This window comes from Microbacterium aurantiacum, assembly GCF_021654035.1.
In the GTDB taxonomy this organism is placed as follows: Bacteria; Actinomycetota; Actinomycetes; order Actinomycetales; family Microbacteriaceae; genus Microbacterium; species Microbacterium aurantiacum.
Genome location: NZ_JAJPDW010000003.1, coordinates 1 through 115343 on the forward strand (window position 1 = coordinate 1; position 115343 = coordinate 115343).

The following is a 115343-nucleotide window of genomic DNA, read 5'->3' on the forward strand; positions in this document are numbered from 1 at the left end:
CCCCCCCCCCCCCAACACGCGACAAGCGAACATCAGCGGGAGCCGGCACCGGCGGCGATCAGACCAGGAGCTGGTGCTTCGCGAGGTCGCGGTACAGCGGCGTCGAGGCGACGAGCTCGGAGTGCGTCCCCTGCCCGACGACCCGGCCGTGGTCCATCACGACGATGAGGTCGCTGTCGACGACGGTCGAGAGGCGGTGGGCGATGACGATGAGGGTGCGACCGGCCGCGACCGCGTCGATCGCCTCCCGCATCCGCTGCTCGTTCAGGCCATCGAGCGACGAGGTGGACTCGTCCAGAAGCAGGATCGGCGGGGCCGCCAAGAGCGCCCGTGCGATGGCGAGCCGCTGGCGCTCGCCGCCCGAGAGCATGACGCCTGACTCGCCGACCGCGGCATCCAGCCCTTCCGGACTCCGATCGAGCACATCGCCGAGGTTCACCGCGCGGAGCACGCGCTCGCAGTCCGCGTCGGATGCCGCGGGCGAGGCCAGCCGCAGATTGTCGCCGATGGTGCCGGCGAGGGTCGGGGCATCCTGCTCGACGTACCCGAGCTGGGCGCGCAGCGCGTCGCGGGCGACGGTGCGCACATCAACACCATCGAGGAGGATCGCCCCCGCCGTCGGGTCGTAGAACCGCTCGATCAGGGCGAGCGTGGTGGACTTGCCCGCCCCCGACGGCCCGACGAGCGCGACCCGCGCGCCCCGCGGAACCGCGAACGACACCCCGCGCAGCACGACGCCGACGTCGGGTCCCTCCGCGCCGCCGCTGTCGTCGGCGTCGTCCCCGGCCTCGGCGAGCGCCCGTGCCGCGTCGTCCACGCCGGCGCTCTCGAGCACGGCGAGGGCCTCGGTCTCGGCGGCGCGACGGGCGCGGACCACCGTCTCGGGGTAGGAGAAGTGCACGTCGCGGAACTCGATCGCCGGAGATGCCGCGTCCCGCGCCGCATCGGCGGCGGGAACGGCCTCGGCCCGCGCGGCGGCGGCGAGCTCGGCGTCGCGGTCGGTCTCATCCGGCAGGTCGAGGACCTCCTGGATGCGGCCGAGCGCGCCGAGCGCCTGGTTCACCGAGGTGATCGCCCCGAACGTGGAGGCGAGCGGCTGGATGAGGAGGAAGAGGAAGAGGACGAACGACACCAGCGCCGCGATGGTGATCGCACCGCTCGCGACGCGGAACCCGCCGACCCCGAGCACGACCAGGAGGGACAGCTGCAGGGCGATACCGGCGACGGGCACGACGAGGGCCGAGACCTTCGCGATCCGGACCCCCACCGCGTAGGCGTCCGAGGCCATCGCGCTCACCGCGGTGATCTCGCGCTCCGTCGCACCCGACGCGCGCACGGTGCGGATGGATCCGACGGCCCGCTCGACGCCCGAGGAGAGCTCGCCCACCTTCACCTGCTGCTCGGCGGAGGCGGTGCGGATCCGGCCGCTGAGGAGCACGACCACGACGACGGAGACGCCGATGACGATGACGATGAGACCGAGCAGCGCGGAGTCGATCACCGCCATCGCGATGAGGGCGCCGAGGAAGATGAGGGAGTTGCCGACGGCATCCGCCAGTCCCTGGGTGAGGACCGCGTACAGCAGCGTCGTGTCGGTGCCGACACGCGACACGAGGTCGCCCGTGCGGCGGGCGTCGAATTCGCTGATCGGCAAGCGGAGGATCCGGGCGATGAGCTTGCGCCTGCTCGAGTAGACGACCGCCGTGCCCGTGCGCTGCAGCAGGTAGTGCTGGTAGCCCGAGATGACCGACGCGATCACGACGAACGCGACCAGCAGCCACACCAGGATGCCGAGGGTCTCGCCGATCTGGACGCGCTGGATGACCTGTCCGACCAGCAGCGGCTGGGCGAGCGTCGCGCCCGCCCCGAGGACGCTGAGGATCGCCACGACCACCAGGGTGCGCTTGTGCTCGAAGAGGAAGGGCAGGAGCTGGCGGAACGTCGCGCGCGGACCCTCGGGGGCGCGGCGTCCGCGGCGTCGGCTGCGGGCCGGGATCTCGGGGGCGGTGGGGCTGTCGGGGGCGGACATGGGGGAACCTCGTTCGTGGGGGCGTCTGCATCGACCGTACTTCGTCTCGGCCACCGCTCGCTCCGATGTCCGCGACCGGGACTAGGGTGGTCCGGTGCCAGAAGCCGTCATCGAAGCCCGCGACCTCGCGAAGTCCTACCGGGTGAAGGGCAAGCCCGATTTCGTCGCCGTCGACGGGCTGAGCTTCGAGGTCGCTCCGGGCGAGTCCTTCGGTCTCCTCGGCCCGAACGGAGCGGGCAAGTCCACGACGATGAAGATGATCGGCGCGGTCTCCTCGCGGACCGGCGGGTCGCTGTCGATCCTCGGACTCGACCCCGACCGGCACGGGCCCGAGATCCGCTCCCGCCTCGGCGTCGTGCCGCAGCAGGACAACCTCGACGGCGAACTGAACGCGCGCGAGAACCTCTACATCTACGGCCGCTACTTCGGCCTGCCGGGCCGCGTCTGCCGCGAGAAGGCGGCGGAGCTGCTGTCGTTCGCGCAGCTGGAGGACAAGGCGACCAGCAAGGTCGATCAGCTCTCCGGCGGCATGAAGCGCCGACTCACCATCGCCCGCGGACTCATCAACGATCCCCGCATCCTGCTCCTGGACGAGCCGACGACGGGCCTGGACCCGCAGGCCCGGCACGTGCTGTGGGACCGCCTGTTCCGCCTCAAGGAGCGCGGCACGACCCTCGTCCTCACCACGCACTACATGGACGAGGCCGAGCAGCTGTGCGATCGCCTCGTCGTCGTCGACAAGGGGCGGATCATGGCCGAGGGCACCCCGGCCTCCCTGATCCGCGAGCACTCGAGCCGCGAGGTCCTCGAGGTGCGCTTCGGGTCGGACCGCAACGAGCAGGTCGCGGCATCCCTCACGGGGATCGGCGAGCGCGTCGAGGTGCTCCCCGACCGGATCCTCGTCTACGCCGCCGACGGCGAGGCGGCGCTGGAGGCGGTCACCGCGCGGGGCCTGCATCCGATCACCTCGCTCGTGCGGCGCTCGAGCCTGGAGGACGTCTTCCTCCGCCTGACCGGGCGGTCGCTGATCGAATGAGCGAGTCCACCACCGGCGCCGCCGAGACGACCGCGCCCACCCTCGACGAGCTCCGTGCGGAGGCCCTGGCGTGGGGGCGCCGGCCCCGTCGCCGCGGCCTCTGGTACGTCACCGAGCACATGGTGCGGGCGATGCGCGCCTACGGCTGGACGATCATCGTCGGCGCCCTCGGGCAGCCGATCCTGTATCTCCTCGGCCTCGCGCTCGGGCTCGCGGCGATCATCGACGCGCCGGTGGAGGATGCCGGGCAGACGGTGCCGTATCTCGTCTTCGTCGCGCCGGCGCTGCTCATGACCGCGGCGATCTCGGTGGCGACCGAGGAGTTCACCTACCCGGTGATGTCGGGGTTCAAATGGCGCCGCTACTTCTTCGGGTTCAGCGCGTCGCCGCTGTCGCCCGGGCAGATCGCCGGGGGCGTGGCGATGGGCGCGGCCGCGCGCATGATCGTCACCGTCACTCTGTACTTCGCCTTCATCGCGCTCTTCTTCGCGGTGCTCCAGCCCGGTGACCTCGTGCCGCAGACGGCGTGGCTCGCCATCCCGATCGGCCTGCTCGCGGGACTGTCGTTCGGCGCGCCGCTCATGGCCTACGCCGCCTCGATCGTCGACGACAAGGGGCAGTTCGCCCTCGTCCAGCGGTTCATCTTCATGCCGATGTTCCTCTTCTCCGGCACGTTCTATCCGATCGCGATCTCGCCCGCGCCCCTGCAGTGGGTCGCGTGGATCTCGCCGCTCTGGCACGCCAGCGAGCTCGGGCGCGCGGTCACCTACGGCAAGGAGATGAGCGCGGCGATGGCCGGAGTGCATATCGGCTACCTCGTCGTGCTGAGCGTCGCGGGGCTTCTCCTGGCCCGCGTGCTGTTCGAACGGAGGCTCGCCCGATGAGCGCGCCGGCATCGCGCGCGGCGACCCTCCAGGCCGAGCAGACCGCACGGATGCGGGGCGGCGGCGTGCGGGCCCTGTGGGCCGGGAACCCTCAGGCGGTCGTGCAGCGCGGGCTCCTCGCCGCCCGCTCCTCCAGCTGGGCGGTCGTGCTCTCGGGGTTCTTCGAGCCGGTCTTCTATCTGCTCTCGCTCGGTATCGGGCTCGGCGTCCTCATCGGCGACGTGCAGACCAGCGGCGGCACCGAGGTGCCCTACGCCGCGTTCATCGCGCCGGCGCTGCTGGCGGTCTCGGCGATGAACGGGGCGATCTACGACTCGACGTGGAACGTCTTCTTCAAGCTCAACTACGGCAAGCTCTACGAGGGGATGCTGGCCACTTCGCTCGGGCCGCTCGACGTCGCCCTCGGTGAGATCCTCTACGCGTTGCTGCGCGGCCTCGTCTACGCCACCGGGTTCATGATCGTCATGCAGGTGCTGGGGCTCAACCTCGCCCCGACCGCGATCCTCGCCCTGCCCGCGGTGGTGCTGATCGCCTTCGGATTCGCCAGTGTCGGCATGGCCGTCACCAGCTACATGAAGACGTTCCAGCATATGGACTGGATTAACCTCGTGCTGCTGCCGATGTTCCTCTTCTCGGCGACGTTCTACCCGATCACCGTGTATCCCGAGTGGGTGCAGGGCATCGTCATGGCCTTCCCGCTGTGGCACGGGGTCGAGCTCATCCGAGGCCTGACGACCGGCATCCTGAGCCCGGTGATGCTCGTCCACGTGGGGTACTACCTCGTGATGATCGCGCTCGGGCTGCTCTTCACCACGAAGCGCCTGCGCACCCTGTTCCTCGACTGACGCTCGCGCGTATCCCGTGCGCACGATCGCGGAGATGTGCACGATGACGGATGCCTCGCGGCGGCCCCGACCGCGATCGTGCGCATCTCCGTGATTCTGCACGCGCCACACGGGCGACGGTGGGCTAGTGAGAGGCCCCCACGTCGTCGGTGTAGTCCAGGTCCTTCGTCTCGGGGGAGAGCACGAGGGCGATGAAGGTGAGCACCCCCATCGCTGACAGGTAGAGCCCGACCAGCACGGGACTGCCGTCGGCCGCGGCCCACAGCGCGACGGCGATGAGCGGGGCGAGGGCCGCGCCGAGGATGGAGGACAGGTTGTACGAGATCGCCGACCCCGAGTACCGCACGTTCGTCGGGAAGAGCTCGGGGAGCACCGCGCCCATCGGCCCGAAGGTCACGCCCATCAGCATGAAGCCGAACACCAGGAACGCCTGGACCAGGGCGCCGGTGAACTTCGGGTCGGACTCGGGGGAGAGGAACACGGTGAAGGTGAAGCCGAACACGATGATGAGCGCGGTGACGCCCAGGAGCAGGCGCCGGCGGCCGATCGCGTCGGCGACGGGCCCCGAGAGCATCGTGAAGATGCCGAAGAACACCACGCCGATGATCTGCATGATGACGAAATCGGTGTACCCGAACCCGAGACCCGGCACGTAGGAGCTCGCGTCGAACGGGGTCCCGGCGGCTTCGGCGGCCGCGCGCGCCCCCTCGGTCGTCGCGGTCGTGCCGTACGAGAGGGTGAAGCTCGTCATCAGGTAGAACAGCACGTAGGTCGCCAGCATGATGAACGTGCCGAGGACCAGGTGCTTCCCGTGACGACGGATGACGGTCCCCAGCGGGAACTTCCGGATCGCGCCGGCGGACTCGGCCTTCACGAACGTCTGCGATTCGACCAGGCGCAGACGCACCCAGAGTCCCACGATCACCATGACCGCGGAGAAGAGGAACGGCACGCGCCAGCCCCAGGCGAGGAACTCCTCCGAGCGCTGTGCGGGGCCGTCGGGGTGGGGGAGCAGGAAGTAGATCGCCAGGAAGATCGAGTTGGCGATGATGAAGCCGAGCGGGGCGCCGAGCTGCGGGAAGGTGCCGTACCAGGCGCGCTTGCCGGCGGGGGCGTTCTCTGTGGCCACGAGCGCCGCGCCCGACCACTCGCCGCCGAGGGCGAAGCCCTGGGCGAGGCGCAGCACCAGGAGGAGGAGGGCGGCCCACCAGCCGATGTCGTTGAACGTGGGAAGGCATCCGATGAGGAACGTCGCGATGCCCATCGTCAAGAGCGATCCGACGAGAGTCGCCTTCCGGCCGAACCGATCGCCGAAGTGGCCGAAGATCACGGCGCCGAGCGGGCGGGCGACCATCGCCGCACCGAAGACGCCGAAGGATGCGAGGAGCGCCGTGGTGTCGTTCCCGGTGGGGAAGAACAGGATCGGGAAGACGAGCACCGCCGCGGTGGCGTAGACGTAGAAGTCGTAGAACTCGATCGTGGTGCCGATCAGGCTCGCGGTGATGACACGCGAGCGGGGATTGGCGGGAGCGGCGGTCTGCGGGGAGGAGGGAGAGGTGTCCGGCACGGGCGTCGAGTCTACGCCCGCGCCGGACCGAGGTTTCGCCGGTCGGTCAGCGCCAGAGGACCGCGAGTGCGGCGTTGACGAACGTCAGGATGCCGATGAGCCAGAAGACCGCCGCGGGGACGCCGGTTCCCTTGCGCTGACGGGCCGATCCGATGCCGAGGAGTGCGCCGATCACCAGCAGGATGACGAGCTTCACGGCGATCTTGGTGTAGTTCATCTCGTACGACACGCCCCACGGGGCGGCGAGCGCGAGCCCGGCGACACCGGCGACGAGAAGCCCCCAGTTCATCAGTCGGGTGATCTTCAGGCGGCGGTTCACCGCCTCCACAGCCCACGCGCCGAACAGCAGCGCGAAACCGACGAGGTGGACGAGCACGACGACGTGACGAAGAGTCTCCATACCCGTCACCGTATTGCCCGCGTCACTCGGGCGCCACCAAGGCGGACCTCAGCCGGCGGTGGCGCGGATGTCGCGCAGGACCAGGGCGGTGCGCAGCGCGGCATCCGCTGCTTCGTGGCCCTTGTCCTCGCGTGAGCCGGGAAGGCCCGCGCGGTCGAGTCCCTGCGCCTCGTCGTCGAGCGTGAGCACGCCGAATCCGACGGGCTTGCCGGTGTCGAGGGCGACGCGGGTGAGGCCGTCGGTGGCGGCGGAGGAGACGAACTCGAAATGCGGTGTGCCGCCGCGGATGATCACCCCGAGGGCGACCACCGCGTCGGCGCCGGACTCGAGGGCGGCGCGCGCCACGACCGGCAGCTCGAACGAACCCGGAACGCGCACGAGGGACCACTCCGCGCCGGAGGCGTCGAGCACCCGTGCGGCCCCGGCGATCAGGCCGTCGGAGATCTCGGTGTGCCACGTGCCGGCGACGACGGTCACCCGCAGGCCCGTGGCGTCGATCGTTCCGGTGCTCTCGGGTGCACCCTTTCCACTCATCGCTGTGCTCCTTCGTGCATCTGCGCCAGTGCGTCGGCGAGGTCGCCGTCGGCGATTACGTGCCCCATCCGGTCGCGCTTGGTCTCGAGGTACTGGTGGTTGTTCGGGCCGACCCCGACGAGCAGCGGAACCTGCTCGACGATGTCGAGACCCAGCTCGCGCAGCTGCGCGACCTTGTCGGTGTTGTTGGTGAGCAGGCGCACCCGCTCCACGCCCAGATCGGTGAGGATGCCCGCGGCCGCCGCGTAGTCGCGCGCGTCGGCGGGGAGCCCGAGGGCGAGGTTGGCGTCCACGGTGTCCAGTCCCCGCTCCTGCAGGCTGTACGCGCGGAGCTTGTTGATCAGACCGATGCCGCGCCCCTCGTGTCCGCGCATGTAGATCACGATGCCGCCGTCGCGGTCGATGCGATCGAGCGCCGCATCCAGCTGCGGACCGCACTCGCACTTCGACGAGCCGAAGGCCTCGCCGGTGAGGCACTCGGAGTGCACGCGGACGAGAGGTGCGTCGTCGATGTCGCCGGAGACGACCGCGAGGTGGTCGGTGCCGGTGACCCGGTCCTTGTACGCGAGGAAGCGGAACTCGCCGTGCGAGGTGGGGACCTTCGCCTCGGCACGGAGGCTCACGCGTCGACGGTGCGCCGGGGCGACCGCGCTGTCGCGAGGCTCGTGCTCGTCGAGGTAGGCCACGAGCTGCTCGATCGTGATCACCGGCACGCCGTCGCGCTCGCCGAGCTCCTCGAGCCCCGGCATCCGCATCATGGAGCCGTCTTCGGCGACGACCTCCGCGATCGCGCCGACGGGGGACAGCCCCGCCAGGCGCATGAGCTCGACGGCGGCCTCGGTGTGGCCGGCGCGCTCGCGGACGCCGCCCTCGACCGCGCGGAGCGGCAGCACATGGCCCGGGCGGATGAGACTCGTGGGCACCGATTCCGGATCGGCGAGCACGTTGAGGGTGTGCGCGCGATCGGATGCGCTGATGCCGGTCGAGACGCGATCGGCGGCATCGACGCTGACGGTGTAGGCGGTGCCGCGCGCGTCCTGGTTGACCTCCACCATGGGCGGGAGGTCGAGGCGGTCGGCCCACTCGGCCGGCATCGGCGCGCAGACGAATCCGCTGGACCAGCGCACGGTCCAGGCGATCCACTCGGGTGTCGCCAGCTGGGCGGAGATGATGACGTCGCCCTCGTTCTCGCGATCCTCGTCGTCCGCGACGATGACGGGGCGCCCGGCCCGCAGGGCCTCGAGCGCGTCGGGGATGGTGGCAAGGCTCATGCGGAGCCTCCTTCCGTGGGTGCGGGCGATGCCGCGGAGTCGGGGGCCGCCGGGGCGGCGAAGGCCATGAGGCGCTGGACGTGACGGGCCAGGATGTCGGTCTCGAGGTTCACGCGGTCACCGACCGCGCGGTCGCCGAGCGTGGTCGCGGACAGTGTCTCGGGGATCAGGGAGACCTCGAACCAGTCGGGCGACGCGCCGGGCGCAGAGACCGCGCTGACGGTCAGCGACACACCGTCGACGGCGATCGATCCTTTGTCGACGACGAGGGGCGCGAGCTCGCGAGGGAGGGCGATGCGCAGCACCCGCCACTCGGCACCCGGACGCACCTCGAGCAGTTCGCCGGTCCCGTCGATGTGCCCCTGCACGATGTGCCCACCGAGACGCCCGTGGGCGGCGGTCGCGCGCTCGAGGTTCACCGGACGCCCCTCGGCGACGCCCGCGAGAGTCGACATCGCGAGCGTCTGCTGCATGACATCGGCGGTGAACCAGTCCTCTCCGCGGTCGACGACGGTCAGGCACACGCCGCTCACTGAGATCGAATCGCCGTGCCCGGCATCCGACACGGCGCGAGGGCCGCGCACGCGCACGCGCACGCCGTCCCCGGAGGGCTCGACGGCGACGACCTCACCGATCTCCTCGACGATTCCGGTGAACATCAGGACTCTTCTCCCTCGGGTGTGCGGGTGTCGTGCGGGCGGGCGACGATCAGGAGGTCGTCGCCGAGGCGTTCGATGCGCGCCACGTCCAGCCGCCGGGCCTGGTCGATGGACGGGACGCCGAGATCGGTGAGCGCGAGGCGTGAGCCGCCGAGGAGGACCGGCGTGAGGTACACCAGCATCTCGTCCGCGAGCCCGGCGCGCAGGAACGCGCTGGCGATGGTCGGACCGCCCTCGACGAACACCCGGTGCACGCCGCGCTCGCGGAGGTCGGCCAGCGCTGCGTCGAGATCGCCGTCGTACTGCAGGAGGGAGTGCGGATGCCGTCGGACCGCGGCATCCGCCGGGACCTCGGAACGCCCGAGGACCACCGGGATCGGCTGATGCGGCCGGAGTCCGCCGTCCTCCTCGCGCGCGGTGAGGGACGGGTCGTCGGCGAGGACCGTGCCGGTGCCCACGACGATCGCATCGGCGCGCCCGCGTCGCCGGTGCACGTCGGCGCGGGCCTCCGCGCCGGTGATCCACTGGCTCGTGCCGTCTTCGGCGGCGGCGCGTCCGTCGAGGCTCTGCGCCCACTTCACCGTCACGTGGGGGCGCCCGAGGCGCTGGACCGTGAACCACGACGCCAGCAGGTCCGCCGCCTCGTCGTGGCAGACGCCCTGCGCGACCTCGACGGCCGCGGCGCGCAGGCGCTCGGCGCCCCCCGCCGAGCGCGGGTTGGGGTCGGCCACGGCGTAGACGACGCGGGCCACGCCGGCCTCGAGCAGGGCCTCGCTGCAGGGACCGGTCCGACCGGTGTGGTTGCAGGGCTCAAGGGTCACCACGGCGGTGGCACCCCGGGCCGCGCCGGGGGCCAGCTGGGACAGCGCATCGACCTCCGCGTGCGGGGTCCCCGCACCACGGTGCCACCCCTCGGCGATGATGTCGCCCTCGGGGGAGAGGAGGACGGCTCCGACCTGCGGATTGACGCCGCGCGGTCCGTTGCGGGCGATGTCGAGCGCGCGCCGCATGGCGTCGTGCTCGATGGTGGTCGCCGTCATCTTGTTCCCCTTCACCGTCGCGGTGCTCGGGGAACGGGGGCGACCGAGGGCGAGCGCGCATCGCCCACCCTCGTGCTGCCTCCTATCCGGACTCGCGAGGCCTGGGCCTCGCATCACCGTCGGTTCCGGAATTCCACCGGATCAGCCCGTGTCCTCTCCCCGAGGGGAAGGGGGCGCGGGTTCGCGGACTGTCACCGCCGGTTCGGATTCTCACCGACCCCGGAGCACGTTGATCTTTCTCGAGTGTAGTCAACGTGCCCCGGCGCGGATCATTCCCGTGACCCCGCACGACACGCAGCGACTCACGGCGCCGGTTCGGAGCCCGCGAGCTCCCGCGCAGTGGACTCGTCGAGGATGAGGTCGGTGATGAGGCCGGCGCGGAGCGCGCCGCGCAGGCTCGGGACCTTTGCGCGCCCCGCGACGATGCACACGCGCCGCGGGGCGCGGCGGAGGACGGCGAACGTCGGCCCCGTCGCGCGGTCGTTCAGCGGGATGCCGTCGGTGCTTCCGTCTGCCCGGTAGAAGACGGTCGCGACGTCGCCGACGACGTCCTCGCGGCTGAGGGCGGCGTAGTCGGCGGCATCCAGATATCCGCCCTGGTAGACGTGGCTCGGCACCTCGGCGAACGGGGACCCGACGCCGAAGACCGCCAGATCGAGTCCGCCCTGCAGCTCCAGTACGCGCCGGATCGAGCGCTCCCGCCAGAACGCCTGCTTCGTGCGCGGGTCGTCGAAGAACGCCGGAACCGGGAACTGATGCACCTGCGCCTCGAAGGCGGCGCCGAAGCGGGTCAGCAGCTCGCTGGCGTACATGATGCCGGTCGTGCGCATGTTGCCGGCACCGTTGAGCTGGACCACGTCGGTGTTGTGGGTGGTCCGGTGGGGGAGGTGCCGGCCGACCGCCCCGATCGTCGATCCCCACGCGATGCCGATCCGCTGATTCGAGTCGACGAATCCCGCGAGGATGCGCGCGGCGGTGAGGGCCACGCGCTCGAGGCGTTCGACGTCGCTCGTGTGATCGGGGACGGGGACGACGTGGGCGGTCACGCCGTGGCGTTCGCGGATCTGCTGCACGAGACGCTCGGGTCCCTCGAGGGGGGAGTGGATGAGGATCTCTACCAGACCGCTGTCGCGCGCATGGCTGAGCAGCCGCGACACCGAGGAGCGGGAGGTCTTCAGCTCAGCGGCGATGGCCTCCATCGTGAGGTCCTGCATGTAGTAGAGCTGTGCGGCGCGGAGGGCGTCGCGGGTCTTCGCGGGGATCGCCTCGCGAGTCGGGGACGCCGTCATCTCTCTCCTCACTGGATCTGCACATATGTGCAGATCGCTTGAAAGTCTGTTCTGAGCGCTTCAGGATGAATTCATCCACATGGTGCGACGCAGCGCAAGGGGCGTCGCCGGCGAAGGAGAAGCCATGAGCGAGGTCACCCCCACCACCCCCGAGTCCCGCACGCGCGACGCCGTTCAGGCGATCGCCGCGGATCCGAGTGCCGACGTCATCATCGTCGGCGGAGGCATCAACGGGATCGCGACGTTCCGCGATCTGGCCCTCCAGGGTGTCAAGGTGATCCTCGTCGAGCGTGACGACTTCGTCGCCGGAGCGTCCAGCGCGTCCTCGCACATGATCCACGGCGGCATCCGGTATCTGGAGAACGGCGAGTTCCGCCTCGTCCGCGAATCCGTGGTCGAGCGCAACGCCCTCGTCAAGACCGCGCCGCACTACGTCCGCCCGCTGCCGACGACCGTTCCGATCTTCTCGACCTTCTCCGGCATCCTCTCCGCGCCCCTGCGCTTCCTCACCCACAAGCAGGGGAAGCACACCGAGCGCGGTGCCCTGCTCATCAAAGTGGGCCTGGTCATCTACGACTTCTTCTCGCGCGACGGCGGCGCCGTGCCCCGGCACCGCTTCCACGGGCGTGCCCGGACGCTCAGCGAGCTGCCCGCGCTCAACGACCGGGTGAAGTACACCGCCACCTACTTCGACGCGAGCATGCACGACCCCGAGCGCCTCGCGCTCGACGTCCTCTACGACGGACTGGATGCCGGTGACAACGCCCGCGCCGCCAACTACCTCGAGGCCGTCGGGATGGGCAAGGGAGGTCTCCGGGTCCGCGACCGCGTGAGCGGCGAGGAGTTCGACCTCACCGCGCCGGTCATCGTCAACGCCTCCGGTCCGTGGACGGACCTCACGAACGAACAGCTCGGCAAGCCCACCACCTACATGGGCGGCACGAAGGGCTCGCACATCGTGCTGGACAACCCGGAGCTGCTGGAGGCGACCGGCGGCCGGGAGATCTTCTTCGAGCACGAGGACGGCCGCATCGTCCTCATCTACCCGCTGAAGGGTCGGGTCATGGTCGGCACGACCGACCTCGACCACGACATGCGCGAGCCCGCGGTGTGCACCGAGGACGAGATCGACTACTTCTTCGACCTCGTCGGGCACGTCTTCCCCGACATCCGCGTCGACCGCGAGCAGATCGTCTACCGGTTCTCCGGCGTCCGCCCGCTGCCGCGACACGACGACACCCAGCCGGGCTTCGTCTCCCGCGATTACCGCATCGAGGAGGCACCGGCCGCGGGCCGCCCCGGCACCACGGTACTCAGCCTGGTCGGCGGAAAGTGGACGACGTTCCGCGCCCTCGGCGAGCAGCTCTCCGACCGTGTCCTCGAACACCTCGGGCGTTCGCGCACCCGGTCGACGCAGGGCCTCATGATCGGCGGTGCGCTCGGCTACCCGCGGACGCAGCGGGCCCGGTCGGCGTGGGTCTCCGACCACGCCGACGGACGTGACCACGCGCGGGTGGACCAGCTGCTCGAGCGGTACGGTACCCGTGCCGCCGCGCTGCTCGAGAGCCTCGACGACAGCGACGCACCGCTCGCGAGCCTGCCCGACTACAGCACCGGCGAGATCCGCTACCTCGTCGAGACCGAGTACGTCGTGCACCTCATCGATGTGCTCCTGCGACGCACCAGTGTCGCGTTCGTGGGCAAGACCTCCCTCCCTGCCCTGCGGGAACTCGCCGACGTCGCCGGCGACGTCCTCGGATGGGATGCCGCGACCCGCGACGAGGAGGTCGCCGAGACCGCCCGCATCCTCCGCGAGCGGCACGGCGTCGAGCTCAGCGAGGACAGCGTCCTGGCCTAAGACCCCGCGCCCGTCCCATGACGGGCGAGGTCCCCGCCCGGGGGTGCTGTTCGTCGCGCCCTCCGGCATCCCCCTCCCCTGATCGCGGCACCGATGCCGTGGAAAGAAAGAAGGTCAACGTGGACAATCTCGGGATCGTCTTCATCTCCGAGCTGATCGGCACATCACTGCTGACACTGCTCGGATGCGGAGTCGTCGCCAACGTCGCCCTGGCGCGCAGCAAGGGCCTCGGCGGCGGCACCCTCATGGTCAACTTCGGCTGGGGCCTCGCGGTCTTCGCCGGTGTGACCGTCGCCTACGTCTCCGGCGCGCACCTGAACCCCGCCGTCACCCTGGGCCTCGTCGCCAACGGCACCACCGAATTCGTCGAGGGCGTTCCGGTGGACGTCCTCTCCGTCCTCACCTACATCGGCGCGCAGCTGATCGGTGCGACCATCGGTGCCGTGATCGCCTGGGCGACCTACAAGAAGCACTTCGACGCCGAGGAGGACCCGGCGACCAAGCTCGGCGTCTTCGCCACCGGCCCCGCCATCCGCTCCACCGGCTGGAACCTCGTCACCGAGATCGTCGGTACGTTCGTTCTCGTGTTCGTCGTCATCGGCTTCGGCCGCAACGGAGACCCGTCGGGCCTCGCCGCGCTCGGGGCCCTCCCGGTCGCCCTCCTCGTGGTCGGCATCGGTGCGTCGCTCGGTGGTCCGACGGGCTACGCCATCAACCCGGCCCGTGACCTCGGACCGCGTCTGGCGCACGCCTTCCTCCCCATCAAGGGCAAGGGCTCCAGCGACTGGAGCTACTCGTGGGTGCCGATCGTCGGTCCCGTCATCGGCGGTGTCGCCGCGGGACTCGCCGCCATCCCCCTCATGCCGATCCTCGGCTGAGGCATCCTGAACACCATCATCACCATTCACGACGACAAAGGAGTATCGACAATGGCCGACTACGTACTCGCCATCGACCAGGGCACCACATCCACCCGCGCGATCATCTTCGACAAGAGCGGATCGATCATCGACAGCGGGCAGCTGGAGCACCGCCAGATCTTCCCCAAGGCCGGGTGGGTCGAGCACGACCCCATGGAGATCTGGAACAACACCCGCGAGGTCATCGGCCTCGCCCTCTCCAAGGCCGACCTGACCCGCCACGACATCGCCGCGATCGGTATCACCAACCAGCGCGAGACCGCCGTGGTGTGGGACAAGAAGACCGGCAAGCCTGTCTACAACGCCATCGTCTGGCAGGACACGCGCACCCAGTCGATCGTCGACAAGCTGGCGGGCGACGACGGCCCCGACCGGTTCAAGGACATCGTCGGCCTGCCGCTGGCGACCTACTTCTCCGGCACGAAAATCGTCTGGATCCTCGACAACGTCGAAGGTGCGCGCGAACGCGCCGAGGCCGGTGACCTCCTCTTCGGCACCACCGACTCGTGGGTGCTGTGGAACCTCACCGGTGGCGTCGACGGTGGCGTGCACGCGACCGACGTGACCAACGCGTCCCGCACGATGTTCATGGACCTGGAGACGCTGTCGTGGCGCGACGACATCCTCGAGGCCTTCGGGGTTCCGCGCTCGATGATGCCCGAGATCCGCAGCTCCTCCGAGGTCTACGGACACGCGGAATCCTCGAGCCTCCTCCGGGAGACGCCGATCGCCGGCATCCTGGGTGACCAGCAGGCGGCGACCTTCGGGCAGGCGGCCTTCGAACAGGGCGAGGCCAAGAACACCTACGGCACCGGCAACTTCCTCATCTTCAACACCGACACCGAGATCGTCCGCTCGCAGAACGGGCTCCTCACCACCGTCGGATACAAGCTGGGCGACGAGCCCGCGCACTACGCGCTGGAGGGATCGATCGCCGTCACCGGATCGCTCGTGCAGTGGCTGCGTGACAACCTCGGCATCATCTCCTCGGCATCCGAGGTCCAGACCCTCGCCGAGACGGTGGAGGACAACGGCGGGGCCTACTTCGTGCCTGCCTTCTCGGGCCTGTTCGCGCCATACTGGCGCTCGGACGCGCGCGGTGCGCTCGTCGGACTCACCCGCTACGTCAACAAGGGGCACATCGCGCGCGCCGTGCTGGAGTCGACGGCGTACCAGACCCGCGAGGTGCTCGACGCGGTCAACGCCGACTCGGGTGTGCCGCTGACTGAGCTCAAGGTCGACGGCGGAATGACCGCGAACGACGTGCTCATGCAGTTCCAGGCCGACATCCTGGGTGTCCCGGTGGTGCGCCCCGTCGTCGCCGAGACGACGGCACTCGGTGCCGCCTACGCCGCGGGTCTCGCCGTCGGATTCTGGTCGGGACTCGATGACCTGTCCAAGAACTGGCAGGAGGACCGCCGCTGGGAGCCGCGCATGGACGAGGCCGACCGCGAGCGCCTGCTCCGCAACTGGAAGAAGGCCGTCACCAAGACCTTCGACTGGGTCGACGAGGACGTCTCCTGACCCCACTCCCGCAGAGGGCGCGGCCGGCGCCGGGGAACATCGCGCAGCGGCGTTCCCCGGCGCCGGCCGCGTCCGTCATTTGAGCAGGCGGGACAGACGCCGATCGGCGAGGATCTTGCCGTCGGTCTGGCAGGTTGCGCAGTACTCCAGAGAGTTGTCGGCGAAGAAGACGCTGCGCACCTCGTCGCCGCACACGGGGCAGGGTTCGCCCCGGCGGCCGTGCACGCGCATGCCGCGACGCTTGGCGTCCTTGAGTTCGGCCGGCAGCTTTCCGGATGCCGCGGCCACGGCATCCGTCAGCGTCTCGGTGAGCGCGGTGAAGAGGCGGTCGACTTCGCCGTCGTCGAGGCCGGCGGCCAACGCGTACGGCGACATCCGCGCGACGTGGAGGATCTCGTCGGAGTAGGCGTTGCCGATCCCCGCGATGACCGACTGGTCGCGCAGCACACCCTTGATCTGGGTGCGGCGTCCGGCGAGGAGGCCGGCGAAGACGTCGCGCGTGAACGACGGGTCGAGGGGATCGGGTCCGAGGCGGGCGATGCCGGGGACCTCCTGCGGATCGTTCACGACGTAGACCGCGAGGGACTTCTTGGTACCCGCCTCGGTGAGGTCGAACCCGAAACCGTCGTCGAACACGACCCGGAGCGCGATCGGCGTCTTCCCCGGGCGGATCACCGTCGCGGGCACCTCGTCGTACCACCGGAGCCACCCGGCCTTGGCGAGGTGGAAGACCAGGTGAGGACCGGTGGTGGAGAGGACGACGAACTTGCCGGAACGCTCGGCGCCGGTGACGGTCCGGCCCGCGAGGGCGTCGACCGGAGGATCGAAGGTCTTCAGCGCCGCGATCGCAGAGACGGTCGCTCGCGTGATCCGGTGCCCGGTCAGGCGTCCCCTCAGGACATCGACCAGGCCCTGGACTTCGGGCATCTCCGGCATGCGGCCATCCTGGCACGGCCCCGGCACGCTGTCGCGGGGTTGACGGCCGTCCCCGGCGCCGTGCGCAACTCCTCAGATCCGGGGCCCGGGGGCGCGACGCGCCGCGCGCGGGGCGTCGGGGAGGCCGGATCGGAGGAGTTCGGCCCGCCCGGCCCGGGGCACGCGGGCTGCGGCCGGGTGGGTGGCGCGGCGGTCGGCCCGGCGAGGGCGGGGGCCGGGTGCCGTGCGCAACTCCTCAGATCCGGGGCCGGCGGGCGCGACGCGCCGCGCGCGGGGCGTCGGGGAGGCCGGATCGGAGGAGTTCGGCCCGCCCGGCCCGGGGCACGCGGGCTGCGGCCGGGTGGGTGGCGCGGCGGTCGGCCCGCCGGCGGGGGCCGGGCGCCGTGCGCAACTCCTCAGATCCGGGGCCGGCGGGCGCGACACGCCGCGCGTGGGGCCGGTGAGCCTCCGGATCGGAGGAGTTCGGTACGCGCCCGCCGGGGCCGAAGCCGAGCCACACGCCCCGCCGGGCCCGGGGTCAGCGACGGCGGAGCAGGCCGATCTTGTCGTACACGTCGCCCAGGGTGCGCCCGGCGACCTCGGCGGCGCGGTCGGCGTTGGCCGCCAGCACCCGGTCGAGCTCGGCGGGGTCGTCGAGCATCTCCAGCGCGCGGGCGCGCACGGGGCCGAACTCGTTCACGACGACCTCCGCGAGACCCTTCTTGAAGTCGCCGTAGCCGCGACCCGCGTACTCGTCCTCGATCGCGGGGATCTGACGACCCGTCAGCGCCGCGTAGATCACCAGCAGGTTCGATACGCCGGGCTTCTGGTCGCGGTCGTAGCGGACCGCGCCCTCGGAGTCGGTCACGGCGCGCATGATCTTCTTCGCGCTCTTGGCCGGGTCATCCAGCAGCCACAGCACGCCGGCATCCGACTCCGCCGACTTCGACATCTTCGCGGTCGGGTTCTGCAGGTCGTAGATGCGCGCGGTCTCCTGCTGGATGACCGGCATGGGCACGCGGAACGTCTGCCCGTAGCGCGAGTTGAAGCGCTCGGCGAGATCACGCGTCAGCTCGACGTGCTGCTTCTGGTCGTCGCCGACGGGCACGATGTCGGTCTGATACAGCAGGATGTCGGCCGCCATGAGCACCGGGTAGGTGAACAGGCCGACCGAGGTCGCATCGGTCCCGTAGCGCTGGGACTTGTCCTTGAACTGCGTCATCCGCCCGGCCTCGCCGAAGCCGGTGAGGGTGGACAGGATCCACGCGAGCTCGGCGTGGGCGGGTACGTGCGACTGCACGTACAGCGTCGACTTCGACGGCTCGATCCCGGCGGCGATGTACTGCGCGGCGGTGCGGCGCGTCTTCTCCCGGAGCTCGGCGGGATCGTTCGGCTGCGTCAGCGCGTGCAGGTCGACGACGGAGAAGAACGCGTCGTAGGACTCCTGCAGATCGCGCCACTGCATCAGGGCCCCGATGTAGTTGCCGACCTGGAGGGAGTCGGCGGAGGGCTGCATACCGGAGTACAGGCGGGGCTTGGTCACCTGTCAATCCTAGGCGCGACCGGCGCCGCCGACCCGACCGGTCAGCCGACGGTGTAGTCGACGATGACAGGGGAGTGGTCGCTCCAGCGGGTGTCCCAGGATGCCGCACGCTCGACGCGGTAGTCGGTGACGCGTTCGGCGAGGGCTGGGCTGGCGAGGTGGTAGTCGATCCGCCATCCGGTGTCGGTGTCGAAGGCGCGGCCCCGCATCGACCACCACGTGTAGGGGCCCTCGACCTCGCCGGCGGCCCGTCGACCGACGTCGACCCATCCGAGACCCGTCCCGCGTTCGCCGTCGGCCGTGTCGACCTCGACCCCGTCCGGCGCGAGGAAGCGGTCGAAGTACGCCCGCTCACGGGGGAGGAACCCGGCCTTCTTGCGGTTGCCCTTCCAGTTGCGGATGTCGAGTTCGCGGTGGCCGACGTTGAGGTCGCCGGTGACCAGGGCGAGGGGGGTGGCGGCGGTCATCTCCGGCATCCGCTTCTCCATCGCGTCGAGGAAGGCGTACTTGGCGTCCTGCCGGGGAGTGCCGGCCTCGCCCGTGTGGACGTAGGCGCTCACGACCGTGACGACCTCCGCCCCGACGGTGATGTCGGCTTCGATCCAGCGCCCCGCGGCGTCGACGGTGTCGTCGGAGAAGCGGGCGCGCGCGGCGGTCACCGGGGTTCGGGTGGCGATCGCCACACCGGCGCGGCCCTTCGCCAGCGCCTCGTCGCCGACGGTCTCCCACCCCGGCAGCGCGGCCCGCAGCTCGGCCTCGGTCGCGCGCACCTCCTGCAGGGTCAGGACGTCGACGTCGGCGGCGTCGAGCCACTCGTGCATGCCCTTCCTGGCGGCGGCACGGATGCCGTTGACATTGACCGAGGCGATGCGAAGGCGGCGAGGCACGACGGACAGCCTAACCGCGGGTCAGGACACCCGATCTCAGGACTCGTGCTCGGCGCTCAGCGAGTGCACGTGCGCCACGTGGGCGGCGTGACCGCGCGTCACGGGAGCAGCGGGGGTCGACGCCTCGACCTCGGCGAGCTCGGCCCGCGCCGCGCGGAGGTGCCGTGCGGTGATCGGCCGGCGGTACCAGGGTGCCCCGGTGTGCGCCTCCTCGGCCGTCCGCAGGCGCACGTGCGCGGCGGTCAGCAGCGCCCGGTGCTCGAGCGCGAGGCGCTCCTCCTCGGAGAGCTCGATGAGCGGGACGTCATCGTCGGATGCCGCGACGGCGATCCACGCGGCCGCGGTGAGGATGATGATCCCGATGATGCGGAACCACAGCAGGAGCCCCACGAAGATCGCGAAGGTCGCCAGAAGCGGATTCGAGGGGGTGTAGAGGAAGAGCCAGCCGGTGAACAGCTGCAGGACCGTGATCGCCCCACCGCCGAGGAGGGCGCCGGGAACGATCCGCCGCCACCGGAGCGACGTGCCGGTGAGGAACCGGATGAGGGCCGCGAGGGCGGCGGAGAAGACGAGGAACGAGATCGCGATCGACCCGAGGCGCACCGCGACCTCGTACCACCCGGTCGCCTCGGTCCAACCGAAGAGGGAGAAGATCAGCTGCAGCGCCCAGGTGCCGAACGACGTCGCGGCGAACCCGAGGATGAGCGCCACCGCGAACAGCACCGCCCCGAACAGGTCGCGGCTCTTCAACATGAAGTAGCTGCGGAGGTCGGGACGGAGCCCGAAGATGTCGCGCACGGCGCGGCGGGTGAAGGTGACGAAGCCGATGGCGGTCCACAGCAGCGTTCCGAACGCGATGGCGCCGGTGATGGACAGCAGGCTGGTCGATCCGGTGGCGATCGCCGTCACCTGGTCGGGGGTGAAGAGTCCCTCGTCGGAGATGAGCCCGGGGATGTAGGAGTTGATCGCGCTGATCATCGCGTTCACGACGTCCTGATTGCCCCCGAGCCAGAGCCCCAGGACGGCGAAGGCCACGTAGATCCCGGCGAACGTCGCGAACAGGGCCTGGTAGCTCACGCCCGCCGCGAGGAGGAACCCGTTGTGCTGCAGGAAGTGACGCCAGACCCGCACCGGGAACCAGGCCAGCGTCCGTCGGGTGATCTCCGTCGCCCGGCTGATCGGCTCGTCGAGGCGCTCGCGCAACTGCTCCTGCGTCGTCTCCCACCGCGCACGGAGCGTCTGCTCGTGCGCCGCGGCCGCCGCAGCCTCGGCGGCCGCGGCGCGGGAGCCGTCGACGCGGCGAGGAGCGGAACTCACCTCAGCAGACTAGCGACCGCTGAGGACCGCCTGCTTGACCTCGGCGATCGCCTTGGTCACCTCGATGCCGCGGGGGCACGCCTCGGTGCAGTTGAAGGTCGTGCGGCAACGCCACACGCCCTCCTTGTCGTTGAGGATGTCCAGACGCACGTCGCCGGCGTCGTCGCGCGAGTCGAAGATGAAGCGGTGCGCGTTGACGATCGCGGCGGGGCCGAAGTACTGCCCGTCGGTCCAGAACACCGGGCACGACGAGGTGCAGGCGGCGCAGAGGATGCACTTGGTCGTGTCGTCGAAGACCTCGCGGTCGACGATCGACTGCACGCGCTCCTTGCCCTTCTCCGGGGTGGAGTTCGCGATGAGGAACGGCTGGACCTCGCGGTAGGAGGCGAAGAACGGTTCCATGTCGACGATGAGGTCCTTCTCCAGCGGCAGGCCCTTGATCGCCTCGACGTAGATCGGCTTGGAGATGTCCAGGTCCTTGATCAGCGTCTTGCAGGCGAGCCGGTTGCGACCGTTGATGCGCATGGCGTCCGACCCGCAGATGCCGTGGGCGCACGAGCGGCGGAACGCGAGCGAACCGTCGACCTCCCACTTGATCTTGTGGAGGGCGTCGAGCACGCGGTCGGTGGAGTACAGCTCCACGTCGTAGTCGACCCAGCGCGGCTCGGTGTCGGCTTCGGGGTCGAAGCGGCGCACGATGAAGGTGACGAGGAACGACTGGATGCCGGTGTCGCCGGCCTCCTCCGGGGCTGCGGGAGCTTCGGTGGTCTCGTCGACGACGGCGAGGCTGGCCATCAGTACTTCCTCTCCATGGGCTGGTAACGCGTGATCACGACCGGTTTCCAGTCGAGACGGATGTGGTCGTCCGCCTTCGAGGAGTGCGGGTCGCCCGACAGGTAGGTCATGGTGTGCTGCATGAAGTTCTCGTCGTCGCGCTTCGGGTAGTCGTCGCGCATGTGTCCGCCGCGGCTCTCGCGCCGGTTGCGGGCGGCGACGACGACGACCTCGGCGATGTCGAGGAGGAAGCCGAGCTCGACGGCTTCGAGCAGGTCGGTGTTGTACCGCTTGCCCTTGTCGTCGACGTGGATGTTCTTGTAGCGCTCGCGCAGCTCCTCGATCGTGCCGAGCATCTCGGTGAGCGACTCCTCGGTGCGGAACACCTGCGCCTTGAAGTCCATCTCGTCCTGCAGCTTCTTGCGCAGGACCGCAATGCGCTCGGTGCCGCTTCCGGCCCGGAGGCCTTCGATCATCTCGCGGACCTCCTTGGCGGGATCCTCGGGGAGAGCGACGAAATCGGCATCCTTCACGTACTCGACCGCGTAGCGGCCGGCGCGCTTGCCGAAGACGTTGATGTCGAGCAGCGAGTTGGTGCCGAGGCGGTTGGAGCCGTGCACCGACACGCACGCGCACTCGCCGGCGGCGTACAGGCCCGGGACGACGGTGTCGTTGTCGGCGAGGACCTCCGCCTTGATGTTGGTCGGGATGCCGCCCATCGCGTAGTGCGCGGTCGGCATGACCGGCACGGGCTCCACGACCGGGTCGACGCCCAGGTAGGTGCGGGCGAACTCGGTGATGTCGGGGAGCTTGGTCTCGAGCACCTCGGCACCGAGGTGGGTGCAGTCCAGCAGCACGTAGTCGCGGTGGGGGCCGGCGCCGCGGCCTTCGGCCACCTCTTGCACCATGCACCGCGAGACGATGTCGCGCGGGGCGAGGTCCTTGATGGTGGGGGCGTAGCGCTCCATGAAGCGTTCCCCGGAGACGTTGCGCAGGATCGCCCCCTCGCCGCGGGCGCCTTCGGTGAGCAGGATGCCGAGGCCGGCGAGCCCGGTCGGGTGGAACTGGAAGAACTCCATGTCCTCCAGGGGCAGGCCCTTGCGCCAGATGATCCCGACGCCGTCGCCCGTGAGGGTGTGGGCGTTGGAGGTCGTCTTGTAGATCTTGCCGAAACCGCCCGTGGCGAAGATGACGGCCTTGGACTGGAAGACGTGCAGCTCGCCGGTGGAGAGCTCGTAGGCGACGACGCCGGCGATCTGGGTCTTGCCCGCGGCATCCTTCACCGTGATGAGGTCGAGCACGTAGAACTCGTTGAAGAAGTTGATGCCGAGCTTCACGCAGTTCTGGAACAGCGTCTGCAGGATCATGTGACCCGTGCGGTCGGCGGCGTAGCACGCGCGGCGCACCGGCGACTTGCCGTGCTCGGCGGTGTGGCCGCCGAAGCGGCGCTGGTCGATCTTGCCGTCCGGGGTGCGGTTGAACGGCAGACCCATGTTCTCGAGGTCGATGACCGCGTCGATCGCCTCTTTTGCCAGGATCTCGGCCGCGTCCTGGTCGACGAGGTAGTCGCCGCCCTTGACCGTGTCGAAGGTGTGCCACTCCCACGAGTCCTCTTCGACGTTCGCGAGGGCCGCGGCCATGCCGCCCTGCGCGGCACCCGTGTGGGAACGCGTCGGGTACAGCTTGCTGATCACGGCGGTCTTCGCGCCGGGACCGGCCTCGATGGCCGCCCGCATCCCGGCGCCGCCGGCGCCGACGATGACGATGTCGAACTGGTGGTAGTGGACGCCGTCCTTGACGTAGCTGTCGGCGCTGTCGGTGCTCTGGGTGCTCACAGGGAGGATGCCTTCGTTTCGTGCTGCTGCGTCGTCGGGAAGGAGGGGGCGATCAGCGCGCCGGTCACAGGGCCGCGCACGTCTCGATCAGCCAGTCGGTGCTGGAGCTCTCGATGCCCAGGCACGGGTCGAAGGTGAACACGACCAGCGTGCCGAGGACGATGAGGAATCCGGCCGAGAGCCACAGGGCCCACACCAGCACGCGGCGGGTGGTCTCGTGGGTGACATAGTCGTTCACGATCGTGCGCATGCCGTTGGCGCCGTGGATGAGCGCGAGCCAGAGCATCAGCACGTCCCACCACTGCCAGAACGGGCTGGCGAACTTGCCGGCGACGAACGCGAAGTCGATGCCGCTGATGCCCTCGCCGAGCATGAGGTTCACGAACAGGTGGCCGAAAATGAGGATGATCAGCGCGACGCCGGAGACGCGCATGTAGATCCAACCCCACTTCTCCAGGTTGGGTCCGCTCTTACGGGCGGGGGTGCGCGGAGAGCGCGGGGCGGCGATGGTGTCGGCGGTCATCAGTTCCCCCCTCCGACCTCGGAGAAGACGAACATGAGGTGGCGGACCGTGAACGGGATCATCGTCACCGCCCACAGGCCCAGCACCCCCCACCACAGCTGTCGCTGGTGGCGGGTGGCCCAAGCCCAGAAGTCGACCAGGATGATGCGCAGCCCGTTGAAGGCGTGGTACACGACCGCGGCGACGAGGACGACCTCGCCGATGCCCATGAGCGGGTTCTTGTACGTGCTCATGACCGCGTCGTACGCCTCGGGCGAGACCCGGATCAGCGCCGTGTCCAGGATGTGGACCAGCAGGAAGAAGAAGATGGCGATTCCGGTGATGCGATGCAGCACCCACGACCACATGCCTTCGTTGCCGCGGTAGAGCGTCCCCCGCGGCACCTTCGACGTGGTCGCGGATGCCGGCGGTGTGACGCGTGCTGGTGCAGACACGGCCGTCCTCCCTGGATCGAGCGAGCGGTCCGCATGAACCCGGCGCTCGTGGCCGAATCGCGGAACCGGCACCCTGACGGTGCTGACTTCATCCTATTCCCGTCAGAAGGGCGGGGGCGACGGCGGCGGGATTCGCCTCCTCCATTCCGGGGGGATCCTGCCCGGGCGCGAAGATCGGCGCTTCTTTCGCTCCTCGGCGCGACACGCGCCGGACACGTCCTCGTCATGGGCGCGAGACACCGCTCGTTACCCTGGGTCTCATGCCAGAGCCGATCGAGGACTTCTACGCCGTCATCCCCGCGGGAGGCATCGGGAGCAGGCTGTGGCCGCTGTCCCGTGCCGACGCGCCGAAGTTCCTGCACGACCTCACCGGTTCGGGGCACACGCTGCTCCGCGACACCTGGAACCGGCTCGAGCCGCTCTCCGGCCCCGACCGCATCGCCGTGGTCACCGGTCGCGCGCACCGTGCCGCGGTCGAGAAGGAACTGCCCGGCATCCCGGACCACAACGTCTTCCTCGAGTCCGAGCCGCGCGACTCCGCCGCGGCCATCGGTCTGGCCGCCGCGATCCTCTCTCGGCGGGATCCGGACGTGATCATCGGCTCGTTCGCCGCCGACCACGTCATCCGCGTGCCGCACCTGTTCGAGTGGGCCGTGCGCCAGGCCGTCGCGACCGCGCGCGAGGGATACATCTGCACGATCGGCATCCAGCCGTCCGAGCCGTCCGTCGGCTTCGGGTACATCCGGAAGGGCAGCGAGCTGGTCGTGGACGGCGCCCCGGAGGCGGCGCTCGTGGACAGCTTCGTGGAGAAGCCCGACCTGGAGCTGGCCAAGGAGTACTTCGCCGACCGGTCGTACCTGTGGAACGCGGGCATGTTCATCTCCCGCGCGGACGTGCTGCTCGGCGAGATCGCCGAGAACCAGCCCGAGCTCTACGCGGGCCTCATGGACCTCGCCGAGGCCTGGGACGACCGCGACCGCCGTGGTCCCGTCGTCGATCGGGTCTGGCCGACCCTGACGAAGATCGCCATCGACTACGCCGTCGCCGAGCCCGCCGCCGAGCGCGGTCGTCTCGCGGTGATCCCCGGCCACTTCGACTGGGACGACGTGGGGGACTTCGCGAGCCTCGCGAAGCTCAACTCCCACGGGCGCAAGAACGATCTGGCGATCCTCGGCGAGAACGCCCGGATCCTCTCGGATGCCGCCAGCGGCATCGTCGTCAGCCAGACCTCGCGCGTGATCAGCCTCATCGGCGTCCGCGACATCGTGGTGGTCGACACCGACGACGCCCTGCTGGTGACCACGAGCGAGCACGCCCAGCGCGTGAAGGGCGTCGTCGACGCACTGAAGCTCACCGGGCGCGGCGACGTCCTCTGACCTCGCGCACCACCACCGGGGACCGGTGTGGGATTGCGTCCTGTGTAACGAGAGATTGCGTCTTTGTAACCTTTCGCTCTCACAAGCCTCGCACCACTGCAACCGGGGCGTCGCAGTAGGTAACTTTGTGCAGTCCCCGTGAAAGTCTCGGGGCCGATCATGTGGAGGCTGAGTTGACCATCTCACGCACCAAGAAGCTCGTCGGTGTCACAGCCGCCGCGGGCATCGTCGCATTCCTCGCCGGCTGCGGCGCGGCCCCCGAGGCCGACACGTCCGACAGCGCCGCACCCGAAGCGGCTGACGACTTCATCCCCTGCCTCATCTCGGACGAGGGCGGCTGGAACGACCGCTCCTTCAACCAGTCCGCCAAGGAGGGCATGGACCGTGCCATCGACGAGCTGGGCGTCGAGGGCATCGAGCTCGAGTCGACCACGCCGAACGACTACGGCCCCAACCTCGAGCAGCTCGTCGCCGAAGGCTGCACGCTGATCGTCTCGGTCGGCTTCAACCTCGCCGCCGCGACCGTGGAGTCGGCTCTGGCGAACCCCGAGATCAACTACGCGATCATCGACGACTACGCCGACACCGACTTCGACGGCACCACGGATGCCCCGAACATCAAGCCGCTCGTCTTCGACACCGCGCAGGCGGCCTACCTCGGCGGATACGCCGCGGCATCCTGGTCCGCCGAGAACGGCGTGAACAAGGTCGGCACCTTCGGCGGCATGCAGATCCCCTCGGTCGCGGTCTTCATGGACGGCTACGAGCTGGGCGTGCAGAAGTACAACGAGGACAACGGCGCCAACGTCGAGGTCTTCGGTTGGGACACCGCGGCCCAGGAGGGTTCGTTCACCGGTGGCTTCGCCGCGAACGACACCGCCAAGCAGACCGCACAGGGCGTGCTCGACCAGGGCGTGGACGTCATCCTCCCCGTCGGCGGACCGATTTACGTCAGCGCGGCCGCGGCCATCGCCGAGGGCGGCGGCGACGTCGTCATGCTCGGTGTGGACAGCGACCTCGCCGTCGCCGACCCGGACGTCGCCGACGTCACCCTCGTGTCGATCATGAAGGCGATCGACGTCGCCGTCTACGACGCGACCGTGGCCGCCGCCGGTGGCGACTTCGACGTCGCCCCCTACATCGGCACGCTCGAGAACGAGGGCGTCAAGCTCTCCGGCTTCGGTGCGTTCGAGTCCGAGCTGCCCGAGGGCCTCATGGACGAGCTGATGGCGCTGCAGGAGCAGATCGTCTCCGGCGAGATCGTCGTGGAGTCCCCGAACTCCCCGTGATCTGACATCACCCGACGGGGCGAGCAGCGAATGACGCTGCTCGCCCCGCTGGGTGTCGAAGAACTTTTTCCGCCCTCCGCCCTGCGGAGCGGCCACAGGTAGGGTGCATTTATGAAGCTGGAGCTGAGGGGGATCACGAAGAGATTCGGCTCCCTGGTCGCCAACGACCACATCGATCTCGTGATCGAACCGGGTCAGATCCATGCCCTGCTCGGTGAGAACGGGGCCGGCAAGAGCACGCTGATGAACGTGCTCTACGGCCTCTACCAAGCCGACGAAGGCGACATCCTGCTGGACGACGTCGTCCAGCACTTCCGGGGTCCGGGAGATGCGATGAACGCGGGCATCGGCATGGTCCATCAGCACTTCATGCTGATCCCGGTCTTCACCGTAGCCGAGAACGTCATGCTCGGACACGAGAACACCAAGGGACTGGGCGTCCTCGACCTCGCCGCCGCGCGGCGGCACGTGCGAGAGGTCGCCGACCGCTTCGGGTTCCAGATCGATCCCGACGCGCTCGTCGGCGATCTGCCCGTCGGCGTGCAGCAGCGCGTCGAGATCATCAAGGCCCTGTCCCGTGACGCCCGCGTCCTCGTCTTCGACGAGCCCACCGCCGTCCTCACGCCCCAGGAGACCGACGAGCTTATGGCGATCATGCGCCAGCTCCGCGACGAGGGCACCTCCATCGTCTTCATCACCCACAAGCTCCGCGAGGTCCGCGAAGTCGCGGACGCGATCACCGTCATCCGTCTCGGAAAGGTCGTCGGCGAGGCCTCGCCCACCGCGAGCAACACCGAGCTGGCGTCGCTGATGGTCGGCCGCGCGGTCGAGCTCACCGTGCAGAAGGACGCGCCGCGTCTGGGCGACGGCGGACTGAGGGTGAAGGACCTCCGGGTCCTCACCCCGACGGGAGCCGTCGTCGTCGACGACATCTCGTTCGACGTCCGCCCCGGCGAGATCCTCGCCGTCGCCGGCGTGCAGGGCAACGGCCAGACCGAGCTCGTCGAGGCCATCGTCGGTCTCGCCGCGCGCGTCGAGGGCTCGATCGAGCTCGACGGCACCGAGCTCGTCGGCAAGAGCGTCCGTGGGATCCTCGACGCCGGTGTCGGGTTCGTCCCGGAGGACCGCAAAGAGGACGGCCTCGTCGGGAACTTCTCCGTCGCCGAGAACCTCATCCTCGACCGGTCCAGCGACCCGGAGTTCGTGCGCGCAGGGACCATCCGCCGTCAGGCCGTGGACACCTTCGCCCGCGAGCGGATCACCGAATACGACATCCGCACGCAGGGGCCCGAGTCCCCGGCGGGGGCGCTCTCCGGCGGCAACCAGCAGAAGGTCGTCATCGCCCGCGAGATGAGCCGCGACCTGCGTCTGTTCGTCGCCGCCCAGCCCACCCGCGGCGTCGACGTCGGCTCGATCGAGTTCATCCACAAGCGCATCGTGCAGACGCGGGATGCCGGCATCCCGGTCATCGTCGTCTCGACCGAGCTCGACGAGGTGACCGCCCTCGCCGACCGCATCGCCGTGATGTACCGCGGTCAGATCGTCGGAATCGTGCCGGGGGACACCCCGCGCGACGTGCTCGGGCTCATGATGGCCGGCGCGAGCGAAGCGGAGGCAGCGGCATGAGCGGCACCACCCCCGGAGCCGAGGACGCCACGCGCCCCGGCGAGCAGCTGCCCCGCGCGAGCGGGCCCCTCACCGGGCAGGAGACACCCGAACCGCCCCGCGCGAACGTCCTGATGAAGGAGATCCTGCGCGGAAGCGCCGTGACGACGATCCTCGCGATCGTGCTGGCGATGATCGTCGGCGGCATCCTCATCGCCCTCACCGACGAGGACGTCCAGGAGTCGTCGGCGTACTTCTTCGCACGGCCCGGTGACACGCTCGCCGCGATCTGGAACGCCGTGTACGGCGGGTACGAGGCGCTCGTCCGCGGCTCGATCTTCAACGCGCGCGCCGACGACTTCGTCGGGCAGATCCGTCCGCTGACGAACTCGCTCGGCTTCGCCGCCCCGCTCATCGCGGCCGGCCTCGGTGTGGCGCTGGCGTTCCGCGCCGGTCTGTTCAACATCGGTGCCCGCGGTCAGATGCTCATGGGCGCGATCTTCGCGGCGTTCTTCACCTTCAACCTCGACCTCCCGATGTGGATCCACCTCCCCACCACCATGCTCGCCGGCATCGTCGGCGGAGCGCTGTGGGGCGGCCTCGTCGGTCTCATCAAGGCCGTGACGGGTGCCCACGAGGTCATCCTCACGATCATGACGAACTACATAGCCTTCTACCTGCTGCTGTGGATGATCCGGACCCCCGGTCTCCTTCAGCGCGAAGGCACCAACCAGCCGATCACGGCGCCCACGCCGGCATCCGCGCAGTTCCCGAATCTGCTGGGGCCCGCCTTCCCGGCGCTGGACTGGGGCTTCCTCATCGTCGTGGCGATCACGGTGCTCGTGTGGTGGATCCTTGAGCGCTCGAGTCTGGGCCTGCGCATCCGCGCGGTGGGGGAGAACCCGCACGCGGCGCTCGCGGCGGGCATCAACGTCAAGCGCATCTACGTGTACGCGATGCTCTTCGCCGGAGGCCTGGCGGGCATGGCGGCGATGAACCAGATCCAGGGATCGGTCACCACGGGCTTCTCCGGCACGATCGACGCGGGGATCGGCTTCGACGCGATCACGGTCGCCCTCCTCGGCCGCAGCCGGGCGTGGGGCACGTTCGCGGCCGGCATCCTGTTCGGCGTCCTGAAGTCGGGATCCTTCGCCATGCAGGCGCAGGGCATCCCGGTCGACATCGTCCTGGTCGTACAGTCGTTGATCGTCCTCTTCATCGCCGCGCCGCCGCTGCTGCGCACCATCTTCTTTCTCCCCAAGTCGGATGCCGAGAAGGCCGCCAAGGCACGCGCCAAGGCCGCCAAGCGTCGACCCGAGGACACCCGCGGAAAGGCGGTGTCGGCATGAGCGCGCTCGCAGCCTCGACGGCCGATGACGGCACGATCCACCTCGCCACGGTGAAGGTGCGCAGCTTCAAGGTTCCGATCGTCCTCGGCGTGGTGACGGTGCTGCTCGCGGCCCTCTTCCTCTTCGTTCCGCGATCGGGCGAGAGCACCTTCCGCCTCCGCGACTCCTCCTCGGCCATCGCTCTTCCGGACGTGGTGCTGAACACCGCACTCACGTCCTGGGTGATCGTGGTGCTGCTCGCCCTCCTCACCGCCTATTCGGCGTGGCTCGCGTGGAACTACGAGCGGACACCCTTGTGGCTGACCGTGGCGTTCGGATCGTTCGGCGTCTTCGCGTTCCTCGTGTGGGCCGGAGCGGGCGGCCTCGTGCCGGTCTCCAGCCTCCTCGTCGGTGCCGTGTCGCTGTCGGTGCCCCTCGTCTTCGGCGCCCTCGGCGGCGTGATCGGCGAGCGCGCGGGTGTGGTCAACGTCGCGATCGAGGGTCAGTTCCTGCTCGGCGCGTTCTCGGCGGCGCTGCTGTCGAGCATCACCCAGAACCCCTTCGTCGGCCTCATCGGGGCGATGATCGGCGGCGTCCTGGTCGCCTTCGTGCTCGCGGCCTTCGCGATCAAGTACCTGGTGGAGCAGGTGATCGTCGGTGTCGTCCTCAACGTCCTCGTGACCGGCCTCACCGGGTTCCTCTACGGGGCGCTCCTCGTGCCGAACGAGACCGAGCTGAACCGCCCCGTGGTCTTCGAGCGCATCAAGATCCCCGTCCTCGGCGACATCCCGATCCTCGGGCCCGTGCTGTTCAACCAGACCTTCATCGTCTATCTCATGTTCATCGCGGTCGCCGTGGTGTCGTGGGGCCTGTACCGCACCCGCTGGGGCCTGCGTCTGCGCGCCGTCGGCGAGCACCCGCAGGCGGCCGACACGGTCGGCATCCGGGTGAACCCGACGCGGTTCTGGAACGTCTCGCTCGCGGGCGCGATCGCCGGCATCGGCGGCGCATACTTCACGCTCGTGTCGGTGCCGCAGTTCGGCAAGGAGATGACCGCCGGCCTCGGCTTCATCGCCCTCGCCGCCGTCATCTTCGGCCGCTGGGATCCGATCCGGGCGAGCCTGGCCGCGCTGCTCTTCGGCTTCGTGACGAACCTGCAGAACCTCCTGACCGTGCTGCGGACCCCGATCCCCAGCGAATTCATGCTGATGCTGCCGTACGTCGTGACGATCCTCGCGGTCGCCGGCTTCGCGGGTCAGATCAAGGGCCCCGCCGCCGCGGGCAAGCCGTACATCAAGGGGTGAGTGTGACCGACATCCACTGGGACGAGCTGCGCGCAGCCGCCACCGACGCCATGGAGCGCGCCTACGCGCCCTACTCGCGCTACAAGGTGGGGGCCGCGGCCCTCGTCTCCGACGGGAGGATCGTGACCGGCTGCAACGTCGAGAACGCGTCCTACGGCGTGGGCCTCTGCGCCGAGTGCGGTCTCGTCAGCGACCTGCAGATGTCCGGAGGCGGCCAGCTCGTCGCCTTCGTGTGCGTCAACGGTCACGGCGACACGATCATGCCCTGCGGGCGCTGCCGTCAGCTGCTGTACGAATTCGCCCTGCCCGGGATGCTGCTCGAGACCGTCTCCGGCATCCGCACCATCGATGAAGTCCTTCCCGACGCGTTCGGGCCCCGAGACCTCGAGGAGGCGGGCCGATGAGCGTCGAGCCCTTCGACGCCGTCGACGTCATCCGCATCAAGCGCGACGGGGGCACCGTCCCCGACGATGCGCTGCGGTGGATGGTCGACGCGTACACGCGCGGATACGTCGCGGACTCGCAGATGGCCGCGTTCGCCATGGCGATCCTGCTGAACGGCATGGAGCGGTCCGAGATCCGGGTCCTCACCGACGCGATGATCGCCTCCGGGGAGCGGATGAGCTTCGCGTCGCTCGGCAAGCCCACGGTCGACAAGCACTCGACCGGCGGCGTCGGCGACAAGATCACGCTGCCGCTCGCGCCGCTCGTCGCCGCGTTCGGCGTGGCCGTGCCGCAGCTGTCGGGCCGCGGGCTCGGACACACCGGGGGGACCCTCGACAAGCTCGAGTCGATCCCCGGATGGCGCGCGGCGCTGTCGAACGAGGAGATGCTGGCGCAGCTCGGCGATCCCGGCGCGGTCATCTGCGCCGCAGGCTCCGGGCTCGCGCCCGCCGACAAGCGCCTGTACGCGCTGCGGGATGTCACCGGCACCGTCGAGGCGATCCCGCTCATCGCGTCCAGCATCATGTCGAAGAAGATCGCCGAGGGCACCGACGCGCTCGTCCTCGACGTGAAGTTCGGCTCGGGCGCGTTCATGCAGGACGTCGACCGGGCCCGCGAGCTCGCCCGCACGATGGTTGCGCTGGGAGAGGACTCCGGGGTGTCCACCACGGCCCTCCTCACCGACATGAACACCCCGCTGGGGCTCACGATCGGAAACGCCAACGAGGTGCGCGAGTCCGTCGAGGTGCTCGCCGGCGGCGGGCCGGCCGACGTGGTCGAGCTCACCGTCGCGCTGGCGCGGGAGATGCTGGCCCTCGCCGGGCAGCCGGATGCCGACGTCGAGGCAGCGCTGAAGGACGGACGCGCCATGGACGTCTGGCGCGCGATGATCCGCGCGCAGGACGGCGACCCGGATGCCGCTCTCCCCACCCCCCGCGAGACGCACACGATCGCGGCGCCGACCGCCGGCATCCTGTCGCGTCTCGACGCGCTGCCTTTCGGCATCGCCGCGTGGCGGCTCGGAGCCGGTCGCGCCCGCGCGGAGGACCCGGTCCTGCACGCTGCCGGCATCGACCTGCACGTCAAGCCCGGAGACACGGTCACCGCCGGTCAGCCCCTGTTCACCTTGCTCGGGCACGACGACTCCCGCTTCGAGCGGGCACTGGACGCCCTCGAGGGTGCGTGGGAGATCGGCGGGCAGGAGCCCCCGGCCGCCCCGCTCGTCCTCGAGCGCATCACGGCCTGACGCTCCGGCATCCACGATCCCCCCACGCCCCCACCTCCAGGAGACACACCATGTCGATCGACCAGCACGGCGACACCGTCATCGAGGGGCTCTCCGTTCGCGGACTGCCCAAGATCTCGCTCCACGATCACCTCGACGGCGCACTCCGCCCGGCGACGATCATCGAGCTCGCCGACGCCGCCGGCGTCGACGTGCCCGAGGACGACGCCGACGCGCTCGGCGACTGGTTCGCCGAGAAGAGCGACTCCGGATCGCTCGTCGAGTACCTGAAGACCTTCGACCTCACCACCGCGGTGATGCAGACCCGTGAGGGTCTCACCCGCGTGGCGCGGGAATTCGTCGAGGATCTCGCCGCCGACGGCGTCATCTACGGCGAGGTCCGGTGGGCGCCCGAGCAGCACCTCGCCGGCGGGCTGTCGCTGGAAGAGGTCGTCGACGCCGTGCAGGAGGGCATCGAGGAGGGCGAGGACCTCGCCGACAGCCGAGGGCACGACATCCGTGTGGGGCAGCTCATCACCGCGATGCGGCACACCGACCGGTCGCTCGAGATCGCCAAGCTCGCGGTGGACTGGCGTGGGCGAGGAGCCGTGGGATTCGACATCGCCGGCCCGGAGGACGGGTTCCCGCCGTCGAAGCACCGTGCGGCGTTCGACTACCTGGCCGCGCAGTTCTTCCCGGTGACCGTGCACGCCGGTGAGGCGGCCGGGCTCGATTCGATCCGCTCGGCCCTGATCGACGGGCGCGCGCTGCGTCTCGGCCACGGTGTGCGTCTCGCCGAGGACCTCGAGGTCATCTCGCGCGAGGGCGAAGAGGTGCTCGTGCAGTTCGGCGACCTCGCCCGCTGGGTGCGCGACCGCGAGATCCCGCTCGAGCTGTCGCCGTCGTCGAACCTGCAGACCGGCGCCATCGAGCGCTGGGGCACGACGATGGAGGACCACCCGTTCGACTTCCTGTACCAGCTCGGCTTCGCCGTGACGGTCAACGTCGACAACCGCACGATGAGCCGCACGTCGCTCACGCGGGAGCTCGCGCTCCTCGCCGCGACGTTCGACTACGGACTGGACGACCTCGAGGCCTTCCAGCTGAACGCCGCCGCCGGCGCCTTCCTCGCCGTCGAGGAGCGCGAGGAGCTCATCGAGCTGATCGCCGAGGGCTTCGAAGCCTGACCCGGGTTTGGGTCGGGTCGGGTCGGATCCGGCGGGCGTGCGTAACTCCTCCGATCCGGCCCGGTTCCGCCCGCCCGAGCCGTTTTCGCGCAGGTTCGGCCCGGATCTGAGGAGTTCGGCTCGCCCGGCAGGCGGCACCCGCGGGTGGGCTTCCGGTGCGGGGTCAGCCCCGGACGCCCGCCTGCCGCGGGCCGAACTCCTCCGATCCGGCCCGGCGGCGTCCGAGGGGCGTGTTTCCGGCCGATCGGCGCGTAGATCTGAGGAGTCCGGTACGGCCCGCCGCGGCTCCTCCCCAGCGTCGGAGTCCGGCGGACTCTCCACACATCGCCGTGACGACGGCTGCCGCGTGCGCACGGGCGGCCAAGGTGACCTCATGCGCACCCGACAGCCCGCTTCTGCTCAGCGTTCCGCGCCGCGTCTGTGGACGACGGCGGAACTGCGTGCCGAAGGCATCTCCCGTCGCTCGCTGGCGCACATCGTCGCGACCGGCGGTCTGCTGAGAGTGCGGCGAGGTCAGTACGTCGCCTTCGACACACCCGCGGCGATCACGGAGGCCGTACGGCTCGGCGGCCGCCTCGACTGCGTGTCCCTCCTCGCCCTGCTCGGGGTCTTCGTGCACCACGGGTCCGGTTCGCATATCCAGATCACCCCGGGCGCGAGCCGCCTCCCCGCGCCCGGCCCCGCAAGCTGCCGCCATTGGCGCGACTCGGAAGCGGCCGAGAGTGATCTGTGCGTACCGATCGTTGAAGCCCTGGCGCAGGCGTGCCGCTGTCAGCCGACGCGCTCGGCGATCGCGACTCTCGACAGCGCGCTGCATCTCGGGCTCATCGACGACGACGGTCTCGGCGAGGTGTTCGCGCGACTTCCGGTGCGGTTCCGTTCAATCCGCGGACTCATCGACGGTCGGTGCGAGTCGGGCCCGGAGACCCTCGTGCGCCTCATGCTGCGGATGCTGGGGTGCACCGTCGACGTGCAGGTCGAGATCCTGGGCGTCGGCCGCGTTGACTTCATCGTCGACGGATGGCTGATCATCGAGTGCGACAGCGAGGCGCACCATGCCGGCTGGGACCAGCAACGCAGAGACCGGCGTCGCGACCTGGCTACCGCTGCGCTGGGTTTCACCACGATTCGTCCGCTGGCGGAAGACGTGCTGTTCCACGCCGACGACGTGTTCGGGCAGCTGCGGGACATTGTCGCGACGGGCGGGGTCGGTCGCGGGCGCGTACCCAATTCCTCAGATTTGCGCGGCGGGCGCGCGCGGAGGGCTGCATCCCGCGTTTCGGCGCCGGATCGGAGGAGTTCGGTACGTCGGGCGGCGGCGCCGGCGGCGTGAGAGCGCCTTCCGGAACTCGCCGCGGGTCGACCCGGGCCTAGCGCTGGGGCGTACCCAACTCCTCAGATCTGCGGTCGGCAGGTCGCGGGAGGGGCGGATCCGCCGTTCCGGCGACGGATCGGAGGAGTTCGGTACGCGGCGCCCGCGCGGGGCCGCGCCGGCGGCGTGAGGCCGCGACCGTGGCCGCGCCGCCTGGTGGCCGCGCCGCGTCGGGGACGACGCCGCGTCGTGGCCAGGCAACCCGGGGGGAGCTGTACCGAACTCCTCAGATCTGCGGGGTCGGGGGATGAGCTGGGCGGGATCCGCCATTTCGGCGCCGGATCGGAGGAGTTCGGCCCGCGGCCCGCTCGGGGCCCGTCTGCGCCCTGGGGCGAGCACCCGGGCGGGCCGGGCCCGGCTACAGGGCGAGGAGGAACGGGGCGAGGGCGGCGGTGATGTCGGCGCGGATCTGCTCGTCGGAGATCGTCGCGGGGTTGTCGCCCGCCTGCGGGCCGTACGCGCCGAACCCGGCGTGGTTGCCGCCGTCGATCTCGACGAACTCTGTGTCGGCCGGGAGGAGGGGTGCCGATTCGGCGATCTTCTCGGGAGTGGACAGCCCGTCCTCGCTGCCCGCGATGCTGAGCACCGGCAGGTCCGACCCCGACAGGTCGTTCGCGCAGTAGCTCGCGAACAGCACGAGTGCGTCGGCGTCTTCGGCCAGCTGGCACGCGCGCACGCCGCCGAGCGAGTGCCCACCGACCGCCCAGGTCATAACGTCCGGGGCGAGCGCGGTGAAGTCGGACAGCGGCCGGAGATCGAAGAACGCGAGGTTCAGGGTCGGCTTGGTGATGACGACGGTCGCGCCGTCCTGCACCGCCCCGACGAGCGTCGCCGCGTACGCGTCGGCTTCGACCTTCGCGCCGGGGATGAACACCAGCCCGGTGTCGAACCCGCCCTCTGCGGGCGCGAGCACCCACGCGGACCCTTCGTCGGTCAGCGTGACGGCGGGGTCGGACTCGACCGCGGCGAGAGCTTCCGGCTCCGCAGCCATGACCCCCACGTTCGCCCAGACGAGGAACGCCACGACGGCCGCGACGATCAGCGCCCCGATCGACCCGAGGATCCACCACAGGACGCGCAACCCGCGGCGACGCGGCGTCTTCCGCGCTGACGCGTTGGCCGACGCGTCTGCGCCGCCCGTCGATCCAGCGCCAGGGGTCTCATCCGGTGCGGAGTTCACCCTTCCAGGCTACGCGTCGGCACCTGCTCCGAGGTCCCGCTGCCGCGCCGCGACGGCCGCCTCGACCCGCGCGAACAGGGGATGGTCGGCTTCCAGTCCGGTCACCTCCGCGGTGACGGATGCCGCATCCTGGGTGCGCAGCATCCGCTGGAGGTCGACGGACTGGGCGTCTTCGTCGTCGTCGAACGCGAGCGCCGCCGAGATCGCGTCGAGGAGCCCGTCCACGCCGAGCCCACGCTCGATCGCCTGCGCGGCGGGACCGATGAACCGCTCGTGCCGGGAGAGTTTCCGCAGCGGCTGACGTCCGACGCGCCACACCGTGTCCGGGAGGACGTCGTTGCGGAACCGATCGAGGATCGTCGCGCGGTAGCCCGCGAGCTCCTCGGCGTCGAGCCCGTGCTTGACCTCCAGCAGCGCCGACGTTTCGCGGAGCGCGGCATCCACGCGTCCGGCGATGGTGTCGTCGGCGAGCGCCGCGGCGATCGTGTCGGATCCGGCGGCGGCACCGAAGTAGGCGGCGGTGGCGTGCCCGGTGTTCACCGTGAAGAGCTTCCGCTCGATGTACGGCGTGAGGTCGTCGACGAAGTGCGCCCGGGGGATGATCGGCGGCTCCACGCCGAAGGGGGCCCGCTCGATCGCCCACTCGAAGAACGGCTCGACGGTGACGTCGACTCCGCCGCCCTCGGGCTGGGCGGGGACGATGCGGTCCACCGCGGTGTTGGCGAACACCGCACGCCCTTCGAGTGCGTCCCATGCGCCGCCCGCGGCGACCTTCATCTCCTCGCGGAGGACGTCGGTGGCGTTGATGGCGTTCTCGCACGCCATGATCTGCAGCGGCGGCGACGAGGGGTCGCGCAGGGCGAGTCCCGCGATGATGTGCGGGGCGACGAAGCGCAGCACGGTCGGTCCAACCGCGGTGGTCACCACGTTTGCTCCCGCGATCTCCTCGATCAGCTCGTCGGCGTTCTCGGCGGAGTTGATCGCGCGGAAGCCCGTGACGACGGTGTCCACGCCCCCCGGACCGGCCTCGTGCACGGTGTAGCTGTCGACGGCGTTGATCGCATCGACGAGCGGCGCCGCGACGTCCGAGAAGACCAGCTCGTACCCGCCCTCGTGGAGGAGGAGGCCGACGAAGCCGCGACCAATGTTGCCGGCGCCGAAGTGGACGGCCTTCATCCGACGCCCGCCGCCGAGACGAGCGCGTAGAGCTCTTCGGGGGTCTGCGCGGCCTTGAGCTTGGCGACCTCGTCCTCCTCGGAGAACAGGATGGCGATCTGCGAGAGGATCTCGAGGTGCTCGTCGCCCTTGCCGGCGATGCCGACGACGAAGCTCACGTGCTCTCCGCCCCAGTCCACGCCGCCGTCGTAGCGGACGACCGACAGGGCCGACTCGAGGATGGCGTCCTTCGTCTCGTTCGTGCCGTGGGGAATGGCGAGCTCGTTGCCCATGTAGGTCGACACGGTCTCCTCGCGCTGCTGCATGGCGTCGAAGTAGGCGCCGGTGACGGCGCCGACCGACTGGAGGATGTCGGCGGCTTCGCGCATCGCCTCCTCGCGGGTCGCGCTGCCGGAGTGGATGCGCACCTGTCCGGTGCCGAGAACGTCACGTGCCATGTCGTCGCCTTTCGTCGCGAGCGGATGCTCGATTCCTGCGTGTCGGATGATCTCCCGAACGGATGCCGCGGCATCCGGTGTCCGGAAAAGCCGCGGGGCCGGGGGCATCGCGCCTGCCCGACCCCGCGGCCGCGGGGATGCCTACACCCCATCCTCGTGCTGTGCACGGACGAGGTCTACGACCTCGTCGTACTTCGGGGAGTTCATGAAGTTGTCCACCGAGACGTGGATCGCATCCGGCGTCTGCTGCCGGGCGCGGTCCGTGAGCTGGTTCTGCGTGATCACCAGGTCGGCGGACGAGTCGAGATTCGCAATCGCCTTGTTGACGACCGTGACATTCTCCACTCCTGCCTTCTTGAACTTGTTGCGCAGGACGCTCGCGCCCATCGCCGACGATCCCATTCCGGCATCGCAGGCGAAGACGATGTTCTGCACCGACTTCTTCGTGAGGATGCCGCCATCGGCGCGGCCTCCGGTCTCCACCTCGGTCTCGAGCTTGTCCATGGCTGCGTCCGCGTCGCGGATCGCGGACCGGTCGTGGCCGTCGGAGGCGCGGAGGGCATCCATCGCCGCCGAGGACTTGCCCTTGTTGGCCTCGGTCTGTGCGATGGCGGCTCCGAACGCGTCACCCTCGGCGAGGAGATCGCGCTTGCGAGAAGCCCGGAGGATGACGCCGGCGACGAGGAAGGTCACGAGCGCCGCGAGGACCACCGAGAGGTAGACCACGAGGAGGTTGCCGATGCCGCCTGCTGCCGGGCTCACCGCGGCAGCGGTCACCGCGATGATGCTGCCCGGCGCGGCGGGGAACGCAAGTCCGCCGTTCAACAGCATGTTCGTGGTGACACCGGTCGCCCCACCGGCGATCAGGGCGAGGATCGTCATCGGCTTGGCGAGGGCGTACGGGAAGTAGATCTCGTGGATGCCGCCGAAGAACTGGATGATGATCGCGCCGGGTGCCGATGCCTTCGCCGCACCGACGCCGAAGAACGTGAAGGCGAGCAGCAGACCGAGGCCGGGGCCGGGGTTCGCCTCGATGAGGAACAGGATCGACTTGCCCGTCTCCGTGGCCTGCTCGATACCGAGCGGTGTGAAGACACCGTGGTTGATGGCGTTGTTCAGGAACAGCACCTTGGCCGGCTCGACGATGATCGACACGATGGGCAGGAGGCTGAGGCTGACGAGCCAGCCGACCGCCGCGCCGAGGACGTCGCTGAACCAGATGATCGCCGGTCCGAAGACGAAGAACCCGACGATCGCCAGCAGCATGCCCAGGATGCCGGCCGAGAAGTTGTTGACGAGCATCTCGAAGCCGGGCTTGATCTTGCCATCCCACAGCTTGTCCATCTGCTTGGTGACCCAGGCCGCGAACGGACCCATGATCATGGCGCCGAGGAACATGGGGATGTTGGTGCCGACGATCACACCCATCGTGGCGATGCTCGCAACGACTCCGCCACGCTCGCCGTAGACCATGCGGCCACCGGTGTTGGCGATCAGCAGGGGCAGGAGGTAGGTGATCATCGGGCCCACGAGGCCGACGAACTGGCTGAAGGGGTCGCCGTTCTCGTCCAGGGCGATCGCAGTCATCGCACCGGGCCAGTTGATGACGTCGGCGTTGCCGAAGCCGCCCAACAGCGGCGCGACAGGGCTCCAGCCGCCGAGCCAGCCCACCGCGATGAAGAGCATCGTGATGAAGCCCCAGGCGATGAAGGCAGCGATATTGGGCATGATCATGCCCGAGAGGAACGTGCCGAAGCGCTGGACCGCGATACGCGCGCCTCCTGGCTTCTTCGTGGGTGCGGACGCCGTTGTCATTGCTGTGTCTCCTTCTGGTGGGTCCTCGCCGCGGCGGTCATCGCCGCGGCTCGTGCGGTCGCCGCGTCCGTCGCGGCGAGGGTGGCGTCGGCGATGGCTCGGGCATCGTCGAGGGTGTGCTCGAGCAGCGTCGCCCGAACATCGGCGAGGGCCGTGGGGGCCATCGACAGGGAGGTCGCGCCGAGGCCGACCAGGACGACCGCGAGCAGCGGGTCGGCGGCGGCCTCGCCGCAGATCCCGACGGGCTTGCCGCGCGCAGCGCCCGCGCGCCCGACCTCGCGGATGAGGCGGAGGACGGCGGGGTGCCAGGGGTCCTGGAACGAGGCGACCGAGCCGAGGAGGCGGTCGGCGGCCAGGGTGTACTGGGTGAGGTCGTTCGTGCCGATGGAGGCGAAGTCGGCCGAGGCGAGGATGTGGTCGGCCAGCAGCGCCGAGGAGGGCACCTCGACCATGACGCCGGCGGTCTTGACGCCGTACTCGCGCGCCACGGCGGTGAAGTACTCCGTCTCCTCGACGGTGGACACCATCGGCGCCATCACCCAGAGATCGGCATCCGTCGCGGCATCCGCTTCCGCCAGCGCGGTCAGCTGCTCGCGCAGGATGTCTTCGCTCGCGCGGAGGGCGCGCAGGCCCCGGAGGCCGAGCGCGGGGTTCTCCTCGTGGGCGTCGTTGAGGAAGGGGAGGGGCTTGTCGGCGCCGGCGTCGAGCACGCGGACGACGACCTTCTTCCCCGGGAAGGCCCCCAGCAGCTGCGTGTACGCCTCGCGCTGCTGCTCGACGGTCGGCGCCTGCGCGGAGGAGAGAAAGAGGAACTCGGTGCGGAACAGCCCCACACCTTCGGCGCCGAGCGCGACGGCCTCGGCGGCCGCAGCCGGGTTCCCGAGGTTTGCCAGCAGCGGCACCGCGGTCCCGTCGGCGAGGGCGCCGTCGGTGATCGGAGCGGATGCCGCGGACGCGCGGGCGTCGGCCCGGTGCTGCGCCTGGGCCCGCTCCTCGTCGGTGGGGTCGGTGGTCACGACGCCCTTGGCGGCATCGACGATGACCGTCTCGCCGTCCACGAGGTCCTTCGCCGCGCCCGCGCCGACGATCGCGACGATCGACTTCTCCCGCGCGAGGATCGCCGTGTGCGAGGTCGGCCCGCCCTCGGTGGTGACGAGCGCGAGGACCTTGTCGAGGTCGAGCAGCGCGGTGTCGGCGGGGGCGAGGTCCTTGGCGACCAGGACGAACGGATGCCCGGGGTCGGGCACGCCGGGAGCCGCGACGCCGCGCAGCCGCGCGATCACCCGCTGCGCCACGTCGTCGAGATCGGCGGCGCGCTCGCCGAGGTAGCCGCCGAGCGCGGTGAGCTGCTCGCGGAAGGAGGCGAAGGCGTCGTGGACGGCGAACTCGCCGGTCTTCCCCGCGCGGATGCGGGTGCCGACCTCGTCGGCGAGGGTCGGGTCCTCGGCCATCATCGCCTGCGCTTCGAGCACGTCGCGCGCGGCGCCGCCGGCCTGGGCCCCGCGCTCCTCGAGCTCGCGGGCGACGGCGGCGACGGCATCCGTCACGCGCGCGGTCTCCTCATCGGGGGTGAGCGCGCTCGGCTCGTCCAGCGGGGCGGGCAACGGCTCCGCCATGCGGGCCACGGGCCCCTGGGCGACTCCGAGCCCGATTCCGACTCCTCTGATCTCCGTCATCATGCCTCCGCGTCGTGGTCGGTGGTCAGCAGTTCGCTGAGCGTGTCGATGGTCTTCTCCGCCGTGTCGCCCTCGGCCGTGAGGGTGACGTAGTCGCCGTACTCGATGCCGAGCGCGATCACTCCGAGGATGCTGGCCGCGTTGACGGGGGATCCGGCATCCTTCGCGATGGTGACGGGGATGCCGGCGTCCTTCGCGGCCTGCGCGAACAGTTTCGCGGGGCGCGCGTGCAGCCCATGCGACGAACCGATGCGCACGGTCCGGGTGATCGGGGGCATGGGGTGACCTCTCTGTCGGTACGGCGGGTCTGGCAGGTGAAGCGGGTGAAGCGGGTGTCAGGGCGAGGCGGCGGCCTGGACGAGCGCGAGGGTCCGCGTGCCGTCCCGGTCGGTGAAGATGTCTTCCGGCAGCAGGACCACCGGGATGTTCCGCTCGGCCGAGTCCCGCTCGAAACGCGACAGCGCGGGAGCGAGATGCGGTCCGAGCAGGACGACATCGGCGGCATCGACGTCGATCGGGAACGACTGCTCGGTGCCGGCGAAGGCGGACCATGACAGCCCCTGCTCATCCGCTGCACGTCGCACGCGCTGCGCGACGAAGGTGCTGGACGCACCCGCACCGCAGACGATCAGGATCCTCATCGACCCGCCTCCTTCGATCCCATCTTGTGAGAACGCTGGGAGCGGGACAACCAGTCCTTCTTCCGCGGGGGCGGAAAGCGCGTGTCCGACGTGGTTGACTGGCACGCATCGACGCGAGACGAGGGCGGGGGTGAGTCGGTGACACGGGCGCGACAGGACCGGTTGCTCAGCCTCCTCGTCCGTGACGGCGACTGGTCCACCGCCGCGACCCTCGCCGACGCGCTCGGGGTCACCCCGCGCAGCATCCGCTCCTACGTCACGGCGGTGAACGCGCGCGTCGCCCCCGGCATCGCCGTCGAGTCGGGTCCGCACGGCTATCGGGCGGGTCCGGATGCCGGGACGGCGGTCCGCGCGGGCACCGAGAGCGGCACCCCGCGCGATCGCCTGCACCGCCTCGTGCGGGCGCTCCTGGACACCCCCGACGGCATCGACGTGTTCGAGACCGCGGACGCACTCCACGTCAGTTCCGCGACCCTCGACGCCGACCTCGCGCGCGTGCGCGGGCTCCTCGGCGGCACGGACCTCACCCTCGAGCGGTCGGCCTCGACGGCACGCCTACGCGGCACGGAGGCGGCGCAGCGGCGCCTGCTGAGCCGGCTTGCGCACGACGAGATGGATGCCGGGTCGTTCGACCTGCAGGCCCTGCGCCGCACGCTCGGCGAGGAATCGGTCGGCCAGAACGCCTTCGGCCCGTTCAAGACCGAGCTCGTCTCGCGCCTCGGCGAGCGCGGGTGGTTCGTCAACGAGCTCGGCATGGCGGATGTCGTCATGCACATCGCGATCGCCGCCGATCGCGTCGCCCAGGGGCGGGCCCTCGAGGGCACCGGGGCGGCATCCGGCGACTCCCACGCGGAGGTCGAGCGCATCCTCGCCGAGCTCGCCGAACGGCACCTCGGCGTCCGGCTCGGCGCGGGCGATCAGCAGCATCTCGCCACCCTCGTCCTCACCCGCATCGTCGCCCCCGGAGCGCCCGGCAGCGGCTCGGACCTCGACACCGCCCGCGAGGGCGCCCGCGACCGGGTGGAGCCCGAGGTGGAGCGCGCGGTCCGCTCGGTGGTGCAGCAGGCGGCCGCGGAGTTCCTCGTCGACATCGCCCACGAGGACTTCATCCTCCGCCTCGCCCTGCACGTGCAGAACCTGCGCCTGCGGGCGCGCGAACAGGCGTGGTCGCGGAACCCCCTGACCCGCTCGCTCAAGGCGACGTACCCGATGATCTTCGACGTCGCGGTCTTCATCGCCAACGGCCTGCACGAGCAGCTCGGCATCCCGCTGATGGACGACGAGATCGCCTACATCGCCATGCACGTGGGCGGACGGCTCGAGCGCAGTCGCCGGGCCGATCAGCTGCTGACGGCGACGATCGTCTGCCCCGGCTACTACGAGCTGCACGAGCTGCTGCGTTCGAGCGTCGACCGCTCCCTCGGGCAGGCGATCGAGGTGGTCGGGGTCGAGACCCGCGTCGACCCCGACTGGGCGGCGATCGACAGCGATCTCGTGCTGACCACGATCGATCCGCCGATGCCGGGGGACCGGTTCGTGCGCATCCAGCCCTTCCTCACGGATGCCGACGTGGAGCGTGTGCAGGCTGCGGCGGGCCGCCTCCGCCGCGGCCGTCGCCTCGCGCGCCTGCGCACCGAACTCGAGCGCTACTTCTCGCCCGACGCGTTCGTGCGCGGCTTCGCCGATGTGCACGAGGATGCCGGGAACGCGGCATCCGTCATCCGCCGGCTGGGGGCGACGCTCGTCGCGCAGGGGGTCATCGACGAGGACTACATCGAGCGGACGATCCAGCGCGAGGAACTGTCGTCGACGGCGTTCACCGACGCGCTCGCGGTGCCGCACGCGATCGGGATGACGGCGACGCGCACCGCGATCGCGATCGGCATCGCCGACCCCTCGATCCCGTGGGGCGACGGACGTGTGCAGGTCGTGGCGCTCGTCGCCTTCTCGGAGACCGACCGCGAGGCGTTCCAGACGGTCTTCGAGCAGTTCGTCGAGGTCTTCTCCGAGCGCGACAGCGTGCAGCGCATCGTCCGACGCGCGGTCGATTTCGGCGGTTTCCTGGACGAGCTCGTCGCCGTCATCGACGGGTAGCGGGGCCGGGGCGGCTCACCGCCGCTCAGGTGGCGGTAGTGGCCGCTTCGTCGAGCTCGAGGCGGCGACGACTGCCACCCGAACGACGAAACACCCGCGCGATCAGCGGGTGAGGCGAGCGCGGAGGCCCATCTGCACGGCGGGCCACTCGTGCGGGAGGATCGAGAAGACGACGGTGTCGCGGAGGGTTCCGTCGGGTCCGAGGCGGTGGTTTCGCAGCACGCCGTCCTGCTTGGCCCCGAGCCGGGCGATCGCCGCGCGCGACTGGCGGTTGTGCCAGTGGGTGCGGAACTCCACCGCGATCGCGTCGCAGTCCTCGAACGCGTGGGCGAGCAGCAGCAGCTTCGCCGCGGTGTTCACCGCCGTCCGCTGGGCGTCGACGCCGATCCACGTGTGCCCGATCTCGACGTGCCGGTTCGGCTGGTCGATGTTGCAGAACGTCGTCACCCCGACCACGCGTCCGGTCTCGAGCCGCCGCACGGCCCACGGGTTCATCGTCCCCTCGTCGCGCCAGGCGAGACGCTGACGGATGTCGTCCTCGACCTCGTGCGGATGCGGCACCTGCGTGTACCAGGCGTGCTCCAGACCTCGCGCGGCCTCGGCGAGATCGGGCGCGTGGTCGGGGGACAGCGGTTCCAGACGCACGTGGTCGTCGGCGAGGGTGACGGGCTCTCTCAGCAGCACCCCTCCACCGTAGGCGCCGTCGCTGGTCGCCTCAGGCCGAGAGGGCGTCCACGAGATCGCGCATCGCCGTGGTCACGGCGTGGATGCGTGCCGCGGCGTCGTCGGCCGAGTCGCCGCGGACATCGAGGTACACCTTCAGCTTCGGCTCGGTCCCGCTCGGACGCACGATGACGCGCGAGCCGTCCGCGAGCCAGTACCGCAGCACGTCTCCGGGAGGCAGCTCGTCGACGCCCGTCAGCAGGTCGTCCACGCGGTCGACCTCGACCTCGCCGATGCGCGCCGGCGGGTCGGCGCGCAGGGCGCTCATGACGCGTCCGATGACGCTCAGGTCGTCCACGCGCACCGAGATCTGGTCGCTGGCGAAGAAGCCGAACGTCTCGTCGAACTCGTTCAGCAGGTCACGGATGCCGCGGCCCTCGGTCCGGGCATCCGACACCATCCCGAGGAAGGCCACGGCGGCGGAGATGCCGTCCTTGTCGCGCACGGTCTCGGGGTTGACGAGGTACCCGAGGGCCTCCTCGAACCCGAAGACGATCCCGGGCGCGCGGGAGATCCACTTGAATCCCGTCAGGGTCGCCGCCGAGCGCAGACCGAAGTGCTCGGCGACCGTCTGCAGACCGGGGGAGGAGACCAGGGAGCACGCGAGCGTGCCGTCGGTGACGCCGGACTCCGCCGCGAGGCGGGCCGCGCGCCAGCCGAGCAGCAGCCCGATCTGGTTGCCCGTGAGGCGACGCCAGCCGCCTTCCGCATCCTCGTCCGGAACCGCGACGGCGAGGCGGTCGGCATCCGGGTCGTTGGCGATGACGAGGTCCGCGTCGTGGTCGCGGGCCGTGGCGAACGCGAGATCCATCGCGCCGGGCTCCTCCGGGTTGGGGAAGGAGACCGTCGGGAAGGTGCCGTCGGGGTCGCGCTGGGCGTCGACGGTGATCGGGGCCGGATACCCGGCGCGCTCGACGATGCGCTGTACTGTCTCCCACCCGACGCCGTGCATGGCGGTGTACACCCACCGGAGCCCCTCGGCCCCGGCGGATGCGGGGGCCACGGCGGCGGTCGCCTCGACGTACGCCTCGACGACCGACTCGGGTGCCGTCTCGAACGCGAGGGACCGGGGGAGGGCGGCCGCATCCGCCTCCGCGGCGATGCGGTCGATGTGCGCGGCGATCTCGGCGTCCACCGGCGCGACGATCTGCGCACCCTCGTCGGCGCCTCCGAGATAGACCTTGTACCCGTTGTCGTTCGGCGGGTTGTGGCTCGCGGTCACCATGACTCCGGCATCCGCGTCCAGGTGACGGACGGCGAAGGCCAGCACCGGGGTGGGGAGGAGGCGGGGCAGGAGGATCGCGCGGAGTCCCGCGCCGGCGAAGATCTGGGCGGAGTCCTCGGCGAACACGCGCGAGTTGCGGCGCCCGTCGTATCCCACGACCACCGTGGGGACACGGGCCGGCTCGGCGTCCGCGTGGGCGTCGCCGTCCGCGTGCCCGTCCGCGTCGGTGTCGACGTCGGCCGGGTCGGTCTCGCCGAGGCCCGCCCGCTCGCGGAGGAAGGCCGCGAATCCCGCGGCGGCCTGCGCCACGAGCACCCGGTTCATGCGGTTGCTGCCGGCCCCGAGCTCTCCGCGCAGCCCCGCGGTCCCGAAGGCCAGGCGCGCGCCGAAGCGGTCGGCGAGGTCGGCTGCGGCATCCGCGTCTCCGTCGTCGGCCGCCGCGAGGAGCTGCTCGAGCTCGGCGCGGGTCTCGGGGTCGGGATCCTGCGCGAGCCAGGCGCGGGCGGCCGCGACAGCGCCCTCGGCGGTGCTCACAGCGCCTCGATCACACGGGCCAGCAGCGACGAGATCACCGGCTCGGCCTCGCGGCCGGCATCGATGACCTCCTGATGGCTGAGCGGGGTGGTCTGGATGCCGGCGGCGAGGTTCGTGATGAGCGAGAAGCCGAGGATCTCCATGCCGGCCTGACGGGCCGCGATCGCTTCGAGCGCCGTGGACATGCCGACGATGTCGCCGCCGATCGCGCGGGCCATCCGCACCTCGGCGGGGGTCTCGTAGTGGGGTCCGCGGAACTGGCAGTACACGCCCTCGTCGAGCGTGGGGTCGACCGAGCGGGCCACCTCGCGCAGGCGCGCGGAGTACAGATCGGTGAGGTCGATGAAGGTCGCGCCCTCCAGGGGCGACGCGGCGGTGAGGTTGATGTGGTCGCTGATGAGGACGGGCTGACCCGCCTTCCAGCCGGCCTTGACGCCGCCGGCGCCGTTGGTGAGGACCATGGTCTTCACGCCCGTCGCCGCGGCCGTCCGCACGCTGTGCACGACCCGGCGCACGCCGTGGCCCTCGTAGAAGTGGGTGCGCGCGCCGATGACCAGGACGCGGCGGCCCTTCGGGGTCAGGATGCTGCGGATCGTGCCGGCGTGTCCGGCGAGGGCGGGGGCGCTGAAGCCGGTGACCTCGGTGGCGGGGAAGGATGCGGTGGTCTCGCCGATGAGTTCCGCAGCCTTGCCCCAGCCGCTGCCGAGGGTCAGGGCGATGTCGTGCTGCTCGACCCCGGTGAGGCGAGCGATGTCCTCGGCGGCGACGCGGGCGACCTCGAAGGGGTCGGCGGCGGGGTCATCGAGGGGGTGGGCGATGGTCTGTGACATGGACCCCACCTTAGATTCCCGGCGGGGCACCGGGCCACATGGGCGTTCGAGTCGTGAGGGCCGCCCCGGAGGAGACAGAATGGAGGACATGTCTGTGAGCTTCGAGCGCACTCAGCGGGTCGCCATCCTCGGTGGCGGGCCCGGAGGCTACGAGGCGGCGCTGGCTGCCGCCCAGCTCGGAGCCGAGGTGACCGTCGTCGAGCGTGCCGGGATCGGCGGATCCGCCGTCATCACCGACGTCGTCCCGTCGAAGTCGCTGATCGCGACGGCAGACGCCGCCGTCGCGATCGCGGGGGCGAGCGACCTGGGAGTGCAGCTCTACGCCCGCGGCGACGACGGGAAGCCGCTGAAGCCGCAGATCGCGATCAACCTCGCCGCCGTCAACCGACGCCTCCTCGCGCTGGCGCGGCAGCAGTCCGACGACATGCGCGCCTCGCTCGCCGAGGCCGGCGTCCGACTGATCTCCGGCCACGGGCGTCTCGAGGGCGACAACGCCGTCGTGGTGTCCACGGGCCCCGGCGGCACCGACTTCGACCGCGTCGAGGCCGACACCCTGGTCGTGTCGGTCGGCGCCTCCCCGCGCGAGCTGCCGAGCGCCCCGCCGGACGGGGAGCGCATCCTCACCTGGACCCAGCTGTACGACATGAAGGCGCTCCCCGAGCACCTGATCGTCGTCGGCTCCGGGGTCACCGGTGCCGAGTTCGCCGGCGCCTACATGAACCTCGGCTCGAAGGTGACGCTGATCTCCAGCCGCGATCAGGTCCTCCCCGGTGAGGATGCCGATGCCGCCGCCGTCCTCGAGCGCGTGTTCACCCGCGGCGGGATGACGGTTCTGTCGAAGTCCCGCGCCGAGCACGTCCAGCGCCAGGGCGACGGGGTCGTGGTCACCCTCTCCGACGGGCGCACCGTCGAGGGCAGCCACTGCCTCATGGCGGTCGGATCGATCCCCAACACCGCGGGGATCGGTCTGGAGGCCGCCGGCGTCCAGATGACCGAGTCGGGCCACATCCAGGTCAACCGCGCCGCGCGCACCTCGGTGCCGAACATCTACGCCGCCGGCGACTGCACGACCTTCATCCCGCTCGCCTCGGTCGCGTCGATGCAGGGGCGCACGGCGATCTTCCACGCGCTCGGCGACGTCGTGATTCCGCTCGATCGCCGCCGCATCGCGTCGAACATCTTCACCGCGCCCGAGATCGCGACGGTCGGATGGCAGGAGCGCGACATCGACGCCGGCGTCATCGACGGAGTCGTCCACAAGATGCCTCTCGCGGCCAACGCGCGAGCGAAGATGATGAGCATCAAGGACGGCTTCGTCAAGCTCATCGCCCGCCAGGGCTCGGGCACCGTCATCGGCGGCGTCATCGTCGGGCCCCGGGCATCCGAGCTCATCTACCCGATCGCGATCGCCGTCGAACGCCGCCTCACCGTCGATCAGGTCTCGCGGGTATTCGCCGTCTACCCGTCGCTCTCGGGCAGCATCACCGACGCCGCACGGGCCATGCACGTGGTGGATCACACGGTCTACGGGGAGTGATCCCGGGCGCCGCGACACCCCTTCCCGGGGCGCGACGGCGCAGGGAGGGGCGCGTCAGCTGATGGTGAGGAGCTGGTGCCCGGCCGAGACGGTGCTGCCCGGGTCGGCGTTGATCGCCCCGATCTGACCGTCCTTGTGGGCTTGGATGGGCTGCTCCATCTTCATCGCCTCGAGGACGACGACGAGATCGCCCTTGACGACCTGCTGGCCCTCCTCGACGGCGACCTTGACGATCGTCGCCTGCATCGGGGCCTTCACTGCATCACCGGATGCGCCGGCCATGACCGTCGTGGCGTGCGAGCGGCGCGACGGGGGAACGGCGGCGGGGCGGCCCACGGTGCTCGGCGAGACCGCGATGCGGTCGGGGAGGCTGACCTCCAGCCGCTTTCCGCCGACCTCGACGACCACGGTGTGGCGCGCGGCCTCGGCGCCGGGCGCCTCCAGCTCGCCGTCCCACGGTGCGATGTCGTTGACGAACTCGGTCTCGATCCACCGCGTGTAGACGCCGAACGTGCCGTCCTCGGCGGTGAAGGCGGGGTCGCGGACGACCTTGCGGTGGAAGGGCAGCACCGTCGGCATGCCGGCGACCTCGAACTCGTCGAGGGCGCGGCGCGCGCGCTCGAGGGCCTCGTCGCGGTCGCGTCCGGTCACGATGATCTTCGCCAGGAGCGAGTCGAACGCGCCCGAGACGCTGTCGCCGGCGGTCACACCGGAGTCGAGACGGATGCCGGGCCCGCCGAACGTCTTGAAGACGTGGATGGGGCCGGGCTGGGGGAGGAAGCCGCGACCGGCATCCTCTCCGTTGATGCGGAACTCGATCGAGTGGCCGACGGACGCGGGATCGTCGTAGCCGAGCTCCTCGCCCTCGGCGAGGCGGAACTGCTCGCGGACGAGGTCGAGGCCGGTGACCTCCTCCGAGACCGGGTGCTCGACCTGGAGGCGCGTGTTGACCTCGAGGAAGGAGATGGTGCCGTCGGCGCCGATGAGGAACTCGCACGTTCCCGCCCCCTGATAGCCGACCTCGCGGAGGATCGCCTTGGAGGAGTCGTAAAGGATGCGGTTCTGCTCGTCGGTGAGGAACGGCGCGGGGGCCTCCTCGACGAGCTTCTGGTGGCGGCGCTGCAGCGAGCAGTCGCGCGTGGAGACCACGACGACGTTGCCGGCGGCATCCGCGAGGCACTGGGTCTCGACGTGGCGGGGCTTGTCGAGGTACTTCTCCACGAAGCACTCGCCGCGGCCGAACGCCGCGATCGCCTCGCGCGTGGCCGACTCGAACAGCTCGGCGACCTCGCCGAGCTCGCGCGCGACCTTGAGGCCCCGTCCGCCGCCGCCGTACGCGGCCTTGATGGCGATGGGAAGGCCGACCTGCTCGGCGAAGGCGATGACCTCGTCGGCGCCGGCGACCGGGCCGGGGGTTCCCGGGGCGAGCGGCGCGCCGACCTTCTCGGCGACGGCGCGGGCGGTCACCTTGTCGCCGAGGGCCTCGATGGCCTCCGGGGACGGGCCGATCCAGATGAGCCCTGCGTCGATGACCGCGCGGGCGAAGTCGGCGTTCTCAGCGAGGAAGCCGTAGCCGGGGTGCACCGCGTCGGCGCCGGAGCGGCGCGCGACGGAGAGGATCTTCTCGATCGAGAGGTAGGTCTCGGCGCTCGTGGAGCCGTCGAGCGCGTAGGCCTCGTCGGCGAGGCGGGCGTGGAGGGCGTCGCGGTCCTGGTCGGCGTACACGGCGACGGATGCCTTGCCGGCATCGCGAGCGGCACGCATGACGCGGACGGCGATCTCACCGCGGTTGGCGACGAGGACCTTGGCGATCTGAGGCATGGATGTCAGCCTACCCAGGCCGCGGTGCCCCCTTTTGACCAACTCGTACAAGAACCGTGGCGATTCGTGTCACTCCCTCGACAACCCCGCGGGGGACCCGTTCCGTTCACTTGTCGCCTGTTGCGGGTGCGCGGGCGCGCGACCCGCAACAGGCGACAAGTGAACGGGCGCCGGAGGCGGATCAGGGCGCGGGCGCGGTGAGGGAGGGGTCGACGGTGTGCCAGAGGGTCGTCCAGTCGCCGCCGACCTCGCGGATGAGCGACCGCAGCGTCGACACCGACATCCCCACGACCGTCGACGGGTCGCCGTCGATGCGGCGGATGAACGCCCCGCCGAGGCTGTCCACGGTGAACGCGCCGGCGACATGCAGCGGTTCGCCGGTGGCGACGTACGCGTCGATCTCGGCATCCGTGATGTCGTCGGCGAAGGTGACGGATGCCTCGGCCACGGCGTGGACCTCGCGTGACGGCGCGCCCGGCGACACCCGCACGACGGCGTGCCCGGAGTGCAGCACCCCGGTGCGCCCCCGCATCGCGTGCCAGCGGGCCGTGGCGTTCTCCGGCGTGTAGGGCTTGCCGAGGACGGCGCCGTCGATCTCGAACATCGAGTCGCCGCCGATGACGATCCCGTCGAAGTCGGGGATGTCGTCGGCGAGGCGCGCCGCGACGTCGGCGGCCTTGCGCCGCGCGAGGAGCAGGACGTGCTCGTCGGGGGCGAGCTCGCGGCCTTCGCCCGCGGCGACGGCGGCCACCACCGCGTCTTCGTCGACGTCGGGCGCAATGGTCAGCGGACGGATGCCGAACTGCTGCAGCAGCATCAGGCGGGCGGGGGAGGTCGAGGCGAGGCACACGCGCATGCCCCCAGGGTAGGCGTCGCCCTCGCGGGGCGAGCACGTGCCGGGCGAGCGCGTGTGGAACCATCGAAGGATGCAACCCGGTGATCTTCTCGACCTCGACGTCTCCGGCGTCGCCCACGGCGGCGTCTTCGTCGCGCGCCACGAGGGACGCGTCGTGTTCGTCCCCGACACCCTCCCCGGCGAGCGCGTGCGCGTGCGGCTGACCGACACACGCAAGTCGTCGTTCTGGCGCGGCGAGGTGCTCGAGGTCCTGGACGCCGCACCCGAGCGTCGTCCGCACGTGTGGGCGCAGGCCGACGTCGACGTGGCGCCGGAGGACCGCCCGGGGGGCGCCGACTTCGGCCACATCGACCCCGCGCACCAGCGCGAGCTGAAGCACCGGGTGCTCGTGGACGCCCTCGAGCGCATCGGCCGGCTGGATGGCGCATCCCTGGCCGCGGAGCCCGTACGGACGGTGGCCGAGATCCTGGGTCAGGGCGAGGGCGCTGACGATGCGGATGCCGATGCCGACGGCATCCGGTGGCGCACCCGCGTGTCGCTCCACGTCGACGACGCCGGCCGGGTGGGCCCGTACGCCGCCCGCTCCCACCGCGTGATCGAGGTCTCCGAGCTGCCGCTGGCCACGGCGTCGATCGAGCGTGCGGCCCTCGCCCTCCGCGGTGGCAACGCGGGACGCATCGACCTCGTGCAGCCGGCCGACGGACGGGTCCGCATCCTGCACCGGCCCGAGCCGGCCTCCCCGCGGGGTCGCGGTCGGGGGCGGCGGCCGGCGGGCGCGGCATCCGACGGTCCCCGACGCGGTGCCCCCGAAAACGAGACGATCCGCGAGCGCGTCGGCGACCGCGAGTTCCGCGTCGACGCCGGTGGGTTCTGGCAGGTTCACCGCCACGCGGCGGCGACCCTCACCCGTGCCGTCACCGACGCCTTGACGGGCGCCGACGCAGCGCCGGGAGTCGACCCGGACGCGTGGCACCTCGACCTGTATGGCGGTGTGGGGCTCTTCGCCGCCGCGCTCGCCGACATCGGCGGCCCCGCCACGCGCGTGACGAGTGTGGAATCGGATGCCCGGGCCACCGAACACGCGGGGGAGAACCTCGTGGAGTGGATCGGCGCCCGCGCCGAGACCGACCGCGTCGACCGGTGGATCCGACGCCTCCGCGCCGAGGCGTCGCCGGCGGAGCGGGAGCGGCTCCAGCGCGGCGTGGTGCTCCTGGATCCGCCGCGTGCGGGCGCCGGTACGGGCGTCGTGGCCGACATCGCCGCGCTCGAGCCCCGGACGGTCGTCTACGTGGCGTGCGATCCGGTCGCTCTCGCCCGAGACCTCGGGGCGTTCCGGGACGCCGGGTACGAGGCCACGTCGCTGACGCCGATCGACCTCTTCCCGAATTCGCACCACCTCGAGGCGGTCGCGACGCTCTCCCGGAGCGACCCGCGCGGATAGAGTTGCGGCATGACGCGCGTGGCCCTGATCGACGACCACGAATCGGTGCGATTGGGCCTGCAGGGGGCGTGTGCGCGCGCGGACGACCAGCAGGTCGTGTTCTCGGGCAGCACCGTGACGTCCTACCTCGACTGGCGCACCTTCAGCTCCTCCCCGCCCGCCGACGTCGTCGTGCTCGACCTCACCCTCGGTGACGGCACGACCGTCACGGAGAACGTCTCGCGCCTTGTCCGGGACGGCTCGAGCGTCATCATCCACAGCGTCGCCGACCGTCCCGCCGCCGTGCGCGAGGCGCTCGCCGCGGGGGCCGCGGGAGTGGTGAGCAAGTCCTCGCGCATCGACGACGTGATCTGCGCCATCCACACCGTCTCGCGCGGCGAGCAGCTCAACAACGTCGAGTGGGCGAGCGCCGTGGAGGGTGATCGCGACTTCGCCGACGCGCAGCTGTCGGCCCGCGAGCGCGACGTCCTGCGCCTCTACGCCGCGGGACTCCCGCTGAAGGTCGTCGCCGAGCGACTCGGTGTCGCCTACTCGACCGCCAAGGAGAACATCACCCGCATCCGTGTGAAGTACGTCGACGTCGGACGCCCCGCGCCCACGAAGGTCGACCTGCTCCGCCGTGCGATGGAGGACGGCATCGTCTCGCCCACGGGTCTCGAAGTTGAGACCGTGACCACGGGAGGCGACGGTGAGCGCTGAGGCGTCGTCGACCGTCCTCGACAACGCGTGGGGACAGATCCCGTCCTCGCGGGAATCCACGTCCGGCATCGGTTCGTTCACCCGCACCCGGGTCGAGCGCATCATGGCCCTCGTCGCCGGCCTCGGCTCGATGATCCTCGGCGCCCAGGCGCTCGTCAGCGCACTCGGACCGCCGGTGACGCTGCCCGGCTGGGACCTGCCCTACAAGGTCGTCATCTTCGGCACCCTCGCGCTCATGATCGTCGCGTGCCTGTGGGGCAAGGGGGTCCGCGTCGCCGCCGGTACGTTCGCCGTCGTGTACCTGATCGGACTCGCCTTCTGGCCGCTTGCCACGGCGGGGCTGCCGACCGGAACCCGCGACCAGCCCTGGATCTGGTACCTCGTCAACATCGCGACCCTGGCCGCGGTGCTGGCGTTCCCCTTCGCGATCCAGGTCGGCGTGACCCTGTTCGCGCCGATCCTGTACGGGTACGGCCGCCTCATCCAGGGCGACTTCGCCCCGGACTTCTGGTTCGCCGTCGCGCTGGACGCCACGTTCGGCGTCATCCTCGGCGGGGTCATCCTGACCCTCGGCTGGCTGTTCCGCAAGATCGCCGCCAACGTCGACGAGACCCGAACCCGGGCCGTGTCGTCGTACGCCAAGGCGGCGGCATCCGACGCGTCCGAGCAGGAGCGGATGGCGGTCGCCGCCCTCATGCACGACAGCGTGCTCGCGGCGCTCATCGCCGCCGAGCGCGCGGTGACGCCTCGCGAGGGGATTCTCGCCGCGGCCATGGCGCGCGAGGCCCTCACCCGGCTCGCGAACACCGAGCAGGACGCCCACGAGGGCAGCGACGAGCCGCGGGATGCCGAGACCATCGCCGACGACATCGAAGCGGCCGCCATGGAACTCGGCGAGACGCTCAGCGTGCACCGGCGGGTGAATGCCTCGGCCCGCCCGGTTCCGGGGCGCGTGGCGCGGGCGCTCGCGCTCGCCGCCGCGCAAGCCGTGGCGAACGCGCTGCAGCACGCCGACGGGGAAGGACTCGTCGCCGAGCTCGCGGGCGACGACGACGGCATCCGCATCGAAGTCCGTGACGCGGGCGGCGGGTTCGACCTCGGCGCGGTTCCGGCGGATCGCCTGGGAATCCGCGCGTCGATCATCGCGCGCGTCGCCGCCGTCGGCGGCAGCGCCGACATCGACAGCGGCGACTGGGGAACCCTCGTGCGCCTCACCTGGCAGGAGGGGGCGGCATGATCCGGGTCCGTTCGGTCCTGCTGGCGCTGGCCTTCGCGATGACCGCCTACCTTGCCGCGACGGGTCTGTGGTGGCGAGGCCCCGTCGACTACCCCATCCTCGCCGTCGCGACCCTCGTGCTGTACCTCGCCACGACGTGGCTGTGCATCTTCTGGTGGCCCAAGACGGATGCCGCGTCCGGCGGTTCCGAACGCGGCGCCGGAAAGCTCCCCGGCCTCGCGCAGGGGCTCGCGCTCGCCGCCGCGGCGATCGTCCCCACCGCGATCGCGATCGCCGTCGGCGAGGAGAGCCGCCTGCAGTCGTACGGAACCTGGTACCTCGGCGGCATCGGGGCGCTCATGACCGTGGTGATGGCGCGCCGCCGGCCGTGGGCCGCCTGGATCGGCATCGGCATGCTCGCGGCCGGGTCGATGACGTGGATGGGGCCGGCGAACGCTCTGGCGCAGGGACTCGTCGGTTCGGTCGTCTGGGTGCTCGCCGCCCAGCTCCTGGTGCTCTCGATGGACCGCGCAGCCCGCGACACCGATCGTCTCGCGCAGCTGCAGCGCGCAGCATCCGGGTGGCAGGCCTCGCAGCTCGTGCGCCAGCGGGAACGTCGCGTCCAGGTGCAGCGGGCGCTGCAGGTCGCCGGTCCCGTGCTGACGCGCACCGTGGCCTCGGGGGGTGCGCTGACCGAGGACGAACGCCTCGAGGCGCGGCTGGCGGAGGGGCGTCTGCGCGACGAACTGCGCGGTCCGCGGCTGCTCGACGACGACGTCCGCGCCGAGCTGGAGCGGGCGCGCCGGCGGGGTGCAACCGTCACCGTCCTCGACGAGGGGGGCCTGGACGCGCTCGAGGAGCACGAGCTGGCCGCCATCCGCGCGCAGCTGGCCGAGACGCTGCGCTCGGCCGGGTCGGATCGCCTGTACATCCGCACGTCGCCGCACGAGACGGTGGCGGTGACCGTTGTCGGACGCTCGATGCCGTCCGACGGGCGGTCCGCAGGCCCGTCCGACGAGGACGCCGTCGATCTGTGGCGCGAGATCCCGCTCCCCGGGCGCGCTTCCGTCGACGCCCGCTGACCCGCCCCGGCCCCTCCCGCGCCCGGGCCGAACTCCTCCGTTTCGGCGCCCACGCGCGCGTGGGCGCGCGCACACACGCCCTTCCGGCCCGAATCAGAGGAGTTAGGTACGGCGGTACGGCGGTACGGCGGCCGTGCCGCGGCACTCCTCCCCGCCCCGGCGGGGGAGGAGAGTGCCGAGGCGGAGAGAGTGAGAGGAGGCGGGGAGCGGCGAAACGCACGCCCCCCGCCTCACGCGATCCGTTACCCGAAAACAGACCGCATGGCCGAACCCTGGGCATTCGCGAGGCGAAAGCGGGCCGACCGAACGCAGAAGCGTTCCAGCTCCTTCAGTATCCGACGCCTTCGGACGACCTGTCTGTAGGTATTTCGGGGGACAAGACCACGGGTCAGAGTGCCCGCGCGGTCACCACCCGACGCGCGGAAGGGAAGTCCGCAGGCCGCGCTGCGACACCGCCCACGCCGAACGGCAGGGCTCTTCCTCGACCACCGCTGTGGCCGCTTCGGTCGCGTACGCCTCGCTGACCACGGCGATGAGCGCCGCGAGCTCCTCCTCCGTGGGATTGCCGCGGCGCACGTCGATCGTGATGTCCTCGCGGGGGATCTCACCGGTCATAGCGGGATGTTGCCGTGCTTCTTCGGTGGCAGGCTCGCGCGCTTGCCGCGGAGGGCGCGCAGCGCCTTCGCGATCGACACACGGGTCTGCGCGGGCTCGATGATGCCGTCGAGCTCGCCGCGCTCGGCGGCGAGGAAGGGGGAGGCGACGTTGTAGGTGTACTCGTTGGCGAGGCGGGTGCGGACGGCGGCGACGTCCTCACCGGCCTCCTCCGCCTTCTTGATCTCGCCGCGGTAGAGGATGTTCACCGCACCCTGACCGCCCATCACGGCGATCTCGGCGGTCGGCCAGGCGAGGTTCACATCGGCGCCGAGCTGTTTGGAGCCCATCACGATGTACGCGCCGCCGTAGGCCTTGCGGAGGATCACGGTCACGAGCGGGACGGTGGCCTCGGCGTACGCGTAGAGCAACTTCGCGCCGCGGCGGATGACGCCGGTCCACTCCTGGTCGGTGCCGGGAAGGTAGCCGGGAACGTCGACGAGGGTGACGATCGGGATCGAGAACGCGTCGCAGAACCGGACGAAGCGGCTCGCCTTCTCGCCCGCTTCGATGTTGAGCGTTCCGGCCATCTGCGAGGGCTGGTTGGCGATGATGCCGACCGAGCGGCCCTCGATCCGGCCGAAGCCGATGACGATGTTCGGCGCGAAGAGCGGCTGCACCTCGAGGAAGTCCTCGTGGTCGACGATCCCGCGGATGACCTCGTGGATGTCGTACGGCTGGTTGGGCGAGTCGGGGATGATCGTGTTCAGCGCCCGATCGGCATCCGTCGTCTCGAACTCGAATTCGTGCTCGTACAGCGGGATGTCGGACATGTTGTTGTCGGGCAGGAACCCGAGCAGCGTCCGGACGTAGTCCAGCGCGTCGTCTTCGTCCTCGGCGAGGTAGTGGGCGACACCCGACCGGGTGTTGTGCGTGTGCGCGCCGCCGAGCTCTTCCATGCCGACGTCCTCGCCGGTCACGGTCTTGATGACGTCGGGGCCGGTGACGAACATCTGGCTGGTCTTGTCGACCATCACCACGAAGTCCGTCAGCGCGGGGGAGTACACCGCACCGCCGGCGGCGGGCCCCATGATGATCGAGATCTGCGGGATGACACCGGATGCCGCGGTGTTGAGTCGGAAGATCTCGCCGTACTTGCCCAGGGCGACGACGCCCTCCTGGATGCGGGCCCCGCCGGAATCCAGCATGCCGACGATCGGGATGCCGCTGCGCAGGGCGAGTTCCATGACCTTGATGATCTTGTCGCCGGCCACTTCGCCGAGCGATCCGCCGAAGGTGGAGAAGTCCTGCGCGTAGACGGCGACGTTCCGGCCGTGGATGGTCGCGGTGCCGGTGACGACGGAGTCGCCGTAGGGGCGCGAGCGCTCCATGCCGAAGGCGGTCGTGCGGTGGCGCACGTATTCGTCGAGTTCGACGAAGCTGCCCGGGTCGACCAGCAGCGCGATGCGCTCACGGGCCGTCATCTTGCCCTTGGCGTGCTGCTTGTCCTGGGCCGTCTGCTCTGCGTCGACGACCGCTTCCTGGTAGCGCGCGCGAAGGTCGGCGATCTTGCCGGCGGTCGTATGGAGATCGGGCTGGTCGGTCACGGCATCCACCCTATCGGCGGGATGCCCGGCGAGCTTGGAGGGTTCGTACAAAGGACCGGCGGATTCCTCCACCCGCGCGAACCATCGGTTCCCGGCGGAGTATGAGCGCATAGGGTGGCCGCATGCCGATTCCCGCCGAGGGGTACCCGCTCACCGCCGCCGTCAGCCCGCGCGTCCAGGTCGTCGAGAAGACCGACTCCACGAACGCCGACGTCCTGCATCACCTGAAGGAGGAGTCCGCGGAGTGGCCGCACCTCTCGGTGCTGCTGACCACCGATCAGCGTCACGGACGCGGCCGAATGGACCGCTCGTGGACCGCACCCCCCGAGACGGCCCTCGCGGTGTCGGTGGTGCTGCGGGTGCGCGATCTCCCGGTCACCGCGCGCGGCTGGATCCCGCTCCTCGCGGGTGCCGCGATGACGCGCGCCGTCGCCGCGCAGATGCCGTCTGAGGCGCACGCTGTGGGGCTGAAGTGGCCGAACGACGTGCAGGTGGATGGCGGCAAGATCTGCGGCATCCTCGCCGAGGTCGCTCACTCGGATCCGGATGCCGTCGTGGTGGGTGCCGGGGTGAACACCCGCATGGCGGCCGTCGATCTCCCGGTGTCGACGGCGACCTCCTTCGAGGCGCTCGGCCTCGAGTGCGACGACGACCGACTCCTCGCCGACTTCCTCCGCGATCTTGACGAGCAGGTGCAGGCGCTGACGAAGACGGGCGGGAGCGCGGCCGGTGCGAGCCTGCACGAGAAGGTCGAAGAGCTCTGCACGACGATCGGCAGCCGCGTACGCGTGGCCCTTCCCGACGGGTCCGCTCTCGAGGGCGTCGCGACCCGGCTCGACTCGGACGGGCGGCTCCTGGTGCAGCGCGACGACGGATCGGCCACCGCGGTCTCGGCCGGCGACGTCGTCCACGTCCGCTGACCCCCACGTCCGCTGACCGACGTCCGCTGCCCGCGACGTCCGCTGACCCTGCGCGAGCGACGTCTGAGACCCGCCGTCGCCCGCGAGGCGCCGCCGTGTGTCCGCCGGCGTCCCCCACAATGGGAGGCATGACGCAGCCGACGGCCAGCTACGGGGGGCGGCCCCTGATGCCGGCGCCCGGTGCGCCGACGCCGGAGCTGCGCGTCGCGCGCTTCCGTCCGCACGCGCGGCGGCTGGTCTGGTCGGCGCTCGTCGTCATCGCCGTCGCCGGTGCGACCGGGTACTTCTTCGACAATCTCCCTGCGGGTTTCGAGAACTGGATGCTGGTGGCGGCGGCCAGTGCGGTGGTGTTCCTCTTCGCGCTCCTGCCGTTCCTGGCGTGGTGGACGCACGTCTACACGATCACCACGCGGCGCGTCATCGAACGCACCGGGATCGTCGTCGCGCGCCGGCGCGAGCTGAGCCACGTCCGTGGATACACGATCGGCATGCGCCGCGGCATCCTGCAGCGGATGTGGGGTGCGGGCACCCTCACGCTCTCGAACGGGGTGGATGCGCCCCTGCGTCTGGTGAACGTCCCGAGCGCCGCGCTGGTGCACGAGGTGCTCGTGGATCAGGTCGAGGTGAACCAGATCCTCGCGCACCGTGACGCGCAGCCGCTCCCGCCCGGACCGCCTCCGCCCCTCCCTCGCCGCTGACGGTCGAATCCGCTCCGACGGTGCGGAAAGATGGACCCCGGACACGGGCGGCCTCCGGGCGCGCCGAGCATCGAGGAGGTCGGGCATGGTTCTGCGTGTGGGAGTCGTCGGCGGCGGACAGCTGGCGCGCATGATGATCGCCCCGGCGGTCGAGCTGGGCGTCGAGATCCGGGTCCTCGCCGAGGCCGAGGGGATGTCGGCCGCGCTCGCCGCGACCGCGGTGGGCGATTACCGCGAGGTCGAGACCGTTCGCGCGTTCGCCCGCGAGGTCGACGTGCTCACCTTCGATCACGAGCACGTGCCGCACGACGTCCTCGTCGGTCTCGTCGACGCCGGCGTCGCAGTGCACCCGGGACCCGACGCGCTGCGGTTCGCGCAGGACAAGCTGCACATGCGCGCCCGGCTCGCCGAGCTCGGGATGCCGCAGCCGGACTGGGCCGCGGTGTCGGATCGCGCCGGGCTTCAGGACTTCCTCGACGCCCACGGCGGTCGCGCGGTGGTGAAGACCCCGCGCGGCGGGTACGACGGCAAGGGCGTCCGCGTCGTATCGGCCGCGACCGAGGCCGACGACTGGTTCACGGCGCTCGCCGAGGATGCCCGCGGCGGCGATCTCCTCGTCGAGGAGCTCGTCGATTTCTCACGGGAGCTCGCCCAGCAGGTGGCGCGGCGCCCGTCCGGTGACGTGGCCGTGTACCCGGTCGTCGAGACGATCCAGCGCGGCGGCGTGTGCGCGGAGGTCCTCGCCCCGGCGCCCCACGCCGGAGAGCGGATGTCGCAGGTCGCCGCCCGCGTCGGCGTCGACATCGCCGAAGGCCTGGGTGTCACCGGCATGCTCGCGGTCGAGCTGTTCGAGACCACCGACGACCGCATCCTCGTCAACGAGCTGGCGATGCGCCCGCACAACAGCGGCCACTGGTCGCAGGACGGTGCGGTGACCGGTCAGTTCGAGCAGCACCTGCGCGCGGTCCTGGACCTGCCGCTCGGCGCGACCGATCCGATCGCGCCGTGGTCGGTGATGGTGAACATCCTCGGCGGCCCCCGTGAAGGAGGACTCGTCGAACGTTTCCCGGCGGCGATGCGCGAGCATCCGACGGCGAAGGTCCACACTTACGGCAAGGACCCGCGTCCGGGCCGCAAGGTCGGGCATGTCACGGCGATCGGCGCCGACCTCGACGACGTCGCCTACCAGGCGCGGGCGGCGGCGTCCCACTTCCTCGACGACTGACCGCCGACGCGCCCCCCGCTCAGCGGGAGGGGAGCCCGCGCGCCTCGAGCCACGCGCGCATCGGCTCGCGCCCGTGGAGGCCGGCGACGCGGCTCACGCGTCCGACGACCGCTCGCACCCAGCCGGATGCCCGGCCCTGGGTGGCGTTGTACGCCGCGAGTTCGCGCTCGTAGGCCTCGACATCCGTCGGCGCCACGGGCCGGTAGGCCTCCACGCCGTGGACGACGTGCGGGGCGAGACGCGGCTTGATGCCGGCGCGGTCGGTCGGGTCGGGATGCCCGACCGCGACGCCGAACGCAACGACGGCGCGCGGGGGGAGCCCCGCAATCTCCGCCGTGACCTCGGGGTGGTTGCGGAGCGACCCGAGATAGCAGGTGCCGAGCCCGAGGGCCTCGGCGGCGACGACGGCGTTCTGTGCGGCGAGGGCGGCGTCCACGAAGCCCACGAGGGTCGACTCGAGGTAGTCCGCGGCCTCCGCAGGCTCGCCGTGCTGGTCGGCGATCGCCGCCGCGCGCGCCCAGTCGGCGACGAACAGGAGGATCACCGGGGCATCCGCCACGAACGACGACCCGCCCGCCTCGTGAACCAGCCGGGTCCGGGCGGTCTCATCGCGGATCTCCACGACGCTCCACACCTGGTTGTTCGACGACGTCGCGGCCGACTGCGCAGCGGCCACGAGAGCGGTGACCGTCTCGGGCGTCACCGGCTCGGTGGTGAACCGGCGGACGGAGCGGTGCTGGAGCAGCTGCGCGAGCACCGGCGAATCCAGGAGGGCGGCCTCGGTCAGCGCGGGAGCGGCGTCGCCGTAGCGGGCGCGCAGCAGGGCGTTCACGTCGGTGTCAGTGGTGGTGGCCGGGGTCACGGGCGCTCCTGCGATCGGGGGATGGGACGGGGCACTCGACGGGCCAACGCCGCCGCGGGTCGGATTCTTCCCCGGGTTCGCCGGTCTTCCGCGCCGTTGCGGGGATTGTCCAGCCTCTCGCCCTAGCCTTGACGGGTGACCCGGCCGCTGCACTCTTCCGACGAGCCGCTGGTCGGCGTCGTCATGGGATCCGATTCCGACTGGCGCGTGATGAGCGATGCCTCGCAGATCCTCACCGATCTCGGCATCCGTCACGAGGTGGAGGTGGTCTCGGCCCATCGCACGCCCGACAAGCTCATGTCGTACGGCCGTTCGGCGCGCGCCCGTGGGCTGAAGGCGATCATCGCCGGTGCCGGAGGTGCGGCGCACCTTCCGGGCATGCTCGCCTCGGTCACCCCGCTGCCCGTCATCGGCGTGCCCGTGCAGCTGGCGACGCTGGACGGTCTCGACTCGCTCCTCAGCATCGTGCAGATGCCCGCCGGCATCCCGGTGGCCACCGTGTCGATCAACGGCGCGAAGAACGCCGGTCTCCTCGCCGCGCGCGTCCTCGGCGCGGTCGATCCCGCGGTCGCCGACGCGCTCGAGGACTACGCCCGATCGCTGGAAGCGCAGGTCGAGGAGAAGAACCGGCGGCTCAAGGAGTCCCTGTGAGCGTCGCCGACATCACGCGCCCGCGCGCCGGGGCGTCCCGCACGCGCCTCATCCAGGAGCGCCCGATGCGCTTCCCTGACACCCGTTCGCGCGCGCTGATGTCGCGCCGCGGCTGGTGGCTCGTGGGGCTTAACTTCCTCATCCCCGGCTCGGCGCAGGCCGTTGCGGGCGGACGCCGCCTCGCGCGTATCGGTCTCGGTGCGACCCTCGCGATGTGGCTGCTCGTCATCGTCGGCGTCGTCACGGCGGCCCTGTGGCCCGGCGTCCTCTTCGTCCTCGGCACGAACCCCTTCTTCCTCCTGGCCGCGCAGGTGCTGCTCGCCGGCTACGCCCTCCTGTGGGCGGTCCTCACCGTCGACACGCTGCGGCTCGTCCGCCTCGTGAAGACCGCCCCGTTCGCGCGGGTGGGGATCGCCGTCCTCGCCATCGTCCTCCTCGTCGTCTCGGGGGGCACCGCCGCGTACGGCGCGACGCTCGCCGGGACCACGCGCACGACGCTCGGCGACATCTTCGGGCAGAGCGGTCCGGTCGTCCCGCCGTCGAACGGCTACTACAACATCCTCCTGCTGGGCGCCGACTCCGGTGAGGGGCGCGACTCCATGCGCTTCGACAGCATCTCGGTCGTCTCGGTCAACGCCGAGACCGGCGCGACGACGATCACCGGCATCCCGCGGGACATGCCGAACTTCCCGTTCGCTCCCGGCCCGATGCAGGACAAGTACCCGAACGGACACGAGGGTTTCGCGCACCCGACCTGCGGATGGGGGAGCGGCGTCAACCAGCTCCGTACCGAGGTCGAGGTCTGCCAGGACGGCTCGCTGCTGTATCCGGATGCCGCCGACAACGGCTCCGCGCCGGCGATCGAGGCGACGAAGGATGCCGCGGAAGGCATCCTCGGCATCGAGATCCCCTACTACGTCTTCGTCGACATGCACGGTTTCGCGTCGCTCGTCGACGCCCTCGGCGGCGTCGAGATTGATGTCGCCGAGCGTCTGCCCAAGGGTGGCGGCCCGGCCTATGACGGCCAGCCCGTAGACGAGTGGGCGATCGGCTGGATCGAACCGGGCCTGCAGCGCATGGATGGCGACACCGCGCAGTGGTACGCCCGCTCGCGCTACACCACGAGCGACTTCGACCGTATGGAGCGCCAGCGCATCCTCCAGCAGGCGATCCTGGCTCAGTTCACCCCGCAGACGGTGCTCGCGAACTTCCAGCAGCTGGCCGTCGCCGGGGCGGATCTCGTCGAGACCGACATCCCCGACGCGCTGCTGCCGACGCTGTCGGAGCTGGCGCTGAAGGCGCGGGAGCTGCCGGTCACGACCATCGAGCTGACGCCCCAGGGTGGCATCGACGAGTACAACCCGGACTACCCCTACATCCGCGAGCTGATCCAGCAGGCGCTGTATCCCCCGACCCCGACCCCGACGCCGGAGGGCTGAGCGATGGTGGCCACCCTGCGCGTCATGCTCGATCAGGTCGTCGCGCCCACCTCCCCGGTGCTGGCCGAGGCGTCGCGCGAACTCGCGCGGGCGCTCGTCGACGGAGCGCCCAGCGGCTGCGTCGTCGAGGGGATCGTGCCCGGCGGAACGGATGCCGAGTCCTCCGTGGTCGCCGGACTCGCGGACGTGCGTCGTGTGGGATTGCCCCGCCGCGAACTGGCGACAGCTCTGCAGCTCGGTGCCCCGACCGGGATCGGTGGGGGCATGATCCACGCGCCGACGCTCTTCGCACCGCTCGTCAAGCACGACCGCACGCATGACGGCGATCAGACCGTCGTCACGGTGTGGGACCTGCGGGCGTGGGAGGCGCCGGATGAGCTCTCCCGCCTCGCGGTCGGCTGGCAGAAGGCGATGCTGAAGCGCGCTGCGAAGCACGCCGACGCCATCGTCGCCCCCACCCACTCCATGGCGGAGCGCCTGCGGTCGCTTGCCAAGCTCGGCGATCGGGTGCGGGTCATCGCGGGCGCCGCACCCGCCGGGTTCGCCGTCCCCACCGACGAGGTAGGTCGGCGACGGGAGATGGATCTCCCCGAAGGGTTCGTGCTGCTGAGTGGCGACACTCACGCGTCATCAGGTCTGGCGGCCGGGTTCGCCGGAATCGCGGCATCCGGTGTCGATCATCCCGTCGTGGTCGTCGACGTGCCCGAGGGTCAGGAGCCCGCCGTCGCCGAGATCGCCGAAGCCGCGGGAATCCCGGAGCGTCGCGTCCACGTGCGCGGCGCGCTCGAGATCGCCGACCGCGCCGCCGTCTACGGTGCCGCGCTAGCTTTTGTGGCCCCGTCCACGCGCACGGCGTTCCCGTGGCGCGTCGTGGATGCTTTGGCACTCGGGGTCCCGGTGCTCGCCGCCGACACCGCCGTCCACCGCGAAATCATCGCCGACGGGGGAGAGCTCGTTGACGTGGCGGATGCCGAGTCCGCCGGTGGCGCGTTCGGCGACGCGCTCGCCCGGGCGCTGGGGTCGACGCATGCGGCCGAGCGCCTCGCCGTGATGGCCGACGACCGCGGCCGCGCCTTCTCATGGAGCGAAGCGGCCGACAAGGTCTGGCACCTGCACGCCGAACTCTGAGCGGCGTCCGCGAGAACGCTGACTTCGGCGTGTCGAACACGCCCGATTTCGGCGATTGTTGTACTCATCCGTCACATCCGCCACACTGTTCACATGCCTGGCGCCCGACTCCCCGCACGACGCAGAGCTGTTTCCCGATGGATCACGGTGGTTGTCGCCGGAATCGCGCTCATTGCCGGGCCGCTCGTGGCGGTCCCGACAGCGGTTGCCGCGCCCGTCACGTACACCAAGTCCGCGCACGTGCCCACCGCGGATCTAACCAAATTCCAGCCGGGCAACATCATCTCGGACGCCGCCTTCTTCAACAGTTCGACGATGACCGAGGGGCAGATCCAGGCCTTCCTCGAGGCGCGTGTTCCGAACTGCCAGTCCGGATACACCTGCCTCAAGGACTGGTACGACACGTCGCGCACGACGACGGCGGACGCCATGTGCGGCGCCTATTCGGGCGGCGTGCGCGAGCGGGCGTCCCGCATCATCTACAAGGTCGCTCAGGCGTGCGGTATCAACCCGCAGGTGATCCTCGCCACTCTCGAGAAGGAGCAAGGTCTCGTCCGACACACGTGGCCGAGCGAGTGGCGCTACACGATCGCGATGGGTCAAGGGTGCCCCGACACCGCCGCGTGCGACACCCGCTATTACGGCTTCTTCAACCAGGTCTACGGTGCGGCCTGGCAGTTTAAGCGCTACGCAAACCCGGCCGGCACCAGCCAGTACTTCACCTGGTACGCCCCGGGGAAGACCTGGAATGTTCGATACAACCCCAATGAGTCGTGCGGCTCTTCGCCCGTGTACATCCAGAACCAGGCCACGGCGAACCTTTACTACTACACGCCGTATCAGCCGAACGCCGCCGCGCTGCGCGCCGGCTACGGCACAGGCGACGGCTGCTCGGCCTACGGCAACCGCAACTTCTACAACTTCTACAACGACTGGTTTGGGTCGACGCAGGCAATGACGCCGGTGCTGGCGCAGTATGGAAACCCCGTGTACCTCGTGACCGGCACGAACCGTTACCTGATCACGAAGGAAGACTTCCCTGAGTTCCGAGAGGCGTTCGGGTCTCCGGTCCCCGTGACTCTCGACTTCGTGAACAGACTCGCTCACCGCGGCAACGCCAGCTTGTTCCTCCGGAATTCCGCCACTGGCTCCGTGGCACTTCTTCAGTCAGGCAAGAGATACGTCTTCGGCTCCTGCGCACAGGTCAACGCATGGGGATCATCGTGCGGTGCAGAGACTTCGATCGATTCTGGCGTCTACTCTCGTGTGCCATCGGGTGGTGCGGTCTCAGCGTTTGCCGCCGTAGGTTCTCCCGCAGTCACGCACATACTTGAAGGGACGGTCCTCCGACCCGTGTATGACGGCGGCACCGCCGCTCTGCTGAACGGGGGTAAGACACCCTTCGTGGGAAACATGAAGGCCGACGTAGCGTCGCGCTACAGTCGAGGACTGGTCCGTTTCGCCACGGCCCACTTCCTCCGCACCGAGAACTCAGGAAGCGTCCGCCTGCCGACCACGGACGGGCGACTGCTGGGACTCTCCAACTGGGCTCACGCCGCCGAGTTCGGGCTGCCAGCAACGACCTACCGCGTCAACGTTCCCAACCAGTCGGTAGCAGGGTATGACCAAAGCGGCTCGCTCTCGCTCTTTGCGCGTTGCTACGAGCGAACCTTCTTCGCTGCAGGAGGAGCCTTGAACCCGGTTGAGCCCTCCGCAGCATCCGGGTTCGCCGTGACGACGCTTGATGGCGCTACGTGCGACCAGCTTGAGATTGTCGACGCGGCTCCGGCCCCACGTGTCTTTGTTCAAGCAGCGGGCTCGAACGGCGTATATCTTGCGGTGGATGGCATGTTGCGACTCTTCCCTTCCCGGGACTTGCTGACGACGCTCAATGGCGGCGTGTGGCCGCGAGTGCTCACCGTCAGTGCGACGACGCGCGCGTCGCTCCCACAAGGTGCAGTCTTCTCCTGGAACGATGCCTGGCCCGTGATCGGCACTGAGACCGGCTCCCTCGTGCGCGCCAGCGACGGCGTGGCTGTCAGCCTCGTCGACAACGGACGTGGCTTCACCCTCCCCAACTGGGCCGTGGGCGACGAGTTGGGCATCTCGAACAGACTGCGCGTTGTGACCCCCCAGGTCATGTCCGCGCTCTCGGTTCAAGCGGAGCATCTTCGGCCGCTGGTCAGATGCGAGGGTCGCAATTGGGTCGGTTCGGCGGGTGTGCTCTACTCGGTCTCCGACGGCGCCCGCGCAGGCCTTCCCGTGACGGAACTTGCCGCGGAAACCTGCGACACTCTGAATCGCAGTGGCGGCGACGTAGGCGCGCGACTGTTCGTATCCGTCTCCGGGCAGATCTACCTAGCCGAGAACGGCATGTTCCGCCCGCTGACAGCATCTGAGACTCCCGCACAGCTCAATGGAGGCGTGGAACCGACCGTCCTCCCGTGGGCAGCGGGCGCGTTGGCTGCTATGAAGCCGTAGCGGCGGCAAGATCCTGAGACGGAGACTCGCGGTGATCCTGTGAGCTGCACGTTGAAGCGACTCCCAGTGACGCCCGACTAGGATCGTGCAGTGCGTCTTTCTCTCGCGTTCGCGCGCCCGATAGTGAAGGACTGGAATTGACGTCCATCGATCTCTCCCGATATGACATACCCGGGCGCGGGCTCGGTATCCTCGACGTCTTCCGTTGGCGGTACCTTCTGCGGCTCCTCGTCCGAAAAGGCACCGCGACTCGATACCGCAACTCGGTGTTGGGATGGACCTGGTCGTACGTCAAGCCCGCGGCGCAGTTCGCGGTCTACTACTTCGTCATGGGGTTCATCCTCGGCGGCCATGGCATCGACAACTTCGCGATCTACCTCTTCAGCGGCATTGTGATCGTCAACCTGTTCAATGAGGCCTTCGGTAACGCGACGACCGCGATCGTTGACAACGGCTCCCTAGTGCGGAAGATCTATCTTCCCCGCGAGCTGTTCCCCATCGCCGCAATCATCGTGGCGTTCGTTCACTTCCTTCCGCAGGTAGCCATCCTCCTACTGGTGTGTCTCCTCGTTGGGTGGACCCCCTCACTCCTGGGCATCGGTGCGATCCTGCTGGGCGTGCTGATCGTTGTCTTGCTTGCGCTTGGCTTGGGACTCTTCTTCAGCGGGATCAATGTCCGCTTTCGTGATGCCCAGAACGTCGTGGAGATCATCCGGATGTTCTCCGTGTGGACTTCGCCGGTTCTGTACCTCTGGACGCTTGTCGCAGACAAGCTCCCGGCGTGGGCCTTCGGTGCCTACATGTCGAATCCCTTAGCGGTAGCGGTGGAGCTCTTCCATCTCGGCTTCTGGTCCCCGACTGCCGAGCTAAACCACGGACTTCCACCGAACTTCGGTCTGTATATCGGTATCGCGCTGACGTTCTGTGTCGTCTTCCTCCTTCTCGGACAGTCGACATTCCGCCGCTTCGAGCGCACGTTCGCACAGGATCTCTGATGGCTACACCGATCATTGCCGAGACGGCGACCCCGCCCTCGATCATCGTCGACCACGTCTCGAAGGTCTTCTTGAAGCGAAATTCGCATTCGTTCAAAGAAGCGTTCATCGGATGGGTCCGCAAGAAGAAGGTCCGTGCCGATTCCTTCCGCGCGCTCGACGACCTGAGCTTCCAGGTGGGTCAGGGGGAGGCCGTCGCAGTTCTCGGGCTGAACGGCTCGGGCAAATCGACGACGCTCAAGCTCGTGTCGGGTGTGCTCGAGCCTGACGCGGGTCGGGTGTTCACCCGGGGGCGCGTGGCCGGCCTCATCGAGGTGGGCGCGGGCTTCCATCCGGACCTGTCGGGGCGCGAGAACGTCTACCTGAACGCAGCGATCCTCGGGATGAAGCGCGAGGAGATCGACGCCCGTTTCGACGACATCGTGGCCTTCAGTGAGATCGGTGAGTTCATCGATCAGGAGGTCAAGCACTACTCCTCCGGGATGTTCATGCGCCTCGCGTTCTCTGTGGCGATTCACGTCGAACTCGACGTCCTCCTTGTCGATGAAGTGCTCTCCGTCGGAGATGCTCCCTTCCGGGCCAAGTGCGCGGAGAAGATCAAGGAACTGACCTCGACGGGCGTGACGATGCTGGTCGTGAGCCACGACATGAATATGGTGAAGGAGCTCTGCGAGCGAGGCATCGTGGTCGCCAAGGGCAAGAAGATCTTCGACGGCCCCGTCGACGAGGCGGTCTCGGTCCTGCAGGGGAAGTAGCGGCCTACCGCCGGCGTCGGATCCGACGCTCGATGCGGCGACCGAAGCTCAAATTGTTCTCGCTCCCACGAGCCACTTCCTCACGGATGCCGGTCTCGACGTCTACGAATCGCTGATCGATGAACTTCGTCAGGTAGAGCAACAGGCCCATGCCGTTCGCATCCACGTACTGACGGAGGGCCTCGTCTCTGATGAGGGCGTCGTACTTCGCGTGGTCGCCGCGGGAGTCGATGACGCTGTTGCCGTGGCTGCCTTCTACGCCCTCGCGCTGGTGCCAGTATGCATAGGGCACATCCCCGAGGTAATCCAGAGGCCCGCGCGCGAGGACTTTGAGGTTGAAAGCCCAGTCTCCGACGACCGGAAGCGAGTCGTCGTACAGTCCGAGTTCTTCGTGCAGTCGTCGACGGTAGACGAACGCGATCGGAACGAACCGGTTGTAGAGAAGCGTGTCTGCCAGCGTCGGCGCGCTCAACTGGGGCTGGAACATCTCGCGTCGTGTGACGCGGAACCCGTCGGGCTCGCGCTTCTCCCAGAGAATCTCGATTCGCGACACCACGCCGTCGCGCTCCGGTGCGGCCTCCAAATACTCGACAGCCCGGCTCAGAAACTCGGGATGCCACGAGTCATCGTCGTCGTGCAGCACGAGAAGCGGCGCGGAGGTCGCCAGTACCCCGGCATTCGCGCTGACCCACCGGCCCCGGGACTCCGGGTGGTGCATGGCCCGCACCCGTGAGCGATGCTCGACCGGTAGGTCCTCCACGACAGCATCGACAGCCGAGGCATCGCCGCCGTCGTTGACGATCACGCACTCCCACTCTGTCATGCGCTGCCCGCTGATGCTGGACAATGCGCGCCGCAGAAGATCCGGCCGATCCTTCGTGCGCACGACGACCGCGACAACCGGCGAGACCGGCGTGGCGTTGCTCACGAGGTCCCCTGCGCCAGGTAATTCTCGAGGAGCTTCGCCGCGTTACCTGGCGTGAATCCTGCCTCGGTCAACTTGTCGACGTTGAGGAGGCTGTTGCGGGGGCGAGGCGCGATCGGTCCGGAAGTGTTGGCGTAGTAGTCGTGGGTGCTGACGGGTGTGACGCGGTCGGGGTCGTGTCCGGTGAGCTGGTAGACGTGGCGGGCGATGTCGTACCAGGTGGTGGGTTGTCCGGTGCCGGTGAGGTTGTAGATACCGTGAGGCGCCGACGTCGTGAGGAGGTGGTGGATGCCTTGGGCGAGGTCGGTGGTGAAGGTGAGGCGTCCGGTTTGGTCGTTGACGACGGTGGGGTTGATGCCGCGTTCGGCGAGGGATGCCATGGTGCGGACGAAGTTGTGGCCGTCACCGATGACCCAGCTGGTGCGGATGATGTAGTGGCGGGGGACGGTGGCGACGATCGTGTCGGCGGCGGCTTTGGTTTGCCCGTAGACGCCGAGGGGACTGACCGGGTCCTCCTCCGTGTACTCGCCGGTGCGGGTGCCGTCGTAGACGTAGTCGCTGGAGACGTGGACGAGGGTGATGCCGTTGTCGGTGGCGATCCTGGCCAGCGCGGCGGTTGCGGTGACGTTGCTGGCCCACGCGGTGGTGCGGCCGGTGGGGGTTTCGGCGGTGTCCACGGCGGTGTAGGCGGCGGCGTTGATGATGGTGTCGTAGTCCCGCCACCGCCGGTCGGTGTGGAGGGTGGGGGAGGTCAGGTCAAGGGTGTCGCGGGTGGTGTACTCGACCTGCGGGGTGTCACCGAGCAGGTCCCGGAGGGCGCGTCCGAGTTGCCCGTTCGCGCCGGTGATGAGGGTTTTCTTCCCCGCCATCGGGACCACATCGGAAAGGCGCGGGTGGTTCTTGTCTTTCTCGCTGATTTCCACCTGATCCAGCGGGATCGGCCACTCGATGGCGGCGGTCTCATCGGCGAGGTTCAGGAACGTGTAGGTCGCGGTGGGGGACCAGTGGTCGTTGACGAGGTAGGTGTACGCGGTGTCGGGTTCCAGGGTCTGGTAGGAGTTCCCCACCCCTCGGGGCACGAAGATCGCTTTCGACGGGTCCAGTTCCGTGGTGAACACCGCCCCGAACGTGGGGCCTTCACGAAGGTCCACCCAGGCGCCGAAGATCCTCCCGGTGGCGACAGAGACGTACTTGTCCCACGGTTCGGCGTGGATCCCCCGGGTGGTGCCGACGGCGTCGTTGAAGGAGATGTTGTTCTGCACCGGCCCGAAATCGGGCAACTCCACCCCAGCCGCGGTCATCTTCTCCCGCTGCCAGTTCTCCTTGAACCACCCCCGCGCATCCCCGTGCACGGGAAGATCCACCACCACCAGCCCCGGGATCGGGGTGGGCGTGACCGTCAGCGCCTTACCGAACTCCGTCATCACTGGCCTTTGCTGGCGTAGAACGCTTCCACACCGTCTTTGGTGGGTGCCCACCAGGCTTCGTTGTTCCGGTACCAGTCGATCGTCGCGGCAAGCCCCGCCTCGAAGTCGGAGTACTGGGGTGCCCAGCCGAGGTCGGTGCGGAGTTTGGTGGAGTCGATCGCGTACCGCAGGTCGTGTCCTGCCCGATCGGTGACGTGATCGTACGCATCCGCGGGCTGGCCCATGAGCGTGAGGATCAGTTCCACGACGTCTTTGTTGTTCTTCTCCCCATCGGCCCCGATCAGATAGGTCTCCCCGATCACACCCCGGTCGAGGATGGTGAGGACCGCGGAGGAGTGATCGTCCGCGTGGATCCAGTCGCGCACGTTCTCCCCGGCCCCGTACAGCTTGGGGCGGATCCCACGGATCACGTTCGTGATCTGCCGCGGAATGAACTTCTCCACATGCTGATACGGCCCGTAATTGTTCGAGCAGTTGCTGATCGTGGCCTGCACCCCGAAGGACCGCACCCACGCCCGCACCAGCAGATCCGACCCGGCCTTGGTGGAGGAGTAGGGGGAGGAGGGGTTGTAGGGGGTGTGTTCGGTGAACCGGGCCGGGTCATCGAGCTCCAGGTCGCCGTAGACCTCGTCGGTGGAGATGTGGTGGAACCGCTTCTCGTGCCGGCGGACGGCTTCCAGGAGCGTGTAGGTGCCGATGATGTTGGTGTCCAGGAACGGACGCGGATCATGCAGGCTGTTGTCGTTGTGGGACTCCGCGGCGTAATGCACCACCGCATCCACGCCGCCGACGAGCTCATCCACCACCGTGGGGTCGGCGATGTCACCCTGGACGAACCGGAACCGGTCCGCAGGCAACCCGTCGAGGGAGGCGAGGTTTCCGGCGTAGGTGAGTTTGTCCAGCACGACCACGTCGTGGTCGGTGTGGTCGAGGACGTGGTGGACGAAGTTCGATCCGATGAACCCCGCCCCACCGGTCACAAGCAGACGCGCCATCAGTGGCCTCTCTCCAACGTCTCCAATAGGTACGTGCCGTACCCGGACTTCACCAGCTTCTCCGCGCGCTCCCGCAACTGCGCGTCCGTGAGGAACCCCTGCCGCCATGCGACTTCCTCGGGCACCCCGATCGAGAGCCCTGTGCGGCGTTGGATCGTGCGGACATACTCCGCCGCGTCCGTCATCTGATCAAACGTCCCGGTGTCCAACCAGGCGGTGCCGCGGGGGAGGACCTCCACCTGCAGCTTCCCGCGCCGCAGATACTCCGCGTTCACATCCGTGATCTCATACTCACCCCGCGCCGACGGCTGCAGATTCCGGGCGATCTCGACCACGTCGTTGTCGTAGAAATACAGCCCCGGGACCGCATAGTTGCTCTTCGGGTTCGCGGGCTTCTCCTCCAACGACACCGCCCGACCGGCATCATCGAACTCCACCACCCCGTACGCGGTCGGCTCCGCCACCCAATACGCGAACACCGCACCACCATCGACATCCGCGTACCGCTTGAGCTGCGAACCCAAACCGGGACCGTAGAGGAGGTTGTCGCCCAGGACCAGGGCGACCTTGTCGTTCCCGATGAAGTCCGCACCGATCGTGAACGCCTGCGCCAACCCGTCCGGAGACTCCTGCACCGCGAACGACAACTCAATACCGAACTGCGACCCATCCCCCAGAAGACGCTGAAAGAACGGCGCATCATGCGGAGTCGTGATCACCAGAATCTCCCGCACACCCGCCAACATCAACGTCGACAACGGGTAGTACACCATCGGCTTGTCATACACCGGGATCAACTGCTTCGACACACCCAACGTGATCGGATGGAGTCTCGTGCCGGACCCGCCGGCCAAAATGATGCCCTTCACGACACCCATCCTGCCATCGAGTGCTTAGACGGAAAGAACCGCCCTGAAGTAGTCCACCGTCTTCGCGAGTCCGCCCTCGAGCGCGATCGTCGGTTCCCAGCCGAGTTCTCGGCGGGCGAGGGTGATGTCGGGCTGTCGCTGTTTGGGATCGTCCTGGGGGAGCGGGCGGTGCTCGATCTCCGACTCGCTCCCCGTGATCCGCAGAACCGCCTCAGCGAGCTCGAGCATCGTGAACTCTCCGGGGTTTCCGACGTTGATGGGTCCGGTGACGTCGTGCCCGGTGTTCATCAATCGGACCATGCCGTCGACGAGATCGTCCACGTAGCAGAACGACCGCGTCTGCGACCCGTCACCGTAGATCGTGATCGGCTCGCCGCGAAGCGCCTGGACAATGAAGTTCGACACGACGCGACCGTCATTGGGATGCATCCGCGGGCCGTAGGTGTTGAAGATCCGTATGACCTTGATGGCCAGATCGTGCTGCCGTCGGTAGTCGAAGAACAGGGTCTCCGCCGCCCGTTTCCCCTCGTCGTAGCAAGAGCGGGGACCGATGGGGTTCACATTCCCCCAGTACTCCTCACGCTGGGGGTGTACGGCGGGATCGCCGTAGACTTCCGACGTCGACGCTTGGAGGATCGGCACGCGCAGTCGTTTCGCGAGTCCGAGCATGTTGATCGCGCCCACCACGCTTGTCTTCGTCGTCTGCACCGGATCGTGCTGATAGTGCACCGGGGAGGCGGGGCACGCGAGGTTGTAGATCTCGTCGACCTCGACGTACAGAGGGAACGTCACGTCGTGGCGGATGATCTCGAAGCGCGGGTTTCCGAAGAGGTGCTCGACATTCTTCCGGCTACCCGTGAAGAAGTTATCCACGCAGATGACCTCGTGGCCCTCGTCAAGGAGCCGCTCCGACAGGTGGGATCCGATGAAGCCGGCACCGCCGGTGATCAGGACTCTCTTTGACACCTCCGTAGCCTAGCTCAGCGGGTTGTCGAGACCATCCGCTTCTGGCCGAACGTCCGCCCGATCGTGCCTTCGAGCCGCCCGACGAACATCGGCCACCCATCTGTTGCGCGGATGGGCTCCGGGTTGCGGACACCATAGAGTAGCCCGGCGGCGACGAAGGCAGCGCGCCACCAGAGCGGGTACGCGTGGACCGCGAATGCCCGCCCGGTCCCGCGGCCGTACGCGCGGAGCTTCCGCCGACGGTCGGCGTCCGTCAGGCCGAAACCCGTCGAGATCCCGTCGACGTGCACGTCGGGGGGGAGCCATGAGAAGCGATCGATGACCTCGGGGTGCGCGCGCATGACGCGCAGAAGTAGGTCGGTGCCCTCGGCAACCTGCCACGGGCTTGAGGAGCCCGGTCCTATGGCCTCGTCGAAGCCCCCAACGGTGTCGAAGAGCGACCGGCGGAGAAGGATGCCCATTTCGATGATCGACCAGACGTTGTAGCGGTCGAGGGGAGTTCCGGCGGTGGGAAGCGTCGTCTTCGGGCCGCGTTCGTCCCACGAGGTGAATCCCCCCGCGACGAAGTCCGGGTTGTCTATCGCGTCGTGGAGTGCATCGAGAGTACCTGCGGGGAACACGGTGTTGTCGTTCGGAAACGCGAGGACGAACTCGCCGGGCGGAAGAGCCGCGACGCCGGTGTTGCGGCCGAGGGAGGCTCCGCGTGAGGAGGCTGTCGCGGCGACGGGAAGACCTCGCGCGGCGAACTCAGCCGCCAGTTCAGCTACCTCCTCCTCCTTCCCTTGCGCGACGAGGATGACCTCGTCGCCGTCGCGCAACTGTCCCTCGAGCGATGACAGGAGCGTGCGAAGCGCATCGATACGGCCAAGCGTCGTAACCGATAGTCCGATGTTCACGATGAACCTTTCGCGTCAGGGGAGTTTCTCGAAGGCCACGTAAGCGGGGTCGGGTGCGTTTCTCCCCAACTTCCAGCCTGCGATGACGTATCGTGCACCGGGCATGTCGCCCTTGACCGTGCAGAGGGCGACCTTTGCGCCGAGTCGGGCGAGCCCCGTCACCGTGCCGGCACCGCCATGAAGGCGCAAGAAATGCCGGAACGCCTGGCTGGAGTAGGCGAGGATCCGGGAGCCGGCGCGCGAGTGCGAGGAGGACACGGCGTGAATCAGAACGGCGTCGGGAACCTCCGAGAACCGCACTCCTGCCTCCCTCAGCCGGAACCCGAACTCGACATCTTCCCAGTACATGAAGAATCGCTCGTCCAGGAGGCCCACCCGCTCGAACGTGCTCCGCCGCACCAGCACGCAGGCCCAGGTGAGGAAATCGGGGTGTTCGCCGGGCCGAGGCTGCCGAATGCCCCAGGTGAACCTGTTGACGATGCCGCCGGCGGAGAACTTCGTTCCCGTCGGTGTTTCGATCCGAGGACCCACGATCCCGAGGCCGGGATCGCCATCCAAGGCGGAGACGAGTCGATCGATGTCGTGATGGGTCAGGGTGGCGTCGTTGTTGATGACCAGGAACTCGTCGAGTGACGGGTCGTCCAAGAGCTGTCGCAGCCCGGAATTCACGCCCACCGCGAAGCCGGTGTTCGACGTCAGTTCGACGATGTCCAGACTCGGGTTCGGTTCGAACGCTGACGCGATCGAACCATCCGCCTCGTTGTCGACGACGATCACTCGAGCGACCCTCGGGTGGCCGACGAGGCGTGCAACGCATGCGGCCGTCAGCTCCCGATCGCGCCACGTCAGCACAACGGCGCCGACGGTCGCGGGTGTGGGGGTGGATCGGGACGCACTCATGACAGGGCCTTCGGGTCGTCATCCAGGGGTGGTATCGGCTCTGCGCGTTCGATCGCACGCACCGCCGAGGCGCAAGGGCGCCAAAGGAGCAGGGTAGCGGCCGCTTCCGTGAAGGCGTAACCGACGGCGGCTCCGAGGGGGCCGATCACGTTCGCGGCGATGATCATCACGGGGATGCCGACTGCGGTCGCCGCGAGCGTTGCACGCATGACCGTCTTCGCTTTGCCGGCGGGGAAGAGAACATGCCGCGTCATCGACGTGCGGAGCGAGAGGAAGGCGAAGACGATTCCCATGGCGATGAGAAGATCGACTCCGGCGGCCGCCTCGCTTCCGAAGAGCAACATGCTCACGCTGTCGCCGAGGCTAGCAAGGACAACGCCGCCCACGATTCCGAATCCTGCGTGAGCGCTCATAGCAAGACGCATGCGACGTGCGCGTGGCGGACCGGAGACTTCTCCCACCCAGCTTTGGAGCGCGCTGGCGAGCGTGAAGGGAAGTACGCTTCCGAGCTTGAACATCTTGTCGGCAGAAGCGAAACCCGCGGCCTCTACCGGGGGTGATGTCACGTTGACGAGGGGGGCGGGCACGCTGGAGTACGCGCTGAGCGCAGCGTCGTTCAACGCAACCGGGAATCCGGCGCGAAACAGACCGGGGAGCTCGCGCGCGCGTGGCCACGACCCCGGGTGGCGCCGCAGGAGACGGTTCGTGAAGGCGCTCGTGCCGAGAACCGTCACAAGTATTCCGCTCAGTGGGTAGACCTCGACGATGCCGGTCGCCGCGATCGCGAAAGCCGCCACGATCGTGGCGACGAGGCGCGGCACGGCATCGAAGATGATGATCGTGCGCGGGTCGCCCACCCCCGCGCAGTACCACGTGAACGACAGGGCGATGAGAGCGCCCTGCACGCCCATGAGGATCGTCAGCCATTCGGCGCCCGGGGAGGAGATGAGCCAGCAGATGACCGCGAGCACCGGCAGCGTCACGAGAGCCACCGCGGCGCGCACGACGATCGATTCGCGGTAGAGACGCGCACGTCGATCGTCGTCTGCGGCGATCGAGATCAGGGCGGGGCCGATTGCCGCCCATCCGTATCCGATCACGATGGCGGCGAACGTGCCGACGGATTCTCCGGCGATGGCGCTCGCCCATCCGCCCGGCCCCGCGGTGCGAGCGACGAGGGGGAGGACGACGAGAGGAGAGACGGCGGCGAGGGCGGGGAGGAGCATGAACCCCACGAGACGGCGTCGGAGGCTGAGGTCTGTCATCGGCGTTCGGAAACGGTCGTTGCAGCCAAGAGATTCTGCAGAACGTCCGCAGTCCGCTCGGCCGTCCTCTCCCAGGTGAAGGTCTCGGCCCACGCCCGGCCCTGCGCGACCTCACCGGGGGAACGGCCACCGCGGACAGCGGAATCGATGGCTGCGGCAAACAACGCGGGCTCGGTCGCATCGGCGTAGCGCGTCGTCGTACCACCGACCTCGCGGAGGACCGGGATGTCGTTCGCCAGGACCGGAGCGCCCCGCCGGAGGGCATCAACGACCGGGAGGCCGAATCCTTCTGCCAGGGACGGACAGACGTACAGATCTGTAAGTGCGTAGAGGGCCTCCAACTGCTCGACGCTGACCCAACCGGGCAGAACCACGTCTTCGCTCAGGCCGAGGCGCTGGACCTCCGAGCTCAGCGGATCAGGGAGGCGGCTACCGGCGATGACGGCGAGCGGCCTCTCCTCACGCGGGATCTGCGCGAGTGCGGCGAGAAGGCCGACGAAGTTCTTGTGAGCCATGCGGTTGCCGGTGCTCAACACGATCGCCCGGTCCGCAGGGATGCCGAGGGAGGCGATCGCGCTCACGGGATCTGCGACAGCCACGGGGCTGCTGCTGCCGTTGTGAATGACGTGAATCCGCTCTGACGGGAGCCCGAAGGTGCGGCTGATGCTGTCGGCTGCCGCGGAGGAGACGGTGACCACAGCGTCCGCGGTCCGCGCGGATCGTGCCATCAGCCACGACGTCGCCGCGCGCTGCACGCGAGCGGCGGCGCTACCCGGCACCTCGTCGTAGATGGCGTCGTGCACCGTGACGACGCGTGGTGTCCCACGAAGGATGGGGCCGAAGTTCGCCGGCGCCCAGATCGCGTCGGCGCCGTTGCGGCGCGCGAAGACCTCTGTTCCGACGACGGCTCCCGCCGCCCAGGACGCAGGATCGGGTCCGACCCACGGCACGGTGTGCACACGGCCGGGGAAGAAGTCCGACACCGGCCCCGATCCGGCGCGCCCTGTCAGCGCACTGAAGCGGACCTCGGGGAGCAACGCGGCCAACCGCGGGAGCAGCTCGCGCGCATATGTCTCGGTGCCTCCCCGTGAACCGGTGTATCCGAGAAGGTCGACGAGAAGGCGCCGCTTCACCGTCAACTCTCGATGACGGCGTCGGCGGGGATCGTCCGTCGCGGCGTCGTCAGAACGCCGGAGAAGAAGCTCATGAGGATCGTCTGGAACCCGAGCATGATCCCGAGCGCGCTCGGGATCGCGACACGGACGACCTCCGTGGCATCGAGGGGACCGAAGTCGACCCCGCTCCATCGAACGACCTGCGCAACGCCGATGACGATTCCGAGCACGAAGAGGGCGAGCCCGACGAGGAGCCCGCGTTCTGCGCTCCACTTCGCGACGATCGACCGGTAGCGGTCACTGGCGGGAAGGAACTGCTCCGCGGTCGCGAACAGTTTCGTCAGCCAGAAGAACATGAGGGACTGATAGCCGATCACGCACAGCGCGCTGGCATAGACCATCGTCGTGACGCCGAAGCCGACGCCACCGATCTCGATACCCCCGAACGCGAGGATACCCACCGCGATGGCTCCGAGCAGGAACGCGACGAGGCCGGGATACACGAAGAGCCAACGCGGCGCGAAGATCAGAAGGAACCGCAGGTGACGCCACCCATCGTGCCAGCTCCGCAAGTGCGGCGGGCGGGAGCGGCCGTCCTTCTTGAGCGTGGTCGGAACCTCCTCGATCCGGTACTTGGGCCGGGCGAGCGTCGCCTTGACGACCATCTCGGAGGCGAACTCCATACCTGTGGTCTGCAGACCGAGCGCAGCGATGCGGTCCCGGTTGAAGCCGCGGAGGCCGCAGTGAAAATCGCCGACGTTCGGCCGGAAGAAGAGCTGTCCGATGCCCGACAGCACGGGGTTGCCGAGGTACTTGTGGAGGGGAGGCATGGCCCCGGGGGCCACCCCGCCCTGGAACCGATTGCCCATCACAAGGTCGGCGCCGCCGCGGAGACGATCGACGAACGGTTGAAGATTCTCGAAGTCGTAGCTGTCATCGGCGTCGCCCATGATGATGTACCGGCCGCGAGCCGTCTCGATCCCGTTGATGAGCGCGGCGCCGTAGCCGCGGCGCGGAGCGTGGGTGACGCGTGCACCGAGGCTCTCCGCGAGGGCTTGAGAGCCGTCGGTGCTGCCGTTGTCGGAGATCAGTACTTCACCGACGATGCCCGAGCGTTCGAGGAATCCTCGCGCCTTCCGGATGCACACCTCGAGGGTTTCCGCCTCGTTCAGGCAGGGCATCAGGATCGTCAGTTCGACGTCGGTGGTTTCGGCGGGGCGGTTCACGTGTTCTCTGCTCTCTGTCTGCGACGGCGAGGGGAGCGGGACGCACTTTTCGCGTCGACGCACTCGAGTATCGCGTCGATGGTGCGGGCGATCGTACGGTTCTCGACCGCGTCGCCGTACCAGTGTCTCGTTGTTTCTCTCAGGACCGCGCCACCGGTGACGGCGCGTGCGATCGCGGATCCGAGGTCGTCCGCGTGTGTCGAGGGCGCGATGAAGCCGTTCCGTCCCTCGTCGATCAGCTCGGTGGAGGCGTTCCCTTCCCCCGAGACGAGCACGACGGGCGTTCCATGTGCGGCGGCCTCGACGACGACAAGCCCATACCCTTCCCTCCGTGACGGGTTCACCAGCACGGCCGCCTGCGCCATCAGGGTCTCGAGGTCGGTCTGGGCGACGAACCCGCGCAGGTCGCACCAGTTGCGCCCATCGACGGCATCGATCGCCCGCTCGACCTCCGGCGTCGAGGATCCGGATCCGAGGATGACGAGCCGGAGGTCGGGCACCGTGGCCCGCGCCTTCGCTACGGCGGCCGGAATGGTCTCCACCTGCTTGTCGGCGATGTGGCGCCCCGCGTAGAGCGCGAACGGGGGGTGGGTGGGGGTCGCCGCGTCGGATGCGGTCGTGATGTCCGCCTCGATGAGGCCCGGGCTGACGAGCAGATCACCACGCAGACCTTCGGCGCGGAGTCGCTGAGCGCTCAGCTCTGAGTGGCATGTGGCCACCGGTGTGAGCGCGATCGCGGCCCGTTGCAGGGCCCACGCTACTGTCCCGGTGATGTGACCGGCGTACTGGAGCCACTGGCGGCGCCGCCAGACTTCGAGGTAGTCGGCGATGACGACGGTGCGGCTTCCCCACAACGCCGCGCGAGCGGCGAAGACGTTGAGGACGGGAAGCGCGCTGACGACGACCGCGTCGTAGTCGTGGCGAGAACGTCTGAGCGCTGTGAAGAGGTGCCATGCGAACGACAGCGCCGCTGCAGAACGGCGGACGCCGTGCACGTCGTAGAGGTTGAGGCGCGGACTCGTCGCCCGAACACGGAATGGCTCGTCGGTCGGAGGCTTTCCCTCCCATTGGAGGGCGGTGAGGTATTCGACTTCGTTCCCACGTGTCGCGATCTCACGGGCGAACGCGCGGTACTGTCGTTCGCCGCCACCCGTGGTGAACGGGTACAGACAGTCGTACGCGATCGCGATCCGGCGGGGCACGGTCAGCACCCCACGATCTGGAAGAGACGGGCGTCGTCGCCTTGCGAATCGACGAGGACGAGCTTGTCTGAGGGGTCGAGGTCGTTGAGGCCCGCTCGCTCACCGCCCGCAGCCTTGTTGTTCCAGACGTTCTGGCTTCCGAAGTCCAGGACGTACTCCACGTCGAGTCGGTCGACCACGGTGCACACCTCGGGGTCGGAGCCGATGTTCTCCAGGTTGGCGTCGATGAACTCCTCGTCGGCGCTCCGGGCGGAGAAGACATGACGGGTGAGAACGTCCCGCTCGCCGAGAGCGTAGGCGAGCGAGCCGCCGGTCCACGGGTTGACGACGATCACCGCGTCGTCGGGGACGGTCTCGTCCAATCGGTCGATGAGCGCCTGTTCGTCTTGGGTGAGGAGAGGCGACGAGTCGCTGAGGCGGTAGGAGCCCTGAGCACGCTCGATCATCGCGGTGACGTTCGGGCCCGTCGCCGCGAGAAGAAGGAGAAGTGCGGTGAGCCCGGTGACCAGAAGGAATCGAAGCAGCTCGGGCCACGATCGACGGTGGAAGATGCGGGATACCGCATCCAGCAGCACCAGGGCCCCGACGACCGCGACCGGGATCCCCGCGATGGGGAGGATCGCTGCGAGCCGGTAGGAGTCGTTGTACCAGGGGTTGGTGATCAGATCGCGGAGGGTTGTCCCGGTGGGGATTCCGCTCACGACGATGAAGAGGAACGCCGCCGTCGCGAAAGGCAGGGCCACCCGGAGCCAGCGCACCGGCCGCCGCACAATTGCGATCATCCCGACGAGCAGCAGGACCGATGTCGCAATCGTGATCGGATACCCACGTGGTGCGATCAGGGCGGCCTCGCCGAAGGCCTGGGCGGTGCTCTGCCATGCGCCCCAGACCGACATGCCCGCATTCGTGCGTCCGAAGCGCCATAGCCCGACGAGAGCGACCGTCATGACGACGATGACGAGGAGCGGAGCGAGCCGCGCCCGTCGGGTTTTCGCGGCCCAGGCCGCGAGGGCCGACTCGGTGATCACCACGGCGAATGCGAGCGCGAACAGAGCGAGGAAGGCATTCGGGTGCGAGATCCCCACGGCCGCGCACGTGACGAGGAGAAGTAGAAGGGCCCTGACTCGATCCCGTCCTCGCACAGTCAGCAGCATCCACACCGCGGCGAGCCCAGCGGGGAGCACCGCGTACCCGGTGGCGTTGGGGTAAAGCACCCCGAAATCGAGGAGAAGAAGGGGGAATGCCGCGAAACCCGGGGTGAGCGCGGCGGTGACGGCGAGGGCTGCGGGCCGTGCGGCGAACAGCGTCGCACCGAGCGCGAGCGCAGATACCGGCCATGCGATCGCGAAGATGGCGATGTTGGCGGCGTTGACGGCGAGGGGGATCGAGCCGCCGCCCAGCTGAGCAACGAGCGTCACGATGCTGTGCCACCCGTTGGGGTAGAACGCGATGTCGGACGTGCTCCCGATGGCGACGACGGAGGCATCGCCCAGATCGAGCGCGAGCCGGATGGCGTTGAGATGCACGATGTTGTCGAAGGTCTGCGAGATGTTCTCGGGGCTGCCGAACGCCGTCATCAGCTGCACGCTGACTGCCACCGCGGCCGCGACGGCACCGACACCCGCGGCGTAGAAGGCGCGAGCGCGGCCCTGGTCCCAGGGCTGTGGATCGACGCTGTTGTCGCGGGCTACCCATCGCGAGACGGCCCAGGCGACAAGCGCAGCGATGGCGGTGACGATGGCGACAGGCAACAGCGACCATGTCAGACCTACGAGCGGTCCGACCGAAGAAGCCACCGCAATGATGGCGATCGATATCGCCGGCGCGAACAACCACGCGATGAGGGATCGAACACCCCAGCCGGCCACGACGACCGCGGCTCCGGGGAGGAGGACGAGCGCCCCCCCGATCAGGATCGACGGGACTGCACTCAGCCAAGCATCGTTCATCTCGACTCCCGGCCTCTGAACAACAGTGAGTTATCGTAGTAGACCGTCGCCTGGAGACTTGCCCTACGCACCGGTGCGGCCGGTTTCCGCCGCTTATTCGCCCGCCGTTCCGTCTCAGAAAGCGCACGCAATGGATCTTCTCGTCGTCGGTTCCGGCTTCTTCGGCCTCACCATCGCGGAGCGCGCCGCGGCCGCGGGGCGCAAGGTGACCGTCATCGATCGACGTCACCACATCGGTGGGAACGCGTACAGCGAGGACGAGCCCACCACGGGCATCGAGGTCCACCGGTATGGCGCGCACCTCTTTCACACGTCCAACCCCGGCGTGTGGGAGTACGTGAACCGGTTTACGTCCTTCACCCCCTACGTCCACCGCGTGTACACGAACCACGGTGGCGTGGTCTTCCCGATGCCGATCAACCTGGGCACGATCAATCAGTTCTTCCGCGCCGCGTACACGCCCGACGAAGCGCGTGCGCTGGTCTTGGAGCAGGCCGGCGAGTTCGATGCGAAGACGGCGGCCAACCTGGAGGAGAAGGGCATCGCTCTGATCGGCCGCCCCCTCTACGAGGCGTTCATCCGGGACTACACCGCGAAGCAGTGGCAGACCGATCCGAAGGAGCTGCCTGCGGAGGTCATCAGCCGCCTCCCCGTCCGATACACCTATGACAACCGCTACTTCAACGACACGTGGGAGGGGCTCCCCACCGACGGCTACACCGCGTGGCTGGAGCGGATGGCCGATCACCCCAACATCGAGGTCGCCCTCGAAACCGACTTCTTCGACACGACCCAGCCGCTGAACAAGCGCGACACCGTCGGGCAGCTGCCGGTCGTCTACACCGGGCCGGTCGATCGCTACTTCGACTACACCGCGGGGGAGCTGTCGTGGCGCACGTTGGACTTCGAGGAGGAGGTCCTCGACGTCGGCGACTTCCAGGGCACGCCCGTCATGAACTACGCCGATGCCGACATCCCCTACACGCGGATCCACGAGTTCAAGCACTTCCACCCCGAGCGCGCCGATCGCTACCCGACCGACAAGACGGTCATCATGCGTGAGTTCTCCCGCTTCGCCGAGCGCGAGGATGAGCCCTACTACCCGGTGAACACCCCGGACGACCGGCAGGGACTGCTGGCCTACCGTGATCTCACCCAGGGCGAGAAGGACGTGCACTTCGGCGGACGCCTCGGCACCTACCAGTACCTCGACATGCACATGGCGATCGGCGCCGCGATGTCGATGTGGAACAACCAACTCGCCTGACGCGCGAGCCGTAGGATCATCGGGTGACCACTGCGACCGTCGGTGCCCCGGGCTCGCCGCGGCGCTACCTCCACTCGTTGTGGCTGCTGTCCGCGCGCGATCTCAAGGTGCGCTACGCCACGAGTGCGCTCGGCTACCTGTGGTCGGTGCTCGATCCGCTGGTGATGAGCCTCATCTACTGGTTCATCTTCACCCAGGTGTTCCAGCGCTCGGTCGGACACGACCCGTACATCGTGTTCTTGATCACCGCACTTCTGCCGTGGGTGTGGTTCAACGCCGCCGTCTCCGACTTCACGCGCGCGTTCAATAAGGACGCGCGCCTCGTACGTTCCACGGCGATTCCGCGCACGATCTGGGTCAATCGCATCGTGCTGAGCAAAGGAATCGAGTTCCTCTGCTCGCTGCCCGTGCTCGTCGGCTTCATCGTCGTCGCCGTGTTCACGAGCGAGGTGCCGATCGCGTTCAACTGGGGGCTGTTGCTCTTCCCGGTCGCGGTGCTGTTGCAGACGATGCTTCTCGTCGGGCTCGGGCTCTTGGTCGCACCCCTCTGTGTGATCTACACCGACCTCGAACGGACGACGAAGCTCATCCTGCGGGTGCTGTTCTACGCGTCGCCGATCATCTATTCCGTCTCGGACCTCCCGGGCGTCTTCCCGGAACTTGCGGCGTTCAACCCGCTATCGGGCATCTTCACGCTCTATCGCGTGGGCTTCTTCCCCGAAGTCTGGGACACCCTCAGTGTCGTCGTCGGGGCTGCCATGAGCGTCGGCTTCCTCGTCATCGGCGTCCTGGTCTTCCGTCGACTCGAGCGCCCCGTTCTGAAGGAGCTGTGATGAACGGGCTCGCCATCCGCGTCGACGTTCTCGGTGTCCGGTTCCGCCGCAACAGACGCGGTCGCCGCAGTTTCAAGGACCTGTTCGCGGGGGCCCAGCGGCGTACGCGGCCGGGGGAGTTCTGGGCGCTCCGCGACGTCTCGTTCACCGTCGAGCACGGTGAGGCGATCGGCGTGGTCGGGCGCAACGGGCAGGGCAAGTCGACGCTCCTCAAGCTCGTCGCCGGCGTCCTCCTCCCCGACGAAGGCGCCGTCACGGTGTCCGGCGGAGTCGCACCCCTCATAGAAATCACCGGCGGCTTCGTCGGCGACCTGACTGTGCGTGAGAACGTCCGCCTGACCGCCGGACTGCACGGGATGCCCCGCGCCGAAGTTGCTCGTCGGTTCGACGGGATCATCGATTTCGCAGAACTCCACGACTTCGTCGATACGCCGTACAAGCACCTCTCCAACGGCATGAAGGTGCGTCTGGCGTTCTCGGTCGTCTCGCAACTCGAGGAACCCGTTCTCCTCGTCGACGAGGTGCTGGCCGTCGGCGACAAGGCCTTCCGCGAGAAGTGCTACCGCCGCATCGACGAGTTGCTCGCGGAGGGACGGACGCTGTTCTTCGTCAGCCACAACGAGCGTGACCTGCGTCGCTTCTGCACGAGAGGGCTGTACCTCGACAAGGGGAAACTGGCGATGGACGCCCCGATCGGCGACGTGCTCGACCGCTACAACGCCGACCACGACATGCTCTGAGGAAAGGCCCGGGGCTCGATGACTAGACTGTCCCAGTCGTGAGCGCGGTTGGACGTCCAGATTGCCGCCGCGATTGCGACATGGAGTGCTCTTGAGGTAGGAGCGGATAGGAGACTTGCGGGTGGCGAATAGAGCGACGAGATTCGTCCGAAAGCTAGAAGCGTCGCCTCGCCTCTCTCCACTTCTGGAAGGCATGCTGGTTCCTCACTCACCGGCTGCTGGTGGTGCCAACATGGTGATCCGCCAGCACGTCGGTATGCAGGTGGGTCGCAAGTTCGACACCGATGCCGCCGCGGCGAGGTTCTACTTTCGCGAAGGATGGCGGCTTGGAATCGTTCCGAACCCGCTGATTGACGCTCCGGCGGCACGATTCTCGCTCGCGTCGGCGCTGCTGTTGCGAAACTCGCTCGCTGCAGCGACGTTGAATGCTTCGATTCCGTTCTCGTACTCTGCCAGCCGGTATGCGCCGCGCAACGGTGAATCGCCGGTCTCGTTGACTCGCTTTGCGGCGGACGCTCCGGACAAGGCGACGATCCGGATCGCGGGAACGAGCATGACCTGGGCACGCTATCTCACTCTGTGCGAAGAGCTGGGGGACACTGTTCGTCGAACTGTCGAGTTCGGGCTGTTCGACGTCGATTTCTACCAGGACCAAATCGGTGGCGCGCGCGTTCTGTCTGCCTATGCCGCCGTCGATGACTACATCGCCAACGGCGAGTTGGACGGACGAACACCACACCCCTTCTTCGAAGCGGAGTGGTACCGCACGCACGAGAAGTCGTTACTCCAGCGAGACCGTCCAGTGAACTACTTCTTGGACTTCATCCGGCGCGGGGAGGAGTCTCAGGCGTCTCCACATTTCTCAGGGCACAAGTACCTCAGCTCCCTCGACTCCGAGCGCCCACCCTCGCCGCTCGCGCACTTCGCCAGATCGGCGCCCGCCGACTCCGTCACGCCGTCGTGCGACGGTGTTCGCCCCGTCACGCGAGGCGTGGCCGAAACAACGGTCAGAGCGCGCGTTGGCGAGTACCACGCCCAGCAAGCGTTGCTCAAAGCGGAAGGTGCCCCTCTGTCGCGCCATCGCCGAGTGGGCGCAACGCAAGCGACCTCGACGGGGAGTTGCGTCGTATTCGTTGACGAACGGCACCTCAGCTCACGTGGCGCCGCGACCGCTCTGCGGGAGGTGCTCGGCCAGACGTTGAAGGACCTGCGCGTCGTCGTCGTAGAGCAGGATGACGTACCCAGGCTCCCCGAAGTTGAGGCGCTCCTCGACGAGTTCCCGCAGGTGGACAGTGCCGCACGAATGACGGTCGACGAGTCCTTTGGCGCCGTGATCCACCGACATGTCCTTGACGCTTCACCAACCGGTTGGACGGTGTGGACACCTGCGCAACGGTGGTCTGAGGACTACCTCGCGATCGCGACGGGCGCGCTTGTCCAAGACTCGGAAGCTGCAGCGTTCGCGGTCGTTGCCGGCACATTGCCTCAGCCCTGGCTTCGAACCACGGACGCAACGTGGGTCGATGTTCACGACGGATCGGGAGTCGTGTTTGCAGGCTCGAAGGGCTGGGGTTCGCGCATTCCGCTTGATCTGGACATGGGAGTGGCCTGGCGGATGCTGCTCGAGATCGTCGATGACGGAGCACGGTGTCTGTTCGTGGAGGCCCCGCTTGTGCTCGAGGTAGCGACGGAAGATGTCGGACCTCTTGACGCAAGAGCCGGCGCGAACGTTGCGCGGCGTTCCCGGCTCGCGCCATTCTCTGACGATCCACGACCCGGCGTGGCCGTCGTGATCCCGACGTTCGACGACTGGGTGCTGACCCGAGCGGCGGTGGATCGGGTGCTACAAAGCACGGAGGACAATGTAGTCGTCCAGATCATAGATAACGGCTCGCGCCGACCGGTGAGTACTGTTCTTGCTTCGGTGTTCGCTGCAGAGGACCGTGTGACGGTCCGCCGGCTGCCCCTCAACACCGACTTCGCGCTCGGATCAAATGTCGGGGCGTCTGACGCCGCACGCGACACAATCGTGTTTCTCAACAACGACACGGCCGTGCAAGACGGCTGGCTCGATCCGCTCCTCAACGTGCTGCGAGAGGACGACAATGTGGCCGCGCAGCCGCTTCTCCTCTACGGAGACAGGACGGTCCAAACCGCAGGTACCGTCTTTCTTGGCGCGATGGCGATGCCGAAGCACTTGCTTGCCGACGTTCATCCACTCGATGTCGACCCGCGGCTGGAGGCCTACGAGTTCTCTGCGCTCACCGCGGCTTGCATCGCACTAAGGTACGACGACGTCCGTGCTCTCCGTGGGTTCGACGCTCACTATGTGAACGGCATGGAAGATGTTGACCTCTGCATGAAGCTGAAGGAGCGCGGGAAGCTTCGCGTCTGCACGACGTCCCGGGTAATCCACTACGAGAGCCGGACCCCAGGACGCCACGTCCACCACTTCGCGAATCGTGCGCGCTTCGCGCGTCGGTGGCGGTCCGCGCTCGTCAACGACCTCGACGATCGAGACATTCTTGAGGGCGGCGACGTGTTCATCGAGGATGTTCGCTGGAAGCTGCCGCCGGGCAGCCCGATGTGGGAAGCCGACGTCATCTATGCGCAACGTCCGGTGATCGATGTGAACGAGTCGTCGCCGAGATTGCGCTGGGCGATCAAGACTGCTGCCACCGGCGACGTGTGGGGTGACTCGTGGGGGGACACATTCTTCGCCGAGTCGTTGGCGGCTGCGTTGCGCCGCCTCGGGCAAGACGTCGTCATTGATCGTCGAACCGCCCATGACCGCCCGTCCTCTGCCTCCTGGGACGACGTCACGCTCACGTTGCGTGGATTGGAAAGGTACCTACCGCAGCCGGGTGCGATCAATCTCCTCTGGGTGATCAGCCACCCAGACCTCGTCACCCGATATGAACTGGAAAGCGGGTTCCAGCGCGTCTACGCTGCCGGCGATGTGTGGGCTGAGCAGGTTAAATCGCACTGGGGAATCGACGTCACAACACTGCTCCAGGCAACCGACATCAGCAAGTTCCACCCTGATGCGGGAGGGGACGCACGTAAGGAGGGCGTCACCTTCGTCGGGCGGACGCGAGGCGTCCCAAGGCAGATCGTTGCCGATGCCATCGCGGCCGGGGCGCGGCCCCGGATTTTCGGCGACGACGGTTGGGAGCAATTCGTCGATCCAAGTCTTGTGGTTGCCAAGGTGCTTCACAACGATGACGTCCCTGCGGAGTATGCGTCTGCACAGATCGTCCTCAATGATCATTGGCGCGACATGGCTTCCTTCGGATTTCTGAGCAATCGCCTCTTCGACGCGGCTGCGGCAGGCGCCCGAATCATCAGCGATGAGGCGGCTGGGCTGAATGCAGTCTTTGGTCAGCAGGTGCAAACGTATTCATCCATCAATGAGTTGCGCGGCCTCCTGGATGCGAATTCTTCGAGGTGGCCTTCAGACCTTGAGATCAAGGCCTCAGCACACGATATTCGCCGCGAGCATTCATTTGACGCTCGAGCCCGCGTGCTGCTCTCCGATGTGATTGCTATTCGAAACCACGAAGGTGCCTGATGCGCAACCCAAAAATCGTTATGACACTCATGGTTCGCGACGAGGCCGACGTCATTGCGGCCATGCTCGAGCATCATCTCGCTGAGGGGGTCGATATCGTGATCGTTACAGACAACGGCTCGGTGGACGGCACTCGTGAGATCTTGGCGGACTATGCCGCTTCCGGCCGCGTCGAAGTCCACGATTATCTCAAGCACGACAAGAACCAAGCCGCTGTGGTGTCCTCGATGGCGGCGCGGGCAGCCACCCATCATGGAGCGACGTGGGTTGTAAACGCCGATGCCGACGAATTCTTCGTGGCGCAAGATCCGCACAAGACGCTGCGCGACGCGCTCGTGGGGATACCGACGGGAATCGGCTCATTCGAGGTCCCCGTCGTCAACATGACGGGACCGCCCGCTCGCGAGGGCGGTGCGCTGAATCGTCTCGTTTGGCGCGATCACCGAGAAGAGTCATCGCTGATGGAGACTGTCGCGCTTCATTCGCATCCCACTTCAGACGTGATCCATGTGGGCAGCGCGGATGTGATCGTCGTTCAAGGTAACCACGGCGTGAATATCCAGAGTCTGGGTTCGCCGCCCCCCGGCTGTGAAGTTGAGGTCTTGCACTTCCCGTGGCGCACCTTCTCGCAGTACGCCACGAAAATCGAGAACACGGGCAAGTCATACGATGCGAACCCGCTTCTGAACCCGAGTCCTCGGCACCATGGAATGCGCGACTATCGATTCCTCAACGCTGGGGTCCTGGAGCCGATGTACCTTATTCGTCACCCCGGCGAGGAGCCGGGTCCGGAGTTCGTTCATGACTCTCGCGTCGCGGACAGATTGACGCGGCTTCTCGAGAACGGGCTGGCGCAGGTGCCGTCCCGCCTTGAGGAGGCTCTTTCTCCCGCTTGGTCGGAGTACAGCGAAGCGGATCGTGTGAGGGCGCAAGAGATTGCTCGCTTGGTGATCCCGCTTGAGATGGAGCATCTTGCAGCGAGCACAAGATGGCGGGACATGTATCGAGCTGAGGCCGCTGGGCGCCGACGGGCGGAGGAGTCCGCCCGGAGTGCCGAGGCGGAAGGGGATCGTCTCGCGCGATTGCCTGAGCTTCGATTCCGGCGACTCGTCGGTCGTGCCAAGCGAAAGATTTCGCGGGTACTCTCGTCCCTCAATCGCTGGCGTTGACGATCGCGAAACCCTATCCATCCACGCGCGGCCCAGTGTGGTGCGACTCAGATAGAAAACACAATGATGACCCAGCCAGACCTCACCGTGATCGTTCCTACGTTCAACGAGGCGCCGAACGTCAGCGAGCTTGTCGACCGCGTCTCCAACGCGACGCAGGGCCTTGCGATCGAGATCATCTTCGTCGATGATTCGCGTGACGAAACCCCGAGGGTAATCGCCGCTAAAGCACGCTCCGCGACGGTGCCCGTTCGGCTCATTCACAGAGATGCGCCGGTCGGCGGACTGAGCGGCGCGGTGCTCGAAGGCATGAAGCACGCGCGAAGTACGGTCTGCGTTGTCATGGACGGCGACCTGCAACACCCGCCCGAGGTGATTCGAGATCTACATCGTCAGTTCGCGGGCGGAACCGCTGACGTTGTTGTCGCCTCTCGGTACGCCGCCGGCGGATCATCTGACGGGCTCGCAAACATCGTTCGAGACTTGGTCTCAAGAACGACCACGCTTCTCACGAAGGCGATGTTCCCGCTTCGCCTCCGTGACTGCACGGACCCGATGACCGGGTTCTTTCTCATCGATGTGTCGAAAGTCGATCTGGAGCGCCTCGCCCCCCGCGGGTTCAAGATCCTTCTGGAGATTTTGGCGCGCACGCCCCTGCGCGTCAGGGAGGTGTCGTTCACCTTCGCCGAGCGGGGAGGGGGCGAATCGAAAGCAAGCATCCGGCAGGGCGCCCATTTCCTCCTTCAGCTCACCGCGCTTAGGTTCGGCAAGATGTCGGCCTTCGCTCTGATCGGGGCGATCGGAGCGGTAGTAAACCTCGCGATCATGTTCGTTCTGACCCAGCTTGGTATGGGCTACATCTGGGCTGCAGTGATCGCAGCAGAGTCGACGATTATTGGCAACTTCCTGCTTCAGGAGCGCTTCGTGTTCCGCGAGATGCTCGACCAAGCGTCAAACGCGTGGGCCAGGTTCGCGAAATCATTCACGTTCAACAATGCCGAGGCCCTCGTAAGGATTCCACTTCTTGCGCTGTTGGTCGAGTCGTGGCATATCAGCAGCGTTCTCGCTGCTGCTATGACGCTCGCGCTGGCGTTCGTTGCGCGTTTCGCATTCCACGCTCTCGTTGTCTATGCGCCGAAACGGCCGCGTGGTGCGAAGGCCGAGCGTTTCCTGAGAGAGCTTGATTCGGAACTTTCAAAGCCCGGAGAGCTCTGAATCAGCGGTCGATGAGCTCGCAAGGTAAAACCGAGCGCCATCCGCTGTGAGGCAGGATCTCCACTCCAACAACAGTCGCGTCCGCGCGGCTGCACTCTGCCTTCGCGTTTGAAAGGCCGTCTGACCAGGTGATGCCAGTCAGGACCGGCGAGCCGGCCTTATCTGGCGAATAGCCGATCTGCCATGCCACGGACGTCAGGAGCACAGACCCCAACAGCACGCCGGCCGTAAGCCCGAGTGCGGACTTTCGTCGCCAGATCGAACCGACAGCGACTATTGCCGCGGAGACGAGGAGGAGCGCGGGAAGCGCAGAGTAGCGCGGAGTCCGAAGTTCTGTGGCGACGACAAGGAAATCCCGCCAGTTGGAGTAAAGCGAGAGTGCTACAACGAGCAAGCCAAGTGTCGCCATAAGGATAATGGCGAATCGTTCACTCGGATGTCCACAGACTACGCCAACGGCATAGGCCGCAAGCAGAGCGATGCATGCGACTGCCGTGGCTATCGTCACGTACTTCGCGCCGCCGAGGAGGATCAGCTCCATCACCCCCTGGGGCCCGATGAGCGCGGCGAGAGGGCCGCGCACCGCTGAGGCTCCCAGCAGATCGAGTAGAGGCGCGGTGTCTCGAGGCCTGTCTGATGCGAGAACGGAGCCGGTGACGGCCAACACGCAAAGCAAGAGGGTGAACCCGCCTACTCTGTCGCGCCATCTGGGAAGGAACAACCTCATCACGGCGAGAGGAGCCAGCACGACAGCCAGAGGGACACTCAAGGCGGCCAAGGCGATGAACGCGGTTGCCGCCGTTGTCGCGATGCGTCCTGCTGGGCGATAGAGCATCGCCCACATCAAAGTGAAGAACAGGAACCAGTGTAGGTTCGCTGCGTTGTTGATGGTGTCCCAGTTGCCGGCGGGGAGAAGGACAATCGTCGAGGCCATGGCGGCGCGCGTGTACGGGGACTTCACGTGAGCCCTAGAGAGGGTGAATACAGCGAGCGCGCATGCCACTCGGACAGAAGCGGCGAGGACCGCTAGCCCGGCTGCCCACCCGCCTGTCGGCAACGTCGCCACCGTCACCTCAGCGAGGAGCCGAGGGATCACGTGGAAGTAGCCGCCGAGAGGCTCGAACAAGTTGGCGAGGGGCGGGTTCAGTGCGGCGTCGCTGATCCAGTCCGCGCCATCTTCCGCCCACATCCGCTCGAGGTGGGGACGACCGGACGGGATGAGGAGCAAGAAAGTGAGGCCTGCAGCGAAGGCGGCCAGGTACATGGCGAAGTGTGCAGGCGTCCGACGGGGCCGAGGGGGGTGCCCGGGAAACGCCGCGCCGATCAGCTGAGCTACAGGGCGCCGGCCAGTCGACGGCGCGGTCGTTGTCGTCGGTGTTGTGCTCACCTGGAATTCGCTCTCATGTCCGGTCCAACGGCGGCATGGGCTTCCACGACCGATCGCGCGAGATCTTCCCGCCGTCGCGGAGGCCGCGGAAGAGGTTCGACGTGCCCCGCACGGTCCGCTCGACGAAGAAGAGCCGGATGAGCTCCTTGCCGAAGGTCAGGGCGGTGCCGAGCGCGAACGGCACGGGGCGGTAGACGCCGAGCTCGCGGTAGTAGTGCTTGATGTATGCCCGGTTGCGCATGATGTAGTACCGGTACGCGTTGCTCGAGGCGTTCATGTGGCGGATGCCCATGTCCCACTGCTTGATCTCGCGCGTCCGGCGTAGGACGAACTCGTCCACGATCACCGATGTCGTCTGGCGGGAGGCCAACCAGCCGTAGAGCTGGTCGTCCCAGTAGATGAAGAACCGCGGGTCGGGGAGGCCGATCCGCGACACGATGTCGCGGTGGATGAACATGCCCTCGAAGCATCCGGAATTCATCTCCTTGTACCCGGAGGCACCGAAGCCGGCGGGAGCGAAGGGAATCGGGATGGCGAGAGGCTCGGCGACGCGGTACTGCCAGTAGAACTCGCTGCCGTCGTAGTCGTAGCGCCGCCCCTGGATGCTCTGAAAGCGCGGGGCCCACTTGCCCATCTTCGCCAGGCCGTCGGGAATGACCTCGACGTCGTCATCCATGAGCCAGATCCACGTGGAGCCGATCTCGTGCGCGACCCGCATGCCCTCGCTGAAGCCGCCGGAGCCGCCGGTGTTCGTCTCCATGCGGCGGTAAACGAGCTCGGCGCCGATCTTCTCGCGGAACGATTCCACGACGTCGCCGGTGTCGTCGGTCGACGCGTTGTCGATGATGACGACGTGCCCGGGCTTCGGGTCCATCGACGCGATGCTGCCGAGGAGGCGCGTGAGCAGACCCGAACGGTTGTAGGTGACGATCGCGATCGTCGCCGATGCCGGGTCGAACGTTCGGTGAGCGTTCACGAGGCCTCTCCGAAAGTCCGCCGCCACGCGTCGACCGAGCTCAGCTCCGTCGCTGCCGCGCGGTACTTCGCCGACAGGGCGGGCCACTCGCGCCGGAGACGACGGTGGAGGAGGACGGTGTCGCGCAGCATCCGTCGGTACTGCGCTCGATCGCGGGTGTAGATGTTCTTGCCCGACCCGTCGGCGGCGCTGACCAGCGCACTGTCGTAGAGCGGAACCCGCCACCAGTGCGCGTCCAGCTTGCCGAACTCGACCTCGGGGTGGCTGACGTTCTCGGGCTTCGGTGCATGCAGCCAGTGCGCGATGAGCGTGGTCGCCGTGAACCAGCGCAGCCGCATGCCGCGAGGGCTGTCGAACTCGTGGTTCTTGAGCTTCTTGAACACCACGCGCCCGCGGCGGGCGCGCAGCGGCACGCCAGCGTCTTTGTGTACCACGGTCTCGGGGAAGGACTTCGCGAGGGCGCGCGCCGCGGGCATCGCCGTGGCGAGGTTCGCGCGCATGTGCTGGGGTCCCGAGAGGATGTCGCGCAGCGCCCTGTGGCGGAGCGCGACCGGGTAGTACTGCATCATCATCAGATGCTTGAGGTCGACGCGGCGGCTGTGCCGGAGGAGCGTGCCGCCGTCGGGCACGGGGGAGTGCAGGAGCGCGGCGACGATGCGGTTCCGGGCGTGGAAATAGGCCTGCCAGTCGATCGAGTCGTCCTTGCCGACCCACGAAACGTGCCACAGCGCGACACCCGGCATCGAGACGGTCGGGAAGCCGGCGTTTCGCGCGCGAATGCAGAACTCTGCGTCATCCCACTTGATGAATGCGGGGAGGGCGAGGCCCACCTCGCGGATGATCGAGAGGGGGATGAGGCACATCCACCAGCCGTTGTAGTCGGCATCCAGTCGCTGGTGCAGAATCGGTGACTGCCGCAGGTTGGCGACGCTGAAATCGTGCGGCAGCTTCTCCTGGTAGAGCGCCCGCCACATGAAGGGCGCGTCGTCGATGACCTCTGCCCACGCGTGCAGCTTCGGCCGGTCGAGGAGGTCGAACATGTGCGCGCCGACGATGGTCGGTGTGCTCGCAAAGCGGCCGAAGACCACCGAGCGTCGAAGCGACTCGGGTTCGATTCGCACGTCATCGTCGAGGAGCTGCACGAAGTCGCTCTCGGGGCGCTCGAGCGACTCCGACATCGCGCGGGCGAATCCGCCCGACCCGCCGAGGTTCGGCTGGGTGATGACCTGCAGCGTGTCGCCGAGGGACGCGGCGACGTCGGGATACTCGGCTTCGGCGTCGACGCGTCGGTCGCCCTGGTCGACCAGGAAGATGCGGTCGATGAGTTCGAGCACTTCCGGCTCGGCCGCGAGCGCCTGCAGGGTGGCGACGCAGTAATCGGGCTTGTTGTACGTGGTGATGCCGATCGAGGCCTTGCCGGCGCGCGCGGGCTCCTGCTCGGTGCTGTACCGGGCGCCGCGGAAGATCGCCGTGTCGTCGTCGGCCACGATGTCGAACCAGATGAAGCCGCCGTCGCTGTACTGGTCGAGCACGAGATCGAACGTCGACTGTGCGACTCCTTCGACCTCGCGGGTCTCGAGGCGCTGGCGGACGCCGGCTCCGTTCGAGCGGTAGACGAGGATCGTCGCCGTGCCCTCGGTGTCGACGGTCAGAGTGACCTGCCGCACCGCGGTCCAGTGCTGCCAGTAAGACGCGGGGAAGGCGTTGAAGTAGGTGCCGAACGACACCCGTCGGCCGGCGACGATACGGGCCGTGGTGCGGCCGAGGATGTTCCCCAGCTGTGCGCGGTTCGATACGCGCACAGGCTCCTCATCGATGACCGACCAGGTCTCGGGGTCGACGTACAGGGGCAGCAGGTCCGGATCGCGGTCGGTCGGGAAGACGACGTTCTGCAGGACGTGGGGCACGGGGCTTCTCCGAAGGGCTCGCGGGGGCGCCGAGGGCGTCGGGCCGAGGCGTAAGCCTACCGTGCCCTCTCTCGTGTTCCCCGGGCAGACTCTGTGACGGATGCGGCCTTCACAGCCCCGGTGCGGCGGGCGGGAGGCTCGGGTCGAGGCGCTCGCCGATGCGCTCGCGCCACGAGCGGGACTGGCCGGCGCGGACGGCGCAGAGGACGAGCATGAGCCAGCCGAGGCCGGTGAGGGTGAAGCTCTCGAACATCGAGTCGACGAGGAGGGCGACGAGGATGAGGGGCGTCCAGGCGTAGACGACCGAGCGGCGTTCGGTCGCCACCAGCCACGAGCGCACCAGCGCGATGCCGGCGAGGGCGAAGAAGAGGAGGAGGCCGAGCCAACCGAGCTGGAGGAGCACGTCGAAGTAGGCGTTGAGGCCGGTGGCGTGTTCGGAGCGCAGCGCGAAGTTCAGCGCGTTGAAGGGGAACTCGCCGTCGTCCCACGGGCCGTACCAGCCCCACCCCTGCACGGGGCGGAACCGCAGGTAGTCGACCATCAGGTTCCACAGGTCGACACGCATCGAGAAGTCGGTGCCCGCGCCGAGGAGCGCGACGATCGGATGCCGCAGCGCGTATCCGACGGTGATCCCGACGACGACCACCCCGCCGAGGCTGAACTGCACGGCACGTCGGCGGTCGGGGCGGACGCGGCGCACCAGCACCAGCGCGAGGACGGCGAGACCGACGGCGACGGCGAGGACGAGGACGGTGGGGGAGTCGCTGAACGCGGCGAGCGATCCCGCGAGGATCACCGAGGCGACCGACACCCCCGTGCGCACCGACTGCGTGCGGTACTCGATGAGGAAGGTGATGAGGGCGAGCACCGCGACGAAACCCAGCAGGTTGCGGGTGCCGAAGATACCCTGCACCGGCCCGAGTGAAGCGAGGTTCCCCTCGACGGCGAGGAAACGGAAGGGCGTGTCCAGGAGGATGCCCGACAGGATCTCCACGCCCAGCGAGATGCCGAGGAGCGTCCGCAGCACGTCGCCGAGCGCGCGAACGGTCTGCAGGGTGTCGCGGATGTGGCCGATGACGACGGCGAGGAGCCCGATCCCCGCGAGGGCGAGGGCGTTCCGCAGCGTGGCGGCGGCATCCGTGCTCCAGACCGCGCTGATCGTCGCCCACGCGATGAACGCGAGCACCGTGAACGGGACGAGCCGCAGCAGCGCGATCTCGTCGCGCCGCGCGATGAGGATCCCGATGCCGAGGAGGCAGAGCCCGGCGACGATCGTCACGTACGTGGTCGGGCTCATGAGCCGCTCGATCGCGAACGACGAGAACACCGCCGCGAAGACGGTGAGCGTGTAGGCGCGGGCGAAGGATGCCGAGGCGAGGAGAGTCGTCACCCACCCGGAGGAGGGGGTGCCCCCGCCGCTCACGGGGCCTGCTTCGCCGGTTCGCCGCGCTCGATGGCCGCGCTCTGCTCGGCGGGGCCGACGCCGACGTGCGGCGACTGCTTGATCTTCGCGCCGAACATGACCACGAACATCCATCCCCACAGCAGCAGCGGCGTGGACTCGGCGAAGCCCTGGACGAGCACCACGGCTCCCACGAGCGTCGGCAGGAGGGTGAGCGCGGAGTAGGGGCGGTCGGCGCGGAGGTCCCAGCGGGGGCGGTCGACGGCGAAGAACCACGCCCGCCACACGAAGGCCAGGTATACGAGCCCGAGCAGGGCGAGGCCGATCGCACCGAGCTGCAGGTAGACGTCCACCCACACGTTGTGGGCCTGCATCACGGTCTGGCCGTGGTCGACGATCCAGCGGTCGAAAGCGGGGTCGGAGGGGAGCCAGGGCGTCGCGAAGCCCCATCCGATGACGGGGTGCTCGTTCGCGCGGGCGAGCACCTGCTCCCAGATCTGCTCGCGCCCGGTGAGGTCGGAGTCGCGACCGAGCGCGCCGAAGATCGCGTCGCGGAGGGTCCACAGCGTGATCCCGCCGCCGATCGCGATCACGGCGTAGGCGATGTAGTAGCGGGTGCGCTCGCCGGGGCGGCGTGCGCGGCGCATGAGCAGCACGGTCACGAGCACGACGACGACCATCGCGCCGGCGACGAATGCGGTTGCCGACGAGGACCGCACCAGCAGGTAGGCCGACACGGCGATCCAGATCCACAGCGTGACCCGTCGGGGCGCGCGTGCACCCAGGCGCACCGCGAAGACGATGATGGCGAGGAGCGCGACCGAGCCGAGGAGATTGGCGTTGCCCATGATCCCCTGGATGCGTCCGCCGTCGAACAGGTTGTCGCGCGACCAGTACAGGATCGGATCCGCCGCCGGCTCGCTCGGGATGACGAAACCCGGGAGGAGCGGTCCGCCGATGAACAGCGACACCCACAGCTCGAAGGCGAGCGAGAGGCCGATGACCCACTTCAGCGCCGACGCGACGGCGCGCACGAGCTCGGCCCACGTCAGAACGGTGCCGACGAAGAGGGCCTGCACGGTGGTGATGTAGAGCAGCAGCAGCGTCAGCGCCGTCGTCCCCGGCCATGCCGACCAGAGGAGGGAGGCCGTCGCCCATGCGACATAGGCCACGGCGAACCACGGCAGGCGCCGCCAATGGACCGGCGGCCGCACGATGAACCAGAGGATCACCGACAGGATGCCGGAGGCGATCGCCCCGACCGCGGCGACGGTCTCACCGAAGGCGTTGACCCACGCGGTGCCGCCCAGGGCGAGCACGAGCACGAAGATGCACCAGCCGCGGAGCAGGAGGTGTCCGGTTTTCTCGCGCACCGGAGCGGTCGGCGGTGCCGATGCGGGGTGCTTCGAGTGGACGGCCATCGCCCCTCAGGGTACCCCCGCCGCCCGCGCCCATCCTGCGCGCGCGACGGGCGCGCGAGAGGTCGTTGGAGTTGCGTAGGTGGAGGGTTGTAGCCTCGGTGAGAAGTGACAAGGGGGTCCACTATGCGGCTATCGGTTCGCACCGGGCAAATCATGAGCGTTTGCGTAGGGTTGTTCATCGGGGGGATACCCGCGGGCGCAGTTGCGGAAGTAGAAGACCCCACTATCTGGGACAAGACGCCGCCTTCGATCACATCGGTGTCCCTTGTCGAGAGCGGCCCGTTCTCGTACGGCGACACTGTCTCTGTGGCGTGGGCGGCTACGGACGGCGGCGCCGGCGGGGGGTCTGGCGTCTGGTTGTTCCGCGTGAGTGGTATCGATAGTGCCAACAACGGCTTCTCGTTCGGAATGTCGTTGCCAAGGGGCAATACGTCCGCTAGTGGTGTCGCTACGTTCGTACTGGACGCGAGGGCGACACACTTCAACGGGCCGCTCGCGGACGGTCCGGTGCACATCTGGGAAGTCATAGTTGAGGACCATCAGGGGAACCGAAGCAGCTGGGGTCGAATAGATGAGCTCCGTTTCGGCGTCAACGCCCCCGCTGCCTTTCGTAGCAAGGAGATCTCGCTAGGCCAAGACCTTGCGAGAGGCTACCTAACCCTCCAAACGTCCTTCTCTCCGCAACCTTCGGACCTCAGGTACATATGGCGCCGGGATGGCGAGCTTGTTGCTGAGGCCACGGGTGCTACATACGACATCGGTGCAGAGGACGCGGGGTCGCGGATCACGGGGCAGGTCCTCGCCACACGTGCCGGATTCGAGTCGATCGACTTCACAAGTGGTGAGGTCGTCGTGCCACATGCGACAGTTCCGATCTGGCGCTTCTACTCTCCCGTGTATGGCGGGCACTTCTACACCGCGAGCGCTAGCGAACGTGACCGCCTGGCAGCCGCTGCAAACGGGCCTTGGAGATTTGAGGGTGAGGCTTACAGTGCCTTCGACGTTCAGCATCCCGGCTCCGTTCCGCTTTACCGCTTCTGGAACGCGGGGATCAAGGCGCACTTTTATACGACGAGCGAGGCTGAGCGTGATCGCGTACGCCGGGAGCTAGCGCACGAGTGGCGGTACGAGGATGTCGCCTTTTACGTCTATCCGCTCTCCTCCCAAGTCGAGCAAACGCGCATCGTGTCCCGCTTCTGGTCCCCATCGGGTCGACGACATTTCTACACAGCATCGATCGAGGAGCGCGACAGTGTGAGAAGCAAGTACTCTCCGCAAACTTGGCGATACGAGGGCGATAGCTACCGGGTGCCTCAGTCGACAGCGCTGCTCTTTCCGGCTGGATGACTCGGGTCTTCGTCGCCGATGGGCGCCGCGCGCCCTCTGGCGTCTGCAGGCCCCGCCGCCCGCGCCCACCCTGCGCGCGCGACGGGCGCGCGAGGACCCGCGCAATAAAGTGGGGGGCATGCTGGCACCCCTCCGCAATGAACCGCGCGATTACGCCTGGGGCTCGACGACGCTGATCGCCGAACTCGAGGGACGCGAGCCCTCCGGACGCCCCGAGGCCGAGGTGTGGTTCGGCGCCCACCCCGGCGACCCGGCCGAGACCCCCGACGGGCGCCTCGACGAGGTCCTGGGGGCGACGGATGCCCAGGAGCAGGCGCTGCCGTACCTGCTGAAGCTCCTGGCGGCGGGGTCGCCGCTGTCGATCCAGGCCCACCCGTCGCGTCCGCAGGCGATCGAGGGCTTCGCGCGGGAGGAGGCCGCCGGCATCGACCGTGACGCGCCCACGCGCACCTACCGCGACGCGAACCACAAGCCCGAGCTCATCGTGGCGGTGAGTCCGACGTTCCGGGCGCTCGCCGGCATCCGCGACCTGGACGCCACGCGCCGCTTCATCGCCGAGCTCGGCCTGTCGGCGGCGCCGCTCGCCGAGCGCCTGGCCACGGCGGTCGATTCGCTCGCCGACGTCATCGAGTGGGTGCTCGCGCCCTCCTCCGACGGCGACACCCGCGCCGTCATCGACGCCGCCCTCGCGGCGACTTCGGAGGAGTTCGCCGCCGAGCTCGCCCTCGTGGCGGAGCTCGAGGCGGCCTACCCCGGCGATCCCGGGATCGTCGTGGCGATGCTGATGAACCTCGTCGAGCTCCGCGAGGGGGAGGGGCTCTTCGTCCCCGCCGGCGTCCTGCACGCCTACCTGTCCGGACTCGGCGTCGAGCTGATGGCCGCGAGCGACAACGTCCTCCGCGGCGGGCTCACCCCGAAGCACATCGACATCGATGAACTCCTGGGCGTCCTGGACGCCCGGCCCTCCGCCGCGCCCACCGTCGCCGCCGAGACCGTTTCGGCCGGGCTCGTGCAGTACCCGGTGCCGGTGTCCGACTTCGCCCTCGTGCGCGCCGACGTCACCGGCGGCGACGTCGAGCTTCCGGCATCCGGCGATGCGATCGCGCTCGCCGTTGCGGGCGACGTGGAGGTCTCCTCTGCGGGATCGGATGCCGTGCGCCTCCGCCCCGGACAGGCGGTGTTCGCGAGCGCCGACGAGGGGCCGCTGACCCTCCGCGGGGCCGGCACCGTCTTCGTCGCGACGCCGGGACGGTGAGGTCGGACCGTTATCGAACGGTTCGACACGCCCGGCGCGTCGCAAAGGTTCAATACCGGGTTGAGGATTTACTATCCGCGACTTGACCTCCGGGAATGACACGGGTGTAATTACTCAAGCGCAAAACGCGTGATGGGGGATTCCCAGGGGGGAGAACGAGAGATGACGACTTCGCACTATCGTTCCGGCGTTCCAGAAGACTGGTTCGTCGATCCGGTCAATCTCGGTGTGCCGGGCGTGCGCCGACCGGCCGTCGAGGACGAAGAGAACGCCCTCGCCTGGCAGACCGACGCACTGTGCGCCCAGACCGACCCCGAAGCCTTCTTCCCGGAGAAGGGCGGATCGACCCGCGACGCCAAGCGCGTGTGCACCACGTGCGACGTGCGCACCGAGTGCCTCGAGTACGCGCTGGCCAACGACGAGCGATTCGGCATCTGGGGCGGCCTCAGCGAACGCGAGCGTCGCAAGCTCAAGCGTCGCGCGAGCTGAGCGGCAGCCGCTCCCGCCTGTACCGCGCTCTGCGCGCCACGGCGCGTGCGCCACGACCCCGCGCCGCCGCCGCCTAGGCTTTCCCCGTCATGCCCCTCCGAGTTCACGCCCTCCTCGTGGTGCGCCCCGACGGGCGCACGCCGGCCGCGTACCACCTGCGCCGTACCCTGGCGTCGCTGCGCGCACAGACGCGCCCGGTCGATGTCCTCACGATCGTGGTGTGCGGCGATGATCCCGGCGTCCGCGACGTCGTCTCCGCGGCGCCCGCGGAAGGCGTGATCACCGCGCCGGCATCGACCCGCTATGCCGAAGCCGTCGCTCTCGCCACCCGGCGCCTGGACGGCGATGCGGTGTGGCTCCTCGCCCAGGACACCGCCCCCGAGCCGGATGCGCTCGAGCGGCTCGCCGGCATCCTCGAGCTCTCGCCGACGGTCGCCTACGTCGCCCCGAAGGTCGTCCGTTGGGACGACCGGACCGAGATCGTCTCGCTCGGCGTGACGATGACCCGCGGGGGACGGGCCGTGGGGGTCTCCGACGGCGAGCTCGACCAGGGCCAGCACGACGCGCGCGAGGACGCCCTCGGCGCCGATGTCCGCGGCATCCTCGTCCGATCCGACCGCTGGCGCGCGCTCGGCGGCCTCGACCGTGCGCTCCTCGGGGCCGACGAGGGCCTCGACCTCGGCATCCGTGCGCGCCTCGCCGGAGATCGGGTCTCGCTCGTCTCCAGCGCGGTCGTCGCCACCGCCGGCGACGGCGTCGCGGGTGAACCCGAGCCGCTGACGGCCGGTCGACGTCGTGCCGCGGCCCTGTCGTCGCGCACCGCGCAGCTGCACCGCCGCCTGGCCTACGCGCCCTGGTTCGTCGTGCCGCTGCACTGGCTGTCGCTGCTCCCGCTCGCCGTGGTGCGCTCGCTGCTGCACCTCGTGCGCAAGGACCCCGGTCTCATCGTCCCCGAGTGGGCCGCGTCGATCCTCGTCACCGTGCGCCTGGCCGCCGTCTTCCGTGCGCGGCGCCGGATCGCGAAGAACCGCATGACGTCGTGGCGGCAGTTGGACCAGCTGCGGATGTCGCGCGCCGAGTTCCGCGAACGACTCGACCATGAACCCGTCGACGACCTCGTCGCGGGCGCGCACCGCCGCGGCGAGCTCCGCTTCTTCTCGGGCGGCGCGCCGTGGCTCGTCCTCGGCGCCCTCGTGGTGTCGATCGCCGCGTTCCCGGCGCTCCTGGCCTGGCCGGTCCTCGGGGGTGGAGGAGTGCTGCCGCTGAGCGCCGACCTCGGCCAGCTGTGGGCGCAGACGCGCTTCGGGCTCCGCGCCGAGGGCTTCGACACGATCGCGCCTGCCGACCCCTTCGCCGCCCTCGTCGCGATCGTCGGATCGTTCACGCCGTGGGCGCCCTCGCTGTCGCTGGTGATCCTGTGGGTCGCCGCCCTCCCGCTCGCCGCGCTGGGCGGCTGGTTCGCCGCGACCCGCCTGACCGAGCGGTCGTCGCTGCGCATGGTCGCCGGCGTCCTGTGGGCCCTCGCCCCGACCTTCCTCGCGGCGCTGACCACGGGGCGTCCGGCGGCCGTGCTGCTGCACCTGCTCCTCCCGTGGCTGTTCGTCGCGGGGTCCGTCGCGCACCGCTCCTGGACCGGCGCGGGCATGGCCTCGCTCCTCGTGGTCGCCGTCGCGGCGGCATCCCCCTCTCTCGTCCCCGCGCTCGTGGTGCTGTGGTTCCTGGCGATGCTCGTGGTCCTCACCGCCCTCGGCGGCCGCGGCGCCAGCCGGCTGGTGTGGGTCATCGTGCCGCTCGTCGTCTTCGCCGCGCCTCTGATCTGGCGCGCGATCGCCAACGGTGACGGGTGGGCGCTCCTCGCCGACCCCGGCGCGGTGTGGACGGGAGCGCAGGTGGCCGCCGATGCGGCGGGCCGCACCCTGCTCGTGTTCGGCATCCCCGCGCCGGATCTCCTCGGCTGGACGTCGTTCCTCGGTGACGTCCCGTCCTGGTGGGTTCCGCTCCTCGCCGCCCCGGTGCTGGTCCTCGCCCTCCTCGCCCCCGTCACCCGTCGGTGGCCGCAGGGCGTTGCGATGCTCGTGATCACGACGCTCGGCCTCGGCACCGCCTTCGCCGCGGTGGGGATCGCGGTGTCGTTCGCGCAGTCCATCCCCGTGGCGATCTGGCCGGGAGCGGCGCTCAGCCTCGCCTGGCTCGGGCTGGTCGGCGGAGCGACCGTGACCCTCGAAGCAGGGCTGCCCGCCCCCGCACGATGGACGCGGGTCCTCGTCGGTGCGGCGGCGTGCCTGAGCATCCTCGTCCTCGCCGTTCCTGCCCTCACCGCCGTCGCGCGCGGCACCTCGAACCTCACCGACGGCCCCGCCTCGACCCTCCCGGCCTACGTCAGCGCCGAGGGGCGCGGCGACCCGAACGTGGGCACCATGATCCTCACGCCGCAGAACGACGGCGGCCTCTCGGCGCGCGTCGTGTGGGGCGCCACCGAGACCCTCGACGGTCAGGCGACGTCGCTGCGCACGCGGACCACGGCCGCGCCGGCGGACGTCCTCGTCGCCGAGATCGCCGCCGACCTCGTCACGTCGTCGGCGGACGGCGCCGTCGAAGCGCTCGCCTCCCGCGGCGTCGGGTTCGTCCTCCTCGCCTCGGCCGCGCCGCCGGAATCCGACATCGCCCGCGGCACCCGCCTGTCGGCGGCGAACGCGATCGCGCAGCGCGGCACGCTCGACGGAGTCGGCGAGACCGCCCGCGGCACGCTCTGGCGCATCACCCCCGAGATCACCCCCCGCCCGGCCGAGCCGACCGCGATCCGCGACATCGCCACGGGGATCGCCATCTCGCAGCTCGTCGTCGTCGGCATCGCGCTGCTGCTGGCCGTCCCCACCGCCGCGTCCCGGCGCGAGGCGCGTCGGACACCGCGCACCGTCGGCACCACGACAGGAGCATCCGCATGAGCGAGGGACGGGGTCGCCGGGCCGCCCGCACCGGTGCGCGCCTGATCGCCGGAGGGGCAGTGGCGGCCGGTGTGGTGGTCGCCGTGGTCGCCGGGCTGACCGCGCCGTGGCCGACGATCCAGCGCGAGCCGGCCGAGATCGCCGCGGTCCCCGCGCCCGCTCCCGTGGTCCTCGCCTGCGGCGGAGGGCTCCTCTCGCTCGGGCGCGACCCCGTCGCCGCCGACGGGCTGAGCATCGCCGCGACGGCGTCGGTCACGGCGGGTGCGCGCGCGGAGGTCGCCGTTCCCGATCCCGTCGCGCTCGATGCGCCGTTCCTGACCGAGGGCGACGGAGGTGCCGCGTTCACGGCGCTCCCCGAGGGGCGCACCCGCGCCGACATCGCCGCCGCCTCCTCCGCGCAGATCGCCGAGCCCGACCTCGCCGGGTACGCGGCATCCGCGTGTCGTCCGCCGCTGCTGGAGTCGTGGCTCGTGGGCGGCTCGGCTGCCACGGGAGCCGCCGACCTCGTGGTGCTGAGCAACCCGGGGGACGTCGCCGCGACCGTCGAGCTCGCCGTGTTCGGCGCGGAGGGACTCACCGTCCCGCCCGGCGGTGCGGGCGTCGTGGTGCCGCCGCGTTCGCAGGGTGTCGTCCCGCTCGCCGGCCTCGCCATCGGCGAGGAGCGCCCGGTCGTGCGCGTGCAGGCGACCGGTGCGCCGGTGCAGGCGTCGCTGCAGTCGAGCATCACGCGCACCCTCACCGCCGGCGGCGTCGACCAGGTCGGCGCCCTCGCGCAGCCGGCGACGGATGCCGCGATCCTCGGCGTCACGGTCACCGGCGGAACGGTCGACGCGGCCCAGGTGCCCACCGTCGTGCGCGTGCTCTCGCCCTCCGCCGACGCCACGGTCCGCGTGACCGTCACACCGGTGGGATCCCCGACCCCCGCCCTCACCCCGACCGAGGTCGACCTCGTCGCCGGCGAGCCGATCGAGGTCGACCTCGGCGGGCTCGAGAACGGTACCTACACCGTCGATGTCGCGGCCGATCAGCCGGTCGTCAGCGCCGTCTGGCAGGCCACGGGCTTCGAGGCGGGCGACGACTTCGCGTGGTACACGCCCGCACCGCTCGTCGACGTCCCGAGCGTCTTCGCCACCCCTGCCGGTCCCGAACCCGTGCTGACCCTGCAGAACCCCGGCGACCAGGACGCCACGGTCGTCCTTGCCGCCGCGGACGGCGGTTCCCGCGTCGAGGTCATCGTCCTGGCGGGGGAGAGCACGACCCTGCGGTTGGCCCCGCAGACCGTCTACACGCTGGACGCGGCATCCGTCCCCATCCGTGCGGCGGTGTCGCTCGCGGGCGACGGCGCCCTTGCGGGCTACCCCGTGTGGCCGGCGGATGCCGCGGCTCCGCCGATCATCGTCTACCCCTGAGACGGGTTCGTCGTGTCAGTGGAAGCGGTCGTGACCGAGATCCCACGGATCCCGGTCGAGGTACTGCGCGGCGGCACGGAAGACGGCACCTTCGACGATCATGCGCCGATGCAGGTCGTCGTCGCGGTGCGGGTGGCCGAGGCGCTCGATCGGCAGCCGGTAGAGCACGATGCGTCGCTCGTCCGACAAGACGCTCCAGCGCGGGATGCCGTCGGCATCCGCCGCCGTGGGCATGTCCGCGATCTCGAAGCGGACCTCGCGCAACTCGGGCCACGCCGAGCGGAGGAACTCCACCGCGGTGCCGACGGCGAGGTCGAACCGCTCAACGCGCGTGTCCAGCGGCGGGAGCGGGGGACGGACGACGGCGCTGCGGCCCTCGCGTCCGTGCCGGCCGTGCCGGGAGCGACGGGCCGGAGCCTTCTCCGGGGTGCGCGTACGCCGCCATGCCATGGACACAGCCTACGTCGTGCGGCGCGGCATCCGTCCGACCCGGGTCCTCCGCGACTAGGGTCGAGGCGATGCGCGAGAGACTGTGTTCCAAGGTCGGGTGCGCCCGCGAGGCCGTGACGACCCTGACGTACGACTACGGCGACCAGATGGCGGCCCTCGGCCCGCTGGGAGCGGGCAACGACCCGCACGCCCACGATCTGTGCGCCATCCACACCGACCGGCTGTCGGTCCCGCGCGGATGGGTCGTCGTCCGCCACGAGACGCTGCGCGTCTGACGCACGCCGCCGGCCCCGATCCGGCGCGTGGGAGAATGGTGGAATGTCCATCGACACCGCCGCTGCTCCCGCCGTTCCCGCCCTCGACTTCGAGGTCGCCGATCTGAGCCTCGCCGAGGCCGGACGCCATCAGCTCCGCCTCGCCGAGAACGAGATGCCGGGCCTCATGGCCCTCCGCGAGGAGTTCGGTCCGCTGCAGCCCCTGAAGGGCGCGCGGATCGCGGGGTCCCTGCACATGACGGTGCAGACCGCCGTCCTCATCGAGACGCTCGTGAGCCTCGGCGCGCAGGTGCGCTGGGCCAGCTGCAACATCTTCTCCACGCAGGACGAAGCCGCCGCGGCCGTCGTCGTCGGCCCGACCGGCACGATCGACGCTCCCGCCGGCGTCCCCGTCTTCGCCTGGAAGGGCGAGACGCTCGAGGAGTACTGGCGCTGCACCGACCGCATCTTCGACTGGAGCGCCGAGGGCGCCGACGGTCCGAACCTCATCCTCGACGACGGAGGAGACGCGACGCTCCTGGTGCACAAGGGTGTCGAGTTCGAGCGCGAGGGGGCGGTGCCGGATGCCGCCGCAGGCGACTCCGGCGAATACCGGGTCATCCTCGACATCCTGCGCGCGAGCCTCGCCCGCGATCCGCAGCGTTTCACCCGCATGGCAGAGGGACTCATCGGCGTCACCGAGGAGACCACGACCGGCGTCCACCGCCTCTACGAGCTGTTCGCCGCGGGCGACCTGCTCTTCCCCGCGATCAACGTCAACGACTCGGTCACCAAGTCGAAGTTCGACAACAAGTACGGCATCCGCCACTCGCTTCCCGACGGGATCAACCGCGCCACCGACGTCCTCGTGGGCGGGAAGGTCGCCTTCGTCGCCGGGTACGGTGATGTCGGCAAGGGCGCGGCCGAGGCGCTCCGCGGTCAGGGCGCGCGGGTCATCGTCAGCGAGGTCGACCCGATCTGCGCGCTCCAGGCCGCGATGGACGGCTACCAGGTCGCGCGTCTGGCCGACGTCGCCGACCAGATCGACATCCTCATCACCGGAACCGGCAACAAGGACGTCGTGACGGTCGATGACCTGCTGTCGCTGAAGCACCTCGCGATCGTCGGCAACGTCGGCCACTTCGACAACGAGATCGACATGGCCGCTCTCGAGTCGCTGCCCGGTGCCGAGCGCATCGAGATCAAGCCGCAGGTGCACGAGTGGCGCCTGCCGAACGGCCGCAGCGTCCTGATCCTCAGCGAGGGACGTCTGATGAACCTCGGGAACGCCACCGGCCACCCCTCGTTCGTCATGAGCGCGTCCTTCACCAACCAGGTGCTCGCCCAGCTCGAGCTGTACACCAAGCGCGAGGAGTACCCCACCGGGGTCTACGTGCTCCCCAAGCACCTCGACGAGAAGGTCGCGCGCCTGCACCTCGACGCCCTCGGCGTGCAGCTCACCGAGCTCACCCGTGACCAGGCCGCCTACATCGGCGTGCCGGTCGAGGGACCCTACAAGCTCGAGCACTACCGCTACTGACGCCTGCGGAGAGCCCCGGGCACAGAGTCCGGGGCTCTCTGCGCGTGCGGCTCAGCGGACCAGACGCTCAGCGGGTCAGCGCGCGGGGAAGCCGCGGGGCGGATCGCCGGCGTGCCGGGCCAGGGTGTCGACGCGCTCGGCGCGCAGCTGCAGCGCCCGCTCCTCGCGCTCGCGACGGACGGCGGTGATGCCGCGCAGCACGGTCTCGGCATCCATCGTGGGAAGCGGTGAGACGAACGCGCGCGACTCCTCGACGAGGGATGCGGCGAGCCGCGCACGCACGGCCGGATCGAGGTTCGGAGCCGACACCGCGAATCTCGCGATGCGGCGCGCGAGCGGGTCGGGGAGGCGCGCGACGTCGGCGATCTCGGCCCACGCGGCCAGCGGCGGCGGGACGGGGAGCGGGGCGTCGACGAGCTTCGGCGTCCGCGTGCGCTCGGAGTAGGTGCCGGCCAGTAGATCGCCGAGGCGCTGCGACCGCGGCGTGAAGGCCCCCACGATCGCCGCGAGTGCGCCGAAGGTGAACCACAGCTCGAGGACGCCGGTGAGCGCCCGGATGAAGGCCTGACGGAATCCGGATGCCCCGCCGTCGGCGCGGACGATCCGCCCGCCCACCGCGAGTCGGCCGAGGCTCCGCCCGCGCGTGGTCGTCTCGACGACGGTGGGGAGGACGACCAGGACGAGGACCACCATCACGATGGTGAGGATCGGCACGACGGTCTCGTCCACGACGCCGGCGCCGACCATCCAGGACGCCACGAGCGCGAAGAGCAGGAGGAGCACCAGGCTCGCCAGCATGTCGATGAGGACGCCGAGGGCCCGCAGGAAGAAGCCGACCGGCTGTACGTTGAGGGCGACGGCCTCCCCGGTGAGCACCTCGTCCTGATGGATCTGGACGAGGATCGGGTCGGCGGCCATGGGTACAGTAAATCAAATGGACCTCGACGCCCTGACCTCCGCACGGCGCGAGGAGTGGGCGCGCCTCGACGCCCTGAGTCGGCAGCGTCACCTCACCGGAGCCGAGATCGACGAGCTCGTCGAGCGGTACCGCGCGGCATCCGCGGATCTCGCCGATCTGAAGACCTCCGCCGGCCGCACCACGCAGGGCGACTACCTCTCGACCGTCCTCGCCCGCGCCCGGCTGAAGCTCACCGGGGCGCCGGAGAACGTCATGCGGCAGATCCCGCGCTTCTTCGTGCTCCAGCTGCCCGCGGCGCTGTACCGGGTGCGGTGGACCACACTCGTGATCGCGCTCGCGTTCATCGCCACAGGCGCCGTCGTGGCGTTCTGGGTCTCGGGCGACCCGGCGCTCGTGGCGAGCCTCGGACCGCAGCTCCAGCTCGAGCAGTACGCCGAGGAGCAGTTCACCGACTACTACAGCGAGAACCCCGCGGCGGTCTTCGCCGGGACGGTGTGGACCAACAACGCCTGGATCGCCGCGCAGTGCGTGCTGTTCGGCATCACCGGCATCTGGCCTCTGATGGTGCTGGTGCAGAACGCCGTGGGCGTCGGGACCGCCGCCGCCATCATGCTCGCCTTCGACCGCGGCGACGTGTTCCTGCTCTTCATCCTCCCGCACGGGCTGCTCGAGCTCACCGCGATCTTCGTCGCGGGGGCGGCGGGTCTGCACATCTTCTGGGCGTGGGTGGCGCCCGGCCGGCGCTCGCGCGGAGAGGCCCTCGCCGCGGCCGGACGATCGCTCGCGACCATCGCGATCGGCCTCGTCATCGCGCTCGCCGTCTCGGGTCTCATCGAGGGTTTCGTGACCGCCCAGCCGTGGCCGTGGCCGGTCAAGATCGGCATCGGAGCGCTCGCCCTCGCCCTGTTCCTCGTCTACATGCTGGTCGTGGGGCGACGTGCCGTCCGGCTGGGGGAGACGGGCGATCTCGAAGAGGCCGACGCCGGCACCCCGACCCTCGTCGCCGGGTGATCCGGCATCCGCTCTTCTTTTGATCTGATCAAAAAAGCGCTACGCTGGCGGGGTGCATGACGACCACTCCGGACCCGACGCGAGCGCCGTTCTGCGCGACGCGGGCCTGAGGGTCACCGAGTCGCGACGAGCGGTGCTCGACGCGCTCGCGGCACGCCCGCACTCCTCCGTCGACGAGCTCTTCCCGCTCGTCGTCGAGCGGATGCCGGGCGCCAGCCGCCAGTCGGTGTACAACGCCCTCGGCAACTTCACCGACGCGGGCATCGCCCGCCGGATCGAACCGGCCGGGCGCGCGGGGATGTACGAGCTCCGCGTCGGCGACAACCACCACCACCTCGTCTGCTCGCGCTGCGGCGCGGTGGAAGACGTGGACTGCGTCGTCGGCGAAGCGCCGTGCCTGACCCCCTCCCACTCCCGCGGGTTCACCGTGGCCTCCGCGGAGGTCACGTTCTGGGGGGTGTGTCCCGCGTGCGCGGGCGCACCCGTCACCTGAACCGGCATCCGTCACCCCACCCCTCGAGGAAGGAACACCATGTCCCATCACGATGAGGCCACCGCCGGCGTCGGCGGAGAGGTCGAGCCCGAACAGTCCGTCACCGTCACCGACGAGCCCGAGGCCGCGGCCGGCGGCTGCCCGGTCGTCCACACCTCGATGCCCCACCCCACCGCGGGCGAGGCCAACCGCGTCTGGTGGCCGAACAAGCTGAACCTGAAGATCCTCGCGAAGAACCCCGCCGTGGCGAACCCGCTCGGTGAGGACTTCGACTACGCCGAGGCGTTCGCGAAGCTCGACCTCGCCGCGGTGAAGAAGGACATCGAAGAGCTGATGACCACCTCGCAGGACTGGTGGCCCGCCGACTTCGGACACTACGGCCCGCTCATGATCCGCATGGCGTGGCACTCCGCGGGCACCTACCGTGTCACGGACGGCCGTGGCGGCGGCGGCGCCGGTCAGCAGCGCTTCGCGCCGCTGAACAGCTGGCCCGACAACGTCAACCTCGACAAGGCCCGGCGCCTCCTCTGGCCCGTGAAGAAGAAGTACGGCCAGTCGCTGTCGTGGGCCGACCTCATGATCCTCGCCGGCAACGTCGCGCTGGAGTCCATGGGCTTCAACACCTTCGGCTTCGCCGGCGGACGCCCCGACGTCTGGGAGCCCGACGACGACGTGTACTGGGGTGGCGAGACGGAGTGGATGGGCAGCGACCAGCGCTTCACCGGATCCGACCGCAAGCTCCGTGGCCCCCTGGGCGCGACCCACATGGGTCTCATCTACGTCAACCCCGAGGGCCCCGAGGGCAACCCCGACCCGCTGCTCGCCGCGCACGACATCCGTGAGACGTTCGGCCGCATGGCCATGAACGACGAGGAGACCGTCGCGCTCATCGCCGGCGGGCACACCTTCGGCAAGACCCACGGTGCGGCATCCGACGCGCACCTCGACGTGAACCCCGAGGCCGCCGGTCTCGAGGAGCAGGGCCTGGGCTGGAAGAGCTCCTACGGCACCGGCAAGGGCGACGACACGATCACCTCGGGCCTCGAGGTGACGTGGACCTACCACCCGACCCGCTGGGACAACGAGTTCTTCCACATCCTGTTCGCCTACGACTGGGAGCTCACCAAGAGCCCGGCCGGGGCGCACCAGTGGCGTCCGAAGAACGGCGCCGGCGCCGACATGGTCCCCCTCGCCCACGACCCGTCGCAGCGTCGTGAGCCGCGCATGCTGACCACCGACCTGGCGCTTCGCATGGACCCGGCGTACGAGAAGATCTCGCGCCGGTTCCTCGAGGACCCGGTGGCGTTCGGCGACGCGTTCGCGCGCGCGTGGTTCAAGCTGACCCACCGCGACATGGGGCCCAAGGCCCGCTACCTCGGCCCGGAGGTCCCCGCAGAGGACCTCATCTGGCAGGACCCGATCCCCGCGGTCGACCACGTCCTCATCGACGACGCCGACGCGGCAGCGCTGAAGGCGCAGATCCTGGACTCCGGGCTGACCGTGGCCGAGCTCGTCTCGACCACGTGGGCCGCGGCATCCACCTTCCGAGGCAGCGACAAGCGCGGCGGCGTCAACGGCGCGCGCGTGCGGCTCGCCCCGCAGAAGGACTGGGCCGTCAACAACCCCGCCCAGCTGCAGAAGGTGCTGGGCGTCCTCGAGGGCATCAAGGCCTCGTTCGACGCCGACCGCACCGACGGCAAGAAGGTGTCGCTGGCCGACCTCATCGTGCTCGCCGGCAATGCGGCGGTCGAGAAGGCGGCGGCGGATGCCGGTGTCGCGGCCGAGGTGGTCTTCCACCCGGGCCGCACCGACGCCTCGATCGAGCAGACCGACGTGGAGTCCTTCGACTGGCTCGAGCCGGTCGCCGACGGGTTCCGCAACTACTACGGCCCGCTCGCCGAGCTGCCGGCGGAGTACCTGCTGGTCGACAAGGCGAACCTCCTCACCCTCAGCGCGCCGGAGATGACGGTCCTCGTCGGTGGACTGCGTGTGCTGGGCGCCAACTACGACGGTTCGCAGCTCGGGGTCTTCACCGAGCGTCCGGGAGTCCTCTCGAACGATTTCTTCGTGAACCTCCTCGATCTCGGCACCACCTGGAAGCCGCTCGACCCGGGAGCGCACGCGTTCCAGGGCACGAAGGACGGCTCGGGCGAGGTCGTCGGCATCGGCACGCGTGCTGATCTGCTGTTCGGCTCGAACTCCGAGCTGCGCGCGCTCGCCGAGGTCTACGCCTCGGACGACGCGAACGAGAAGTTCGTGCGCGAGTTCGTCAAGGCCTGGGGCAAGGTCACCGAGCTCGATCGGTTCGACCTGCGCTGACACCGCGCTCAGGTGTGAGCGACACGACAGGCCCGCCCCGGAACCTCCGGGGCGGGCCTGTCCGCACGTGCGGTGCCGTTCACTTGTCGCCTCTTGCGGGTTCGAGCGCCGCGCACCCGCAGGACGCGACAAGTGAACGGACGGGGTGCGGGCTACTTGACGCGCGCTTCCTTGGGAGCCGGGGGCACCGAGCCCTTGGGCTCGAAGAGCGCGCGGTGCAGCAGACCCGCGACGAGCGCGCCCACGATCGGGAAGACGAGGAACACCCACAGCTGGAGGAGCGCCTCGCCCCCGCCGTACAGGGCAGTCGCGATGGACCGGGCAGGGTTCACCGAGGTGTTGTCGATCGGGATCGAGGCGAGGTGGATCAGGGTCAGGGTGAGACCGATCGCGATGCCGGCGAAGCCCGCCGCTCCTCGCTGCGGGTGGGTGACGCCGAGGATGATCAGCACGAAGATCGCGGTGAACAGGATCTCGGCGATGATCGCCGCCCCCAGACCGAAGCCGCCGGGGGAGGCGCCGCCGAAGCCGTTGCTGGCGAAGCCGCCGTCCTGCGCCGCGGTGAGCCACCCCTCCGGTCCGAACAGGCCGATGAGGACGATGAGCGTCGTCCCGAGCGCCCCGCCGATGATCTGGGCGATGATGTAGCCGGGGGCGTCCTTCCAGGCGAAACGTCCCGCGGCGGCGAGCCCCACGGTGACCGCGGGGTTGAAGTGGCCGCCCGAGATCGGGCCCCACGCGTAGATGCCCGCGAGGATCGTCAGGCCGAAGGCCAGCGAGATCCCGAGCACTCCCACGACCTCGCCGGCGACGAGCGCCGCACCGATCGCCCCGAAAACCAGCAAAAACGTCCCCAGGGCCTCCGCGACGAGCTTGGTGGCCGTAGACGGGGTGGTTGCGGCATCCGACATGGCGGACTCCTTTCTTCGACGTGAGAGTACCGAGGCGCCCAGGTTTTTTCCCAGACTCGGCGCGCGAAATGACCTCGCGTGTCGATGCCCAGCTACAGGCGGCCGGCGGCCTTGAGCGCGAGGTAGCGGTCGGCGATCCGCGGGGGGAGGTCGTCCGGTGAGCCGGCGATCGCATCGGCCCCCGCACGGACGACCGCCGCGGCCACCGCGGCGGCATCCCTCTCGGCACGCGCGGCAGCGGCCAGCGCGTAGAGGTCGTCGACATCGGGGCGGTCGGGAACGGATGCCGCATCCTCGGTGACCGAGCCCACGAGAACCACCGCATCGCGGGTCAGCGCGGGCAGCGTCGCGAGGAAGCCCCGCGCGGCACCCACGGCGTCCTGCGCGGTCAGCAACACCACGAGCGAGGGTCGGGAGGTGAGGGCGCGGACCTGCGCGATCGCGGCGTCCCAGTCGGTGTCGATGAGCTGCGGTTCCACCGGTGCCATCGCGTCCACGAGCGCGGGCAGGAGCGCGGGGCCGTCCACGCGACTCACCCGGGCGCGGACGGCGCGATCGAACATGACCAGGTGCACGTGATCGCCCGCGCGGGTCGCGAGCGCCGAGAGCAGCAGGGCCGCTTCCATCGCGGCATCCATGCGCACGCCGTCGCCGACGCGCGCGGCGGAGGTGCGCCCGGTGTCGATGACGATGACGATGTGCCGGTCGCGCTCGGGCCGCCAGGTGCGGAGCATCGTCGTGCCCGCGCGTGCGGTGGCGCGCCAGTCGATCGAGCGGACGTCGTCGCCGCGGACGTACTCGCGCAGGCTGTCGAACTCGGTGCCCT

General features: G+C 69.2%; 98 protein-coding genes and 1 riboswitch (1 of these 99 running past the window's edge). Of the genes, 46 read left to right on the forward strand and 52 right to left on the reverse strand.

Annotation, left to right across the window (positions count from 1 at the left end):
- Positions 1 to 58: 58 nt before the first annotated feature.
- Positions 59 to 2029, reverse strand: a complete 1971-nt coding sequence (locus LTL01_RS08355; RefSeq protein ID WP_236968205.1) for an ABC transporter ATP-binding protein — start codon at positions 2027 to 2029, stop codon at positions 59 to 61.
- A gap of 94 nt (positions 2030 to 2123) precedes the next feature.
- Here LTL01_RS08355 and LTL01_RS08360 point away from each other — a divergent pair, with 94 nt between their 5' ends.
- The 3 genes from LTL01_RS08360 to LTL01_RS08370 are packed head-to-tail and all read left to right on the forward strand — an operon-like array spanning position 2124 to position 4794.
- The gene (locus LTL01_RS08360; RefSeq protein ID WP_236968206.1) at positions 2124 to 3065 is read left to right on the forward strand and encodes an ABC transporter ATP-binding protein; all 942 of its coding nucleotides are present in this window, start codon (positions 2124 to 2126) and stop codon (positions 3063 to 3065) included.
- Positions 3062 to 3949 carry an ABC transporter permease gene (locus LTL01_RS08365; protein ID WP_236968207.1) on the forward strand — a complete coding sequence of 296 codons (888 nt, stop codon included), beginning with the start codon at positions 3062 to 3064 and terminating at the stop codon, positions 3947 to 3949. The genes LTL01_RS08360 and LTL01_RS08365 overlap by 4 nt, the downstream gene beginning before the upstream one ends.
- A gap of 50 nt (positions 3950 to 3999) precedes the next feature.
- Entirely contained in the window at positions 4000 to 4794 is a 795-nt protein-coding gene (locus LTL01_RS08370) for an ABC transporter permease (protein WP_236968419.1), read from the forward strand.
- Positions 4795 to 4918: 124 nt separating this feature from the next.
- Here LTL01_RS08370 and LTL01_RS08375 read toward each other — a convergent pair whose 3' ends face one another.
- The 7 genes from LTL01_RS08375 to LTL01_RS08405 form a co-directional block, all read right to left on the reverse strand.
- Positions 4919 to 6361 carry an MFS transporter gene (locus tag LTL01_RS08375; RefSeq protein WP_236968208.1) on the reverse strand — a complete coding sequence of 481 codons (1443 nt, stop codon included), beginning with the start codon at positions 6359 to 6361 and terminating at the stop codon, positions 4919 to 4921.
- Between the two features lie 46 nt (positions 6362 to 6407).
- Positions 6408 to 6761, reverse strand: a complete 354-nt coding sequence (locus LTL01_RS08380) for a hypothetical protein (protein WP_053548932.1) — start codon at positions 6759 to 6761, stop codon at positions 6408 to 6410.
- A 48-nt stretch (positions 6762 to 6809) separates the two neighbouring features.
- Positions 6810 to 7295 carry a 6,7-dimethyl-8-ribityllumazine synthase gene (ribH, locus tag LTL01_RS08385; protein WP_053548933.1) on the reverse strand — a complete coding sequence of 162 codons (486 nt, stop codon included), beginning with the start codon at positions 7293 to 7295 and terminating at the stop codon, positions 6810 to 6812.
- Positions 7292 to 8566, reverse strand: a complete 1275-nt coding sequence (ribA, locus tag LTL01_RS08390) for a GTP cyclohydrolase II (RefSeq protein ID WP_236968209.1) — start codon at positions 8564 to 8566, stop codon at positions 7292 to 7294. Before ribA ends, ribH begins: the two co-directional genes overlap by 4 nt.
- Complete coding sequence (locus LTL01_RS08395) at positions 8563 to 9225, reverse strand: riboflavin synthase (RefSeq protein WP_236968210.1); 663 nt, start codon at positions 9223 to 9225, stop codon at positions 8563 to 8565. Before LTL01_RS08395 ends, ribA begins: the two co-directional genes overlap by 4 nt.
- The gene (ribD, locus tag LTL01_RS08400) at positions 9225 to 10265 is read right to left on the reverse strand and encodes a bifunctional diaminohydroxyphosphoribosylaminopyrimidine deaminase/5-amino-6-(5-phosphoribosylamino)uracil reductase RibD (RefSeq protein WP_236968211.1); all 1041 of its coding nucleotides are present in this window, start codon (positions 10263 to 10265) and stop codon (positions 9225 to 9227) included. Before ribD ends, LTL01_RS08395 begins: the two co-directional genes overlap by 1 nt.
- Positions 10266 to 10334: 69 nt before the next feature.
- Positions 10335 to 10496, reverse strand: a riboswitch (FMN riboswitch).
- 71 nt (positions 10497 to 10567) lie between these two features.
- Positions 10568 to 11554 carry a sugar-binding transcriptional regulator gene (locus LTL01_RS08405; protein WP_236968212.1) on the reverse strand — a complete coding sequence of 329 codons (987 nt, stop codon included), beginning with the start codon at positions 11552 to 11554 and terminating at the stop codon, positions 10568 to 10570.
- A gap of 124 nt (positions 11555 to 11678) precedes the next feature.
- Here LTL01_RS08405 and LTL01_RS08410 point away from each other — a divergent pair, with 124 nt between their 5' ends.
- The 3 genes from LTL01_RS08410 to glpK all read left to right on the forward strand — a co-directional run bounded on the left by LTL01_RS08410 (position 11679) and on the right by glpK (position 15856).
- Positions 11679 to 13412, forward strand: a complete 1734-nt coding sequence (locus LTL01_RS08410) for a glycerol-3-phosphate dehydrogenase/oxidase (protein ID WP_236968213.1) — start codon at positions 11679 to 11681, stop codon at positions 13410 to 13412.
- Between the two features lie 119 nt (positions 13413 to 13531).
- The gene (locus LTL01_RS08415) at positions 13532 to 14290 is read left to right on the forward strand and encodes an MIP/aquaporin family protein (protein WP_236968214.1); all 759 of its coding nucleotides are present in this window, start codon (positions 13532 to 13534) and stop codon (positions 14288 to 14290) included.
- Positions 14291 to 14341: 51 nt separating this feature from the next.
- Complete coding sequence (gene glpK / locus LTL01_RS08420) at positions 14342 to 15856, forward strand: glycerol kinase GlpK (RefSeq protein ID WP_236968215.1); 1515 nt, start codon at positions 14342 to 14344, stop codon at positions 15854 to 15856.
- 75 nt (positions 15857 to 15931) lie between these two features.
- Here the strand turns inward: glpK and LTL01_RS08425 are convergent, their stop codons facing one another.
- The 8 genes from LTL01_RS08425 to sdhC form a co-directional block, all read right to left on the reverse strand.
- Positions 15932 to 16792, reverse strand: coding sequence for an Fpg/Nei family DNA glycosylase (locus LTL01_RS08425; RefSeq protein WP_236968216.1), 861 nt, complete (start codon positions 16790 to 16792; stop codon positions 15932 to 15934).
- Positions 16793 to 17309: 517 nt separating this feature from the next.
- On the reverse strand, positions 17310 to 18314 hold the full coding sequence (gene trpS / locus LTL01_RS08430; RefSeq protein ID WP_308195176.1) for a tryptophan--tRNA ligase: 1005 nt from the start codon (positions 18312 to 18314) through the stop codon (positions 17310 to 17312).
- A gap of 41 nt (positions 18315 to 18355) precedes the next feature.
- The gene (locus LTL01_RS08435) at positions 18356 to 19201 is read right to left on the reverse strand and encodes an exodeoxyribonuclease III (protein WP_236968217.1); all 846 of its coding nucleotides are present in this window, start codon (positions 19199 to 19201) and stop codon (positions 18356 to 18358) included.
- A 36-nt stretch (positions 19202 to 19237) separates the two neighbouring features.
- Positions 19238 to 20518, reverse strand: a complete 1281-nt coding sequence (locus tag LTL01_RS08440) for a YihY/virulence factor BrkB family protein (protein WP_236968218.1) — start codon at positions 20516 to 20518, stop codon at positions 19238 to 19240.
- Between the two features lie 9 nt (positions 20519 to 20527).
- On the reverse strand, positions 20528 to 21313 hold the full coding sequence (locus LTL01_RS08445; RefSeq protein WP_236968219.1) for a succinate dehydrogenase iron-sulfur subunit: 786 nt from the start codon (positions 21311 to 21313) through the stop codon (positions 20528 to 20530).
- On the reverse strand, positions 21313 to 23127 hold the full coding sequence (gene sdhA / locus LTL01_RS08450) for a succinate dehydrogenase flavoprotein subunit (RefSeq protein ID WP_236968220.1): 1815 nt from the start codon (positions 23125 to 23127) through the stop codon (positions 21313 to 21315). Before sdhA ends, LTL01_RS08445 begins: the two co-directional genes overlap by 1 nt.
- A gap of 64 nt (positions 23128 to 23191) precedes the next feature.
- Positions 23192 to 23650: a succinate dehydrogenase hydrophobic membrane anchor subunit gene (locus LTL01_RS08455; RefSeq protein ID WP_053548945.1), complete on the reverse strand. Its 459-nt coding sequence runs from the start codon at positions 23648 to 23650 to the stop codon at positions 23192 to 23194.
- Positions 23650 to 24084, reverse strand: coding sequence for a succinate dehydrogenase, cytochrome b556 subunit (gene sdhC, locus LTL01_RS08460; protein ID WP_082334812.1), 435 nt, complete (start codon positions 24082 to 24084; stop codon positions 23650 to 23652). The genes LTL01_RS08455 and sdhC overlap by 1 nt, the downstream gene beginning before the upstream one ends.
- A 260-nt stretch (positions 24085 to 24344) precedes the next feature.
- Between sdhC and LTL01_RS08465 the strand changes: the two genes are divergently transcribed.
- The 9 genes from LTL01_RS08465 to LTL01_RS08505 all read left to right on the forward strand — a co-directional run bounded on the left by LTL01_RS08465 (position 24345) and on the right by LTL01_RS08505 (position 35175).
- Positions 24345 to 25460, forward strand: a complete 1116-nt coding sequence (locus LTL01_RS08465; RefSeq protein ID WP_236968221.1) for a mannose-1-phosphate guanylyltransferase — start codon at positions 24345 to 24347, stop codon at positions 25458 to 25460.
- A 173-nt stretch (positions 25461 to 25633) separates the two neighbouring features.
- The gene (locus LTL01_RS08470; protein ID WP_236968222.1) at positions 25634 to 26749 is read left to right on the forward strand and encodes a BMP family lipoprotein; all 1116 of its coding nucleotides are present in this window, start codon (positions 25634 to 25636) and stop codon (positions 26747 to 26749) included.
- Positions 26750 to 26860: 111 nt separating this feature from the next.
- Entirely contained in the window at positions 26861 to 28375 is a 1515-nt protein-coding gene (locus tag LTL01_RS08475; RefSeq protein ID WP_236968223.1) for an ABC transporter ATP-binding protein, read from the forward strand.
- Positions 28372 to 29703, forward strand: a complete 1332-nt coding sequence (locus LTL01_RS08480; protein ID WP_236968224.1) for an ABC transporter permease — start codon at positions 28372 to 28374, stop codon at positions 29701 to 29703. Before LTL01_RS08475 ends, LTL01_RS08480 begins: the two co-directional genes overlap by 4 nt.
- Positions 29700 to 30986, forward strand: a complete 1287-nt coding sequence (locus LTL01_RS08485; protein WP_236968225.1) for an ABC transporter permease — start codon at positions 29700 to 29702, stop codon at positions 30984 to 30986. The genes LTL01_RS08480 and LTL01_RS08485 overlap by 4 nt, the downstream gene beginning before the upstream one ends.
- A 2-nt stretch (positions 30987 to 30988) precedes the next feature.
- Positions 30989 to 31390: a cytidine deaminase gene (locus LTL01_RS08490; RefSeq protein WP_053548951.1), complete on the forward strand. Its 402-nt coding sequence runs from the start codon at positions 30989 to 30991 to the stop codon at positions 31388 to 31390.
- Positions 31387 to 32676, forward strand: coding sequence for a thymidine phosphorylase (locus tag LTL01_RS08495; RefSeq protein WP_236968226.1), 1290 nt, complete (start codon positions 31387 to 31389; stop codon positions 32674 to 32676). The genes LTL01_RS08490 and LTL01_RS08495 overlap by 4 nt, the downstream gene beginning before the upstream one ends.
- A 50-nt stretch (positions 32677 to 32726) precedes the next feature.
- A complete protein-coding gene (locus tag LTL01_RS08500; protein WP_236968227.1) occupies positions 32727 to 33842 on the forward strand; it encodes an adenosine deaminase in 1116 nt (371 codons plus the stop codon).
- Positions 33843 to 34425: 583 nt separating this feature from the next.
- Complete coding sequence (locus LTL01_RS08505; RefSeq protein ID WP_236968228.1) at positions 34426 to 35175, forward strand: DUF559 domain-containing protein; 750 nt, start codon at positions 34426 to 34428, stop codon at positions 35173 to 35175.
- Positions 35176 to 35572: 397 nt separating this feature from the next.
- Here the strand turns inward: LTL01_RS08505 and LTL01_RS08510 are convergent, their stop codons facing one another.
- The 7 genes from LTL01_RS08510 to LTL01_RS08540 form a co-directional block, all read right to left on the reverse strand.
- Positions 35573 to 36394 (reverse strand): alpha/beta hydrolase, encoded by an 822-nt coding sequence (locus LTL01_RS08510; RefSeq protein WP_236968229.1) that lies wholly within the window; start codon positions 36392 to 36394, stop codon positions 35573 to 35575.
- 9 nt (positions 36395 to 36403) lie between these two features.
- On the reverse strand, positions 36404 to 37570 hold the full coding sequence (locus LTL01_RS08515; RefSeq protein ID WP_236968230.1) for a mannitol-1-phosphate 5-dehydrogenase: 1167 nt from the start codon (positions 37568 to 37570) through the stop codon (positions 36404 to 36406).
- Positions 37567 to 38007 (reverse strand): PTS mannitol transporter subunit IIA, encoded by a 441-nt coding sequence (locus tag LTL01_RS08520; RefSeq protein WP_236968231.1) that lies wholly within the window; start codon positions 38005 to 38007, stop codon positions 37567 to 37569. The genes LTL01_RS08515 and LTL01_RS08520 overlap by 4 nt, the downstream gene beginning before the upstream one ends.
- 141 nt (positions 38008 to 38148) lie before the next feature.
- The gene (locus tag LTL01_RS08525; protein WP_236968232.1) at positions 38149 to 39822 is read right to left on the reverse strand and encodes a PTS mannitol transporter subunit IIBC; all 1674 of its coding nucleotides are present in this window, start codon (positions 39820 to 39822) and stop codon (positions 38149 to 38151) included.
- Positions 39819 to 41498, reverse strand: a complete 1680-nt coding sequence (gene ptsP / locus LTL01_RS08530) for a phosphoenolpyruvate--protein phosphotransferase (protein ID WP_236968233.1) — start codon at positions 41496 to 41498, stop codon at positions 39819 to 39821. Before ptsP ends, LTL01_RS08525 begins: the two co-directional genes overlap by 4 nt.
- The gene (locus LTL01_RS08535; RefSeq protein WP_236968234.1) at positions 41498 to 41776 is read right to left on the reverse strand and encodes an HPr family phosphocarrier protein; all 279 of its coding nucleotides are present in this window, start codon (positions 41774 to 41776) and stop codon (positions 41498 to 41500) included. The genes ptsP and LTL01_RS08535 overlap by 1 nt, the downstream gene beginning before the upstream one ends.
- 57 nt (positions 41777 to 41833) lie before the next feature.
- Positions 41834 to 42139, reverse strand: a complete 306-nt coding sequence (locus LTL01_RS08540; RefSeq protein WP_236968235.1) for a PTS sugar transporter subunit IIB — start codon at positions 42137 to 42139, stop codon at positions 41834 to 41836.
- A 138-nt stretch (positions 42140 to 42277) separates the two neighbouring features.
- Here LTL01_RS08540 and LTL01_RS08545 point away from each other — a divergent pair, with 138 nt between their 5' ends.
- A complete protein-coding gene (locus tag LTL01_RS08545; RefSeq protein ID WP_236968236.1) occupies positions 42278 to 44233 on the forward strand; it encodes a BglG family transcription antiterminator in 1956 nt (651 codons plus the stop codon).
- A gap of 102 nt (positions 44234 to 44335) precedes the next feature.
- On the opposite strand, the gene LTL01_RS08550 is transcribed toward LTL01_RS08545, so the two are convergent.
- Genes LTL01_RS08550 through LTL01_RS08560 form a run of 3 tightly spaced genes read right to left on the reverse strand, consistent with a single transcriptional unit; the run spans position 44336 to position 47545 of the window.
- On the reverse strand, positions 44336 to 44917 hold the full coding sequence (locus tag LTL01_RS08550; protein ID WP_236968237.1) for a GNAT family N-acetyltransferase: 582 nt from the start codon (positions 44915 to 44917) through the stop codon (positions 44336 to 44338).
- A 31-nt stretch (positions 44918 to 44948) separates the two neighbouring features.
- Positions 44949 to 46715, reverse strand: coding sequence for a phospho-sugar mutase (locus LTL01_RS08555; RefSeq protein WP_236968238.1), 1767 nt, complete (start codon positions 46713 to 46715; stop codon positions 44949 to 44951).
- Positions 46712 to 47545 (reverse strand): purine-nucleoside phosphorylase, encoded by an 834-nt coding sequence (locus LTL01_RS08560; RefSeq protein ID WP_053547753.1) that lies wholly within the window; start codon positions 47543 to 47545, stop codon positions 46712 to 46714. The genes LTL01_RS08555 and LTL01_RS08560 overlap by 4 nt, the downstream gene beginning before the upstream one ends.
- A gap of 79 nt (positions 47546 to 47624) precedes the next feature.
- Between LTL01_RS08560 and LTL01_RS08565 the strand changes: the two genes are divergently transcribed.
- Entirely contained in the window at positions 47625 to 49082 is a 1458-nt protein-coding gene (locus LTL01_RS08565; protein WP_236968239.1) for an NAD(P)H-quinone dehydrogenase, read from the forward strand.
- Between the two features lie 54 nt (positions 49083 to 49136).
- On the opposite strand, the gene LTL01_RS08570 is transcribed toward LTL01_RS08565, so the two are convergent.
- A complete protein-coding gene (locus LTL01_RS08570) occupies positions 49137 to 50903 on the reverse strand; it encodes an acetyl/propionyl/methylcrotonyl-CoA carboxylase subunit alpha (protein WP_236968240.1) in 1767 nt (588 codons plus the stop codon).
- Between the two features lie 181 nt (positions 50904 to 51084).
- A complete protein-coding gene (locus LTL01_RS08575) occupies positions 51085 to 51759 on the reverse strand; it encodes a Maf family protein (RefSeq protein ID WP_236968241.1) in 675 nt (224 codons plus the stop codon).
- A 70-nt stretch (positions 51760 to 51829) separates the two neighbouring features.
- On the opposite strand from LTL01_RS08575, the gene LTL01_RS08580 reads away from it, so the two are divergent.
- From LTL01_RS08580 to LTL01_RS08595, 4 genes are read left to right on the forward strand one after another with little or no spacing between them, the layout of a single operon-like run.
- Positions 51830 to 53200 carry a class I SAM-dependent RNA methyltransferase gene (locus LTL01_RS08580; RefSeq protein WP_236968242.1) on the forward strand — a complete coding sequence of 457 codons (1371 nt, stop codon included), beginning with the start codon at positions 51830 to 51832 and terminating at the stop codon, positions 53198 to 53200.
- 9 nt (positions 53201 to 53209) lie between these two features.
- The gene (locus LTL01_RS08585; protein WP_236968243.1) at positions 53210 to 53899 is read left to right on the forward strand and encodes a response regulator transcription factor; all 690 of its coding nucleotides are present in this window, start codon (positions 53210 to 53212) and stop codon (positions 53897 to 53899) included.
- Positions 53889 to 55136 carry a sensor histidine kinase gene (locus LTL01_RS08590; protein ID WP_236968244.1) on the forward strand — a complete coding sequence of 416 codons (1248 nt, stop codon included), beginning with the start codon at positions 53889 to 53891 and terminating at the stop codon, positions 55134 to 55136. The genes LTL01_RS08585 and LTL01_RS08590 overlap by 11 nt, the downstream gene beginning before the upstream one ends.
- Complete coding sequence (locus tag LTL01_RS08595) at positions 55133 to 56197, forward strand: hypothetical protein (protein ID WP_236968245.1); 1065 nt, start codon at positions 55133 to 55135, stop codon at positions 56195 to 56197. Before LTL01_RS08590 ends, LTL01_RS08595 begins: the two co-directional genes overlap by 4 nt.
- A gap of 405 nt (positions 56198 to 56602) precedes the next feature.
- On the opposite strand, the gene LTL01_RS08600 is transcribed toward LTL01_RS08595, so the two are convergent.
- Both LTL01_RS08600 and LTL01_RS08605 read right to left on the reverse strand, forming a co-directional pair.
- A complete protein-coding gene (locus LTL01_RS08600) occupies positions 56603 to 56812 on the reverse strand; it encodes an acyl-CoA carboxylase subunit epsilon (RefSeq protein ID WP_236968246.1) in 210 nt (69 codons plus the stop codon).
- Positions 56809 to 58398: an acyl-CoA carboxylase subunit beta gene (locus tag LTL01_RS08605; protein WP_236968247.1), complete on the reverse strand. Its 1590-nt coding sequence runs from the start codon at positions 58396 to 58398 to the stop codon at positions 56809 to 56811. Before LTL01_RS08605 ends, LTL01_RS08600 begins: the two co-directional genes overlap by 4 nt.
- Positions 58399 to 58520: 122 nt before the next feature.
- On the opposite strand from LTL01_RS08605, the gene LTL01_RS08610 reads away from it, so the two are divergent.
- From LTL01_RS08610 to LTL01_RS08620, 3 genes are all read left to right on the forward strand, one after another.
- A complete protein-coding gene (locus LTL01_RS08610; protein ID WP_053547745.1) occupies positions 58521 to 59318 on the forward strand; it encodes a biotin--[acetyl-CoA-carboxylase] ligase in 798 nt (265 codons plus the stop codon).
- A 128-nt stretch (positions 59319 to 59446) separates the two neighbouring features.
- Positions 59447 to 60016: a PH domain-containing protein gene (locus LTL01_RS08615; RefSeq protein ID WP_236968248.1), complete on the forward strand. Its 570-nt coding sequence runs from the start codon at positions 59447 to 59449 to the stop codon at positions 60014 to 60016.
- Positions 60017 to 60101: 85 nt separating this feature from the next.
- Positions 60102 to 61241: a 5-(carboxyamino)imidazole ribonucleotide synthase gene (locus LTL01_RS08620; protein WP_236968249.1), complete on the forward strand. Its 1140-nt coding sequence runs from the start codon at positions 60102 to 60104 to the stop codon at positions 61239 to 61241.
- A gap of 19 nt (positions 61242 to 61260) precedes the next feature.
- On the opposite strand, the gene LTL01_RS08625 is transcribed toward LTL01_RS08620, so the two are convergent.
- Complete coding sequence (locus LTL01_RS08625; protein WP_236968250.1) at positions 61261 to 62103, reverse strand: nitroreductase family protein; 843 nt, start codon at positions 62101 to 62103, stop codon at positions 61261 to 61263.
- A gap of 183 nt (positions 62104 to 62286) precedes the next feature.
- Between LTL01_RS08625 and purE the strand changes: the two genes are divergently transcribed.
- The 6 genes from purE (at position 62287) to LTL01_RS08655 (ending at position 69552) form a co-directional block, all read left to right on the forward strand.
- The gene (gene purE, locus LTL01_RS08630) at positions 62287 to 62754 is read left to right on the forward strand and encodes a 5-(carboxyamino)imidazole ribonucleotide mutase (RefSeq protein ID WP_236968421.1); all 468 of its coding nucleotides are present in this window, start codon (positions 62287 to 62289) and stop codon (positions 62752 to 62754) included.
- On the forward strand, positions 62751 to 64193 hold the full coding sequence (locus LTL01_RS08635) for an LCP family protein (protein ID WP_372461321.1): 1443 nt from the start codon (positions 62751 to 62753) through the stop codon (positions 64191 to 64193). Before purE ends, LTL01_RS08635 begins: the two co-directional genes overlap by 4 nt.
- 3 nt (positions 64194 to 64196) lie before the next feature.
- The gene (locus tag LTL01_RS08640) at positions 64197 to 65321 is read left to right on the forward strand and encodes a glycosyltransferase (RefSeq protein ID WP_236968251.1); all 1125 of its coding nucleotides are present in this window, start codon (positions 64197 to 64199) and stop codon (positions 65319 to 65321) included.
- A 147-nt stretch (positions 65322 to 65468) separates the two neighbouring features.
- Complete coding sequence (locus LTL01_RS08645) at positions 65469 to 67802, forward strand: LasA N-terminal domain-containing protein (RefSeq protein ID WP_236968252.1); 2334 nt, start codon at positions 65469 to 65471, stop codon at positions 67800 to 67802.
- Between the two features lie 137 nt (positions 67803 to 67939).
- Entirely contained in the window at positions 67940 to 68797 is an 858-nt protein-coding gene (locus LTL01_RS08650) for an ABC transporter permease (protein ID WP_372461322.1), read from the forward strand.
- Positions 68797 to 69552, forward strand: coding sequence for an ABC transporter ATP-binding protein (locus LTL01_RS08655; RefSeq protein WP_236968253.1), 756 nt, complete (start codon positions 68797 to 68799; stop codon positions 69550 to 69552). The genes LTL01_RS08650 and LTL01_RS08655 overlap by 1 nt, the downstream gene beginning before the upstream one ends.
- A gap of 4 nt (positions 69553 to 69556) precedes the next feature.
- Here the strand turns inward: LTL01_RS08655 and LTL01_RS08660 are convergent, their stop codons facing one another.
- From LTL01_RS08660 to LTL01_RS08715, 12 genes are read right to left on the reverse strand one after another with little or no spacing between them, the layout of a single operon-like run.
- Positions 69557 to 70480, reverse strand: coding sequence for a glycosyltransferase family 2 protein (locus LTL01_RS08660; protein ID WP_308195177.1), 924 nt, complete (start codon positions 70478 to 70480; stop codon positions 69557 to 69559).
- Positions 70477 to 71901: a sugar nucleotide-binding protein gene (locus LTL01_RS08665; protein WP_236968254.1), complete on the reverse strand. Its 1425-nt coding sequence runs from the start codon at positions 71899 to 71901 to the stop codon at positions 70477 to 70479. The genes LTL01_RS08660 and LTL01_RS08665 overlap by 4 nt, the downstream gene beginning before the upstream one ends.
- A complete protein-coding gene (rfbB, locus tag LTL01_RS08670) occupies positions 71901 to 72899 on the reverse strand; it encodes a dTDP-glucose 4,6-dehydratase (protein ID WP_236968255.1) in 999 nt (332 codons plus the stop codon). The genes LTL01_RS08665 and rfbB overlap by 1 nt, the downstream gene beginning before the upstream one ends.
- A complete protein-coding gene (rfbA, locus tag LTL01_RS08675; RefSeq protein ID WP_236968256.1) occupies positions 72899 to 73768 on the reverse strand; it encodes a glucose-1-phosphate thymidylyltransferase RfbA in 870 nt (289 codons plus the stop codon). Before rfbA ends, rfbB begins: the two co-directional genes overlap by 1 nt.
- 24 nt (positions 73769 to 73792) lie before the next feature.
- Positions 73793 to 74734 carry a UDP-glucuronic acid decarboxylase family protein gene (locus LTL01_RS08680; RefSeq protein ID WP_236968257.1) on the reverse strand — a complete coding sequence of 314 codons (942 nt, stop codon included), beginning with the start codon at positions 74732 to 74734 and terminating at the stop codon, positions 73793 to 73795.
- Positions 74735 to 74748: 14 nt separating this feature from the next.
- Entirely contained in the window at positions 74749 to 75630 is an 882-nt protein-coding gene (locus LTL01_RS08685; RefSeq protein WP_236968258.1) for a glycosyltransferase family 2 protein, read from the reverse strand.
- Between the two features lie 15 nt (positions 75631 to 75645).
- Complete coding sequence (locus LTL01_RS08690) at positions 75646 to 76530, reverse strand: glycosyltransferase family 2 protein (RefSeq protein ID WP_236968259.1); 885 nt, start codon at positions 76528 to 76530, stop codon at positions 75646 to 75648.
- Positions 76527 to 77795: an MATE family efflux transporter gene (locus LTL01_RS08695; protein ID WP_236968260.1), complete on the reverse strand. Its 1269-nt coding sequence runs from the start codon at positions 77793 to 77795 to the stop codon at positions 76527 to 76529. The genes LTL01_RS08690 and LTL01_RS08695 overlap by 4 nt, the downstream gene beginning before the upstream one ends.
- Entirely contained in the window at positions 77792 to 78928 is a 1137-nt protein-coding gene (locus LTL01_RS08700; RefSeq protein WP_236968261.1) for a glycosyltransferase family 4 protein, read from the reverse strand. Before LTL01_RS08700 ends, LTL01_RS08695 begins: the two co-directional genes overlap by 4 nt.
- Positions 78929 to 78930: 2 nt before the next feature.
- On the reverse strand, positions 78931 to 80136 hold the full coding sequence (locus tag LTL01_RS08705) for a glycosyltransferase family 2 protein (RefSeq protein WP_236968262.1): 1206 nt from the start codon (positions 80134 to 80136) through the stop codon (positions 78931 to 78933).
- Complete coding sequence (locus LTL01_RS08710) at positions 80133 to 81347, reverse strand: glycosyltransferase family 4 protein (protein WP_236968263.1); 1215 nt, start codon at positions 81345 to 81347, stop codon at positions 80133 to 80135. Before LTL01_RS08710 ends, LTL01_RS08705 begins: the two co-directional genes overlap by 4 nt.
- A complete protein-coding gene (locus LTL01_RS08715) occupies positions 81341 to 83287 on the reverse strand; it encodes a DUF6541 family protein (protein ID WP_236968264.1) in 1947 nt (648 codons plus the stop codon). The genes LTL01_RS08710 and LTL01_RS08715 overlap by 7 nt, the downstream gene beginning before the upstream one ends.
- 130 nt (positions 83288 to 83417) lie before the next feature.
- On the opposite strand from LTL01_RS08715, the gene glf reads away from it, so the two are divergent.
- From glf to LTL01_RS08745, 6 genes are all read left to right on the forward strand, one after another.
- Positions 83418 to 84554: a UDP-galactopyranose mutase gene (gene glf, locus LTL01_RS08720; protein ID WP_236968265.1), complete on the forward strand. Its 1137-nt coding sequence runs from the start codon at positions 83418 to 83420 to the stop codon at positions 84552 to 84554.
- Between the two features lie 23 nt (positions 84555 to 84577).
- Positions 84578 to 85387, forward strand: coding sequence for an ABC transporter permease (locus LTL01_RS08725; protein WP_236968266.1), 810 nt, complete (start codon positions 84578 to 84580; stop codon positions 85385 to 85387).
- Positions 85387 to 86127, forward strand: a complete 741-nt coding sequence (locus LTL01_RS08730; protein WP_236968267.1) for an ABC transporter ATP-binding protein — start codon at positions 85387 to 85389, stop codon at positions 86125 to 86127. Before LTL01_RS08725 ends, LTL01_RS08730 begins: the two co-directional genes overlap by 1 nt.
- A gap of 232 nt (positions 86128 to 86359) precedes the next feature.
- Complete coding sequence (locus tag LTL01_RS08735; RefSeq protein ID WP_236968268.1) at positions 86360 to 89698, forward strand: glycosyltransferase; 3339 nt, start codon at positions 86360 to 86362, stop codon at positions 89696 to 89698.
- A gap of 29 nt (positions 89699 to 89727) precedes the next feature.
- Positions 89728 to 90867, forward strand: a complete 1140-nt coding sequence (locus LTL01_RS08740; RefSeq protein ID WP_236968269.1) for a glycosyltransferase family 2 protein — start codon at positions 89728 to 89730, stop codon at positions 90865 to 90867.
- A 66-nt stretch (positions 90868 to 90933) separates the two neighbouring features.
- On the forward strand, positions 90934 to 92082 hold the full coding sequence (locus LTL01_RS08745) for a glycosyltransferase (RefSeq protein WP_236968270.1): 1149 nt from the start codon (positions 90934 to 90936) through the stop codon (positions 92080 to 92082).
- 1 nt (position 92083) lies between these two features.
- Here LTL01_RS08745 and LTL01_RS08750 read toward each other — a convergent pair whose 3' ends face one another.
- The 5 genes from LTL01_RS08750 to LTL01_RS08770 form a co-directional block, all read right to left on the reverse strand.
- Positions 92084 to 93346 (reverse strand): hypothetical protein, encoded by a 1263-nt coding sequence (locus tag LTL01_RS08750; protein ID WP_236968271.1) that lies wholly within the window; start codon positions 93344 to 93346, stop codon positions 92084 to 92086.
- A gap of 136 nt (positions 93347 to 93482) precedes the next feature.
- The gene (locus LTL01_RS08755; RefSeq protein WP_236968272.1) at positions 93483 to 94445 is read right to left on the reverse strand and encodes a glycosyltransferase; all 963 of its coding nucleotides are present in this window, start codon (positions 94443 to 94445) and stop codon (positions 93483 to 93485) included.
- Complete coding sequence (locus LTL01_RS08760) at positions 94442 to 96352, reverse strand: glycosyltransferase (RefSeq protein ID WP_236968273.1); 1911 nt, start codon at positions 96350 to 96352, stop codon at positions 94442 to 94444. The genes LTL01_RS08755 and LTL01_RS08760 overlap by 4 nt, the downstream gene beginning before the upstream one ends.
- A 109-nt stretch (positions 96353 to 96461) precedes the next feature.
- Positions 96462 to 97775, reverse strand: coding sequence for an O-antigen ligase family protein (locus LTL01_RS08765; protein WP_236968274.1), 1314 nt, complete (start codon positions 97773 to 97775; stop codon positions 96462 to 96464).
- Positions 97772 to 99175 (reverse strand): O-antigen ligase family protein, encoded by a 1404-nt coding sequence (locus LTL01_RS08770; RefSeq protein WP_236968275.1) that lies wholly within the window; start codon positions 99173 to 99175, stop codon positions 97772 to 97774. Before LTL01_RS08770 ends, LTL01_RS08765 begins: the two co-directional genes overlap by 4 nt.
- Before the next feature lie 258 nt (positions 99176 to 99433).
- On the opposite strand from LTL01_RS08770, the gene LTL01_RS08775 reads away from it, so the two are divergent.
- The 5 genes from LTL01_RS08775 to LTL01_RS08795 all read left to right on the forward strand — a co-directional run bounded on the left by LTL01_RS08775 (position 99434) and on the right by LTL01_RS08795 (position 106620).
- Positions 99434 to 100522, forward strand: coding sequence for a hypothetical protein (locus tag LTL01_RS08775; protein WP_236968276.1), 1089 nt, complete (start codon positions 99434 to 99436; stop codon positions 100520 to 100522).
- Between the two features lie 118 nt (positions 100523 to 100640).
- On the forward strand, positions 100641 to 101777 hold the full coding sequence (manA, locus tag LTL01_RS08780) for a mannose-6-phosphate isomerase, class I (protein WP_236968277.1): 1137 nt from the start codon (positions 100641 to 100643) through the stop codon (positions 101775 to 101777).
- Positions 101778 to 101939: 162 nt separating this feature from the next.
- Positions 101940 to 102266, forward strand: coding sequence for a WhiB family transcriptional regulator (locus LTL01_RS08785; protein ID WP_272877917.1), 327 nt, complete (start codon positions 101940 to 101942; stop codon positions 102264 to 102266).
- An 89-nt stretch (positions 102267 to 102355) separates the two neighbouring features.
- Positions 102356 to 105211, forward strand: coding sequence for a glycosyltransferase (locus LTL01_RS08790; protein ID WP_236968278.1), 2856 nt, complete (start codon positions 102356 to 102358; stop codon positions 105209 to 105211).
- Positions 105208 to 106620, forward strand: a complete 1413-nt coding sequence (locus LTL01_RS08795; RefSeq protein WP_236968279.1) for a DUF5719 family protein — start codon at positions 105208 to 105210, stop codon at positions 106618 to 106620. Before LTL01_RS08790 ends, LTL01_RS08795 begins: the two co-directional genes overlap by 4 nt.
- 15 nt (positions 106621 to 106635) lie before the next feature.
- On the opposite strand, the gene LTL01_RS08800 is transcribed toward LTL01_RS08795, so the two are convergent.
- Positions 106636 to 107070, reverse strand: coding sequence for a metallopeptidase family protein (locus LTL01_RS08800; protein ID WP_197272965.1), 435 nt, complete (start codon positions 107068 to 107070; stop codon positions 106636 to 106638).
- 68 nt (positions 107071 to 107138) lie between these two features.
- Here LTL01_RS08800 and LTL01_RS08805 point away from each other — a divergent pair, with 68 nt between their 5' ends.
- Positions 107139 to 107345, forward strand: coding sequence for a DUF3499 family protein (locus LTL01_RS08805; RefSeq protein WP_053547717.1), 207 nt, complete (start codon positions 107139 to 107141; stop codon positions 107343 to 107345).
- Between the two features lie 43 nt (positions 107346 to 107388).
- Positions 107389 to 108864, forward strand: a complete 1476-nt coding sequence (gene ahcY / locus LTL01_RS08810) for an adenosylhomocysteinase (RefSeq protein WP_236968280.1) — start codon at positions 107389 to 107391, stop codon at positions 108862 to 108864.
- Between the two features lie 75 nt (positions 108865 to 108939).
- On the opposite strand, the gene LTL01_RS08815 is transcribed toward ahcY, so the two are convergent.
- Positions 108940 to 109782 carry an RDD family protein gene (locus LTL01_RS08815; protein ID WP_236968281.1) on the reverse strand — a complete coding sequence of 281 codons (843 nt, stop codon included), beginning with the start codon at positions 109780 to 109782 and terminating at the stop codon, positions 108940 to 108942.
- A 16-nt stretch (positions 109783 to 109798) separates the two neighbouring features.
- Here LTL01_RS08815 and LTL01_RS08820 point away from each other — a divergent pair, with 16 nt between their 5' ends.
- Genes LTL01_RS08820 through katG form a run of 3 tightly spaced genes read left to right on the forward strand, consistent with a single transcriptional unit; the run spans position 109799 to position 113606 of the window.
- The gene (locus LTL01_RS08820; protein ID WP_236968282.1) at positions 109799 to 110794 is read left to right on the forward strand and encodes a stage II sporulation protein M; all 996 of its coding nucleotides are present in this window, start codon (positions 109799 to 109801) and stop codon (positions 110792 to 110794) included.
- A 52-nt stretch (positions 110795 to 110846) separates the two neighbouring features.
- On the forward strand, positions 110847 to 111287 hold the full coding sequence (locus LTL01_RS08825) for a Fur family transcriptional regulator (RefSeq protein WP_236968283.1): 441 nt from the start codon (positions 110847 to 110849) through the stop codon (positions 111285 to 111287).
- Positions 111288 to 111326: 39 nt separating this feature from the next.
- Positions 111327 to 113606 carry a catalase/peroxidase HPI gene (katG, locus tag LTL01_RS08830; RefSeq protein WP_236968284.1) on the forward strand — a complete coding sequence of 760 codons (2280 nt, stop codon included), beginning with the start codon at positions 111327 to 111329 and terminating at the stop codon, positions 113604 to 113606.
- Positions 113607 to 113758: 152 nt separating this feature from the next.
- On the opposite strand, the gene LTL01_RS08835 is transcribed toward katG, so the two are convergent.
- Both LTL01_RS08835 and LTL01_RS08840 read right to left on the reverse strand, forming a co-directional pair.
- The gene (locus tag LTL01_RS08835) at positions 113759 to 114517 is read right to left on the reverse strand and encodes an aquaporin (protein WP_236968285.1); all 759 of its coding nucleotides are present in this window, start codon (positions 114515 to 114517) and stop codon (positions 113759 to 113761) included.
- 92 nt (positions 114518 to 114609) lie between these two features.
- On the reverse strand, positions 114610 to 115343 hold the 3' portion of the coding sequence (locus LTL01_RS08840) for a DUF58 domain-containing protein (protein ID WP_236968286.1). 568 nt of this gene lie beyond the right edge of the window; the window shows 734 of its 1302 coding nt (coding positions 569–1302); its start codon lies off the right edge, out of view; it ends in the stop codon at positions 114610 to 114612.

Excerpts from the sequence above, each read along its gene's own strand:
- LTL01_RS08355 (WP_236968205.1), bottom strand. The coding sequence starts at position 2,029 with ATGTCCGCCCCCGACAGCCCCACCGCCCCCGAGATCCCGGCCCGCAGC.
- LTL01_RS08365 (WP_236968207.1), top strand. The coding sequence starts at position 3,062 with ATGAGCGAGTCCACCACCGGCGCCGCCGAGACGACCGCGCCCACCCTC.
- LTL01_RS08370 (WP_236968419.1), top strand. The coding sequence starts at position 4,000 with ATGCGGGGCGGCGGCGTGCGGGCCCTGTGGGCCGGGAACCCTCAGGCG.
- LTL01_RS08380 (WP_053548932.1), bottom strand. The coding sequence starts at position 6,761 with ATGGAGACTCTTCGTCACGTCGTCGTGCTCGTCCACCTCGTCGGTTTC.
- ribH (WP_053548933.1), bottom strand. The coding sequence starts at position 7,295 with ATGAGTGGAAAGGGTGCACCCGAGAGCACCGGAACGATCGACGCCACG.
- ribA (WP_236968209.1), bottom strand. The coding sequence starts at position 8,566 with ATGAGCCTTGCCACCATCCCCGACGCGCTCGAGGCCCTGCGGGCCGGG.
- LTL01_RS08395 (WP_236968210.1), bottom strand. The coding sequence starts at position 9,225 with ATGTTCACCGGAATCGTCGAGGAGATCGGTGAGGTCGTCGCCGTCGAG.
- ribD (WP_236968211.1), bottom strand. The coding sequence starts at position 10,265 with ATGACGGCGACCACCATCGAGCACGACGCCATGCGGCGCGCGCTCGAC.
- LTL01_RS08405 (WP_236968212.1), bottom strand. The coding sequence starts at position 11,554 with ATGACGGCGTCCCCGACTCGCGAGGCGATCCCCGCGAAGACCCGCGAC.
- LTL01_RS08410 (WP_236968213.1), top strand. The coding sequence starts at position 11,679 with ATGAGCGAGGTCACCCCCACCACCCCCGAGTCCCGCACGCGCGACGCC.
- glpK (WP_236968215.1), top strand. The coding sequence starts at position 14,342 with ATGGCCGACTACGTACTCGCCATCGACCAGGGCACCACATCCACCCGC.
- LTL01_RS08425 (WP_236968216.1), bottom strand. The coding sequence starts at position 16,792 with ATGCCGGAGATGCCCGAAGTCCAGGGCCTGGTCGATGTCCTGAGGGGA.
- LTL01_RS08445 (WP_236968219.1), bottom strand. The coding sequence starts at position 21,313 with ATGGCCAGCCTCGCCGTCGTCGACGAGACCACCGAAGCTCCCGCAGCC.
- LTL01_RS08455 (WP_053548945.1), bottom strand. The coding sequence starts at position 23,650 with ATGACCGCCGACACCATCGCCGCCCCGCGCTCTCCGCGCACCCCCGCC.
- LTL01_RS08465 (WP_236968221.1), top strand. The coding sequence starts at position 24,345 with ATGCCAGAGCCGATCGAGGACTTCTACGCCGTCATCCCCGCGGGAGGC.
- LTL01_RS08475 (WP_236968223.1), top strand. The coding sequence starts at position 26,861 with ATGAAGCTGGAGCTGAGGGGGATCACGAAGAGATTCGGCTCCCTGGTC.
- LTL01_RS08480 (WP_236968224.1), top strand. The coding sequence starts at position 28,372 with ATGAGCGGCACCACCCCCGGAGCCGAGGACGCCACGCGCCCCGGCGAG.
- LTL01_RS08485 (WP_236968225.1), top strand. The coding sequence starts at position 29,700 with ATGAGCGCGCTCGCAGCCTCGACGGCCGATGACGGCACGATCCACCTC.
- LTL01_RS08495 (WP_236968226.1), top strand. The coding sequence starts at position 31,387 with ATGAGCGTCGAGCCCTTCGACGCCGTCGACGTCATCCGCATCAAGCGC.
- LTL01_RS08500 (WP_236968227.1), top strand. The coding sequence starts at position 32,727 with ATGTCGATCGACCAGCACGGCGACACCGTCATCGAGGGGCTCTCCGTT.
- LTL01_RS08515 (WP_236968230.1), bottom strand. The coding sequence starts at position 37,570 with ATGAAGGCCGTCCACTTCGGCGCCGGCAACATTGGTCGCGGCTTCGTC.
- LTL01_RS08520 (WP_236968231.1), bottom strand. The coding sequence starts at position 38,007 with ATGGCACGTGACGTTCTCGGCACCGGACAGGTGCGCATCCACTCCGGC.
- LTL01_RS08525 (WP_236968232.1), bottom strand. The coding sequence starts at position 39,822 with ATGACAACGGCGTCCGCACCCACGAAGAAGCCAGGAGGCGCGCGTATC.
- ptsP (WP_236968233.1), bottom strand. The coding sequence starts at position 41,498 with ATGACGGAGATCAGAGGAGTCGGAATCGGGCTCGGAGTCGCCCAGGGG.
- LTL01_RS08535 (WP_236968234.1), bottom strand. The coding sequence starts at position 41,776 with ATGCCCCCGATCACCCGGACCGTGCGCATCGGTTCGTCGCATGGGCTG.
- LTL01_RS08540 (WP_236968235.1), bottom strand. The coding sequence starts at position 42,139 with ATGAGGATCCTGATCGTCTGCGGTGCGGGTGCGTCCAGCACCTTCGTC.
- LTL01_RS08560 (WP_053547753.1), bottom strand. The coding sequence starts at position 47,545 with ATGTCACAGACCATCGCCCACCCCCTCGATGACCCCGCCGCCGACCCC.
- LTL01_RS08565 (WP_236968239.1), top strand. The coding sequence starts at position 47,625 with ATGGAGGACATGTCTGTGAGCTTCGAGCGCACTCAGCGGGTCGCCATC.
- LTL01_RS08570 (WP_236968240.1), bottom strand. The coding sequence starts at position 50,903 with ATGCCTCAGATCGCCAAGGTCCTCGTCGCCAACCGCGGTGAGATCGCC.
- LTL01_RS08575 (WP_236968241.1), bottom strand. The coding sequence starts at position 51,759 with ATGCGCGTGTGCCTCGCCTCGACCTCCCCCGCCCGCCTGATGCTGCTG.
- LTL01_RS08580 (WP_236968242.1), top strand. The coding sequence starts at position 51,830 with ATGCAACCCGGTGATCTTCTCGACCTCGACGTCTCCGGCGTCGCCCAC.
- LTL01_RS08585 (WP_236968243.1), top strand. The coding sequence starts at position 53,210 with ATGACGCGCGTGGCCCTGATCGACGACCACGAATCGGTGCGATTGGGC.
- LTL01_RS08595 (WP_236968245.1), top strand. The coding sequence starts at position 55,133 with ATGATCCGGGTCCGTTCGGTCCTGCTGGCGCTGGCCTTCGCGATGACC.
- LTL01_RS08600 (WP_236968246.1), bottom strand. The coding sequence starts at position 56,812 with ATGACCGGTGAGATCCCCCGCGAGGACATCACGATCGACGTGCGCCGC.
- LTL01_RS08610 (WP_053547745.1), top strand. The coding sequence starts at position 58,521 with ATGCCGATTCCCGCCGAGGGGTACCCGCTCACCGCCGCCGTCAGCCCG.
- LTL01_RS08615 (WP_236968248.1), top strand. The coding sequence starts at position 59,447 with ATGACGCAGCCGACGGCCAGCTACGGGGGGCGGCCCCTGATGCCGGCG.
- LTL01_RS08620 (WP_236968249.1), top strand. The coding sequence starts at position 60,102 with ATGGTTCTGCGTGTGGGAGTCGTCGGCGGCGGACAGCTGGCGCGCATG.
- purE (WP_236968421.1), top strand. The coding sequence starts at position 62,287 with ATGGGATCCGATTCCGACTGGCGCGTGATGAGCGATGCCTCGCAGATC.
- LTL01_RS08640 (WP_236968251.1), top strand. The coding sequence starts at position 64,197 with ATGGTGGCCACCCTGCGCGTCATGCTCGATCAGGTCGTCGCGCCCACC.
- LTL01_RS08655 (WP_236968253.1), top strand. The coding sequence starts at position 68,797 with ATGGCTACACCGATCATTGCCGAGACGGCGACCCCGCCCTCGATCATC.
- LTL01_RS08665 (WP_236968254.1), bottom strand. The coding sequence starts at position 71,901 with ATGACGGAGTTCGGTAAGGCGCTGACGGTCACGCCCACCCCGATCCCG.
- rfbB (WP_236968255.1), bottom strand. The coding sequence starts at position 72,899 with ATGGCGCGTCTGCTTGTGACCGGTGGGGCGGGGTTCATCGGATCGAAC.
- LTL01_RS08690 (WP_236968259.1), bottom strand. The coding sequence starts at position 76,530 with ATGAGTGCGTCCCGATCCACCCCCACACCCGCGACCGTCGGCGCCGTT.
- LTL01_RS08695 (WP_236968260.1), bottom strand. The coding sequence starts at position 77,795 with ATGACAGACCTCAGCCTCCGACGCCGTCTCGTGGGGTTCATGCTCCTC.
- LTL01_RS08715 (WP_236968264.1), bottom strand. The coding sequence starts at position 83,287 with ATGAACGATGCTTGGCTGAGTGCAGTCCCGTCGATCCTGATCGGGGGG.
- glf (WP_236968265.1), top strand. The coding sequence starts at position 83,418 with ATGGATCTTCTCGTCGTCGGTTCCGGCTTCTTCGGCCTCACCATCGCG.
- LTL01_RS08730 (WP_236968267.1), top strand. The coding sequence starts at position 85,387 with ATGAACGGGCTCGCCATCCGCGTCGACGTTCTCGGTGTCCGGTTCCGC.
- LTL01_RS08735 (WP_236968268.1), top strand. The coding sequence starts at position 86,360 with ATGGTGATCCGCCAGCACGTCGGTATGCAGGTGGGTCGCAAGTTCGAC.
- LTL01_RS08740 (WP_236968269.1), top strand. The coding sequence starts at position 89,728 with ATGGTTCGCGACGAGGCCGACGTCATTGCGGCCATGCTCGAGCATCAT.
- LTL01_RS08745 (WP_236968270.1), top strand. The coding sequence starts at position 90,934 with ATGACCCAGCCAGACCTCACCGTGATCGTTCCTACGTTCAACGAGGCG.
- LTL01_RS08750 (WP_236968271.1), bottom strand. The coding sequence starts at position 93,346 with ATGTACCTGGCCGCCTTCGCTGCAGGCCTCACTTTCTTGCTCCTCATC.
- LTL01_RS08770 (WP_236968275.1), bottom strand. The coding sequence starts at position 99,175 with ATGGCCGTCCACTCGAAGCACCCCGCATCGGCACCGCCGACCGCTCCG.
- manA (WP_236968277.1), top strand. The coding sequence starts at position 100,641 with ATGCTGGCACCCCTCCGCAATGAACCGCGCGATTACGCCTGGGGCTCG.
- LTL01_RS08785 (WP_272877917.1), top strand. The coding sequence starts at position 101,940 with ATGACGACTTCGCACTATCGTTCCGGCGTTCCAGAAGACTGGTTCGTC.
- LTL01_RS08790 (WP_236968278.1), top strand. The coding sequence starts at position 102,356 with ATGCCCCTCCGAGTTCACGCCCTCCTCGTGGTGCGCCCCGACGGGCGC.
- LTL01_RS08795 (WP_236968279.1), top strand. The coding sequence starts at position 105,208 with ATGAGCGAGGGACGGGGTCGCCGGGCCGCCCGCACCGGTGCGCGCCTG.
- LTL01_RS08800 (WP_197272965.1), bottom strand. The coding sequence starts at position 107,070 with ATGGCATGGCGGCGTACGCGCACCCCGGAGAAGGCTCCGGCCCGTCGC.
- LTL01_RS08805 (WP_053547717.1), top strand. The coding sequence starts at position 107,139 with ATGCGCGAGAGACTGTGTTCCAAGGTCGGGTGCGCCCGCGAGGCCGTG.
- ahcY (WP_236968280.1), top strand. The coding sequence starts at position 107,389 with ATGTCCATCGACACCGCCGCTGCTCCCGCCGTTCCCGCCCTCGACTTC.
- LTL01_RS08815 (WP_236968281.1), bottom strand. The coding sequence starts at position 109,782 with ATGGCCGCCGACCCGATCCTCGTCCAGATCCATCAGGACGAGGTGCTC.
- LTL01_RS08820 (WP_236968282.1), top strand. The coding sequence starts at position 109,799 with ATGGACCTCGACGCCCTGACCTCCGCACGGCGCGAGGAGTGGGCGCGC.
- katG (WP_236968284.1), top strand. The coding sequence starts at position 111,327 with ATGTCCCATCACGATGAGGCCACCGCCGGCGTCGGCGGAGAGGTCGAG.
- LTL01_RS08835 (WP_236968285.1), bottom strand. The coding sequence starts at position 114,517 with ATGTCGGATGCCGCAACCACCCCGTCTACGGCCACCAAGCTCGTCGCG.